This is a genomic window from Kluyvera sp. NPDC087067, from assembly GCF_044745165.1.
GTDB lineage: Bacteria > Pseudomonadota > Gammaproteobacteria > Enterobacterales > Enterobacteriaceae > Kluyvera.
In genome coordinates this window covers 346,029-461,371 of record NZ_JBIUZS010000003.1, presented here as the reverse complement: position 1 = coordinate 461,371, position 115,343 = coordinate 346,029, and the positions used below count along the sequence as shown (strand labels likewise).

At 52.7% G+C, this 115,343-nt stretch carries 114 protein-coding genes and 3 tRNA genes (2 of these 117 cut by a window edge); 43 read left to right on the top strand and 74 right to left on the bottom strand.

Annotated elements, in window-relative coordinates; all coding sequences use genetic code 11:
* On the top strand, positions 1-751 hold the 3' portion of the coding sequence (locus ACIPDS_RS10930) for a MurR/RpiR family transcriptional regulator (protein WP_400735352.1). Its footprint begins 119 nt before the window's first position; 751 of the gene's 870 nt are visible here — the last part of the coding sequence; its start codon lies off the left edge, out of view; its stop codon occupies positions 749-751.
* Between the two features lie 111 nt (positions 752-862).
* Entirely contained in the window at positions 863-2,305 is a 1,443-nt protein-coding gene (gene pyk / locus ACIPDS_RS10925) for a pyruvate kinase (RefSeq protein ID WP_166513622.1), read from the top strand.
* 194 nt (positions 2,306-2,499) lie between these two features.
* Here pyk and lpxM read toward each other — a convergent pair whose 3' ends face one another.
* The 3 genes from lpxM to znuA all read right to left on the bottom strand — a co-directional run bounded on the left by lpxM (position 2,500) and on the right by znuA (position 5,899).
* Complete coding sequence (gene lpxM / locus ACIPDS_RS10920) at positions 2,500-3,477, bottom strand: lauroyl-Kdo(2)-lipid IV(A) myristoyltransferase (RefSeq protein ID WP_400735350.1); 978 nt, start codon at positions 3,475-3,477, stop codon at positions 2,500-2,502.
* Positions 3,478-3,607: 130 nt separating this feature from the next.
* Positions 3,608-4,927, bottom strand: a complete 1,320-nt coding sequence (gene mepM, locus ACIPDS_RS10915; RefSeq protein ID WP_166513620.1) for a murein DD-endopeptidase MepM — start codon at positions 4,925-4,927, stop codon at positions 3,608-3,610.
* A gap of 12 nt (positions 4,928-4,939) precedes the next feature.
* On the bottom strand, positions 4,940-5,899 hold the full coding sequence (gene znuA / locus ACIPDS_RS10910) for a zinc ABC transporter substrate-binding protein ZnuA (RefSeq protein WP_400735347.1): 960 nt from the start codon (positions 5,897-5,899) through the stop codon (positions 4,940-4,942).
* A 77-nt stretch (positions 5,900-5,976) separates the two neighbouring features.
* Here znuA and znuC point away from each other — a divergent pair, with 77 nt between their 5' ends.
* Complete coding sequence (gene znuC, locus ACIPDS_RS10905) at positions 5,977-6,732, top strand: zinc ABC transporter ATP-binding protein ZnuC (protein WP_166513618.1); 756 nt, start codon at positions 5,977-5,979, stop codon at positions 6,730-6,732.
* Entirely contained in the window at positions 6,729-7,517 is a 789-nt protein-coding gene (znuB, locus tag ACIPDS_RS10900) for a zinc ABC transporter permease subunit ZnuB (RefSeq protein ID WP_400735344.1), read from the top strand. Before znuC ends, znuB begins: the two co-directional genes overlap by 4 nt.
* Before the next feature lie 83 nt (positions 7,518-7,600).
* On the opposite strand, the gene ACIPDS_RS10895 is transcribed toward znuB, so the two are convergent.
* The 7 genes from ACIPDS_RS10895 to aspS form a co-directional block, all read right to left on the bottom strand.
* Positions 7,601-8,053 (bottom strand): hypothetical protein, encoded by a 453-nt coding sequence (locus ACIPDS_RS10895; RefSeq protein ID WP_400735342.1) that lies wholly within the window; start codon positions 8,051-8,053, stop codon positions 7,601-7,603.
* A gap of 165 nt (positions 8,054-8,218) precedes the next feature.
* The gene (gene ruvB, locus ACIPDS_RS10890; protein WP_166513615.1) at positions 8,219-9,229 is read right to left on the bottom strand and encodes a Holliday junction branch migration DNA helicase RuvB; all 1,011 of its coding nucleotides are present in this window, start codon (positions 9,227-9,229) and stop codon (positions 8,219-8,221) included.
* 8 nt (positions 9,230-9,237) lie between these two features.
* Positions 9,238-9,849: a Holliday junction branch migration protein RuvA gene (ruvA, locus tag ACIPDS_RS10885; RefSeq protein ID WP_166513614.1), complete on the bottom strand. Its 612-nt coding sequence runs from the start codon at positions 9,847-9,849 to the stop codon at positions 9,238-9,240.
* A gap of 81 nt (positions 9,850-9,930) precedes the next feature.
* A complete protein-coding gene (gene ruvC / locus ACIPDS_RS10880) occupies positions 9,931-10,452 on the bottom strand; it encodes a crossover junction endodeoxyribonuclease RuvC (protein WP_166513613.1) in 522 nt (173 codons plus the stop codon).
* Positions 10,453-10,486: 34 nt separating this feature from the next.
* Entirely contained in the window at positions 10,487-11,230 is a 744-nt protein-coding gene (locus tag ACIPDS_RS10875) for a YebC/PmpR family DNA-binding transcriptional regulator (protein WP_400735338.1), read from the bottom strand.
* A gap of 29 nt (positions 11,231-11,259) precedes the next feature.
* Entirely contained in the window at positions 11,260-11,703 is a 444-nt protein-coding gene (nudB, locus tag ACIPDS_RS10870; protein WP_166513611.1) for a dihydroneopterin triphosphate diphosphatase, read from the bottom strand.
* A 1-nt stretch (position 11,704) separates the two neighbouring features.
* A complete protein-coding gene (aspS, locus tag ACIPDS_RS10865) occupies positions 11,705-13,492 on the bottom strand; it encodes an aspartate--tRNA ligase (protein WP_400735336.1) in 1,788 nt (595 codons plus the stop codon).
* Positions 13,493-13,755: 263 nt separating this feature from the next.
* On the opposite strand from aspS, the gene ACIPDS_RS10860 reads away from it, so the two are divergent.
* The 5 genes from ACIPDS_RS10860 to cmoB are packed head-to-tail and all read left to right on the top strand — an operon-like array spanning position 13,756 to position 17,332.
* Positions 13,756-14,322, top strand: coding sequence for a hydrolase (locus ACIPDS_RS10860; RefSeq protein WP_166513609.1), 567 nt, complete (start codon positions 13,756-13,758; stop codon positions 14,320-14,322).
* Positions 14,319-15,137, top strand: a complete 819-nt coding sequence (locus ACIPDS_RS10855) for a DUF72 domain-containing protein (RefSeq protein ID WP_400735333.1) — start codon at positions 14,319-14,321, stop codon at positions 15,135-15,137. Before ACIPDS_RS10860 ends, ACIPDS_RS10855 begins: the two co-directional genes overlap by 4 nt.
* 51 nt (positions 15,138-15,188) lie before the next feature.
* On the top strand, positions 15,189-15,584 hold the full coding sequence (locus ACIPDS_RS10850) for an MAPEG family protein (RefSeq protein ID WP_400735331.1): 396 nt from the start codon (positions 15,189-15,191) through the stop codon (positions 15,582-15,584).
* Positions 15,585-15,623: 39 nt separating this feature from the next.
* Positions 15,624-16,367, top strand: a complete 744-nt coding sequence (gene cmoA / locus ACIPDS_RS10845) for a carboxy-S-adenosyl-L-methionine synthase CmoA (protein ID WP_400735329.1) — start codon at positions 15,624-15,626, stop codon at positions 16,365-16,367.
* Complete coding sequence (gene cmoB, locus ACIPDS_RS10840; RefSeq protein WP_166513557.1) at positions 16,364-17,332, top strand: tRNA 5-methoxyuridine(34)/uridine 5-oxyacetic acid(34) synthase CmoB; 969 nt, start codon at positions 16,364-16,366, stop codon at positions 17,330-17,332. The genes cmoA and cmoB overlap by 4 nt, the downstream gene beginning before the upstream one ends.
* A gap of 320 nt (positions 17,333-17,652) precedes the next feature.
* On the opposite strand, the gene cutC is transcribed toward cmoB, so the two are convergent.
* Together cutC and ACIPDS_RS10830 are read right to left on the bottom strand one after the other, a co-directional pair.
* A complete protein-coding gene (cutC, locus tag ACIPDS_RS10835; RefSeq protein ID WP_400735327.1) occupies positions 17,653-18,393 on the bottom strand; it encodes a copper homeostasis protein CutC in 741 nt (246 codons plus the stop codon).
* A gap of 73 nt (positions 18,394-18,466) precedes the next feature.
* Complete coding sequence (locus ACIPDS_RS10830; RefSeq protein ID WP_400735325.1) at positions 18,467-19,033, bottom strand: VOC family protein; 567 nt, start codon at positions 19,031-19,033, stop codon at positions 18,467-18,469.
* A gap of 229 nt (positions 19,034-19,262) precedes the next feature.
* Between ACIPDS_RS10830 and argS the strand changes: the two genes are divergently transcribed.
* Both argS and mrdA read left to right on the top strand, forming a co-directional pair.
* A complete protein-coding gene (argS, locus tag ACIPDS_RS10825; RefSeq protein ID WP_400735323.1) occupies positions 19,263-20,996 on the top strand; it encodes an arginine--tRNA ligase in 1,734 nt (577 codons plus the stop codon).
* A gap of 477 nt (positions 20,997-21,473) precedes the next feature.
* Entirely contained in the window at positions 21,474-23,345 is a 1,872-nt protein-coding gene (gene mrdA, locus ACIPDS_RS10820) for a serine-type D-Ala-D-Ala carboxypeptidase MrdA (protein WP_400735321.1), read from the top strand.
* Between the two features lie 21 nt (positions 23,346-23,366).
* On the opposite strand, the gene ACIPDS_RS10815 is transcribed toward mrdA, so the two are convergent.
* The 12 genes from ACIPDS_RS10815 to tar form a co-directional block, all read right to left on the bottom strand.
* Positions 23,367-24,935 carry an MFS transporter gene (locus ACIPDS_RS10815; RefSeq protein WP_400735319.1) on the bottom strand — a complete coding sequence of 523 codons (1,569 nt, stop codon included), beginning with the start codon at positions 24,933-24,935 and terminating at the stop codon, positions 23,367-23,369.
* 231 nt (positions 24,936-25,166) lie between these two features.
* Complete coding sequence (locus ACIPDS_RS10810) at positions 25,167-26,306, bottom strand: glycoside hydrolase family 105 protein (RefSeq protein ID WP_166513551.1); 1,140 nt, start codon at positions 26,304-26,306, stop codon at positions 25,167-25,169.
* 10 nt (positions 26,307-26,316) lie between these two features.
* Positions 26,317-27,897, bottom strand: a complete 1,581-nt coding sequence (locus ACIPDS_RS10805) for an MFS transporter (RefSeq protein WP_400735316.1) — start codon at positions 27,895-27,897, stop codon at positions 26,317-26,319.
* Positions 27,898-28,165: 268 nt separating this feature from the next.
* A complete protein-coding gene (locus ACIPDS_RS10800) occupies positions 28,166-28,558 on the bottom strand; it encodes a flagellar protein FlhE (RefSeq protein ID WP_400735314.1) in 393 nt (130 codons plus the stop codon).
* Positions 28,558-30,639, bottom strand: coding sequence for a flagellar biosynthesis protein FlhA (gene flhA / locus ACIPDS_RS10795; RefSeq protein WP_400735312.1), 2,082 nt, complete (start codon positions 30,637-30,639; stop codon positions 28,558-28,560). Before flhA ends, ACIPDS_RS10800 begins: the two co-directional genes overlap by 1 nt.
* Positions 30,632-31,783 (bottom strand): flagellar biosynthesis protein FlhB, encoded by a 1,152-nt coding sequence (flhB, locus tag ACIPDS_RS10790; protein ID WP_400735310.1) that lies wholly within the window; start codon positions 31,781-31,783, stop codon positions 30,632-30,634. Before flhB ends, flhA begins: the two co-directional genes overlap by 8 nt.
* A 161-nt stretch (positions 31,784-31,944) precedes the next feature.
* Positions 31,945-32,589, bottom strand: coding sequence for a protein phosphatase CheZ (gene cheZ, locus ACIPDS_RS10785; protein WP_166513546.1), 645 nt, complete (start codon positions 32,587-32,589; stop codon positions 31,945-31,947).
* Between the two features lie 10 nt (positions 32,590-32,599).
* Positions 32,600-32,989, bottom strand: coding sequence for a chemotaxis response regulator CheY (gene cheY / locus ACIPDS_RS10780; RefSeq protein ID WP_166513545.1), 390 nt, complete (start codon positions 32,987-32,989; stop codon positions 32,600-32,602).
* Positions 32,990-33,006: 17 nt separating this feature from the next.
* Entirely contained in the window at positions 33,007-34,056 is a 1,050-nt protein-coding gene (locus ACIPDS_RS10775) for a chemotaxis response regulator protein-glutamate methylesterase (RefSeq protein ID WP_400735307.1), read from the bottom strand.
* Positions 34,053-34,919 carry a protein-glutamate O-methyltransferase CheR gene (gene cheR, locus ACIPDS_RS10770; protein ID WP_400735305.1) on the bottom strand — a complete coding sequence of 289 codons (867 nt, stop codon included), beginning with the start codon at positions 34,917-34,919 and terminating at the stop codon, positions 34,053-34,055. Before cheR ends, ACIPDS_RS10775 begins: the two co-directional genes overlap by 4 nt.
* A 24-nt stretch (positions 34,920-34,943) precedes the next feature.
* Positions 34,944-36,551: a methyl-accepting chemotaxis protein gene (locus tag ACIPDS_RS10765; protein WP_400735303.1), complete on the bottom strand. Its 1,608-nt coding sequence runs from the start codon at positions 36,549-36,551 to the stop codon at positions 34,944-34,946.
* Between the two features lie 39 nt (positions 36,552-36,590).
* On the bottom strand, positions 36,591-38,237 hold the full coding sequence (tar, locus tag ACIPDS_RS10760) for a methyl-accepting chemotaxis protein II (protein ID WP_400735301.1): 1,647 nt from the start codon (positions 38,235-38,237) through the stop codon (positions 36,591-36,593).
* 272 nt (positions 38,238-38,509) lie between these two features.
* Here tar and ACIPDS_RS10755 point away from each other — a divergent pair, with 272 nt between their 5' ends.
* Entirely contained in the window at positions 38,510-39,772 is a 1,263-nt protein-coding gene (locus ACIPDS_RS10755) for a dicarboxylate/amino acid:cation symporter (protein ID WP_166513540.1), read from the top strand.
* 94 nt (positions 39,773-39,866) lie between these two features.
* On the opposite strand, the gene ACIPDS_RS10750 is transcribed toward ACIPDS_RS10755, so the two are convergent.
* The 7 genes from ACIPDS_RS10750 to flhD form a co-directional block, all read right to left on the bottom strand.
* Positions 39,867-41,141 carry a porin gene (locus tag ACIPDS_RS10750; protein WP_400735298.1) on the bottom strand — a complete coding sequence of 425 codons (1,275 nt, stop codon included), beginning with the start codon at positions 41,139-41,141 and terminating at the stop codon, positions 39,867-39,869.
* Positions 41,142-41,808: 667 nt separating this feature from the next.
* Entirely contained in the window at positions 41,809-42,312 is a 504-nt protein-coding gene (gene cheW / locus ACIPDS_RS10745) for a chemotaxis protein CheW (RefSeq protein WP_052283483.1), read from the bottom strand.
* Between the two features lie 24 nt (positions 42,313-42,336).
* Positions 42,337-44,346: a chemotaxis protein CheA gene (gene cheA, locus ACIPDS_RS10740; protein ID WP_400735607.1), complete on the bottom strand. Its 2,010-nt coding sequence runs from the start codon at positions 44,344-44,346 to the stop codon at positions 42,337-42,339.
* A 10-nt stretch (positions 44,347-44,356) separates the two neighbouring features.
* Positions 44,357-45,280 (bottom strand): flagellar motor protein MotB, encoded by a 924-nt coding sequence (gene motB, locus ACIPDS_RS10735; RefSeq protein ID WP_166513537.1) that lies wholly within the window; start codon positions 45,278-45,280, stop codon positions 44,357-44,359.
* A complete protein-coding gene (motA, locus tag ACIPDS_RS10730) occupies positions 45,277-46,170 on the bottom strand; it encodes a flagellar motor stator protein MotA (RefSeq protein ID WP_400735295.1) in 894 nt (297 codons plus the stop codon). Before motA ends, motB begins: the two co-directional genes overlap by 4 nt.
* Before the next feature lie 123 nt (positions 46,171-46,293).
* A complete protein-coding gene (gene flhC, locus ACIPDS_RS10725; protein WP_400735605.1) occupies positions 46,294-46,878 on the bottom strand; it encodes a flagellar transcriptional regulator FlhC in 585 nt (194 codons plus the stop codon).
* The gene (flhD, locus tag ACIPDS_RS10720) at positions 46,875-47,225 is read right to left on the bottom strand and encodes a flagellar transcriptional regulator FlhD (protein ID WP_400735293.1); all 351 of its coding nucleotides are present in this window, start codon (positions 47,223-47,225) and stop codon (positions 46,875-46,877) included. Before flhD ends, flhC begins: the two co-directional genes overlap by 4 nt.
* Before the next feature lie 794 nt (positions 47,226-48,019).
* Here flhD and uspC point away from each other — a divergent pair.
* Positions 48,020-48,439 carry a universal stress protein UspC gene (gene uspC / locus ACIPDS_RS10715; RefSeq protein ID WP_400735292.1) on the top strand — a complete coding sequence of 140 codons (420 nt, stop codon included), beginning with the start codon at positions 48,020-48,022 and terminating at the stop codon, positions 48,437-48,439.
* Positions 48,440-48,716: 277 nt separating this feature from the next.
* On the opposite strand, the gene araH is transcribed toward uspC, so the two are convergent.
* From araH to ACIPDS_RS10695, 4 genes are all read right to left on the bottom strand, one after another.
* Entirely contained in the window at positions 48,717-49,697 is a 981-nt protein-coding gene (gene araH / locus ACIPDS_RS10710; protein WP_400735603.1) for an L-arabinose ABC transporter permease AraH, read from the bottom strand.
* A 14-nt stretch (positions 49,698-49,711) separates the two neighbouring features.
* The gene (araG, locus tag ACIPDS_RS10705; RefSeq protein ID WP_400735288.1) at positions 49,712-51,226 is read right to left on the bottom strand and encodes an L-arabinose ABC transporter ATP-binding protein AraG; all 1,515 of its coding nucleotides are present in this window, start codon (positions 51,224-51,226) and stop codon (positions 49,712-49,714) included.
* Positions 51,227-51,277: 51 nt separating this feature from the next.
* Positions 51,278-52,258, bottom strand: coding sequence for an arabinose ABC transporter substrate-binding protein (locus ACIPDS_RS10700; protein WP_400735286.1), 981 nt, complete (start codon positions 52,256-52,258; stop codon positions 51,278-51,280).
* 251 nt (positions 52,259-52,509) lie between these two features.
* Positions 52,510-53,067, bottom strand: a complete 558-nt coding sequence (locus ACIPDS_RS10695; protein WP_166513530.1) for a DJ-1/PfpI family protein — start codon at positions 53,065-53,067, stop codon at positions 52,510-52,512.
* A gap of 625 nt (positions 53,068-53,692) precedes the next feature.
* On the opposite strand from ACIPDS_RS10695, the gene ACIPDS_RS10690 reads away from it, so the two are divergent.
* Complete coding sequence (locus ACIPDS_RS10690; protein ID WP_166513529.1) at positions 53,693-54,196, top strand: non-heme ferritin-like protein; 504 nt, start codon at positions 53,693-53,695, stop codon at positions 54,194-54,196.
* Between the two features lie 80 nt (positions 54,197-54,276).
* Here ACIPDS_RS10690 and ACIPDS_RS10685 read toward each other — a convergent pair whose 3' ends face one another.
* Positions 54,277-54,528, bottom strand: coding sequence for a DUF2766 domain-containing protein (locus ACIPDS_RS10685; RefSeq protein ID WP_166513528.1), 252 nt, complete (start codon positions 54,526-54,528; stop codon positions 54,277-54,279).
* A gap of 80 nt (positions 54,529-54,608) precedes the next feature.
* Entirely contained in the window at positions 54,609-54,698 is a 90-nt protein-coding gene (gene azuC, locus ACIPDS_RS10680; protein ID WP_166513527.1) for a stress response protein AzuC, read from the bottom strand.
* Between the two features lie 208 nt (positions 54,699-54,906).
* Here azuC and ACIPDS_RS10675 point away from each other — a divergent pair, with 208 nt between their 5' ends.
* Entirely contained in the window at positions 54,907-56,331 is a 1,425-nt protein-coding gene (locus ACIPDS_RS10675) for an MFS transporter (RefSeq protein WP_400735282.1), read from the top strand.
* 61 nt (positions 56,332-56,392) lie between these two features.
* Here the strand turns inward: ACIPDS_RS10675 and ACIPDS_RS10670 are convergent, their stop codons facing one another.
* Positions 56,393-57,031, bottom strand: coding sequence for an RpiB/LacA/LacB family sugar-phosphate isomerase (locus tag ACIPDS_RS10670; protein ID WP_166513525.1), 639 nt, complete (start codon positions 57,029-57,031; stop codon positions 56,393-56,395).
* 417 nt (positions 57,032-57,448) lie between these two features.
* On the opposite strand from ACIPDS_RS10670, the gene ACIPDS_RS10665 reads away from it, so the two are divergent.
* From ACIPDS_RS10665 to ftnA, 3 genes are all read left to right on the top strand, one after another.
* On the top strand, positions 57,449-59,506 hold the full coding sequence (locus ACIPDS_RS10665) for an HD domain-containing phosphohydrolase (RefSeq protein ID WP_400735280.1): 2,058 nt from the start codon (positions 57,449-57,451) through the stop codon (positions 59,504-59,506).
* An 85-nt stretch (positions 59,507-59,591) separates the two neighbouring features.
* Positions 59,592-59,927 (top strand): YecR family lipoprotein, encoded by a 336-nt coding sequence (yecR, locus tag ACIPDS_RS10660; RefSeq protein ID WP_400735278.1) that lies wholly within the window; start codon positions 59,592-59,594, stop codon positions 59,925-59,927.
* A gap of 187 nt (positions 59,928-60,114) precedes the next feature.
* On the top strand, positions 60,115-60,612 hold the full coding sequence (gene ftnA / locus ACIPDS_RS10655; RefSeq protein ID WP_166513523.1) for a non-heme ferritin: 498 nt from the start codon (positions 60,115-60,117) through the stop codon (positions 60,610-60,612).
* 34 nt (positions 60,613-60,646) lie between these two features.
* On the opposite strand, the gene ACIPDS_RS10650 is transcribed toward ftnA, so the two are convergent.
* Positions 60,647-60,886, bottom strand: a complete 240-nt coding sequence (locus ACIPDS_RS10650) for a YecH family metal-binding protein (protein ID WP_400735275.1) — start codon at positions 60,884-60,886, stop codon at positions 60,647-60,649.
* A 194-nt stretch (positions 60,887-61,080) separates the two neighbouring features.
* Here ACIPDS_RS10650 and tyrP point away from each other — a divergent pair, with 194 nt between their 5' ends.
* Positions 61,081-62,292: a tyrosine transporter TyrP gene (gene tyrP, locus ACIPDS_RS10645; protein ID WP_400735273.1), complete on the top strand. Its 1,212-nt coding sequence runs from the start codon at positions 61,081-61,083 to the stop codon at positions 62,290-62,292.
* 64 nt (positions 62,293-62,356) lie between these two features.
* Here the strand turns inward: tyrP and ACIPDS_RS10640 are convergent, their stop codons facing one another.
* The 7 genes from ACIPDS_RS10640 to ACIPDS_RS10610 all read right to left on the bottom strand — a co-directional run bounded on the left by ACIPDS_RS10640 (position 62,357) and on the right by ACIPDS_RS10610 (position 69,366).
* On the bottom strand, positions 62,357-63,379 hold the full coding sequence (locus ACIPDS_RS10640) for a YiiG family protein (RefSeq protein ID WP_400735271.1): 1,023 nt from the start codon (positions 63,377-63,379) through the stop codon (positions 62,357-62,359).
* 237 nt (positions 63,380-63,616) lie between these two features.
* Entirely contained in the window at positions 63,617-64,282 is a 666-nt protein-coding gene (locus ACIPDS_RS10635; protein WP_400735269.1) for a YecA family protein, read from the bottom strand.
* 94 nt (positions 64,283-64,376) lie between these two features.
* Positions 64,377-65,093, bottom strand: a complete 717-nt coding sequence (locus tag ACIPDS_RS10630) for an ABC transporter ATP-binding protein (RefSeq protein ID WP_400735267.1) — start codon at positions 65,091-65,093, stop codon at positions 64,377-64,379.
* Positions 65,090-65,968: an ABC transporter ATP-binding protein gene (locus ACIPDS_RS10625; protein WP_400735265.1), complete on the bottom strand. Its 879-nt coding sequence runs from the start codon at positions 65,966-65,968 to the stop codon at positions 65,090-65,092. Before ACIPDS_RS10625 ends, ACIPDS_RS10630 begins: the two co-directional genes overlap by 4 nt.
* Positions 65,965-67,254 (bottom strand): high-affinity branched-chain amino acid ABC transporter permease LivM, encoded by a 1,290-nt coding sequence (livM, locus tag ACIPDS_RS10620; RefSeq protein WP_400735263.1) that lies wholly within the window; start codon positions 67,252-67,254, stop codon positions 65,965-65,967. Before livM ends, ACIPDS_RS10625 begins: the two co-directional genes overlap by 4 nt.
* A gap of 9 nt (positions 67,255-67,263) precedes the next feature.
* Positions 67,264-68,178, bottom strand: coding sequence for a branched-chain amino acid ABC transporter permease LivH (locus tag ACIPDS_RS10615; protein WP_400735601.1), 915 nt, complete (start codon positions 68,176-68,178; stop codon positions 67,264-67,266).
* 66 nt (positions 68,179-68,244) lie between these two features.
* Positions 68,245-69,366, bottom strand: coding sequence for a branched-chain amino acid ABC transporter substrate-binding protein (locus ACIPDS_RS10610; RefSeq protein WP_166513515.1), 1,122 nt, complete (start codon positions 69,364-69,366; stop codon positions 68,245-68,247).
* Between the two features lie 579 nt (positions 69,367-69,945).
* On the opposite strand from ACIPDS_RS10610, the gene ACIPDS_RS10605 reads away from it, so the two are divergent.
* Positions 69,946-70,623: an HAD family hydrolase gene (locus ACIPDS_RS10605; RefSeq protein ID WP_400735260.1), complete on the top strand. Its 678-nt coding sequence runs from the start codon at positions 69,946-69,948 to the stop codon at positions 70,621-70,623.
* Between the two features lie 158 nt (positions 70,624-70,781).
* On the opposite strand, the gene ACIPDS_RS10600 is transcribed toward ACIPDS_RS10605, so the two are convergent.
* The 6 genes from ACIPDS_RS10600 to uvrY all read right to left on the bottom strand — a co-directional run bounded on the left by ACIPDS_RS10600 (position 70,782) and on the right by uvrY (position 74,308).
* Positions 70,782-70,867, bottom strand: a tRNA-Leu gene (locus tag ACIPDS_RS10600).
* 11 nt (positions 70,868-70,878) lie between these two features.
* Positions 70,879-70,952 (bottom strand) — tRNA-Cys (locus ACIPDS_RS10595).
* A 39-nt stretch (positions 70,953-70,991) separates the two neighbouring features.
* Positions 70,992-71,067 (bottom strand) — tRNA-Gly (locus ACIPDS_RS10590).
* 151 nt (positions 71,068-71,218) lie between these two features.
* Entirely contained in the window at positions 71,219-71,767 is a 549-nt protein-coding gene (pgsA, locus tag ACIPDS_RS10585) for a CDP-diacylglycerol--glycerol-3-phosphate 3-phosphatidyltransferase (protein WP_166513513.1), read from the bottom strand.
* Positions 71,768-71,822: 55 nt separating this feature from the next.
* Positions 71,823-73,655 (bottom strand): excinuclease ABC subunit UvrC, encoded by a 1,833-nt coding sequence (gene uvrC / locus ACIPDS_RS10580; protein ID WP_400735258.1) that lies wholly within the window; start codon positions 73,653-73,655, stop codon positions 71,823-71,825.
* The gene (uvrY, locus tag ACIPDS_RS10575; RefSeq protein ID WP_166513511.1) at positions 73,652-74,308 is read right to left on the bottom strand and encodes a UvrY/SirA/GacA family response regulator transcription factor; all 657 of its coding nucleotides are present in this window, start codon (positions 74,306-74,308) and stop codon (positions 73,652-73,654) included. Before uvrY ends, uvrC begins: the two co-directional genes overlap by 4 nt.
* A 456-nt stretch (positions 74,309-74,764) precedes the next feature.
* Between uvrY and ACIPDS_RS10570 the strand changes: the two genes are divergently transcribed.
* On the top strand, positions 74,765-74,989 hold the full coding sequence (locus ACIPDS_RS10570; protein WP_052283513.1) for a DUF2594 family protein: 225 nt from the start codon (positions 74,765-74,767) through the stop codon (positions 74,987-74,989).
* A 70-nt stretch (positions 74,990-75,059) separates the two neighbouring features.
* Here ACIPDS_RS10570 and sdiA read toward each other — a convergent pair whose 3' ends face one another.
* The 8 genes from sdiA to ACIPDS_RS10530 all read right to left on the bottom strand — a co-directional run bounded on the left by sdiA (position 75,060) and on the right by ACIPDS_RS10530 (position 82,505).
* Positions 75,060-75,782: a transcriptional regulator SdiA gene (sdiA, locus tag ACIPDS_RS10565; RefSeq protein ID WP_166514440.1), complete on the bottom strand. Its 723-nt coding sequence runs from the start codon at positions 75,780-75,782 to the stop codon at positions 75,060-75,062.
* A 318-nt stretch (positions 75,783-76,100) separates the two neighbouring features.
* Positions 76,101-76,853: an L-cystine ABC transporter ATP-binding protein TcyN gene (tcyN, locus tag ACIPDS_RS10560; protein WP_400735255.1), complete on the bottom strand. Its 753-nt coding sequence runs from the start codon at positions 76,851-76,853 to the stop codon at positions 76,101-76,103.
* Complete coding sequence (gene tcyL, locus ACIPDS_RS10555) at positions 76,850-77,518, bottom strand: cystine ABC transporter permease (RefSeq protein ID WP_400735253.1); 669 nt, start codon at positions 77,516-77,518, stop codon at positions 76,850-76,852. Before tcyL ends, tcyN begins: the two co-directional genes overlap by 4 nt.
* Before the next feature lie 13 nt (positions 77,519-77,531).
* Positions 77,532-78,518, bottom strand: a complete 987-nt coding sequence (dcyD, locus tag ACIPDS_RS10550; RefSeq protein WP_400735251.1) for a D-cysteine desulfhydrase — start codon at positions 78,516-78,518, stop codon at positions 77,532-77,534.
* 81 nt (positions 78,519-78,599) lie between these two features.
* Positions 78,600-79,400 (bottom strand): cystine ABC transporter substrate-binding protein, encoded by an 801-nt coding sequence (gene tcyJ / locus ACIPDS_RS10545; RefSeq protein ID WP_166513507.1) that lies wholly within the window; start codon positions 79,398-79,400, stop codon positions 78,600-78,602.
* A gap of 86 nt (positions 79,401-79,486) precedes the next feature.
* Positions 79,487-80,038 carry a flagella biosynthesis regulatory protein FliZ gene (gene fliZ / locus ACIPDS_RS10540; protein WP_400735598.1) on the bottom strand — a complete coding sequence of 184 codons (552 nt, stop codon included), beginning with the start codon at positions 80,036-80,038 and terminating at the stop codon, positions 79,487-79,489.
* A gap of 59 nt (positions 80,039-80,097) precedes the next feature.
* Positions 80,098-80,817, bottom strand: coding sequence for an RNA polymerase sigma factor FliA (locus ACIPDS_RS10535; protein WP_166513506.1), 720 nt, complete (start codon positions 80,815-80,817; stop codon positions 80,098-80,100).
* A gap of 164 nt (positions 80,818-80,981) precedes the next feature.
* Positions 80,982-82,505 (bottom strand): flagellin, encoded by a 1,524-nt coding sequence (locus ACIPDS_RS10530; protein ID WP_400735248.1) that lies wholly within the window; start codon positions 82,503-82,505, stop codon positions 80,982-80,984.
* 264 nt (positions 82,506-82,769) lie between these two features.
* Between ACIPDS_RS10530 and fliD the strand changes: the two genes are divergently transcribed.
* From fliD to fliT, 3 genes are read left to right on the top strand one after another with little or no spacing between them, the layout of a single operon-like run.
* Entirely contained in the window at positions 82,770-84,170 is a 1,401-nt protein-coding gene (gene fliD, locus ACIPDS_RS10525) for a flagellar filament capping protein FliD (RefSeq protein ID WP_400735246.1), read from the top strand.
* Positions 84,171-84,193: 23 nt separating this feature from the next.
* Positions 84,194-84,604: a flagellar export chaperone FliS gene (gene fliS / locus ACIPDS_RS10520; protein WP_166513503.1), complete on the top strand. Its 411-nt coding sequence runs from the start codon at positions 84,194-84,196 to the stop codon at positions 84,602-84,604.
* Positions 84,604-84,978: a flagella biosynthesis regulatory protein FliT gene (gene fliT, locus ACIPDS_RS10515; protein WP_400735244.1), complete on the top strand. Its 375-nt coding sequence runs from the start codon at positions 84,604-84,606 to the stop codon at positions 84,976-84,978. The genes fliS and fliT overlap by 1 nt, the downstream gene beginning before the upstream one ends.
* A gap of 40 nt (positions 84,979-85,018) precedes the next feature.
* Here the strand turns inward: fliT and yedD are convergent, their stop codons facing one another.
* The 3 genes from yedD to fliE form a co-directional block, all read right to left on the bottom strand.
* On the bottom strand, positions 85,019-85,435 hold the full coding sequence (gene yedD / locus ACIPDS_RS10510; RefSeq protein WP_400735242.1) for a lipoprotein YedD: 417 nt from the start codon (positions 85,433-85,435) through the stop codon (positions 85,019-85,021).
* Between the two features lie 91 nt (positions 85,436-85,526).
* The gene (locus ACIPDS_RS10505) at positions 85,527-86,195 is read right to left on the bottom strand and encodes a hypothetical protein (protein WP_400735240.1); all 669 of its coding nucleotides are present in this window, start codon (positions 86,193-86,195) and stop codon (positions 85,527-85,529) included.
* Between the two features lie 186 nt (positions 86,196-86,381).
* Positions 86,382-86,693 carry a flagellar hook-basal body complex protein FliE gene (fliE, locus tag ACIPDS_RS10500; RefSeq protein ID WP_400735238.1) on the bottom strand — a complete coding sequence of 104 codons (312 nt, stop codon included), beginning with the start codon at positions 86,691-86,693 and terminating at the stop codon, positions 86,382-86,384.
* A 215-nt stretch (positions 86,694-86,908) separates the two neighbouring features.
* Between fliE and fliF the strand changes: the two genes are divergently transcribed.
* The 14 genes from fliF to rcsA all read left to right on the top strand — a co-directional run bounded on the left by fliF (position 86,909) and on the right by rcsA (position 98,441).
* Positions 86,909-88,591 carry a flagellar basal-body MS-ring/collar protein FliF gene (gene fliF, locus ACIPDS_RS10495; RefSeq protein WP_400735236.1) on the top strand — a complete coding sequence of 561 codons (1,683 nt, stop codon included), beginning with the start codon at positions 86,909-86,911 and terminating at the stop codon, positions 88,589-88,591.
* Positions 88,584-89,579, top strand: a complete 996-nt coding sequence (gene fliG, locus ACIPDS_RS10490; RefSeq protein WP_166513497.1) for a flagellar motor switch protein FliG — start codon at positions 88,584-88,586, stop codon at positions 89,577-89,579. The genes fliF and fliG overlap by 8 nt, the downstream gene beginning before the upstream one ends.
* On the top strand, positions 89,572-90,270 hold the full coding sequence (gene fliH / locus ACIPDS_RS10485) for a flagellar assembly protein FliH (RefSeq protein WP_400735233.1): 699 nt from the start codon (positions 89,572-89,574) through the stop codon (positions 90,268-90,270). The genes fliG and fliH overlap by 8 nt, the downstream gene beginning before the upstream one ends.
* Positions 90,270-91,640 (top strand): flagellar protein export ATPase FliI, encoded by a 1,371-nt coding sequence (fliI, locus tag ACIPDS_RS10480; protein WP_400735231.1) that lies wholly within the window; start codon positions 90,270-90,272, stop codon positions 91,638-91,640. Before fliH ends, fliI begins: the two co-directional genes overlap by 1 nt.
* Positions 91,641-91,661: 21 nt before the next feature.
* Positions 91,662-92,105 carry a flagellar export protein FliJ gene (gene fliJ, locus ACIPDS_RS10475; RefSeq protein ID WP_166513494.1) on the top strand — a complete coding sequence of 148 codons (444 nt, stop codon included), beginning with the start codon at positions 91,662-91,664 and terminating at the stop codon, positions 92,103-92,105.
* Complete coding sequence (locus ACIPDS_RS10470) at positions 92,102-93,307, top strand: flagellar hook-length control protein FliK (protein WP_400735229.1); 1,206 nt, start codon at positions 92,102-92,104, stop codon at positions 93,305-93,307. Before fliJ ends, ACIPDS_RS10470 begins: the two co-directional genes overlap by 4 nt.
* A gap of 100 nt (positions 93,308-93,407) precedes the next feature.
* A complete protein-coding gene (gene fliL / locus ACIPDS_RS10465; RefSeq protein ID WP_166513492.1) occupies positions 93,408-93,875 on the top strand; it encodes a flagellar basal body-associated protein FliL in 468 nt (155 codons plus the stop codon).
* A gap of 4 nt (positions 93,876-93,879) precedes the next feature.
* Positions 93,880-94,884, top strand: a complete 1,005-nt coding sequence (gene fliM, locus ACIPDS_RS10460; RefSeq protein ID WP_400735226.1) for a flagellar motor switch protein FliM — start codon at positions 93,880-93,882, stop codon at positions 94,882-94,884.
* Positions 94,881-95,294 (top strand): flagellar motor switch protein FliN, encoded by a 414-nt coding sequence (fliN, locus tag ACIPDS_RS10455; protein ID WP_400735224.1) that lies wholly within the window; start codon positions 94,881-94,883, stop codon positions 95,292-95,294. The genes fliM and fliN overlap by 4 nt, the downstream gene beginning before the upstream one ends.
* 94 nt (positions 95,295-95,388) lie before the next feature.
* A complete protein-coding gene (gene fliO, locus ACIPDS_RS10450) occupies positions 95,389-95,724 on the top strand; it encodes a flagellar biosynthetic protein FliO (RefSeq protein ID WP_400735596.1) in 336 nt (111 codons plus the stop codon).
* On the top strand, positions 95,724-96,461 hold the full coding sequence (fliP, locus tag ACIPDS_RS10445; protein WP_166513488.1) for a flagellar type III secretion system pore protein FliP: 738 nt from the start codon (positions 95,724-95,726) through the stop codon (positions 96,459-96,461). The genes fliO and fliP overlap by 1 nt, the downstream gene beginning before the upstream one ends.
* 9 nt (positions 96,462-96,470) lie before the next feature.
* Positions 96,471-96,740, top strand: a complete 270-nt coding sequence (gene fliQ / locus ACIPDS_RS10440; RefSeq protein ID WP_062778154.1) for a flagellar biosynthesis protein FliQ — start codon at positions 96,471-96,473, stop codon at positions 96,738-96,740.
* Positions 96,741-96,746: 6 nt separating this feature from the next.
* Positions 96,747-97,541 carry a flagellar biosynthetic protein FliR gene (fliR, locus tag ACIPDS_RS10435; RefSeq protein WP_400735221.1) on the top strand — a complete coding sequence of 265 codons (795 nt, stop codon included), beginning with the start codon at positions 96,747-96,749 and terminating at the stop codon, positions 97,539-97,541.
* Positions 97,542-97,817: 276 nt separating this feature from the next.
* Entirely contained in the window at positions 97,818-98,441 is a 624-nt protein-coding gene (gene rcsA / locus ACIPDS_RS10430; RefSeq protein WP_166513486.1) for a transcriptional regulator RcsA, read from the top strand.
* Between the two features lie 51 nt (positions 98,442-98,492).
* Here rcsA and dsrB read toward each other — a convergent pair whose 3' ends face one another.
* Complete coding sequence (gene dsrB / locus ACIPDS_RS10425; protein ID WP_166513485.1) at positions 98,493-98,681, bottom strand: protein DsrB; 189 nt, start codon at positions 98,679-98,681, stop codon at positions 98,493-98,495.
* 170 nt (positions 98,682-98,851) lie between these two features.
* On the opposite strand from dsrB, the gene ACIPDS_RS10420 reads away from it, so the two are divergent.
* Positions 98,852-99,061 carry a YodD family protein gene (locus tag ACIPDS_RS10420; RefSeq protein WP_400735218.1) on the top strand — a complete coding sequence of 70 codons (210 nt, stop codon included), beginning with the start codon at positions 98,852-98,854 and terminating at the stop codon, positions 99,059-99,061.
* A 317-nt stretch (positions 99,062-99,378) separates the two neighbouring features.
* Here the strand turns inward: ACIPDS_RS10420 and dgcQ are convergent, their stop codons facing one another.
* The 3 genes from dgcQ to ACIPDS_RS10405 form a co-directional block, all read right to left on the bottom strand.
* A complete protein-coding gene (dgcQ, locus tag ACIPDS_RS10415; protein WP_400735216.1) occupies positions 99,379-101,097 on the bottom strand; it encodes a cellulose biosynthesis regulator diguanylate cyclase DgcQ in 1,719 nt (572 codons plus the stop codon).
* Positions 101,098-101,253: 156 nt separating this feature from the next.
* Positions 101,254-101,436, bottom strand: coding sequence for a DUF2158 domain-containing protein (locus ACIPDS_RS10410; RefSeq protein ID WP_166513483.1), 183 nt, complete (start codon positions 101,434-101,436; stop codon positions 101,254-101,256).
* 78 nt (positions 101,437-101,514) lie between these two features.
* Positions 101,515-102,426, bottom strand: a complete 912-nt coding sequence (locus ACIPDS_RS10405; RefSeq protein WP_400735214.1) for a DUF808 family protein — start codon at positions 102,424-102,426, stop codon at positions 101,515-101,517.
* Positions 102,427-102,600: 174 nt separating this feature from the next.
* Between ACIPDS_RS10405 and yedA the strand changes: the two genes are divergently transcribed.
* Positions 102,601-103,512, top strand: a complete 912-nt coding sequence (gene yedA, locus ACIPDS_RS10400) for a drug/metabolite exporter YedA (protein ID WP_400735212.1) — start codon at positions 102,601-102,603, stop codon at positions 103,510-103,512.
* On the opposite strand, the gene ACIPDS_RS10395 is transcribed toward yedA, so the two are convergent.
* The 4 genes from ACIPDS_RS10395 to drpB are packed head-to-tail and all read right to left on the bottom strand — an operon-like array spanning position 103,499 to position 106,457.
* A complete protein-coding gene (locus tag ACIPDS_RS10395) occupies positions 103,499-103,981 on the bottom strand; it encodes a very short patch repair endonuclease (protein ID WP_400735594.1) in 483 nt (160 codons plus the stop codon). The two genes, yedA and ACIPDS_RS10395, sit on opposite strands and share 14 nt — an antisense overlap.
* On the bottom strand, positions 103,962-105,386 hold the full coding sequence (locus ACIPDS_RS10390; protein WP_400735210.1) for a DNA cytosine methyltransferase: 1,425 nt from the start codon (positions 105,384-105,386) through the stop codon (positions 103,962-103,964). Before ACIPDS_RS10390 ends, ACIPDS_RS10395 begins: the two co-directional genes overlap by 20 nt.
* Before the next feature lie 34 nt (positions 105,387-105,420).
* Positions 105,421-106,131 carry a phosphohydrolase gene (locus tag ACIPDS_RS10385; protein ID WP_400735208.1) on the bottom strand — a complete coding sequence of 237 codons (711 nt, stop codon included), beginning with the start codon at positions 106,129-106,131 and terminating at the stop codon, positions 105,421-105,423.
* 44 nt (positions 106,132-106,175) lie between these two features.
* Positions 106,176-106,457: a cell division protein DrpB gene (gene drpB, locus ACIPDS_RS10380; protein ID WP_166513478.1), complete on the bottom strand. Its 282-nt coding sequence runs from the start codon at positions 106,455-106,457 to the stop codon at positions 106,176-106,178.
* A 725-nt stretch (positions 106,458-107,182) separates the two neighbouring features.
* Here drpB and ompC point away from each other — a divergent pair.
* Positions 107,183-108,337 (top strand): porin OmpC, encoded by a 1,155-nt coding sequence (gene ompC, locus ACIPDS_RS10375; protein WP_400735205.1) that lies wholly within the window; start codon positions 107,183-107,185, stop codon positions 108,335-108,337.
* 60 nt (positions 108,338-108,397) lie between these two features.
* Here ompC and ACIPDS_RS10370 read toward each other — a convergent pair whose 3' ends face one another.
* A complete protein-coding gene (locus ACIPDS_RS10370; RefSeq protein WP_400735203.1) occupies positions 108,398-109,294 on the bottom strand; it encodes an N-acetylmuramic acid 6-phosphate etherase in 897 nt (298 codons plus the stop codon).
* A 167-nt stretch (positions 109,295-109,461) separates the two neighbouring features.
* Here ACIPDS_RS10370 and ACIPDS_RS10365 point away from each other — a divergent pair, with 167 nt between their 5' ends.
* Positions 109,462-111,078 (top strand): sensor histidine kinase, encoded by a 1,617-nt coding sequence (locus tag ACIPDS_RS10365; protein ID WP_400735201.1) that lies wholly within the window; start codon positions 109,462-109,464, stop codon positions 111,076-111,078.
* Entirely contained in the window at positions 111,071-111,790 is a 720-nt protein-coding gene (dcuR, locus tag ACIPDS_RS10360) for a two-component system response regulator DcuR (RefSeq protein WP_400735199.1), read from the top strand. The genes ACIPDS_RS10365 and dcuR overlap by 8 nt, the downstream gene beginning before the upstream one ends.
* Here dcuR and ACIPDS_RS10355 read toward each other — a convergent pair.
* Positions 111,771-112,736: an FAD:protein FMN transferase gene (locus tag ACIPDS_RS10355; protein WP_400735197.1), complete on the bottom strand. Its 966-nt coding sequence runs from the start codon at positions 112,734-112,736 to the stop codon at positions 111,771-111,773. The two genes, dcuR and ACIPDS_RS10355, sit on opposite strands and share 20 nt — an antisense overlap.
* 64 nt (positions 112,737-112,800) lie before the next feature.
* Positions 112,801-115,343, bottom strand: the 3' portion of a protein-coding gene (locus ACIPDS_RS10350; RefSeq protein WP_400735195.1) for a flavocytochrome c. 262 nt of this gene lie beyond the right edge of the window; the window shows 2,543 of its 2,805 coding nt (coding positions 263-2,805); its start codon lies off the right edge, out of view — the gene reads right to left on this strand; its stop codon occupies positions 112,801-112,803.

Sequence of the window (115,343 nt, the reverse complement as noted above, 5' to 3'; positions counted from 1 at the left end):
CGCCCTGGAAGCGGAGGTCAGCGAACCCACCGTCAACCGCTTTTGTCGGAGCATGGAAACGCGCGGGTTCCCCGATTTTAAACTGCATCTCGCGCAAAGTTTGGCTAACGGCACACCGTATGTTAATCGTAATGTCGATGAAGATGACAGCGTCGAGGCGTATACGGCGAAGATTTTTGAATCAGCGATGGCAAGCCTCGCCCACGTGCGCCAATCGCTGGATATGTCAGCAGTCAATCGCGCGGTCGATCTCCTGACGCAGGCCAATAAGATTGCCTTTTTCGGGCTCGGATCGTCGGCGGCGGTCGCTCACGATGCGATGAATAAGTTTTTCCGCTTCAACGTTCCGGTCATCTACTCTGATGACATTGTTTTGCAACGAATGAGCTGTATGAATTGCAACGACGATGACGTCGTGGTGTTAATTTCTCATACCGGCCGCACCAAAAGTCTGGTCGAGATAGCCCAGGTTGCCCGCGAAAACGATGCGATGGTTATCGCCATCACCTCTGCCGGTACGCCGCTGGCGCGCGAAGCGACCCTCGCCATCACCCTGGATGTTCCTGAAGATACCGACATTTACATGCCCATGGTGTCAAGGCTCGCGCAACTCACCGTGATCGATGTCCTGGCAACGGGCTTTACCCTGCGCCGGGGGGCAAAATTCAGGGATAACTTGAAGCGAGTCAAAGAAGCATTGAAAGAATCGCGGTTTGATAAAGAGCTTTCAACACACAGCGATAACCACTAAAAGCGATAATAACGGCATCATTAATTAACTCATTCGGTAGCGCCAAGCTGGCGACATTGCCGAATTCCTGTTCACGCAACACCAAAGTTGTACTAGTCAACGGAGTATTACATGTCCAGAAGGCTTCGCAGAACCAAGATCGTTACCACATTAGGCCCAGCAACCGACCGCGACAATAACCTTGAGAAGGTGATTTCCGCCGGTGCTAACGTCGTGCGTATGAACTTTTCTCACGGTACAGCAGAAGATCATCAGCTTCGCGCAGACAAAGTCCGTGAAATTGCGGCCAAACTGGGGCGCCACGTTGCCATTCTCGGTGACCTACAGGGCCCAAAAATTCGCGTATCGACCTTCAAAGAAGGCAAGGTTTTCCTCAATATCGGCGACAAATTCCTGCTTGATGCCAACCTGGGTAAAGGTGAAGGCGACAAAGAGAAAGTCGGTATCGACTACAAAGGTCTCCCCGCTGACGTCGTTCCGGGTGATATCCTGCTGCTTGACGACGGCCGCGTGCAGCTAAAAGTGCTTGAAATTCAGGGCATGAAGGTCTTCACCGAAGTGACGGTCGGCGGCCCACTGTCCAACAACAAAGGCATCAACAAATTAGGCGGCGGTCTGTCTGCTGAAGCTCTGACCGAAAAAGACAAAGCCGACATCCATACTGCCGCAAAAATTGGCGTGGATTATCTGGCGGTTTCCTTCCCACGCTGCGGTGAAGACCTGAACTACGCGCGCCGTCTGGCACGTGAAGCAGGCTGCGATGCCAAAATTGTGGCAAAAGTTGAGCGCGCGGAAGCGGTTTGCAGTCAGGATGCGATGGATGACATCATCCTGGCCTCTGATGTGGTGATGGTCGCTCGTGGCGATCTCGGCGTTGAAATTGGCGACCCGGAACTGGTAGGTATCCAGAAAGCGCTGATTCGTCGCGCCCGTCAGCTCAATCGCTCGGTGATTACCGCGACTCAGATGATGGAGTCGATGATCACAAACCCAATGCCAACGCGTGCCGAAGTCATGGACGTGGCGAACGCCGTGCTGGACGGTACCGATGCCGTGATGCTGTCAGCTGAAACTGCGGCCGGTCAGTATCCTTCTGAAACCGTAGCCGCGATGGCGCGCGTGTGTCTGGGTGCTGAGAAAATCCCAAGCATTAACGTCTCCAAACACCGTCTGGACGTGCAGTTCGACAACGTTGAAGAAGCCATCGCCATGTCTGCGATGTACGCGGCAAACCATCTGAAAGGCGTTACCGCCATCATCACGATGACCGAATCCGGCCGTACCGCGCTGATGACTTCACGTATCACCTCTGGCCTGCCAATCTTTGCGATGTCCCGTCACGAGCGCACGCTCAATCTGACGGCGCTGTATCGCGGCGTGACGCCGGTGTTCTTTGATAGCGCCTGCGATGGCGTAGCCGCCGCACACGATGCGGTTAATCTGCTGCGCGACAAAGGTTATCTGATGTCCGGTGACCTGGTTATTGTCACTCAGGGTGACGTGATGAGCACCGTGGGCTCAACCAACACCACGCGTATCCTGACCGTCGAGTAAGTCCCTCTCGTGATACAAAAAAGCCCAGTCCTCAGGACTGGGCTTTTTACATTTGGGATACCGCTTCTTTTGTAGGCCTGATAAGGCAACGCCGCCATCAGGCATTACCGCGCACATTGCCGGATGGCGGCGTTGCCTTATCCGGCCTACATCCACTATTCCCGGCGTCGCATTCGCTCGGCTGGGCTACCGGACTATTTCTTTTTCTTCGGATACAGCTCTTTACGTCTGTAAGGCTCCACTTCACCCGGTTTACGCGTTTTTAAAAGCTTTAAGATCCAGGTGTACTGTTCAGCATGGGGGCCGACAAAGATTTCCACTTCCTCATTCATACGGCGCGCAATGGTATGGTCGTCCGCTTCCAGCAGATCGTCCATTGGCGGGCGCACCAAAATCGTTAAGCGATGAGTTTCGCCGTTATAAACCGGGAATAGCGGCACCACGCGCGCGCGGCACACTTTCATCAAACGACCAATGGCGGGCAGCGTTGCTTTGTAGGTGGCGAAGAAATCAACGAACTCACTGTGTTCCGCACCGTGGTCCTGATCGGGCAGATAATAACCCCAGTAGCCCTGACGCACCGACTGAATAAATGGTTTGATACCATCATTACGCGCATGGAGACGCCCACCAAAACGGCGGCGTACGGTATTCCACGCATAATCGAAGACTTTGTTACCCTGATTGTGGAACATCGCCGCCATCTTCTGGCCCTGTGAAGCCATAAGCATTGCCGGGATATCAACGCCCCAACCGTGCGGCACCAGGAAGATGACGTTTTCGCCATTGCGGCGCATTTCATCAATGATTTCCTGGCCCTGCCAATCGACACGATCGGCGATCTTTTTCGGCCCTTTGAGCGCCAGTTCAGCCATCATGACCATCGCCTGCGGTGCGGTGGCGAACATCTCATCAATAATCGCTTCACGCTCGGCTTCACTCTTATCCGGGAAGCAGTAGAGTAAATTTATCTGGGCCCGGCGACGCGCGCTCTTGCCCAATCTTCCCGCCAGACGACCGAGTTTGCCCAAAAGGGGATCGCGAATTTTAGCCGAAATGTAAGCGATTCCAGCAAAGGCCAGCACACCAATCCAGGCGCCCCAGTATTGTGGGTGGCGGAATGATTTCTCAAATTCGGGAATGTATTCACTGTTATTTTTTTTCGTTTCCATGCCTGTTCCTGGTTGAGTCATCGGGGCAGTGTGAATAAGCAGATAGTGTAGCGAGGCCGGGAGTTTCGCACAAAAGAAAAAGCCGGTACTGCTAAAGCACCGGCTCTGAACGCATACTTCTTAGACGAAATTAATCGAAACGCAGTTGCGGCAATACCTGTTTTACCTGCGCCAGGTAATCGGTACGGTCGGAACCGGTTAACCCTTCAGTACGCGGCAGTTTCGCGGTCAGCGGGTTGACGGCCTGCTGGTTCAGCCATACTTCATAGTGCAGATGTGGGCCGGTTGAGCGACCGGTATTACCGGACAGCGCAATACGATCGCCACGTTTCACCTTCTGGCCCGGTTTCACCAACAGTTTGCGTAAGTGCATGTAACGCGTGGTATAGGTGCGACCGTGTCGCAACGCGACGTAGTAGCCCGCGGCACCGCTGCGTTTTGCCACCACCACTTCACCATCGCCCACCGCCAGCACTGGCGTACCCTGCGGCATAGCAAAATCGACGCCACGGTGCGGCGCAACGCGACCGGTCACCGGATTCAGACGGCGCGGGTTAAAGTTGGATGATACGCGGAACTGACGCGCGGTCGGGAAGCGCAGGAAGCCCTTCGCCAGCCCCGTACCGTTACGGTCATAGAATTTGCCATCTTCAGCGCGGATCGCATAATAGTCTTTACCACCGGAGCGTAAACGCACGCCCAGTAACTGGCTCTGCTCGCGTTTGCCATCGAGCATTTCACGCGACATCAGCACCGAGAATTGGTCGCCCTTTTTAAGCTTACGGAAGTCCATTTGCCACTGCATTGCTTTGATGACCGCACTGGCTTCAACGCTGGTCAAACCGGCATTCACCGCGCTGGAGACAAAGCTGCCGCCCACGGTGCCTTTGACAAGGTTATTCACCCACTCGCCCTGCTGCATCTCACTGCTCATCTTAAAGCCGTTTGCAACGCGGTCGTAGGTGCGGGTTTCGCGGCGGGACATCTCCCAGGTCAAACGCTGGAGATCGCCATCATCATTTAACGTCCAGGAGAGCTGTTGCCCTACCTTCATGTTTCGCAGGTCTTTATCCGCCGCGGCGAGCTGGCTGATATTACCCATATCAATACCGTACTGATTCAGAACGCTGCTGAGGGTATCGCCCGTGGATACCACATATTCATGCACGCCCGTTTCGTTGTCGGCTTTATCGTCCAGCTCATCTTGAGGAATTGCTTCGTCTTCCTGAGCGGCCTGGTCAATCGGTTCGCTGGCTTCTGGCAGCAGCGAACGGATCTCTTTTTTCTCCAGTTCGATCGTACGCGTGACCGGTGAAGAGGTTGGATGGTATACATAAGGCCGCCAGACAGCGACGGCTAATGTGAGAACGGTGAGGGACCCCAGCATAACGCGGTGGGGTCTAGGCAAATTGTTAAATGCCAGGGCGACAGAGCGGGCTATCTGCTGCACGTATTCACTTCCTTACTTATCTCCTTTCAGGCAGCTCGCATACTGGGTCGCCAGTTGAGTCAGAAACGCCGGATAGCTTTCTTTACTCAGCTGTATGTTTGTGCCAAGAGGATCCAATGTTCCCATGCGAACAGAGGTTCCCCGCGCGACAGATTCAACGACAGCGGGCCTGAATTGTGGCTCAGCAAAAACGCAGGTTGCTTTTTGCTCAACCAACTGTGTTCTTATTTGATGTAAACGCTGCGCACCAGGTTGGATTTCAGGGTTGACGGTGAAGTGCCCAAGCGGCGTCAAACCGTAGTGTTTTTCATAGTAGCCATAGGCATCATGAAAAACGAAATACCCCTTCCCTTTTACCGGTGCCAGCTCGCTCGCCACCTGCTTGTCGGTCGCGGCCAGATTGGCCTCAAAATCCTTCAGGTTGGCGTCAAGTCGGGCTCGACTCTGGGGCATAAGTTCCACTAATTTGTTATGGATTGCAACCGCCGACAGCCGCGCTATCTCTGGCGAAAGCCACAGATGCATGTTGTAGTCGCCGTGATGGTGATGTGCGTCACCTTTTTCACTATTACCATGGTCGTGTCCACCGTCGTGGTCATGATCGTCATCATCATCATCCGCGCCTTTCATGAGCAACGGTTTCACCCCTTCAAGCTGGGCAATGGTGACTTTTTTATTATCCGGTATGCTTTGCGTTGACTTGTCCATAAACGCTTCCATTTCTGGACCAATCCAGACCACTAAGTCCGCGTTCTGTAAGCGTTTTGCATCGGATGGACGTAAAGAATAATCATGTTCTGAAGCGCCGTCAGGCAGTAAAACTTGCGTCTGTGTTACCCCATCTGCAATCGCAGAAGCAATGAATCCGAGTGGTTTAAGTGACGTGACGACGGCGGCCTCAGCACTCTGTGCTGCCGTTCCCCAAAGTGCAGCGGATAAAGCTGCGAAAAGAAGCGTATTTTTCTGTAACATTATGCGTCTGATAATCGAAATGAATAATAGATATGTGATATTATAACATTCACTATCTTGTGCAACCCCTAATTGCTATGACAAATCTTGTATCGCTGGAAAACGTGTCTGTGAGCTTCGGCCAGCGCCGTGTGCTCTCTGATATCTCACTGAATCTCAAGCCTGGCCGCATTCTGACGCTGCTGGGCCCTAATGGCGCGGGTAAATCAACCCTGGTGCGCGTGGTGTTGGGGCTTGTAGCACCCAGTGAAGGCGTTGTCACGCGTGACAAACATCTCCGAATTGGCTATGTACCGCAAAAGTTACACCTCGACGCGACATTGCCGCTGACCGTCAAGCGCTTTTTACGCCTGCATCCCGCAACGCGCAAAGAAGATATCCTCCCTGCCCTCAAGCGCGTTCAGGCCGGACATTTGCAAGATGCGCCCATGCAGAAGCTCTCCGGTGGCGAAAACCAGCGCGTCCTGCTGGCTCGGGCATTGTTGAATAAGCCGCAACTTCTGGTACTGGATGAACCCACTCAAGGGGTCGACGTTAACGGTCAGGTCGCACTTTACGATTTAATAAACCAGCTCCGCCAGGAGCTGAACTGCGCCGTCCTGATGGTCTCGCACGATTTACATCTGGTGATGGCCAAAACCGACGACGTACTGTGTCTTAACCATCATATCTGCTGCTCCGGCACGCCGGACGTGGTGTCGATGCATCCTGAATTTATCTCCATGTTTGGCCCCCGCGGCGCTGAGCAGCTGGGGATTTATCGCCATCAGCATAACCATCGCCATGATTTACAGGGCCGTATTGTTTTACGTCGGGGAAATGGGCAGTCATGATTGAAATTTTACTTCCCGGCTGGCTTGCCGGAATGATGCTGGCGTGTGCTGCTGGCCCGCTGGGCTCGTTTGTGGTCTGGCGCCGGATGTCCTATTTCGGCGACACGTTGGCTCATGCTTCACTGCTCGGCGTGGCCTTTGGCCTGCTGCTGGATGTGAATCCATTCTATGCGGTTATCGCGGTCACGCTGCTGCTCGCCGCCGGTCTGGTGTGGCTGGAAAAACGCCCTCACCTCGCGATTGACACCCTTTTGGGCATTATGGCGCACAGCGCGTTGTCGCTGGGCCTGGTGGTTGTCAGCCTGATGTCGAATATTCGCGTCGATTTGATGGCTTATCTGTTCGGCGATCTACTGGCCGTCACACCGCAGGATCTTATCTCCATTGCGCTGGGCGTGGTGGTGGTGGTGGCGATTCTGTTCTGGCAGTGGCGTAATTTACTGTCAATGACCATCAGCCCGGATCTGGCCTTTGTCGACGGCGTGAAACTGCAGCGGGTGAAGCTGCTGCTGATGCTGGTGACCGCGCTGACCATTGGCGTGGCGATGAAGTTTGTCGGCGCGCTGATTATTACGTCGCTGCTGATTATCCCGGCGGCCACGGCGCGTCGTTTCGCCCGTACCCCGGAGCAGATGGCGGGCGTCGCCGTGGGTATTGGAATGATTGCCGTCACCGGTGGGTTAACCTTCTCAGCGTTTTATGACACGCCTGCGGGTCCGTCGGTGGTGCTGTGTGCTGCCCTGTTGTTTATTTTTAGCATGATGAAAAAACAACCGAACGCATAACTAAACCATGTTCACCTCCAATGGAGGTGATTTAAGATTCGCGAAATAAATAAGCACCGATGAATTAATCGGTGCTTATTTTATTACTGGGTACAAGTTGCTAAATGCAATTTGGCGCCCTGAACGTTTTTACCACCTTCAATATCAAGACACTTCAGAACACCATCGCTATCAAGTTTTTTCATCTGTCCGTTAACATGGTCCCAGTTACTTGCAACGGGATTATAGTCGCGGATATAAACTTTACCGTCTAATGGCGCGTAAGCATAATCAGGATGTGCGTCCAGTCGCAGTGCGCCATTGATAGCGAAAGTGACCTGACGGATATTCTGCGTGCCTGGATTAGAACCACAGACTTCCATCGTTGCCTGCTGGAAAGCTACGCCGGTCACACATAACGTTTGTCCGTTGCTGGTATTTTGCAGTTGATCATTAACCATTTTCCATGTCTGGGTTCCAGAAATAGCGGCATTCGCTACGCCAGACATCGCGGCTATAGTCAGGACGGCAAGAGATAGAACTTTCATAAATTTCATTTTGTTACTCCTCATAAGTTGGTGAAATTGATTTATAGCATGGGTATTTCGCTATAAATTCATCACTAATGAGCGAGGTATTTAAAATGATATGGATGATAAATCTGATGAGATAAATAATCGGTCAGCGTGGCAGGCGGAATAGAATATCCCGCCTGCTGGTCGTTACGGCATTTCCGGCGGCGTAATACCGAAGTGAGTCCACGCGCGTGATGTCGCAATACGTCCCCGCGGCGTTCGCTGTAAGAACCCCTGCTGAATCAGATACGGCTCCAGCACGTCTTCAATCGTTTCACGCTCCTCCCCGATGGCCGCCGCAAGGTTATCCAGGCCAACCGGGCCACCGAAGAATTTATCAATGACCGCGAGCAGCAGCTTACGGTCCATATAGTCGAAGCCTTGTGCATCAACGTTTAGCATATCCAGCGCTTGTGAAGCGATATCCGATGAAATCGTACCGTCATGTTTCACTTCCGCGTAGTCACGCACGCGACGCAGCAGTCGGTTAGCAATACGCGGCGTACCACGTGCACGGCGGGCCACTTCCAGCGCCCCGTCTTCACTCATCTCCAGCCCCATAAAGCGCGCGCTGCGCCCAACGATATGCTGGAGGTCGGGAACCTGATAGAACTCCAGACGCTGAACAATGCCAAAACGGTCGCGTAGCGGCGACGTTAAAGAACCGGCTCGGGTGGTCGCGCCAATCAACGTAAATGGTGGTAAATCGATTTTAATGGAACGCGCCGCCGGGCCTTCGCCGATCATAATATCGAGCTGGTAGTCTTCCATCGCCGGATAGAGCACTTCCTCCACCACCGGAGACAAGCGGTGAATTTCATCGATAAACAGAACATCATGAGGTTCGAGATTGGTCAGCATGGCCGCCAGATCGCCAGCTTTCTCAAGCACAGGGCCAGACGTGGTGCGTAAATTGACGCCCATTTCGTTAGCCACAATATTCGCCAGCGTCGTCTTTCCAAGCCCTGGTGGGCCAAAGATCAACAGGTGGTCAAGCGCATCACCGCGCATTTTGGCCGCCTGAATAAAGATCTCCATCTGCGAGCGTACCTGCGGCTGACCAATATACTCATCCAGTAATTTAGGACGGATGGCACGGTCAGCCACCTCTTCCGCCATGGTACTGCCTGATGCGATCAGGCGGTCTGCTTCAATCATCCTTTACCTCATAGCGCCGCGCGGAGCGCTTCGCGGATCAATGTTTCGCTGCTGGCGTCAGGGCGAGCAATTTTGCTCACCATTCGGCTGGCTTCCTGAGGTTTATAGCCCAGCGCCACCAGCGCAGCAACCGCTTCTTGTTCCGCGTCATCATCCGTTGGCCCTACCGGAGAAGTCAGTACCAGATCGGCCGCCGGAGTGAACAGGTCACCATGCAGGCCTTTAAAGCGGTCTTTCATCTCGACAATCAGACGCTCAGCGGTTTTCTTGCCGATACCGGGCAATTTCACCAGCGCACCAAGCTCTTCGCGCTCGACCGCGTTGACGAACTGCTGCGCCGACATGCCGGACAGAATTGCCAACGCTAACTTTGGCCCCACGCCGTTCGTTTTAATCAGCTCTTTAAACAGGGTTCGTTCCTGCTTGTTATTGAAGCCGTAAAGCAGCTGCGCATCTTCGCGCACCACGAAGTGAGTGAAGATAATCGCTTCCTGCCCAGCTTCCGGCAGCTCGTAAAAACAGGTCATGGGCATATGCACTTCATAGCCGACGCCGCCCGTCTCCAGAAGAACCAGCGGGGGTTGTTTTTCGAGAATAATGCCTCTGAGTCTGCCTATCACATGACGCTCCTGCGTTAAGGGCTAAAACGGTAATGTGCTATCATAAAAAAAGACTGGATAGATATCCAGTCTGATTGGTGATTATCGCAGCCGCCCACGCGCTAAATTCAGCCGGGATTCGCTCATTTGCATGGCGTTCTGGCTAACGTGGCAGTGGGTGATGGCAATCGCCAGCGCATCCGCGGCATCCGCCTGTGGGTTGGCGGGCAGCTTTAAAAGCGTGCGTACCATATGCTGCACCTGACTTTTTTCTGCGCTACCGATCCCAACCACGGTCTGTTTAACCTGACGGGCGGCGTATTCAAAAACCGGCAGATCCTGGTTGGTGGCAGCAACAATCGCGACGCCGCGCGCCTGGCCCAATTTGAGCGCCGAGTCGGCATTTTTTGCCATAAAGACCTGCTCAATGGCGAAAAAGTCAGGCTGGAACTGGGTAATGATTTCCGTCACGCCCGCATAAATTAATTTCAGGCGCGACGGAAGATCGTCAACCTTGGTGCGAATACATCCGCTGCCGAGGTAGGTTAGCTGGCGGCCAACCTGACGGATTACGCCATAACCGGTGATGCGCGACCCCGGGTCAATGCCGAGAATAATAGACATCACGCCTCTCCTGGCAGGTTACGGCACAGCCACATCATTCTAAGGTCGCTGCAACTTCATCGGAGATTTCGCCGTTGTGGTAGACTTCCTGAACGTCGTCACAGTCTTCCAGCATGTCGATAAGGCGCATCAGCTTAGGTGCCGTTTCAGCATCCATTTCCGCTTTAGTCGATGGGATCATCGATACTTCAGCCGCATCGGCTTTCAGACCTGCCGCTTCCAGGGCATCACGCACTTTGCCCATATCTTCCCATGCGGTGTAGACGTCAATCGCGCCATCGTCGAAGGTCACAACATCTTCAGCACCGGCTTCCAGCGCCGCTTCCATGATGGTGTCTTCATCGCCCTGCTCAAAGGAAATGACCCCTTTTTTGCTAAACAGGTAGGCTACGGAACCATCGGTGCCCAGGTTGCCACCGGTCTTGGTGAAAGCGTGGCGAACATCGGCAACGGTACGGTTACGGTTATCGGACAGACATTCGATCATGACAGCCGTGCCGCCAGGACCGTAACCTTCATAAATGATGGTTTCCATGTTCGTGTCTTCATCACCACCCACACCGCGCGCGATAGCACGGTTTAAGGTGTCACGCGTCATGTTGTTAGACAGTGCTTTATCGATAGCCGCACGCAAACGTGGGTTCGCATCCGGGTCGCCGCCGCCGAGTTTAGCCGCGGTCACCAGCTCACGAATGATTTTGGTGAAGATCTTGCCACGCTTGGAATCCTGCGCCGCTTTACGATGTCTGGTGTTGGCCCATTTACTATGACCTGCCATAAAAATGTCTCCAAAAAAGCGATGCCCTTTCAGGCCGCGTTAATTACAAATTCTTCAATCGCCTGCCGATTGCTCCACGACTTGGTGAGCGCCGCCGCAGCGGGTGCGTCAAGCCATTGGTAGGTCAGATGTTCAGTGAACACGATCTCCCGTTCATGGGGAAGCGCAAGGCAGAACCAGGATTCTGTGTTGCGCTCAATGCCAGGGGCATAGCGATGACGTAAATGTTGAAAAATTTCAAACTCCACCGTGCGCTGACAGTCCATCAAGGTCAGTTGCTCAGAAACAACATCAATGGTGACCTCTTCATTTACTTCACGCAGGGCGGCTTGCGACGCGGTTTCCCCCTCCTCCAGGCTGCCGGTAACCGACTGCCAGAAATCAGGGTCATCGCGTCGCTGTAACATCAGCACCCGCTTACTGTCCTGGGCGTAAATGACAACCAGAATAGAAACGGGCCGCTTGAATGGCATGTTACTTGTTCTCCGCCGATTCTTTTGACTCTTTCGCCACAACCTGAATACCCAACTCACCTAAAGAGGCCGGATTCGCAAAGCTTGGCGCTTCGGTCATCAGGCACGCCGCGGCGGTGGTTTTCGGGAAGGCGATAACATCACGAATGTTATCGGTGCCGGTCAGCAGCATGGTCAGACGGTCAAGACCGAAAGCCAGACCTGCGTGTGGAGGCGTACCGTATTTCAGTGCGTCCAGCAGGAAGCCAAACTTCTCGCGCTGTTCCTGTTCGGTGATGCCCAGGATACCAAACACGGTCTGCTGCATTTCGCCACGGTGAATACGTACCGAACCGCCGCCCACTTCATAGCCGTTAATAACCATATCGTAGGCGTTCGCTACCGCATCTTCCGGCGCAGCTTTCAGTTCGTCGGCGGTCATGTCTTTTGGCGAGGTGAACGGGTGGTGCATTGCGGTCAGGCCGCCTTCACCGTCGTCTTCAAACATTGGGAAGTCGATAACCCACAGCGGCGCCCACATGTTTTCGTCAGTCAGGTTCAGATCTTTACCCAGCTTCAGACGCAATGCGCCCAGCGCATCAGCAACCACTTTCTTGTTGTCAGCGCCGAAGAAGATCATGTCGCCATCCTGTGCGCCGGTGCGCTCAAGAATCGCTTCGATAATCTCAGCGGTGAGGAATTTAGCGACCGGGCTGTTGATGCCTTCGATGCCTTTCGCGCGTTCGGTCACTTTGATGTAAGCCAGGCCTTTCGCGCCGTAGATCTTCACAAAGTTGCCGTATTCGTCGATAAGTTTACGGGTCAGCGCAGCACCGCCCGGTACGCGCAGGGCCGCCACACGGCCTTTAGGATCGTTAGCCGGGCCAGAGAATACCGCAAACTCGACGGACTTCAGCAAGTCAGCCACGTCCACCAGCTCCATCGGGTTACGCAGATCCGGTTTATCGGAACCGTAACGGCGCTCGGCTTCTGCAAAGGTCATGACAGGGAATTCACCCAGATCCACGCCTTTAATGTCCTGCCACATCTGACGAACCAGCGCTTCCATCACTTCACGCACCTGCGGTGCGGTCATGAAGGAAGTTTCCACGTCGATCTGGGTAAATTCTGGCTGACGGTCAGCGCGCAGGTCTTCATCACGGAAGCATTTAACGATCTGATAGTAACGGTCAAAACCGGACATCATCAGCAGCTGTTTGAACAGCTGTGGAGACTGCGGCAGCGCGTAGAACTTACCTTTATGTACGCGAGACGGGACGAGGTAGTCGCGCGCACCTTCCGGCGTTGCTTTGGTCAGCATCGGAGTTTCGATATCGAGGAAACCGTGATCGTCCATGAAGCGGCGCACGAAGCTGGTGATTTTAGCGCGGGTTTTCAGGCGCTGAGCCATTTCCGGGCGACGCAGGTCGAGGTAGCGGTACTTCAGACGTGCTTCTTCGGTATTGACGTGATTGGAGTCCAGCGGCAGCGCTTCTGAACGGTTGATGATCGTCAGGTCAGAGGCCAGCACTTCAATTGCCCCGGTCGCCATATCGTTGTTGACGTTTTTTTCATCGCGCGCACGCACGACACCGGTCACCTGAATGCAGAACTCGTTACGCAGTTCAGACGCTAACTTCAATGCATCCGCACGATCTGGATCGAAGAATACCTGAACGATGCCTTCACGGTCGCGCATGTCGATAAAAATGAGGCTGCCGAGATCACGACGACGGTTGACCCAACCACACAGAGTCACCTGCTGCCCAACGTGGGACTGTCGAAGCTGTCCGCAATATTCTGTACGCATGAGATATCCCTTAACTTAGCCGTCGGCGGAATGTCGCCTGCCGTGCAGGCTTAACTGTCGCAGCTTTAGCTGAATGTCACTATTGGAAAAAAGGGGGCTATTATACTGGAAATTCTCGCCCACGATAAGCCCAGTGCGGTTTATACGCCTGTTTGCTGAACGCTTATTGCTTACGCTCACAAAAATTAACAATATTTATCCATTCAATCACCTGGCGACGATTGTAAGGTATGCTCCAACTGCCCGTTTAGAGAGGAAAAACCATGCTCACTTTTGACGCAAACAAAACCGCCCTGGTGGTGATTGACCTGCAAGAAGGTATTCTGCCGTTTGCCGGTGGCCCCCATTCTGCCACCGATGTAGTAGCACGCGCTGCACGCCTGGCGGATAAATGCCGCGCGGCATCCGTACCGGTGGTAATGGTGCGCGTTGGCTGGTCGGCGGATTTTGCCGAAGCGTTGAAGCAGCCGGTTGATATGCAGGCTCCTGCGAAAGCGCTGCCGGATAACTGGTGGACCTATCCCGCCGCGTTGGGGAAACAAGATTGCGATATTGAAGTCACCAAACGCCAGTGGGGGGCTTTTTACGGCACCTCCCTTGAAATGCAGCTGCGCCGCCGCGGTATCGAGACGATAATCCTGTGCGGTATTTCAACCAATATTGGCGTGGAATCTACCGCGCGTAATGCCTGGGAGCTGGGCTTCAACCTGATTATTGCCGAAGACGCCTGTAGCGCCGCTTCAACCGAACAACATCAGGGCAGCATGACGCATATTTTCCCACGCATCGCCCGCGTTCGCAGCAGCGAAGAGATCCTCGCCGCATTATGATTTATCTTGGTCTTCCCCAATGGTCGCACCCCAAATGGGCGCGATTGGGGATCGCTGGCCTTGAAGACTATGCCCGCCACTTTAACTGCGTGGAGGGCAATACGACGTTGTACGCGCTGCCAAAAGCAGAAATTGTCTCCCGCTGGCTGGCGCAAACCGACGATAACTTCCGCTTTTGTTTTAAATTTCCGTCCACCATTTCACATCAGGCGGCGCTGCGCCAGTGCGAGGCGCTTACGCTTGAATTTTTCCAACGGATGTCGCCGCTTGACGCGCGCATTGGTCAGTACTGGCTACAGCTCCCCGCCGCCTTTAGCCCTGCCGATCTTCCGGCGCTATGGTCATTTCTTGATGGCTTACCGAAGGCGTTTCATTACGGCGTTGAAGTGCGTCATCCGCTCTTTTTCGCTAAAGGAGAGGATGAGCGGGCGCTTAATCGCGGGCTGCATGAGCGCGGCGTCAACCGGGTGATATTAGATAGCCGCCCGGTTCATGCTGCTATTGCGCACAACGAGGCGGTCATTGAGGCGCAGCGTAAAAAACCGAAAGTGCCGGTCCATGCGATTGTCACAGCCGGACAACCGATGGTGCGCTTTATCGGCAGCGATAACATGGCGCAAAATCAGGCGATGTTCGCCCCGTGGCTTGAAAAACTGCCGGAATGGCAAAAAACCACTACGCCCTTCTTATTTTTACATACCCCGGACATTGCCCACGCACCGGAACTGGTGCATTCCCTGTGGCAGGCGCTACAAACTGCGCTGCCTGAGTTGGGTTCGGCCCCTTCAATTCCACAACAATCTTCTCTTTTCTGACATTCATACCTATGATGATGGGTGCCATCTGCCAACATAAAGGGAGTTTGTATGGTTAGCGCGTTGTATGCCGTGCTTGCGGCATTGTTGCTGATAAAGTTTTCCTTCGATGTCGTTCGTTTGCGAATGTCGTACCGCGTTGCCTACGGCGACGGAGGGTTCAGTGAATTGCAAAGCGCCATCCGTATTCATGGTAATGCGGTGGAATACATTCCTATTGGCGTCATTTTGCTGCTGTTTATGGAAATGAACGGTGCCGAAACCTGGATGGTTCACCTCTGCGGGCTGCTACTGATTGCGGGACGCTTGATGCACTACTACGGTTTTCATCATCGTCTGTTCCGCTGGCGGCGTTCTGGCATGAGTGCAACATACATTTCATTGTTGCTAATGGTGCTAGCCAATCTGTGGTATGTGCCGTGGGAGTTGGTTTTCTCGCTGCGTTAGCGCACAATACGCCGTTTTTATTTTTCCGGATTTCACCTTATGTCTGACCGCGACACGCTTTTTTCTGCACCGATTGCCCGCCTCGGCGACTGGACTTTCGACGAACGGGTAGCCGAAGTCTTCCCGGATATGATCCAGCGATCCGTGCCGGGCTACTCCAACATTATCTCCATGATTGGCATGCTGGCTGAACGTTTTGTTCAGCCGGGAACACAGGTTTATGACCTGGGCTGCTCGCTTGGCGCGGCCACGCTCTCTATTCGTCGTAATATTGCCCACAATGATTGCCGTATTATCGCCGTAGATAACTCTCCTGCGATGATCGAACGCTGCCGCCGTCATATTGATGCTTATAAGGCACCGACGCCGGTTGATGTGATTGAAGGGGATATTCGTGACATTGAGATCAAAAATGCCTCGATGGTGGTGCTGAACTTTACGGTGCAGTTCCTTGAGCCCGCAGAACGTCAGGCATTGCTCAATAAAATCTACCAGGGCCTGAATCCAGGCGGCGCGTTGGTGCTGTCAGAAAAATTCAGCTTTGAAGATGCTACCGTCGGGGAGTTGCTGTTCAACATGCACCACGATTTCAAGCGTGCTAACGGCTATAGCGAGCTGGAAATCAGCCAAAAGCGTAGCATGCTGGAAAACGTGATGCTGACCGATTCGGTTGAGGTGCATAAAGCCCGTCTGCACAAAGCGGGTTTTGAACACAGCGAACTGTGGTTCCAGTGTTTTAACTTTGGTTCCCTGGTGGCGCTCAAGGAAGGGACTGGCGCATGATCGAGTTCGGTAATTTTTATCAGCAAATCGCCAAAGGCCCCCTTTCCCACTGGCTGGAAACGCTCCCGGCGCAAATCGCCACCTGGCAGCGCGATCAGCATGGTCTGTTTAAGCAGTGGTCAAACGCGGTAGAGTTTCTACCGGAGATTCAGCCGTGGAAGCTAGACCTGTTGCACAGCGTCACCGCCGAAAGCGAAACGCCGCTGAGCGAAGGCCAGATTAAGCGTATTGATACATTGATGCGCCATCTGATGCCGTGGCGCAAAGGGCCGTTCTCACTGTACGGCGTGAACATCGATACCGAGTGGCGTTCCGACTGGAAATGGGAACGCGTTCTGCCACACCTTTCCGATTTAACCGGACGTACCATTCTCGACGTGGGCTGCGGTAGCGGCTATCACATGTGGCGGATGATTGGCGCAGGAGCACATCTGGCGGTGGGTATCGACCCTACCCAGCTGTTTTTGTGCCAGTTTGAAGCGGTTCGTAAGCTGCTAGGTAACGATCAGCGCGCGCACCTGCTGCCGTTAGGTATTGAGCAACTGCCCGCGCTCAAGGCGTTTGATACCGTCTTTTCGATGGGCGTGCTCTACCACCGCCGCTCGCCGCTTGAGCATCTCTGGCAGTTGAAGGATCAGTTAGTCAATGACGGCGAACTGGTGCTGGAAACGCTGGTCGTGGAAGGCGATGAGAACACGGTGCTGGTGCCTGGCGACCGCTACGCGCAAATGCGGAATGTCTACTTTATTCCGTCCGCGCTAGCGTTGAAAAACTGGCTTGAGAAGTGCGGCTTTGTCGACGTGCGCATCGTGGATATGAACGTCACCTCGACCGAAGAACAGCGCCGTACCGAGTGGATGATTACCGAGTCGCTGGCTGATTTCCTCGACCCGAACGATCCGAGCAAAACTATTGAAGGCTATCCTGCCCCGCTGCGCGCGGTGCTTGTAGCGCGTAAACCGTAACGGCTGTGCCTTCCCGGCGTCGCTGCGCTCGGCCGGGCTACCGATTGATGTAGGCCGGATAAGGCATAGCCGCCATCCGGCAATGTGCGCGGTTATGCCTGATGGCGCGTAGCTTATCAGGCCTACATGTTGTCAATGCCCACAGTATCTACAAATGTGCCCAAATGTAGCCCGGCCGAGCAAAGCGACGCCGGGGCTCCTCAGGAGCCAATGGCAGGTTGAAATATGACGGACAAAAAAAGGCCCCTGTTTAATGGGCAGGGGCCTGGTACAAGCAAGCATCATATTGGGCGAATATGACACGCGGTAAAAACTTTTAGCTACACATGGGACTCAATGATTTCTTTCATGGCGGCTACCGCCGCACCGTCAACCGCATAACGCGAATACTCATCAGCGTCAGGATCCGTTGACATTGAAAGTCCGGGGTTGCGATAACGCATTTCCGAGGGCACCCATTGCCCGGCTGAACTGTGGACTTCTTTGACGTCAGCATTAAGGAACAAAGAGACATTGCTCGCTCTGACCCCTGCACCCGCCATGATGATTGGAGTATTGCCTCGTTCAATAAGTTCCCGAATTAATAAAATACCTTTTTCTGCCGTCGGTTGTTGACCGGATGTCAGCACCCTTGCCACACCTAATTCTGCAAGCTGTTCAAATGCTTGCAGCGGATCGGTGCACATATCAAAGGCGCGGTGAAAAGTGACAGCCAGCGGCCCGGCGGCGACCATTACCTGCCGCATCCGCGACATATCTACCTGCCCTTCGGGATCTAACACCCCAATAACCAGACCGGGATAGCCCAGCGAACGAACCTGGCGAACATCTTCCAGCATGGCGGCAAATTCACCGTCGGTGTAACAAAAATCACCGCCGCGCGGGCGGATAATCGGATGAACGGGAATGGATACCCGCTGACGCGTTGCTCTGAGCACACCGTACGATGGCGTTAGCCCTCCCTCCAGCGGTGCTGCGCACAGTTCAATGCGGTCAGCCCCGTTTTGCTGCGCGATTACCGCGCATTCCGTGCTATAACAGCAGACTTCAAGCAATGCCATATTTCTCTCCGTTTAATCCCGCGACAAATCATGCCACCGTTCCTGAATCCAGACTCCGCGTGACTTCACATTGTTACACTACCTGCTCGCTGGCAATGATTTCTTCAATTGTCCACGGATGGAATTTCAGCGTAATTTTACCGTCGGTCACCGCCATTGTGGGATTCGGCAGCCGCTCGCGTTCACCCTTTGGTGAACTGGTTTTTACCGAAATACCCGGCAGACTCAAACCGTCATCAGACAACAACGCGAGGGCGCGCGCGTTGAGCGTTTCCGGCTCGCCCGGCAGGACGATTTCAATATGTTCCCATCCCTCGTGCGGGTAACGTTTTTCACCCGGCCACGGCAGTTCAACCACCGTAAACTGCCAATGTGCCACCTGCACCGGCTCCTGAAGTTTGAACAAACAGATCGGACGACCGTTGATAATGTTTTCGGACAGTAGCACTCCACACTGTTCAAGCCCGCGCCGCCAGCGTTCGGCGGTGGTGTTCTGGTGGCAGCGCAGGGAAATATGGTCGGCATTTAGCGGAGCAATATCCAGCCCCAGACGGTGTGAAAATGCCGTTAATGCGTCGGTAAAGCGCGGGAGATCTGCGGTAATATCCTGCAGTTCTTCAATTGTCTGCCAGTTTGCCATGTTAGCCCTACTCTTATGACATAAAGAGGCTAATCTACCTGAGTTAGAGGCGATGAACCAACAATAGCGCGGTCAGGCGATTAATCCCTGCTCAGGCGGCGTTTTTCGCCCGGCTTCACGCGGGCCTGATGCTGACGGCATCCGGCAAATGCAGTATACTCCCGCCTTAATTTATCCACACCCGACGCCGCCCCTACAGGTGACGGCGTCTAAAACGTAAGGTATTCCGGTGAATATTCAGGCTCTTCTCTCAGAAAAAGTCAGTCAGGCCATGATTGCGGCAGGTGCCCCTGCCGATTGCGAACCGCAGGTCCGTCAATCAGCAAAAGTTCAGTTCGGCGACTATCAGGCCAATGGCATGATGGCTGTTGCTAAGAAACTGGGCATGGCGCCGCGACAACTGGCAGAGCAGGTTCTGACTCATCTCGACCTCAATGGCATTGCCAGCAAAGTCGAAATCGCCGGCCCTGGTTTTATCAACATCTTCCTTGACCCCGCGTTTCTGGCAGAACACATTTCTCAGGCGCTTGCAAGCGATCGTCTGGGCATCGCACAGCCTACGCCGCAAACTGTGGTGGTCGATTACTCTGCGCCAAACGTGGCCAAAGAAATGCACGTCGGCCACCTGCGTTCCACCATCATCGGTGATGCAGCGGTACGCACCCTGGAGTTGATGGGCCATAAGGTTATCCGCGCCAACCACGTCGGTGACTGGGGAACCCAGTTCGGTATGCTGATTGCCTGGCTTGAGAAACAGCAGCAGGAGAACGCCGGTGAAATGGCGCTGGCAGACCTCGAAGGTTTCTATCGTGATGCGAAAAAGCATTACGATGAAGACGAAATCTTTGCCGAGCGCGCCCGTAGCTATGTGGTGAAACTGCAAGGCGGTGACGAATACTTCCGCAAAATGTGGCGTCAGCTGGTCGACATCACCATGACGCAAAACCAGCTGACCTATGACCGTCTGAACGTGACGCTGACCCGTGACGATGTGATGGGTGAAAGCCTGTACAACCCAATGCTGCCGGGGATCGTCGCTGACCTGAAAGCCAAAGGTCTTGCCGTTGAGAGTGAAGGCGCAACCGTCGTCTTCCTTGACGAATACAAGAATAAAGAAGGTGAGCCTATGGGCGTCATCATCCAGAAAAAGGATGGCGGCTACCTGTACACCACCACCGATATCGCCTGTGCGAAATATCGTTATGAAACGCTGCATGCCGACCGCGTGCTGTACTACATAGACTCCCGTCAGCACCAGCACCTGATGCAGGCCTGGACCATCGTGCGCAAAGCCGGCTACGTGCCAGACTCCGTGCCGCTGGAACACCACATGTTCGGCATGATGCTGGGTAAAGACGGTAAGCCGTTCAAAACCCGCGCGGGTGGTACCGTGAAACTGGCTGACCTGCTGGATGAAGCGCTGGAGCGCGCGCGTCGCCTGGTCGCCGAGAAGAACCCAGACATGCCTGCCGACGAGCTGGAAAAACTGGCCAACGTCGTGGGTATCGGTGCGGTGAAATACGCCGACCTGTCAAAAAACCGTACCACCGATTACGTGTTTGACTGGGACAATATGCTCGCGTTTGAGGGCAACACCGCGCCTTATATGCAGTATGCCTATACCCGCGTGCTGTCCGTGTTCCGTAAAGCGGAGCTGGAAGAAAGCGCCATCATCAATGCTGCCGTTACGATTACCGAAGATCGTGAAGCTCAGCTGGCCGCGCGTCTGTTGCAGTTTGAAGAGACCCTGAACGTGGTGGCCCGCGACGGTACGCCGCACGTGATGTGTTCGTATCTCTACGATCTGGCGGGTCTGTTCTCTGGCTTCTACGAACATTGCCCTATTCTGTCAGCCGAGAGTGAAAGCGTGCGTAACAGCCGTCTGAAACTGGCGCTGCTGACGGCGAAAACGCTGAAACTGGGTCTGGATACGTTGGGTATTGAAACCGTAGAACGGATGTAATCGTTTTTCAGGATGTTAGAGCCCGCGCTGTGTCGCGGGCTTTTTTTTCGTCTGAGCCGTTCCCGGCGGCGCTTCGCTTGGCCGGGCTACCATGTTAGACGACAACGAATTGTAGCCCGGGCGAGGCGTGCAACGCCGACCCCGGGGCTGAAACTGGGTCTGGATACGTTGGGTATTGAAAACGTAGAACGGATGTAATCGTTTTTCAGGATTTTAGAGCCCGCGCTGGGTCGCGGGCTTTTTTTCGCCTGAGCCGTTCCCGGCGGCGCTTCGCTTGGCCGGGCTACAGCGGTAGCCCACACGCAACTCCAAATTGTAGCTCGGGCGAGGCGTGCAACGCCGACCCCGGGGCAAACCTGCCGCAATTTGTTACAAACCACAAGGAATGACACATTTCCCCGAGGGATGGTACATTTTTTGTCTGTCATGCCCGTGCCCGCTCCGTATGATTAGGCGGCTTAAATACTGGGTGCCTTAATGACTTTTAGAGATTATGAAGCGGAGAGAAAGCTCTTCGTTCGCCGCGTGCTGGTCGCCTTCGGCCTGGTTGTCATCTGCTTTAGCATACTGATTTTCAACCTCTACCGTTTGCAGATTGATGAACATAGCTACTACACCACGCGCTCAGACGCCAACGATATCAAAATGCTGCCCGTCGCCCCGACGCGCGGTATCATCTACGATCGCAACGGCATCCCGCTGGTTAAAAATGTCACCTGGTACGATATTACGGTTACCCCTTATAAAATCAGCGATATGGATGCGCTGCTACGCCAGCTTACGCCTATTGTTGATCTCACCCCCGACGACATCGATCAGTTCCGCAAAGCGCTCAAATCCAGCAGCCGCTACCGCCCGGTGGTGCTGAAAAATGCTCTGACCGACGTCGAAATCGCGCGTTTTTCGGTGGATCAGTTCCACTTTAACGGCGTGACTATCGATAGCTACGAAGATCGTGAATACTCCTACGGCGCGGAACTGGCACACGTACTCGGCTATGTCTCCAAAATCAACGATAGCGATCTCAAAGCGCTGGATAAAAAAGGCTTATCGGAGAACTATGCCGCCGACCATAATATTGGCAAACAGGGGATTGAGCGCTATTACGAAAACGAGCTGCACGGTAAAACCGGCTATCAGGAAGTGGAAGTCGACAATCATGGACGCATTGTTCGCCTACTTAAAGATGTCCCACCGGTCGCCGGGAAGGATATCCATCTGACGCTGGATCTGCATCTTCAGGAGTACATCGAAAGCCAGCTTGTAGGCCAGCGCGCGGCAGTGCTGGTTGAAGATCCTCACGACGGTTCGGTGCTGGCAATGGTCTCAAACCCCAGTTATGACCCCAATCCCTTTGTGAAAGGCATCAGCTATCAGGACTACAACACCTTGTTGCAGGATAAAGACCTGCCGCTGATTAACCGCGTGACCCAGGGCCTGTATCCTCCGGCCTCCACGGTAAAACCCTATATGGCGATGTCAGCCTTGCTGGACGGTGTTATCACGCCGCAGACCAGCTTCTTTGGCGCGCCGACCTGGACGTTGCCCGGTACTCAACGCCACTATCGTGACTGGAAAAAAACCGGGCACGGCATGTTAAACGTCACCAAGGCGATTGAAGAATCCGCCGATACCTTCTTCTATCAGGTGGCCTTTATGATGGGGATTGACCGTATTCACGACATGCTGAGCCAGTTTGGTTACGGTAAACCAACCGGCATCGATCTTGATGAAGAGTACAACGGCCTGCTGCCCAGCCGTGACTGGAAGCAGCGGGTGCATAAGAAAGGCTGGTATCAGGGCGACACTATTTCCGTGGGGATCGGTCAGGGTTACTGGATTGCCACGCCGATTCAGATGGTCAAAGCCATGGTTGCACTGTTGAACAATGGGCGGGTGATTCCCCCTCACCTGTTAAAGGATGAAGAGTCGGGCAACACCATTACCCCGTATCGCGAACCAGAACATGAGACGCAAATTGCTGACGCTGCCTCACCCTACTGGGGTCTGGTGCGTCAGGCGATGTTTGGAATGGCTAACGCTTCTAACGGAACCGGCTATAAGTTTTTCCACACTGCCGCTTATGGCATTGCGGCAAAAAGCGGGACTTCACAGGTATTCAGCCTGAAAGAGAATCAGACCTATAACGCCAGGATGATCCCAACCCGTCTGCGCGACCATATTTTTTATACCGCCTTTGCGCCGTATAAAAATCCGAAGGTCGCGGTGGCATTGGTGCTTGAAAACGGCGGCAGCGATGGCGTGGTCGCCGCGCCAGTGATGCGTAAGATCCTTGACCACCTGTTCGCCCCCGAGGAAGGCCAGCCGCAGCTGCCCTCCCAGGGGTGAGGTAGATGAACCGTCGGGCGGTTAGCGCCCGGCGGAGACCGCCTCGACAACAATCGGGGTGTCTTCGTTTTTAAACAGTGGGCTGTTGCCCCAGCACTCTTCATAACGGTGACCGACCAGGTCCTCCACCACCGCTCGTACTTGCGGGGTGATATCTTCCAGCTTGCCACCAGCTTTGATGCGCGCGACTTCCTGCAACACAATCTGGTGCGTTTCACGGTCGAGCTTCATTTGTTTACTAAAGACGATCGCTGCCAGCGCCAGCAGCGCCACACCGGCACAGAACACCATGGCAATCGCGTTAACCGCGCTTTCAGGCTGCACATGTGCTTTTGACTGGAAGCCGTAATAGCTCAACACCGCGCCCATCACAAAGACAATAATCGAACGCAGGATTTTCCCGGAGAAGGTCATAGCACCCGCATAGATCCCTTCGCGACGGCGGCCGGTATAGATTTCATCGACATCGGCGAGGAAGGTGTAGACCGTCCAGGGAATGTAATAAACGCCGCCCGTGCCAAGTCCGAACAGCACCGTAATACCAAACATCAGAATCGTCGCCAGATGCGCTGGCAAATGGAAGAACCACAGCGAGGTATAAAGCAGCACCGCAAAAATCACCACGCTTAACGCCATGATGTACGGTTTACTGAAACCTTTTTTCACGCATAATCCGATGAACAGCGCCGTAGAGACCAGCTGCAAAATCGAGTTCAGGCTGTTTAATCCCGCCACCATCGCCGGGTCGTGTTGTAAAACAAAAATCACGAAGTAGGTGAAGATGGACGCGAACAGCCATTCGGCGCCAAAACCACACAGATACATGCCAAGATGCTTACGGAAGACGCGCAGATAGAAGGTTGAGCGCATATCTTTCGCCAGCGACAGCAGCGTGTTCAGCAATCCCTTTTTCGCCTGGACTTCAGGCTCTTCTTCCCGTGGACGCTCCCAGCTGTTGTACCACAGGCAGGCAATCGCACAGATAAGGATTGCGCCATAGGTCAACCCGGTCAGGAAGAATGGCGTGGCCGACTCTTTACCGTACAGCAAGATAAACTGCCCGGGGATGAAGGCGGCAAGGAAGTTGGCAAGCTTGCCGAAAATCGCCTTATAGCCGGTCAGTTTCGAACGCAGCGCAAAGTCATCGGTCATCTCCGTCGCCAGCGTTTCATATGGCACCATCACCGAGGTATAGATAATTTCAAACAGCACATAGGTGCACAGGTAATACCAGAAACTTAATCCTTCGACCCACAGCATGGGGTAGAACATCATCAGCGGAATGCCGATAAGCAGGAAGAAACGGCGACGGCCAAAACGTTTGCCGAGACGGGTTTTACCAAAGTTATCGGTGAGGTAGCCCATCAGCGGGTTACTGATAGCGTCAATGACGCTGGCAACGGAGAAAATAAAGGCGGCTTCAATCAGAGTGAGTCCGCAAAATGTGGTATAGAAGTAAAGCAGCCATGCGCCGCTGATGGCCAGCGCGCCGCTTCCCAGGAGGTTTCCCCCTCCGTATGCCAGTTGATGGCGCAGATTGACAGGTCTTCCCTGCAGCCCGTTAGGGACTGAAGCCGCATTTCTTGCCATAAAAATAAACCTCATGTTTTATAATTTTGAAACACTGTTTTTATATTCTTATGGCTGCGTACAGAATGTGAACCAAATCACTATTGTTACTGCGGCTATTAATAAGACGCGGTTATGCGATCCAGTTAAAAATTTTTTATAACCAAAAGTAAAAAAAATCAAAATTTCTTGATGTGATAAGCAATAAAAAACCCGGCTCCTCACGTCGCCGGGTTTTTTATTGAGGCAGTTTTAGAAGAACTTACGCAAATACTCAGTCAGACAAAGAATCGCCATGGCCTGACCATAAGGCATTGAGGTCAGCGGAATTTCGCGATAGAAATCAAGGTTCGATCCCATACCGGTGCCAAAGGAGGTTTGCAGCAGTTCCCCTTCCGGGGAAACGTGTTTAACGATGCCTTTAATGGCTTTCTCCGCCACGTCGGCATACTCCGGCCCGACATAACGTTTACGTACGGCTTTCAGAATACCGTAAGCAAAACCGGCGGTCGCCGACGCTTCCAGATAAGAGTTCGGATCGTCAAGCAGCGTATGCCACAGGCCGCTCTCATCCTGGCATTTTGCCAACGCCGCGATTTGCGCATTCAATACCTGCACCAGATAACGACGTACCGCATTGTTTTCTGGCAGGTCGACCAGTTCGAGGAAATCTGGAATGACGATGGTCAGCCAGCTGTTGCCGCGCGCCCAGCGGGCGTTCGCAAAGTTATGGTTGCCGTCATAATTCCAGCCGTGGAACCACAGTCCGGTCTCTCTATCCATCAGATTCTGCACATGCAGCAGGAACTGATATACCGCTTCTTCAACGTACTCCGGGCGGTTTAGCAGCTTGCCGATTTTAGCCAGCGGCAGCACGGTCATCATCAGCGTGTCATCCCACATCTGCTGATGATTCTCTTCCGCCAGCGTGATGTGCTGCATGCCGCCGTGATTGGTGCGCGGCATTTCGTTCATCGCCCATTCTGCCCAGGAGTCCAGCCACGGCAGGTAAGCTGGGTTACCGGTCTCTTCATAGCGATAGGCCAGCGTCAGGAACGGCGCCATGGTATTGACGTTTTTGGTGGTGGCACCTTCGGCAAAGCGGTCAGCAAACCAGTTGTCGATGATATCGCGCATCGCCACATCGCCGGTCTGCTGATAATACTGATGAATACCGTACAGCCCAACGCCGTGCGTCCATTCCCAGCCAGCCCAGCCTTTGGTATCAATTACGCGGCCGTCGTCGAGACGCAGCAGAAATTGGCCTGTCTCATCCTTGATATTCACCAGATTGTTGGTCACGGTCTGAATCAATGATTTCAGCTCTTCCCGGGAGATAAAATGCTCCGGTTGACGCAGTAGTGGGCTATGTTTGACGGGCCAAACTTTCATATCTTTAACCTCAGTTGTAAGTCGAATTCAATGTTGCAGCCTGCTTCAAAGAAGGTGCAGCAGGTTTATTACGATTCAGATAACCAATATTGTTGTTGCCCCACAGGGATTCATACGGCATCCCCGCCAGCATTTCGACCGTGGCGCGTGCCTGCGGCGTCACCGTTTCTGGCATCGCATGACCGGACTCGCGCATTTTGGCGGTCTCTTCACGCAGGATGCTGTGTGTTTTCAGGTTCAGCTTAAAGCGCAGAGAGACCAGGAAACCGAAGCACAGCACCGCAATGGTACCCATGCTGAGCACCATCAAAATGGTATGGCTCACTTCCGGCGGCTGGACTTTCTGCCCGGAAACGAAACCGGACATCTGCATGATGATCCCCACCAGCATCACCGCGCCCGCCTGAGAGGCTTTACGGGTCAGGGTCATAATGCCGGCGAAGATGCCTTCACGACGCTGACCGGTAATCACTTCATCGACGTCCGCAATGTAGGTATAGGTGTTCCATGGCACATAGTTAATGCCGCCACGTCCAAGACCGGCGATAGCAGAAATCAACAGCAGCAGCGCGTAGATGTCGCTCATCCCGGCGTAATACAGCGCGGCGTAGGAGAAGGAGCCCAGGCCGAACAGTACGACGACCATGCGATAAGACGGTGCTGGCCCGAAGCGGATACACAGCGGGATCATGGCGATAACGGCGATGAACTGGAAAATAGCCATCGTACCAAGGAGGTTGGAGGCCATAGAGGCTTCCTGCATCAGCACAAACACCACGTAGTAGGTGAAGACGGCGTTGAACACGTCCTGGGCGATATAGCCGCCGAGATACATGCCAAGGTGCTGACGGAAAATTTTAATACGCAGCGTTGAGCTCAGTTCGGTGAACAGACGGCTCATGCTTTGACCAAAGGTCAGGTGTTTCTTCTCGGCTTCCGCCTTTAACGCCGCCGCGCTCCACTCGTCGCGTGGACGTTCCCAGGTGAAGAACCACACGAAGGTCAACATGATGGCGCACAGTACGGAGAACACCAGGCTTGCGTAGAAGAACGAGATAGCGTTGTCTTTACCGAAGTGGCTTAACAGGATCCCCGGCAGGAAGGAGGCCAGAATGGCGGACATCTGCGCCATGCCAATACGCGCGCCAGAGAATTTGGTTTTCTGTTTGAAGTCATCGGTCATCTCCGGTACCAGCGTCTCGTACGGCACCAGGATCATGGTGTAAACCACATCAAAGATCAGATAGGTGACGAGGTAATACCAGAAGCTCATGTCCCCTATCCACATAAAGGAATAGCTGAACACGCAAGGAATCCCAAGCAGAATAAAGAACTTACGACGACCAAAGCGTTTGCCAAACCAGGTTGAACCGAAGTTATCGGTCAGGAATCCCATCAGCGGGCTGACCACCGCATCCAGAACCCTGGCGGTTGCGAAGATAAACGTCGCTTCGATAGGGGACAAACCACAAAAGGTGGTATAGAAATAGAGAAGCCATGCTGCGGTCAGCGCGGTTGTTCCTGCACCAAGGAAGTCTCCCGAGCCGTAGGCGAAGTAATTCGCCAGTCCAATTTTTCGCGTTCTAGTCATTGCCGTCAATCCTGTGTCTTTTATTATGGAACTCCTCCAGCCGTAAAGGCTAAGCCAAAAGGAGCACTGACACGGCTACAGTAGAAGTATGCGTAAAGGGATACCTTCCTATTTCTGCCAGTACGAGCGCGTGATTGGCAAAAACGCAAAGAGTCGTGGCACAAGCGTCACTGATTTATAAAACAACGTTTCTTTACTTTCAAAAGAGAGGGTCAAAAATGCGAGGCCGCCACCAGAATGAGGTGGCGACTGGTGAAATGTGCTTCAGCTAGCGGTAATTAACGATGATTTGAATGCTTTGCACCTTAAGTGCAGGGATTAATCTTCCGCCTCCAGGAATTTCCCAAATAAAGCGGAATGGCTCCGCGGCGGAAACCTGCGCGAAGGCCTGAGTGGTGCCGCTTAGCCCATCAAGTTCAGTACAGCGGGAGAGCGAGCACAGGCGGGTACGTAAACCCGCAGGGATGGGGCCGTTAAGCTGAATATTCCACGACACGCGGGTCGTCGAACCTTGCACCGGCTGCGAGGAGGCCAGCGGCTGTGAAGACGCCGCCTCTCCGCGATGGTTCAAGGTGATGCCCATCCGACTGGCCTGCCAGGCCCCCTCGCCCGCCGCTTGCGCCATCAAAGGCAAGAACAGTAGCCACAGACCTTTACGCATTATTTCCCTCCGATGGTCGCGGTCATGCGAATATTACGGTTGTCGGAGAGCTCCAGATTCGATAGCACCACCAGCTGCGGCAGGCTACGACGCAGGAAACGTGACAACAGTGGGCGCAGCGCATGGTTCACCAACAGCACCGGTGGTGCGCCAAGCATCTCCTGACGCGATAACGCTTCCTGCGTCTGGGCCAGCAGACGATCGGCCAGTCCCGGCTCCAGGCCGCCACCGCCCTGCAATGCCTGCAACAGCAAACGTTCAAGCGGCGTATCAAGACCGATGACCTGTACTTCATCATTGCCCGGGAACCAGCGTTGGGTAATCGCCCGCCCCAGCGCCACACGCACCACCGAGGTCAGCTCGCTCGGATCCGTTTGAATCGGCGCATGTTCAGCCAGCGTTTCAAGAATGGTGCGCATATCGCGGATTGGTACTTTTTCGTCGAGCAGATTTTGCAGAACTTTATGCAGCGTGGTCAGCGTCACCACGCCCGGCACCAGATCTTCGGTGAGCTTCGGCATCTCCTGAGTCACGCGATCCAGCAGTTGCTGCGCTTCCTGACGACCAAACAGTTCGGACGAGTGCTGGCTTATCAGATGGTTAAGATGGGTCGCCACCACGGTACTGGCTTCCACTACCGTGAAGCCCTGAATTTGCGCCTGCTCTTTCAACGCATTTTCAATCCAGATGGCGTCCAGGCCAAACGCCGGGTCGGTGGTCATCTCACCGGGTAACGTCCCCGCCGCCGTGCCGGGGTTAATTGCCAGCCAGCGGCCCGGATAGGCCTCACCGCTGCCAATCTCAACCCCTTTTAATAAAATGCGATAGCGCGCGGGCGGTAAGTCCATATTGTCGCGGATGTGCACCACCGGCGGCAGGAAGCCCATCTCCTGGGCGAATTTCTTACGAATGCTGCGAATACGACCCAGCAGCTCACCGTCCTGCTGGAAATCGACCATCGGGATCAGCCGGTATCCAACCTCCATTCCTAACGTATCCTCAAGCTGAACGTCGCTCCACGTCGCTTCAACCGCCTGGGTGGTGCTCTCCGCCGGTTTTGACGGCAGCGAAGGTTCCGGGGCTTTCATTTCACGTCCACGGATCCACCAGGCCAGCGCCAGCAAGGCGGCGGTAAACAGTAAGAACACCAGATTCGGCATCCCCGGCACCAGTCCCAATAACCCCAGAACCCCGGCGCTCAGCAACATCACGCGCGGGTTGCTGAACAGCTGGCCGACCATCTGTTCGCCGACATCCTGATCGGTACTCACGCGGGTCACAATCACGCCCGCCGCCGTGGAGATAACCAGCGCCGGGATCTGCGCGACCAGACCGTCGCCAATCGTTAACAGGGTATAAGACTCTGCCGCCTTACCCAGCTCCAGACCGTGTTGCAGGACACCGACCAACAGACCGCCGATGACGTTAATCACCATAATTAAAATGCCAGCGATGGCATCGCCGCGCACAAACTTACTCGCCCCGTCCATCGAGCCGTAAAAGTCGGCTTCCTGCGTCACTTCCGAGCGACGTTTTTTGGCCTCTTCCTCGCCAATAATCCCGGCATTAAGATCGGCGTCGATCGCCATCTGTTTACCCGGCATGCCGTCTAAGACAAAACGCGCGCCAACTTCGGCAATACGCCCTGCCCCCTTGGTAATAACCATAAAGTTGATGATAACGAGGATGATAAACACCACGATACCGATGGCGAAGTTACCGCCAACCAGGAAGTGACCAAACGCTTCCACCACTTTACCTGCGGCTGCGCCGCCCGTGTGGCCCTCCATCAGGATAATACGGGTTGAGGCCACGTTTAGCGCGAGACGTAATAGCGTGGTGAACAGCAAGATGGTCGGGAAAGCGGCAAACTCCAGGGTACGCTGGGTGAACATCGCCACCAGCAGCACCATAATCGACAGCGCAATATTGAAGGTGAACAGCAAGTCGAGGACGAACGCTGGCAGCGGCAGCACCATCATCGACAAGATAAGCAGGATCAGCACCGGCCCGGCAAGCACCTGCCATTGGGTGGATTTCAGGTTGTCGGGGAGACGCAGCATTGCGACAAGATTAGCCATCAGAGTCCTTCTCGTTCAAAAAATCCAGTGCCTCGGGCACCGGTAAGTTATCCGGTTTTTTCGGCTGCACGCCGCCTGCCAGTTTCCAGCGTTTGAGCTGCCATACCCATGCCAGCACCTCCGCGACCGCGGCATAAAGCGCGCCGGGGATCTGCTGACCGATGTCGGCATGGCGATACAAGGCACGCGCCAGCGGCGGTGCTTCCAGCATCGGAATGCGATTTTCTTCACCGATTTCACGAATACGCATCGCTACCAGCCCCGCACCTTTCGCCACCACTTTCGGCGCGCTCATTTTGTTTTCGTCATACTGCAAAGCCACGGAATAGTGGGTAGGGTTATTGACGATGACATCCGCTTTTGGCACATCCGCCATCATGCGCTGACGCGCGGCGGCACGCTGCATCTGACGAATACGCCCTTTCACGTGCGGGTCGCCTTCGCTTTGTTTAAATTCATCGCGGATATCCTGACGCGACATTCGCAGTTTTTTGAGATGGCTGTGGATTTGCCAGAACACGTCAAAACCGACCATCGGAATGATGCCCAGCGCCACCAGTAAGGCGCACAGCCCAACCATATTCAGCGCATTCCCCATCGCCGCCATCGGCGACTCGCTGACCAGACGCATCATTTGCGGCCAGTGGAACCACATGAAAAAGCCCGCCACGCTGCCCATCAGCACCGCTTTCATAATGGCTTTGACCAACTCCGCTGCCGTCTGCGCGGAGAACATCCGTTTGATACCGGGCAAAGGGTTGAGCTTATCGAGCTTAAAGGCGATGGATTTACCGCTGAACACCAGGCCGCCCAGCATCACCGGCGCCACCAGCGCCACGGTCATGACGCCAACAATCAGCGGCAATAGCGCCAGCATGGCTTCTTTTAACAGCAGGATAATTTGCCCGAGTATCAGATTCGGGTCGCTGACAATACTGTGGTCAAAACGCAGACCGCCGGATAAGAGATTGGCTAACCGACGCGCCAGCGACTCACCGCCGAGCCACAGCACGCAAACGCCCACCAGCAACATCAATAATGACGTCAGCTCGCGGGATCGCGGGATCTGCCCTTCCTCTCGTGCTTTTTCGAGTTTTTGGGGTGTGGGGTCTTCTGTTTTGTCGTCGTCGCTTTCTTCTGCCACGGCATTACTCTCGCAGATGGGGTCAAGGGTATTATCCCGGCGCGGGCTTTGACCAATGCGGAGAATAGCGGAATGAAAACAGAGGAATTCAACCGTTAGGTGAATACGGCGGCTGAGGTAGCCGGGTAAGCATCGCGCCCACCCGGCAAAAGGAGAAGAGGTTAAAAGCCTAAACTGTCCAGCAAATCGTCAACCTGATCCTGGCTTGCGACCACGCCCGCCTTCGAGGTATCCACCTGCGGGCCGTTGAGAAGACTTTCATTTTCCCGTTTTTGTCGAGCGCCCTGCTCCGGGATATTTTCCAGCAGTACCATCAGCAGCTGGCGTTCAATCTCCTGAATCACATCCATCATGCGCTTAATCACCTGGCCCGTGAGGTCCTGGAAATCCTGCGCCATCATGATGTCGAGCAACTGCGCGTTGGTGAAACTGGTGTGCGCGGGAACTTCACCGAGATATTGCCGGGTGTCGCTCACCAACTCGCGCGCGTCAGCCAGCTCAATCGGGTTTTCAAACCACGCATCCCAGCGCGTGGAGAGCGCTTTCGCTCCCTTTTCCATTTCGTCTTGATGCGGCTGCGACGCCTCAACGCTATTAAGCGCGCGCTCCGCCGCCTGCGCGGTCATTTGCACCACATAATCCAGACGATCGCGGGCGTCGGGTATCGCTTCCGCCGCTTCCGCAATGGCCTGATCCAGCCCGAGTTCACGCAGGCTATCGCGCAACATACGGGTCAGATTGCCAATGCGGCTGATAATGTCCGCGGCGGAATGTTCTTCGCCGGGCTTAATGAAAGATTGCATCATCATAGTCACCTTACATGCCCAGTTTCTCGAAGATTTTGTTCAGCTTTTCTTCCAGAGTTGCCGCGGTGAATGGCTTCACCACATAACCGCTGGCACCCGCTTGTGCGGCGGCGATGATGTTCTCTTTTTTCGCTTCGGCCGTGACCATCAGTACCGGCATTGCTGCCATCGTCCCGTGGGCGCGAATGGTTTTCAGCAGCTCCAGACCGTCCATATTCGGCATGTTCCAGTCAGAGATAACAAAACCAAACCCGCCAGCATTGAGCTTATTTAACGCATCGACGCCATCTTCCGCCTCTTCCACGTTATTAAACCCCAGCTCTTTAAGCAGGTTACGCACAATGCGACGCATGGTGGAAAAGTCATCCACGACCAAAAACTTAAGCTCTTTATCCGCCATCTAATTATTCTCCTGATTCAAATACGTATTGCCTGTCCGGCACTGATTTTCGCCAGCATCTGCTGGCTTACCTGGCTAAGATCGACCACTTCGCTGACGCCACCGGTATTGATGGCCTCACGCGGCATGCCGAACACCACACAACTGGCTTCATTCTGCGCAATGGTCCAGGCACCGGCCTGGTACATCGCATGCATCCCGACCGCTCCGTCGTTGCCCATGCCGGTGAGGATGACCCCAACGGCATTACGCCCCGCAAACTTCGCGACCGAATGAAACAGCACATCAACCGACGGGCGATGGCGATTAACCGGCGGCCCGTCGTGAATTTTGATTTGATAGTTCGCCCCGCTGCGCGACAGCTCCATATGCTTGTCGCCCGGCGCAATATAGGCATGGCCCGGTAGAACGCGCTCACCGTCTTCGGCCTCTTTCACCGTTATCTGACACAGCTTATTGAGACGTTCCGCAAACGAGCGGGTAAAGCCCGGCGGCATATGCTGGGTAATCAGCAGCGCGGGACTGGAGAGCGGCAACGGCTGCAACACATGGCGAATGGCCTCCGTGCCGCCGGTGGATGCGCCGATCGCGATCAACTTTTCAGAGCTGAGCAGCGGCCCGGCTTTCAGCGTCGCCGGAACCGGCTGCGTTTTATGCGCGGAGACACGCGCTCTTGAGGCGGCACGCACTTTTTCGGCAATGGTTTCGCTGTAAGCCAGCATCCCTTCGCGAATGCCCAACTGCGGTTTGGTGACGAAATCTACCGCCCCCAGTTCCAGCGCGCGCAACGTGACCTCAGAACCCTTGCCGGTCAGCGATGACACCATCACCACTGGCATCGGCCGCAAGCGCATCAGTTTTTCCAGAAAATCCAGACCGTCCATTCGCGGCATTTCCACGTCCAGCGTCAGCACGTCCGGGTTGTATTTTTTAATCAGATCGCGGGCGACCAGCGGATCGGGCGCGGTCGCGACCATTTCCATATCGTCATGATCATTAATAATCTCCGTCATGATTTGCCGCATCAGCGCCGAATCATCCACCGACAAGACCCTGATTTTACTCATGCTCTTCCCTTACTTAACGCGTAGACCGTTTGGCCGCGCAGGCTGAACTCGCGAGCGAGATGACTGAAGTTCTCCGAATGTCCGGCAAACAGCAGACCGTCCGGTTTTAGCAGCGGCACGAAGCGCTTTAATATCGCCTGCTGAGTCGCCTTATCGAAATAGATCATGACGTTACGGCAGAAGATGGCATCGAACGGGCCGGAGATAGCATATTTCGCGCTCAGCAAATTCATCGCGCTAAACTCAACGTAGTTGGCAAGCTCAGAACGCACGCGCACCAGCCCACTGTGTGGCCCGGTACCGCGCATGAAATAACGCTGGAGCTGCTGCTGCGAAAGGGTTTTCAGCTCTTCTTGTCGATAAATCCCGCTCTGCGCCTTTTCTAACACTTCGGTGTCGATATCGCTGGCAATCACTTTCCAGCGCCCGGGCGCTGTTCCCAACGTATCGGCAAGCGTAATGGCAATGGAGTACGGTTCCTCGCCGGTAGAAGCCGCCGCGCTCCACACGCGGTATTCGCCCTGACGGCGCGCAGCATGTTCCGCCAGCGTCGGAAAGTGGTGCGCCTCGCGAAAGAACGCGGTCAGATTGGTGGTCAGCGAGTTAATAAACGCCTGCCACTCCGCGCTGTCGCCGTTGGCCTCAAGCAGGCTGAGATAATGCCCAAAGTCATCCAGATTCAGCGTCCGCAGACGGCGAACCAGGCGGTTGTAAACCATGTCACGTTTGTGATCGGCCAGCACAATTCCGGCGCGCTGGTAGATCAGTTGACAGATCCGACGAAACTGCGCGTCGGTGAGCGTCAGGCGCTGCGTCAGTTGGCTCAGTAATTGCGATTGCCCATTTGGCAGAGATACGGTCATAGCGCCTTCTTACATCACATCAATTCAGGAAACTGCGGGTATCGCGGACAGGGGAACAGGTTCAGGCTCCACCTGTGCTTTCACGACTTCTTCAAGTTCAAATACGGATACGAGGGTGGATAAGCGTTCAGCCTGGTCTGCCAGCTGCTGCGTTGCCGCCGCACCTTCTTCCACCAGCGCGGCGTTTTGCTGCGTCACCTGATCCATCTGGCTGACCGCCAACGCTACTTGCTCAATCCCCCGGCGCTGTTCATCTGACGCGGAGGCGATCTCGCCCATGATGTCGTTAACCTGAGTCACCGACTGGACAATTTCGGCCATCGTATTGGCGGAGGTTTCCACCAGCGCAGACCCTTGCTGGACGCGGGAAACGGATTCTTCAATCAGCACCTTGATCTCTTTAGCGGCCTGCGCGCTTCGGCTGGCGAGGTTGCGAACTTCCCCCGCCACCACCGCGAAGCCACGACCCTGCTCACCGGCGCGCGCGGCTTCCACCGCTGCGTTCAGCGCCAGAATGTTGGTCTGGAAAGCAATGCCGTCGATAACGCTGATAATGTCGCTGATTTTCTTCGAACTGGTGGCGATATTGTGCATTGTCTGCGCCACGTGGCTGGCCTGTTCACCGCCGCGTTTGGCGGTGTCGGCGGCTCCGTGGGCAAGTCCAGACGCCTGGCGAGCGTTATCGGCATTCTGGCTGACCGTTGCCGTAAGCTGCTCCATACTGGCGGCCGTTTGCGCAAGCGAGGCCGCCTGCTGTTCGGTGCGGGCCGAGAGATCGTTATTCCCGGCGGCAATTTCTGAAATCCCGGTATGCATGGCGGAACTTCCCAGACGCACATGTCCCACGGTTTCACGCAGGGATTTTTGCATCGCCTTCAGACCGGCAAAGATGGCGCTGATTTCGTTCTTGCCGTATACGGCGATAGGTCGAGCAAGATTACCTTTGGCGATGCTGTCAAAATGGCTGCTGATAATCGCCAACGGCTGCACCACCATCCGCCGCACCCACCATAACGCCCCGAGCATGATCACCACGGAGATGACTACCATCGCAATAAACATCATGGTTGAACGGGCGTAGTCCCCCTGACTTTCCTGCTCGGCTGAGGCGACATAATTTTCGATATTCTTACGCCAGCTCTGGTAATCGTTGTCGAACTGGTCTTGTGATTTCTGGATTGGCGCGGCGACAAACTCCGCCAACTGGTTGTTCTCAAGCCAGGCCGTCTGGTGCGACAGCATGTCAAACCAGGCACTAAAGGTTTTAGCCGTCTGATTTTGCAACTCTTTGTCACGAACGTTCGTCAGCGGTAGTGCCATAAAGCCTTTAAACAGGGCATCAGCCTTTGAAAGCTCTTGTTTCACCTCATCAACCATGCCGCGGACTTCCCCAGGCGGATAGCTCAGCGCCGTCAGCGTGCCGGCCTTGTTCAGCATCATGCTGGCTTGCAGCATGGAGGCGCGGGATTCCGTTAACGCGTTAAGCTGCTGGCTGCTCTGGTCAACCTGGTAAATATTGTTTTGCCCATCGCGGAAAGCCCAAAAAGAGAGTCCGTTACTGCCAATCTGCAAAAAGCCGCAGAGGATCAAAATCAGAAACAACGTGGTAGAGATTCGAAGACGATAAAGCATCACCACACTCCTAAAGACGGCCATTAACCGCAGATATCATTAAAAGGTTTCCCAGTTGTTGTCGGCCCGAACGTTGACGGCGGGCGTCAGGCGTGTCGGCGCAGCGGGCGCTGTGGCTTCACGACTTGTCGGAGTGGCATTCAGGCGAAAAGCGGCCACCGCCTGATTTAAACGTTCGGCCTGTTCTTCAAGCGCCGCCGCCGCGCTGGCGGACTCTTCCACCAGCGAGGCGTTTTGCTGCGTCACGCTGTCCATTTCCGCCACCGCGATAGCCACCTGGTCGATTCCCCGGCTTTGCTCATCGGAGGCCGAGGAAATTTCACCCATGATGTCGGTTACGCGGGTCACGGCGTTGACGATATCGGTCATGGTTTCGCCAGCGCTCTCCACCAGCACAGAACCGGTATCGACTCGCGCCACAGAATCTTCAATTAATGCTTTGATCTCTTTTGCCGCCTGCGCGCTGCGGCTGGCAAGATTACGCACTTCTCCCGCCACCACCGCAAAACCGCGCCCCTGCTCACCGGCGCGTGCCGCTTCTACTGCTGCATTGAGCGCGAGAATATTGGTCTGGAAAGCAATGGCGTCGATAACGCCGGTTATGTCAGAGATTTTCTGTGAACTGGCGGCGATCTCATGCATGGTATTCACCACGCCGTTGACCACATTGCCGCCGCGCTGGGCCGTTTCTGAGGCGCTAAGCGCCAGATGCGAAGCCTGACGCGCATTTTCTGCGTTCTGCTTCACCGTGGCCGTCAGCTGTTCCATGCTGGCCGCCGTTTCCTCAAGCGAGGCTGACTGCTGTTCAGTGCGCGCGGAAAGGTCGTTATTGCCCGCCGCGATTTCGCTGGTGCCGTGATAGATGGCTTCAGCCCCTTCGCGTACGTGGGTCACGGTATCGATAAGCGAGTTCTGCATATGGCTGACGGTGTCGGCCAGTTCGGTGATTTCGTTGCGCCCACTTAGCGTCAGATGCTGGGTAAGATCGCCTGCAGCAATATGGCGAATATGTCCCATCACCGCCGACAGCGGTTTAAGCAAAATGGCGCGAATACCGAACCAGGCGGCCACCATGACGACGACGAGGACTATCGCCAGAATCACCAGTTGCCAGCGGGCAAACTGATAGTCACTGCTGCTGGTGGTAAACGCGTGCTGGTAGAGCGCTTCACTCTGGCTTGCATATTGAGTCATCGCCTCACCTAGCGCATTTTGCATGCCTTGCGTGGGCTGAGCGAAATAGGCGTCCATATTGCCAGCATCAAGAAAAGCCAACAGCTCTTGTAAGGCCGTGAAATAATTCTGATAGGTTTTTGTGACCTGGGCGCTGACTTCCCTCATCTCGGGCGGCGGGGAAAGCTGGCTAAAGCGTTCAAAGTGGCCTGCCGCCTGGGTCAGCGTGGCTTTGGCATTTTTCAGCAGCTCCGTTTTGGCGCTGCTTTGCTGATTTTGCGTATCCATCATCATCCGCGCCGAAGAGCGGCTGAGGTTGATACGCGTTTGCAGCATCAGATCCCACGCCTGGGTGAGTTCCGTTTGTTGAGTACGAAGCGTATTAGAGAGCGCAAAACTTTGTTGGTTTTGCTGTAACGAGGAGAACAAAAAGCTCCCGGAGACTAACTGCAGAAGCGCGAAGACGACCAGCACCAACATCAGCAGTGTGACAACGCGGATACGGTTTAACATACAACACCTTCTCTATATTCAGTTATCGCTGTTATCGGCATCCTAAAAAGAAACTTTATGCGCGCCTGGGGGAAAAATCGTGGGCAGGAGAAGGGGTACGGCGCGGCGGGCAGCGAGTCATTGAATCAAAACATTTTTTATAAATACTAAAAAAAAGTTGTAAATGACCCGGGTTTCATACAATTTATGTAATGAATGAATTGATGGTATTACATAATAAAAATGCATTATTTCATCGCGGGGCAATTTCGTAATCTGACGGAGTATTTTTTGTGGCAAACGCGAATAAACTCACGATTTTTATCGTGATTTTCATGCTGGCGGGGATTCTCACCGGCGCAATGATCCATTCTTACGCATCAGCAAACACCATTCAGGTCTGGTCCAGCAACATCACTCTCTTCACCGATATATTTCTTCGGCTTATCAAAATGGTGATAGCACCCTTAGTCTTTAGCACCTTGACTGTGGGCATCATGAAGCTGGGGGAAACCTCGACGATCGGTCGCGTCGGCGGCAAAGCCATGGTTTGGTTTATCAGCTCATCGGTGCTGTCGATTCTGGTCGGGCTGTTTATCGTCACCCTGCAACATCCGGGCAGCGGCCTGAATCTGGCCATACCGAAAGATACCGTCGATACCGGGCTTGCGGTCAGCGGCATGAGCCTGAAAGGTTTTCTTTCTCACACCATCCCGACCAGTATTGTCGGCGCGATGGCCGATAACGAAATTCTGCAAATTGTGGTCTTCTCGATGTTCTTCGGCATCGGTGGTGCGTCGCTTGGGCAGAAGTTTAACGCGCCCCTGGTTGCCGCGCTGGATGTGGTTTCCCACATCATGCTCAAGGTGACGGGTTACGTGATGTACGTTGCGCCGCTGGCGATTTTTGCCGCCATCTCATCGGTGATTGCGACGGAAGGTCTGGGTATTTTGCTTAACTACGCGTCGTTTATTGGCGGCTATTATGTGGCGATTGTACTCACCTGCTGCGTACTGGTGGCCATTGGCTATATGGTGCTGAAAAAAGACGTGTTCCGTCTGCTCAGTATGCTCAAAGATCCGGTACTGGTGGCTTTCACCACCAGCAGCTCAGAAGCGGCTTACCCGAAAACGCTTGAGCAGCTGACCAAATTCGGCTGTTCCCGTAATATCGTCTCTTTCGTGCTGCCTATCGGTTACTCGTTTAACCTGGTGGGCTCGATGGTCTATTGCTCCTTTGCCTCGATGTTTATCGCCCAGGCGTACAACATTCACCTGAGCTTCTCAGAGATTGCCGTGCTGATGCTGACGCTGATGCTGGCATCGAAAGGGATTGCCGGGGTACCGCGTTCGGCACTGGTGGTGCTGGCGGCGACCATTCCGAGCTTTAACATTCCGGTGGCGGGCATTTTGCTCCTGATGGGCATTGACCACTTCCTCGATATGGGGCGTTCAGCCATCAACGTGCTGGGTAACGGCGTGGCGACGGCGATGCTGTCGCAGAACGAAGGTCAGCTTAGTGAAGTTGAGCCTGAGGTTGTGCAGCAGAATATGTAATTGTTGAGTCGATCCCGGCGGCGCTTCGCTTGGCCGAGCTACATTTGAGCGTAGCCCGGCCAAGCGAAGCGCCGCCGGGATTGATACCAGAAAGTTAGATAAAGATACGCAGACCAACAGCCGCAAGGTGATCGGAAACGTTGTCAGACTCGTCGCTATTACCGCTGGCCTTCTCATAGCCATATTCAATATACGTTACCGCATTCTTGCCTAACCAATAGTCCGTACCGAGCGTGGTCGACTGGAAGTGCTGCCCGTCCATAGCATCGCCCCCTTCCGTCCAGTCAAAGTTCGCGTAAACGCTCCACTGTGGCGTGATTTTAAACTGCGAAGCGTATTCCAGCCCCAGAATGGTTTCTTGATCGTCGGTCTGATGACTGGTACCGCTGGTTGCCGCCTGAACGTCATCAACTTTGTTAATGTAGTAGGTGGCCTGCGCCCCGTTATACCAGGTGAAACCGGCAAAGTTAGCGGTGTATTTGGCGTTCATCCCCATCGAATAGGTATTACCGTCATAGGATGGGCCGGTTACCGTCGTCACCGGCACCGTTCCGCCATGTGGCCCGACCGGAACATCGGTGGTCACGGAGCCCTGGTTTACCGTGTAGTTGTTATAGGCCGCAGCCCCGGAAACAGAGAAGCCATTTTCAAAGCGATATTGTGCCGCCAGCGCCGCGCCGCCGTGGACGGTTGCGGAACCATCGTGATAAGCATCATGCATATCCGGGCCGTCGCCATAACCGCTACCGAAGCCAATTTTATCGACGTCATCATTCCCCTGCCCCATTACACCCACGGTGAAGGCGTTGGTGTTGTAATAATAGATTGCCGCAGAGTTGATAATATCGGTCGACATCCCGGCGGTGTCGTGTTTTGCCTTACCGCCGTAAGCATAGGTGGTATCAATCCCCAAGCCCCAGTCGGTCGGCGCATATTGCTTGCCGAAGGTGACCACCCCGTAGTTTTCGTTACCGACACCCGCATAAGCCTGCCGGGTATACACATCGTTGCCCTGGTCGTCGGTGGCGGAATCCAGTCCATGAATCCCGGTTTCGTAATACCCTGCCGCGTAATAGCCGTCGTCATTAATTTTCTGTCGCAGGGCGACGCCCAGACGCGAGTCATTATTCTGAATATTATGTTCTACGCTATGCGCCGAATCGTCTTTCGCCATAAGACGTACGGAGCCCATGATGGATATCGCCGTATCGTCATTTTGATAAACCATCTCGCCTTTGGTTTGCGTTGCGGTATAGGCCGGAGAAGCCTGCTCGCCGCTGCTTGCCAGCGCATAGACTGGCGTCCCCACCGCGGCGGTAATAGCCAAAGCGATAATAGAAGGTTTCAGCATTACATTTTTTACGCGCATAGAAATCCCTTAATCAATATTTAAGATTATTTTTAGTGACGATTAAATTGAATAATCGGATAGCGATATTGCTCTCCACGCCGTGGATAGTAATAGCTGTCTGAATCTCTTTTCTATGCGCATAAATTAAAAATAAGACTGCCATCACTAAGAATTATTTTCTTTCGTGAATTCATAAAATGAAGATTATTTTACAAATAAGGCGAGAGTGTGTGACTAACCCTCAGAATTTACTCACTCTTATTTATAATCATTTCCTGATGTAAATTTAAAACCAATACACAACAGTAAATACACAATAAAAACAGATAAATAAGACAACCCCAATAATAAAAATTAACATAAAAAATTCATAGCAGCCTAATCTATTGATCCGGCAAATAACGTCTACGCGGTATAATGCGATTTTTCAATAACAATAGCGCGATGACTTTCAAATGAAATATTCGCTAAAATAATTTCTTTTTGGAATGGCAATAATTTATATGAATATAAAAAGATGGGGTAAAGCGGGTAAATAAAAATAAACAAGAACAAACAGTATAAAAATGATAACCCGGCATGTCTTAAGCGCACATTTTTACATTATCGTGTTGTAACGAAAAATAGTGCGTTGCCTCACAATGTAAATAAGGCCCACCGTATAACTACGATGAGCCTTATTTTATTAAGCTGCGTGGCTGGCTGCGCTATCCAGCAGCGCCATCTCTTCGCTATTAAGTAACTTCTCAATGTTTACCAGAATCAACATACGGTCGCCCAGTGCGCCCAGCCCGGTCAGATATTCCGTTGACAAGGTCACCGCAAATTCCGGTGCCGGACGAATCTGCTCGGAGGCCAGTGACAGTACGTCAGAAACGCCATCGACAACAATGCCCACCACCCGCTGCCCGAGGTTCAGGACAATCACGACCGTATTGTCGTTGTACTCAACGTCTTCCTGGCTGAACTTCACGCGCAGATCGACAATCGGTACGATGACGCCGCGCAGGTTGGTTACACCTTTAATAAAGGCTGGGGTATTGGCAATGCGCGTTACCTGATCGTAGCCGCGGATCTCCTGCACTTTGAGGATATCGATGCCGTACTCTTCATTACCCAGCGTAAAGACTAAAAATTCCTGCCCTGTCGGTTCGCCCGCCAGCTTTGTTACATTCGTCATTCCGGTCATGTTTTTACCTTTTCTTTAAGCGTTTCAGGCGGCAGTGTTCGCCAGACGTTTTTCACGATTTAATCCCTGCAGTGCCGAGACATCGACAATCAGCGCTACGCTTCCGTCACCGAGGATGGTGGCCGCCGAAATCCCCGGCACCTTGCGATAGTTGCTCTCCAGGTTTTTCACCACCACCTGGTGCTGACCAATTAACTGATCGACCAGCAGCGCATAGCGACGACCGGCGCTTTGCAAAATCACCACAATGCCCTGCGTGGCTTCGGTTTTTGCCCCCTGCACCTCGAACGCTTTCCACAGTTCCACCAGCGGCAGGTATTCTCCGCGCACTTCCAGTACGCGCTCACCGCCTGCCAGCGGATGCAGATCTTCTTCGCGCGGCTGTAGAGATTCCATGACCGCGTTCAGCGGCAGGATAAAGACCTCTTCACTCACTTTCACCGACATGCCGTCGAGGATCGCAAGCGTCAGCGGAAGCAGGATGCGAATGGTTGTCCCCGCGCCCTGGCGGGATTTAATTTCAACGTGGCCGCCCATCTCCTGGATATTTCGCTTCACCACGTCCATCCCCACGCCGCGCCCTGAAACGTCAGTCACCTGCTCAGCGGTTGAAAAACCGGGCGCGAAGATCAGCATACCGACCTCTTCATCGGTCATGTTTTCGCTGACCGCCATGCCTTGCGAGACGGCTTTGGCCAGGATGCGCTCGCGGTTTAATCCGGCGCCATCGTCGGTCACTTCGATACAAATGTTGCCGCCCTGATGCTCTGCGGACAGCGTTAAATTCCCCACCGCCGATTTTCCCGCAGCCAGACGCGCTTCCGGCGATTCAATGCCGTGGTCAAGGCTGTTACGCACCAGGTGCGTGAGTGGGTCGATAATGCGTTCAATCAGGCTTTTATCCAGCTCCGTTGAGCTACCGATTTGCGTCAGCTCAACCTGTTTGCCGAGTTTACTTGCGAGGTCGCGCACCAGGCGGGGGAAGCGGCTAAAGACGTATTCCATCGGCATCATGCGGATAGACATCACCGACTCCTGCAGGTCACGCGCATTACGTTGCAGCTGGCCCATGCTGGTAATCAAATCACCGTGCGATACCGGATCCAGGGCGTTGGAACGCTGTGCCAGCATCGACTGCGTGATCACAAGCTCGCCCACCAGGTTAATCAGCTGATCGACCTTTTCCACCGCCACGCGAATACTGCTGGATTCACTGGTACGCGCCGCCGGTTTTTCCCGCTCGACGCGAGGAGACGTAGGCTGCGGATTAACCGCAGCCGGAACGTCGACCGGTGCCGCGATCACCTCTTCATTCATTACGCTCTCTTCTGCAACCGACGCCACCGGGCTGAACTCAATCTGGTCTGCTTCAATCACAAAGCACAGTACCGCCACGATATCGTCCTGATTCACCTCACCGTCAATGATTGCCGTCAGGGAGTCTGCGGTTTTGCTGACCTGGCTTAAGGTGGCGAGGTTGCCCAGTTCTTCTTCAAGCATCTCTGGCTCACCGGCCTTCAGGCGCGACAAGGTAATCTGCGTTTGCCCCGTAACGGCGGCAGGCGCGAGAGAGTCCGCGTCTTCCTGCGCGTCATTATCCACCACGCTCAACCGGGTATTGCCAGTAGGCTGTGAAATGCTTTCGCCTTTTGCTTCCAGCGCAAGCTGGCGCAGCGCATTGCAGATATATTCGAAGCTGGCAGCATCCGGTTCGCTGGAGCTTTTATAGGCGTCGAGCTGTTCCTGCATAATATCTTTGGTTTCCAAAAACAGGTTGATAATATCGGTATTAAGCTGCATTTCCCCGCGCCGGGCCTCATCCAGCAGGTTCTCCATCAGGTGGGTCGTTTCCTGCAAGATGGTGAAGCCAAACGTGCCCGCCCCGCCCTTAATCGAGTGCGCCGCGCGGAAAATCGCATTCATCTGTTCAGCATCAGGGTCATCCACCACCAGGTTCAGTAGATGCTGTTCCATATCGGCCAGCAGTTCGTCGGCCTCATCAAAAAACGTCTGATAAAAATCGCTGATATCCATGCTCACGCAATCACCTCGGGTCGGGTTGTGGCGGCGTAGTACCCGCCGCGGATGATGAGATCGTCGGCGACTGTAATACGCTTAAAGGTTCATTCTGGCTCTCGGCATTCTCGTGGAGAATGGCCTGTTCAGCCTGGTTATTCAGCACCAGCAGGCTGATACGACGGTTAATCGCATCCCCGCCACGCGCTGAGAGGCGCATCGAGTCTGACATCCCGATAACGCGTAAAACTTTGCCGTCGTCTAATCCTCCGGTCACCAGTTCACGACGCGAGGCATTGGCACGGTCAGCGGACAGCTCCCAGTTGCTATATCCTCGTTCACCGTTAGCGTACGGGTAATCATCGGTATGGCCGGAAAGGCTAATTTTATTGGGGATCTCATTTAGCACCGGGGCAATGCCGCGCAGAATATCGCGCATATACGGCTCCACCTCGGCGCTCCCGGTTTTAAACATCGGGCGATTCTGGCTATCAATAATCTGAATACGCAGCCCTTCTTGTACCAGATCGATTTTCAGATGCGGACGCAGCGCTCTGAGTTTCGGATCGGCTTCGATCAGTTGATCCAGTTCGCCGCGAATACGCTTGAGACGATTCATCTCCATGCGTTTTTTCAGCTCATCAATATTGGGCTGTTTGTGCACTTCACCCTGTTGCTGGGTCACATCATCACCGCCGCCGGGGATAGGGCTATCGGTATTGGCCATCCGGGGGCCGCCTGAGATGGCGGTCGCCAGCGGCGTTCGGAAGTACTCCGCTATCTGAATCAGCTCTTTGGGACTGGAGATGGAGATAAGCCACATCACCAGGAAGAACGCCATCATCGCCGTCATAAAATCGGCGTAAGCAATCTTCCACGATCCATGCGCGCTACCGTGTGATTTATGCTTACGCCGTTTTACGACGACGATTGGGTGTGATTGGTTTTTCATGCGTCCTCGGTGGTCGTCTGCTGCTGGCCTGCCGGATTACGCACCGCGCGCACATGCTCCTCCAGTTCGACGAACGAAGGACGCTCGCTGCTGTAGAGCGTTTTACGACCAAACTCGACGGCAATCGGTGGCGCATAACCGTTGAGATTCGACAGCAGCGTAATTTTGACGCACTGCATCATTTTGGTGGTTTCGGCGCTTTTTTGGCGCAGGACGCTCGCCAGCGGCGAGACAAATCCGTAGGCCAGCAAAATGCCCAGGAAGGTGCCGACCATGGCGTGGGCGATAAGCGCACCCAATTCTGCCGCCGGGCGATCCGCTGAACCCAATGCGTGCACCACGCCCATTACCGCCGCGACGATACCGAATGCCGGAAGCGAGTCGCCCACCAGCGCGAGGCTGTTGGCGGGAACCTCACATTCACTTTCATGAGTCTCAATTTCTTCATCCATCAGCGCTTCGATTTCGAAGGTGTTCATATTGCCGCTGATGATAAGACGCAGATAATCGACGATAAATTCAAGCATCACCGCATCGGCCAGGATGCGCGGGTAGCTGGCAAAAATTTCACTTTCTTGCGGATTTTCGATGTCGCGCTCCAGCGAGAACATCCCCTGTTGACGCGATTTCGCCATCAGGCGATACAGTAGCGCCAGCAGATCCATGTACATACTTTTGGTGTATTTCGAGCGGCGAAACAGCAAGGGCAGCGCCTTGAGCGTTCCCTTGATGGCTTTACCATTGTTCCCCACAATAAATGCGCCGACCCCCGCCCCGCCGATAATAATCAGCTCAGCCGGTTGATACAGTGCCCCAAGGTGCCCGCCGGTCATCATGTAACCGCCGAAAACTGTCCCCAAAACAACCAGGTAACCTATTAAGATAAGCACGCTATCATCCTTTCACTGTTGACTAAGAGAGGAGACAGAATTGAGGAATTTCACCCGGCCCGGGTAAAAAAAAGCAGCGGTCGTAAAGACCGCTGCTGGCGTATTAACTCCACGTGGTGTGGGTTAAACAGCTTGCCCTATCTGTTCATCCAGCAGTTGTGGATTACTATCGGCAAGAGCGCTGGAAAGTTTACGTCTTTTTACGGCGCGTGATGGAGGCTGGCAGAGGCTACAAACAAAGCTGCCCGCAGGTTGGTGTGCATGAGTCACAAAATTACCGCCGCAAGAATGGCAGCTGGAAAGTTCAAGCAGTCCACTTTCAACAAAACGAACTAACGTCCATGCGCGAGTCAAGGCCAGTAGCGGCCCCTCATCTTGTTGTGGACACTGCTCGAGATAGAGACGATAGGCTTTTATCACGGCATCAACGCCAGAGCATTGGCCGCTTTTCAGTAAGAATTGCCAGGCATTACAGAACATGGATGAGTGGATATTTTGTTCCCATGTCATAAACCAGTCCGTAGAAAACGGCAGCATTCCCTTAGGAGGCGGGCTTCCACGCAGCTCTTTGTAGAGTTTAATCAAACGACCACGGCTGAGCTGGGTTTCGCTTTCCAGCATCTGCAAACGCGCGCCGAGAGTAATCAACTCCATGGCAAGCTGAATGTCGCGAGCTTCCTGAACAATGCTTTTTTCACTCATCATCAGGCCCTTTTCTTACGTGCAGGAGCGCCTGATTGACTGGCTTCATTCAGCAGTGCGGTGGAGAGCAGAATGCCGGTGTGAATCTGTTGCAGATCGTCCACACGTGATTCTTGTGTAAGACGGGTGATGGTTTGGGCGTTATCAAAACGGAACTGGCAAACCAGTTGGTTGGTTTCCGCCAATTTCACCATCTGTGGGAGCGTCAGTTCCCCAAGAACTTTTGCCATATCCTCGTTGATACCAAGGCGGAACATAGCAGAAGCCTTATCCTGACCAATCAAACGCTGTGCAAGAAGCAGATAAGACAAATTGATGTCATAAATATGCTTTAGCAACTCGGATGTATGCATTTTCCCCATCCCGAATAACCAATTTAGTACTCTATGCGGTCAAACCGCATACCCCGTGATGTCGTCGGGCAAGGCCCGATAAAAAAAATGAATCGGTCGAAATGCATGGCCAATCAGGTTAATCCTGTATCGATTATCGAGTAACGTTTTCACTTTATGCCCCGACGAATCTAAACATTTCTTACAATTTACTAAGATTTTTCCTAATTCGACGCAACTTTACTCGCCAGATGTGACACATACAATGTTACCCCACTGTTAATTTGAAATTTATGTGATCGCCGTCACAAAATCAAACTGTCTTTTACACGCAAATCTATCAGCCTTCATTGTATTTTGGTCAAATAACGCACAGGTAAAACGCTATTTTATTCCCCATCTGCGTATATTCATTCACCGAAACTATTTAATAGCCATTCAGATCGACCGGTCTGGTGATCCGCTATTTACGAGAAACTTGCTACAGATCATCTTTTTTACGGTCTATTGAAATTTACTTTAAATTCAACAGATTAAAAATTCACCTCTTTGTGAGCCGATTTCTTTGCATACTAATTACTTTTAATTAACAAATGTTCACCAAAAATTAAATATTGAGGAAATATTTTGATTACATCATATATCAAGACATGTTTATGTCTGGGGCGTAGGTTTCAGCCCGTGATTCGCATAAAACTTGCTTATGTATTAGATTAAGTTATAGACAGGAAAATTCCGCCCGGCGCTTGCGAGCACGTTACAAAAAGAGTATGAGAATATAGTTAGCGTGCGAACTTTTCAAGCAAGGAGGTCTGATGTCGTACTCACATCTTTTAGTCGCGGTTGCTCCAACGCCCGAGAGCCATGCCCTACTCCAGAAAGCGGTGGCTATTGCGCGTCCCGCCAATGCCCGTATTAGTCTGGTGACCCTTTCGACTGACCCCGAAATGTACAACCAACTCGCCGCACCGATGATGGAAAATCTGCGGGAATTGATGCAAGAAGAAACCCGGCAATTTTTGCAAAGCCTGGTGGATAGCGTCGACTACCCCATCTGGAAATGTCAGATAGCTTCAGGCGAGCTGTGCGAACACGTTAAAACATTTTGCCAGAAACATCAGGTTGACCTGGTTATCTGTGGCAACCATAACCAAAGCTTCTTTTCACGCGCCACCTGCTCGGCGAAGAATATCGTTAAGGGAAGCGGCGTGGATGTGCTGTTAGTGACACTGTAACCAGGCTATTTGCGCACGCGAAAAACCCCGGGGTCGGCATAAATGCCTCGCCCGGGCTACCCATTGCGCCCCCATCCTGTAGCCCGGCCGAGCGCAGCGACGCCGGGGAAAATCGACATTTAAGATCCTCAAACGATGCGTTTCACTCTCTGCCCACAACCCGGGGTCGGCATAAATGCCTCGCCCGGGCTACCGCTATTTGTAGGCCGGATAAGGCAACGCCGCCATCCGGCAATCCGCACCGGACGTCCACAGGAAACCAGCGCCGGAAGTCTCGTCAAACCGTGCGTTTCGCTTTCTGCTTATAGCGGTCGAAAATCACCGCCGCCAGCAATATCAAACCGCGAACCACATACTGCGAGAACGGAGAGATGTTCAGCAGGTTCATGGCGTTCTCCACCGTACCCAGAATCAAAATTCCTGCCACTACATACGAGATTTTACCAATGCCCCCTTTAAGCGATACCCCGCCCAGCACACAGGCCGAGATAACAATCAGCTCATAACCAATCGAGGTCATCGGCTGGCCGCTGGTCATACGCGAGGCCAGGATAATTCCCGCCGCTGCCGACACCAGCCCCGACAGCACAAATATAATAATCTTGGTGCGAACCACCGGCACCCCGGCTAATCGAGCCGCTTCCTCGTTGCCGCCGATGGCCAGGGTATTTCGTCCAAAGGTGGTTTTATTGAGCAGCAGCCCAAAGATGATTAAGCAGCCTACCGTCAGCCAGATTGGCGCAGGTAGCCCCAGCCAGTTTGCGTAACCCAGCTCAAAGAAACGCTCGTCTTCAATCCCCACCGCTTTCCCGTCGGAGATAATGTACGCCAGGCCGCGGACAATCTGCATGGTGGCAAGCGTTGTAATCAGCGCATTGATCTTAAGCCTCGCAATCACGAAACCATTGACCAGACCACTAAGCGCCCCCAGCTGCAGACCGGCAAAGACGCCAATCCACAGGCTTTCGGTGGCATTGATAACCACCGCCGTGGTCACCCCCGCACAGGCGATAACCGAGGCGACGGAGAGATCAAAATCACCGGACGCAAGGCAGAACAGCATTCCACAGGCGACCATGCCCGACATGGAAATCGCCAGCCCCAGCCCCTTCATATTAATGAACGAAGCAAAGTTCGGCACAAAAATAGCGCAGCAGATAAACAGTACGGCGAACACCACCAGCATACCGTACTGATCCCAGATACGACCAAAACTCACAGACGAGCGGCGAGCGCCAGGTGTTGTAACAGATGACATCATAATCTCCTTACTCAGGCCACAGCCTGACTGACTTTAGGCATCGCCAGGCTTAACGCCTGTTGTTCATTGGCGCTCTCATGGAGCAGCTCGCCGGAAATTTCGCCTTCACGCATGACCACAATGCGGTCGGCAACCCCGAGCACTTCCGGCAGGTCGCTTGATGCGAACAGCACAGCAATCCCCGATGCCGCAAGCGCGTAAATCACGTTGTAGATTTCGTGTTTCGCCCCCACGTCGATACCGCGCGTCGGTTCATCAAGCAAGATGACCTTCATCTCTTCCGATAACCAGCGCCCAAGGATGGCCTTTTGCTGATTTCCGCCCGAGAGGTTCATGATGAGCTGCTGCGCTCCCGGGGTTTTAATATTGAGAGATTGGATATGGTGGTCGGCATTGCTCGCCTCCCAGTCATTGTTAATAAGGCATCCGGCGCGAATATGTTTGCGGCGGGCGCTAATATTGATGTTGTCGCGCACCGAGTGCACCGGAATAATGCCCTCAGCTTTACGGTCTTCCGGGCACAGCATCATACCTGCTCGAATCGCCTGCGCTGGCTTATCGATAGTGACCTTTTTGCCATCAATGAAAATATCGCCACCGGTAATTTTGCTGCCGCCAAAGATCCCCTTCATCAGCTCACTTCGCCCGGCGCCCACAAGCCCGAACAGGCCGACAATTTCACCGCTACGCACCGACAATGAAATCGGCGTTCGGACACCCGGCGCTTTCACCCGATCAAGGCGCAGGCGTTCATCACCATATTCACGCGGCTGCCAGCCGTAGATATCACCAATATTTCGACCGACCATCGCCTGCACCAGGCGGTCATGGTTCACCGTCTGCATATCGTCAAAAGTGCAAACATAGCGACCATCTTTGAACACGGTAATGGCGTCACTGAGGGCAAAGATCTCTTCCATTCGGTGCGAAACATAAATGATCACCCTTCCCTCTTTACGCAACTCGCGGATCACCCTGAACAGGTTTTCAATCTCGCGGGCGGAAAGTGAGCTGGTCGGCTCATCAAAGGCAATGACCTTAGCGTTACGCGCCAGCGCCTTGGCAATCTCAACCATCTGCCACTGCCCGATGGAGAGATATTTCAGCGGCGTATCCGGGTCAATATCCAGCCCCAGATGTTCAAGCTGTATGCGCGCTTCGTAATTGAGCAAAGAGCGGTTGACGATCCCGGCACGGCTCGGAAGCTGTCCGAGATAGATATTTTCTGCGACGGTCATCTCCGGGACGAGATGCAGTTCCTGGTAAATAATGGCGATACCCGCATTCAGCGCGGCGGTAGTATCAGCAAAAGAAATCTCTTCTCCACGCAGCGATAGCGTGCCGGAAGTCGGCGCATAGTTACCGCTGAGAATTTTCAAAAGCGTTGATTTCCCGGCACCATTTTCGCCCATCAGCGCATGCACCTGACCGCTGTAGCAATCAAAGCTAATGTCAGATAGCGCCTTAACGCCGGGGAACGTTTTACCAATGCCGCGGAATGAGAGATAAGGGGCAGACTGTTGCATAACGAACTCTCCTTCTCCCCCCGTCGTTGCTGGGGGGAGAATTATCAGGACTTAGAGGCCTTTTTTCGCCAGCTCTTCTTTGAAGTTGTCACGAGTGATAAGCACCACGTCGGTGACGGCGGTGAATTTCGGCGGTTCAACCCCTTTTTCTACCCAGTTGTACAGGAGCTCACTGGTTTTATAGCCGTGGATATCAGGGCTCGGTAACAGCGAACCGAAGAATCCGGTCGCCTGCGCTTTCGACAATTCATTGACCGCATCGACGCCGTTAATGCCGATGCCGATAACGTTCGCCGCTTTAAAGCCCTGGCCTTCCGTGGCCCGAACGCCACCGAGCACGGTGTTATCATTCATGCCGATTATCAACCATTGCTTCACTTCAGGGTGCTGAACTAACAGGGAGTTACCGGCATCAAACGCGCCGGGGATATCATTGGATTTGGTTGGAATCTGATAGATCTGCTTTTCCGGGAAACCGGCAGCCTTGATAGCCTCCATTGAGCCGGTGGTACGACGGCGTGCGGTATCCAGTTCGTTTGCGGTAATCGCCATGACGCCGGTGGTTTTGACATCCCAGCCGCGTTTTTGCATCTCTTTATAAAGCTCCTGGCCCTGACGCGCGCCAATCTCGCTTGCCGCCATCATCACCAGCGGTACGGTGTCCATCGGTTTGCCTTTGGCATTCACAAACTGATCGTCGACGGTGATGACTTTCATGTCATAGCTGCGGGCTTTCGCCACGATAGCAGGCCCCAGTTTCGGGTCAGGGGTACAGATAACAAAACCTTTCGCGCCGCTTGCCGCGAGGCTATCGATAGCATTCAGCGTTTTTTCGCCATCTGGCACGGCAATTTTAATCACATCAAAGCCGAGATCTTTACCCGCCTTATCCGCGAATTTCCACTCCGTCTGGAACCAGGGTTCTTCCGGTTGTTTAACCAAAAAGCCGAGTTTGAGATTTTCAGCCATAGCTGATTGTGACATAACCGCTGCCAGCCCGATGGCCGCCAGCGCTTTAGTAAACTTGTGCATGGTTAACTCCAGCCTAAATGTTCTTTTATGTAGGGGTAAATCAGATGACCGATTTAAAGTAGACATAAAACAAAGTATTAGCTGTTTCGCTTACAGCGTTAACGTTGTTGAAACATTAATAGCCCGGAATTAACTTTTCATAAGAGAGGAACATCACACCGCTGAATTACAGTAAAGTGATGCATAGATTCAGCAGATAATTACATATAAGATTGCGCGAATTGTCAGACAATTCGCGCTATTGCGAGGACTTACCAGCGATAATAGATGTGATCGGCGTGATCGCGCACCGGCGCTTCATCACCTAACAGACGGGCGGCGACGGTGAAGGCAAAATCAAACACGTGACCAAAACCTTTACCGCTTATCAGATTGCCGTCTTCCACCACCGGCGCATCAACGTATTCGCCATTTTTAACGTCCTGCCATAAATCGCCGGAACAGACATAGCGGCGGCCTTTCAGCAGATCGTTGCCCGCTAACACGCGCGCGGCGGCAGAGCAGATTGGGCAGATAAATTTACCGGCGGCATCGTGCGCGGCAACAAACTTAATGACGTCCTGGTTTGCCGCCAGATTCACACTTCCCTGTGGCCCACCCGGCAGGACAACCGCGTCGTACAGTGTGTCCATGCGTTCAGCCAGCGTCGCATCCGCCACCATCGGAATATCGTGATAACTTACCACTGCACGTGATTCTGCACATGACACCAGCTCAACACCAATGTGCAGGCGACGCAGAATATCGATAGTGACAATCGCTTCCCCTTCTTCAAACCCTGGGGCGAGCAAAACTGCAACCTGTTTCATTTTAACTCCTGTCAATTTTATCAATATCATCCTCCCCTAAAATGGGGCCGGACTTTATGTACCCTTAATTACCGCGAACATAATCCTCTTGCTGGCTTTAATCCAAAATGATCCAAAACAAATTTAACGTCATTCCGATATTAAGTACGTAGCCTTAAAATATGACTTATAACCAACAACTTTTGTCCGTGATGCCTTATTGATAACAAATAATACTTATTACGCCTAATGCGCGTTTCATTTTTTCAGAAAATATTAGAAGCAGATCACACTTTTCAAAGCAATAATGAAACATCGTTTCAATTGTTAAAAATGCCTTACCCAGAAGATGCAGCGACATTATATTCGATACATATCAATAGATTACATAAATGCCATAGCGCTGTATTTTTTCATCAGCGTTTCTGTTGTAACGAAACGTAAAAAGCGGCTCATGAGAGTTTTCTTATATGCCTTCTGAGCGTATTATTTTCATGCTGGAGATGAATTATATTCTCCAGATTTATATAAGGATTACCTGTAATAGGTAATCACACTCTAACGCGTAAATAGCGCATGGTTAGCGGCTATTTAGAACTGTGCGATGTCACGCGTATCGTTCCGACCTGGTAATAAGGATATTCACATGGCAGTTTCAGGAATGGTTCAAAAGCTTAATGCTCAGATGAATCTCGAATTTTATGCATCTAATCATTATTTGCGTTTGAGCGAGTGGTGTTCCGAACATCGACTCAATGGTACCGCAACATTTCTTCGTTCACGCGCGCAGTCAAGCGTCACGCAAATGATGCGCGTGTTCGATTATATGAAGAAATCAGGTGCTTATCCGGTAGTAAAAGCGTTTGAAGCTCAGGAAGACGATTGTATGACCCTTGAAGATCTTTTCCTGCAAACCATTGAAGATCATGCCCAGCGTGCTTCAACGCTCTCGCAATTGACCCATGAAGCAAAAGTTCTTCATGACGATAGCACCCTGAGTTTCCTCAATGCACTGGAAGAAGAGCAGGAACAGGATGGTATCTTGCTGAAGACCATTCTGGATGAGATCCGCAGCGCACGTAAGGCGGGTTTATGCATTCAGCAAACCGATCAGCATCTGCTGAATATTGTGTCACACCAAAAACATTAATCATGTCACAAGGGCGGTAACGCCGCCCTTGCTTGCCTTCCTTCCAGCACTCAGGATAAAACCTGGCCCTTTCGCACCGATTAATGCGTGGTGTCTTGCGGCGTAAACTTCAGCTCAATCAAAGCCACGGCTTTCTGAATCGCCCGCAGCGTGACCGGGTCGGCACCTGCCGGATGGGTGGTAAAATCGATGGCTTTTAGCTGTGATGCCATTTTATCGCGCACTTCAACCGGAGCGATAATGTCGATGACATCAAGGATCTGTTTGATTACCAGCTGACAGGCTACCACGTCGGAAACCAGCTCATCATTAGGGGTAAGGTTTTGAGACATTTTTTGCTCCTTTTTTGCGGAGCGTAATAGTAACCTACTTTCGCAGAAGATAAAAAAACCTGCCGTGGCAGGTTTTTTTATCAGAACATACCGCCTGGCGGTACATCTTTGAAAGTTTTGCAATAGTTCTCAAACATGCTTTTGAGGATTTTACGCATGCGCTGTTTCATGGTGATACTCCCGTTTTTTGTTATGCAGATGTTATTGTCTTTACGCACATAATATGACCTGCATCACAAAAATCAATCACTTTGAGATATAAATCACACAAAATTTATTCATTACGTTAAATTTATACAAAAATTGTTATAGAAATCTTCGACTTACTACACCTACAAATTTTATAAAAATTACGCATTTTTTTGATAGGGTTGAAAAATGAGCGAACCTTCCCAGGCCCAGGCAACTCGCGGGGTATCCCCTGCCGCCCTGCTGGTGGCCGGTGCATTCTTTATGGAGTTCCTTGATGGGACGGTGATTGCCACCGCCCTGCCAGACATGGCTAAAACCTTTGGCGTGGAAGCCGTCGATTTGAATATCGGCATCAGCGCCTATCTTATCACCCTCGCGGTACTGATCCCCGCTAGCGGGTGGATAGCCGACCGCTTCGGTGCTCGTACCATCTTTAGCCTGGCGCTGGCTATCTTTACCGTAGCATCCGTATTTTGTGGGCTCGCCACCAGCGCCCATGAATTTGTTGCCATGCGGATCCTACAAGGCGTAGGCGGTGCTTTGATGGTGCCGGTTGGACGCCTTGCCGTTCTCCGCACCACGCCAAAGCATCTGCTGATTACCGCTATTGCCACCCTGACCTGGCCGGCACTTATCGCCCCGATTATCGGGCCGCCGCTAGGAGGATTTATTACCACCGTGGCCGATTGGCGCTGGATCTTCTTTATTAACGTTCCGCTGGGCATTATCGCCATTATCCTGGCGCTGCGCATTATCCCGGATATCCGCGATGACGAGCGCCGTCCTTTCGACCTGCCCGGCTTTCTGGCCACCTCAGTGTCGATGGTCAGCCTGGTTTACGCGATGGAATTACTCGGGGCCGAGAAACTCAACGTCGCTCTGGTGATTGCTCTGCTGCTTATCGGCGGCGTCACCTTCTACTACGCGCTGCGTCATTTTCGCAAAACGCCGTGGCCCATGATTCGTCTTGATGCGTTGCAGGTTCCGACCTTCAAGGTGACGATGTATGGCGGTTCGCTGTTTCGTGCCTCTATCAGCGCCGTGCCGTTCCTGCTGCCGCTGCTTTTCCAGGTAGGATTTGGTATGGATCCGTTCCATTCGGGCCTGCTGGTGCTGGCAGTCTTCGTTGGCAATCTGACGATAAAACCGGCCACCACCCCGCTTATCCGCTGGCTCGGCTTCCGCCGCCTGCTGCTGATTAACGGTGCGCTGAATGTCCTGGCGCTGGTTGCCTGCGCCTTCCTGACGCCGCAGACGCCCGTATGGGTGATTATGCTGGTGCTCTATCTCGGTGGCGTTTTCCGCTCTATCCAGTTTACCGGCGTCAGTACCCTGGCGTTCGCCGACGTCCCTTCACCGCAGATGAGTTATGCCAATACCCTGTTCAGTACCGCCAGTCAGTTAGCCATCGGGCTTGGCATCACGTTAGGAGCGATTGGCATTCGTATTGGTGAAAAGATAAGTTCGATGATGGCGTTAGGGGCCATACCGGGTATTAGTTTCCGCCTTGCCTTTATTTTTATTGCGCTGATTTGTCTGGTCGGCATGTTTGATACGCTTCATCTGACGCGAGATGCGGGGAACGCCGTATCGAAGAAAGTTAAAGCCTAAGCCCGGAATAAAAAAACCCACGCGATGCGTGGGTTTTTGTTTGCCGTTTGAGGTCTGTGGCTTACGCCAGAATCTCGCGAACAAAGGCTTCAATCTCTTTGTTCTGGCAGTTTTCAAAGAAGCATTCCTGGAAACGCTTGCCGGAAACCGCGGTTTTCACCAGTTCCGGGTCAATGGCGCGCAGGGTATCGAGGTAGTTTTCTTTCACTACCGCTGCTTTCACCTGGTTCAGGATACCGGCGTTACGTACCTGCGGCTCTTTACGCTCTGGCGGATAACCTTCGCCGTTACGACCGGTAAATGCTTTTTCAAACATGTAGCGGACGTTCAGCTCAGCGCCCCAGCCATAGCCTTTTGCGAAGGCCAGAGACAGCGCGTTACCGTTGTTGATCTGGGCAAACAGGAAGGCGTCAGCCGGATCCAGGCAGTAGCCGCACACTACGCCTGGGTGAATATTCAGAGACATCATTGCGCCCTGACCGGTGCCACAGCCGGTGACCACGAAGTCGACCGCTTTCGCATTCAGCAGGATGCTGGCCATGATCCCCAGGTGAATGTAGGTCAGGTGATGATCGTTTTCATCGCACATGCCCACGTTATAGACCGGGAAACCTTTCTCATCGGCCACAGCTTTTAACTCATGATGAATTGTCGCGTTTTTGCTGGCCTGGCTATTTTCCATCATCAGTGCAATTTTCATTCTTTCCTCTCCTGAAAGCTACGCGGGCTCACCCGCAGTCGTTCGATTACATTGTAGTAACCTTACTATCAGACAAACGCACTTTCAAATTTTATGAAAAAACGTTTTGATTTTTACTGAGGCGGTCACACTTTTCGTTCTTCCTGGGATTGAAAAAACATTACATAACGCACTCTTTTTTTTCTGTCCATCGGCCAGATGGTCGACTAGACTGGAAACGGACTGGAATAGTCCTTGCTTTTTGTACGCTATTAAATGGATTGAATAGTTTTTCAAAGGAACTGACTTGTGACACAGAACTGCCGGCGTTTTCGACACGGGCTGGGTCTTCTTATACTACTGACCCTGTTAATTATTTTCGCAACTCGTGCTTACGCTATACCGCCGCAAAAGATAAAAACGACGTCAGCTATCCCCGTGTGGATACTTGATGCTGACAGTTTTGAATTCTGGCGTGATGGCAACGGGCAATTTCATGGCTTCTATCCTGAGCTTCTTCACGCGCTGAATTCGCGTTACGGCTATAACCTTACGCTACGTCCCATTGATGGTACGACCTTCGATCAACGGTTTGTCCACCATGATTACGGGCTCTATGCGAGCGTGTTGCAGACCCGTGAGTATTTGCATAACAACATCTTATCGAGTCGGCTGCTGGAAAGTACCATCGTAGCCGCCAGTATCACCCGCCCGGCCGCATCCATTAACGATCTTAATAATACCCGTGTAATTTTCCGACGCAGCGACCAGACGCAGGAGCTCATCAGACGCGTTTATCCCACGCTACAGTTCCAGCAGATTATCGAGGTAGAAAGCAGTAACGAAGCCCTGCAAATTCTTCGCAGCGGCGGCGCGGACTTTTATATCAATGAGGATCGCGAAATCGGCGGCCCGCAGTATTACTACACGATCTCCCGCCCCTTCAATTCGCTTCGCATCACCTCATCTTTCGGCATCAGCCCGGAATTAATCTCGATGCGTAACAATATTAATCAGCTGATTAATGAATGGCAGCAAAACGGGAAATTGCAGGCGCTGGAGCAACAAAGCCAACGCGATTATCTGCGTCATAAACTGAATATCACCGATGCAGAAAAAGCCTGGCTTGCGGAAAATAGCCTCACTTTGCTGTTACCCAAAAATGAGAACTTTGCGCCGATTATCTGGAAAGATGAGCAAGGCTATCACGGTAGTGCAATCGCGATGATAGAAGACCTTCGAGAGCTGCTTAACATTAATGTCAATGTGCAATTTGTAGATAGCTATCTGATTCGTATGCAAAATGAAGAATGGCCTATCCACCTTGCCGACATTATTGATGTGCGCAATGGCGCGCAGATGGAAGGGTTAGTCGGGACGTTAGTCAACGGCTATAACGCGTATTACAACAAGATTGGGCAGCCCTTTATTCTGGACGAAGAGCAAGTCCGGCATCAGCGAGTGGGGGTTATTCGCGGTTCGTTTGCTGCCTATTATCTGCGCCAGCGCTTTGGTTCTGAGGTCAACATCGTCTCACGAGCTTCTATAGATGAACTGCTGGATTCTATTGATAATAACCAAATTGACTTTATCCTGGGCGACCTCACCTCGCTTGAGCAGGCGCTGCGCGGCAGCGATCTTTTCCGCGGAGCGCTGAAAGTCGCCGGACTGACCAATTCCAGCTATCAGATTGGCACCTGGATAAACGTCGATCATCCTCTGCACGCGCTGCTTGCGCAGGTGCATCTTATTTCGAACTATCGTTACCAGTTAACGCCGCCTACCCGCCTCGCTCCAACGATGTCTTTAAGCAAAAACGCACTGCAGATCATCAGCGCCGGGCTATTAGCACTGCTCATCTTTATTCTCAGCATGATGTTGATGATGTGGCGGCATATGAATAAAAACCGTGCCATAAACCGTAGCATCGTCGAAGCAATGGAAAAGATAAATCACGTCCATGATGATGAAACCGGCTGTCATATTCGTCGCGTCGCCGCGTACTGTAGCCTCCTTGCCGCTAACCTGAAGCTACCGCAGAAAAATATCCGCGCCATAGAAACGTACGCCTCGCTGCATGACATAGGCAAAATTGCCGTACCTGAGCATATTCTGCGTAAAAAGGACAAGCTCACCGAGGACGAATTCAAGCTGATTCAGCAGCACACGACAAAAGGCTGGCGAATTGTTCAGGGGCTGGTATTAGGGTCGGTGGCTGAAAATCTTATTCATTATCATCATGAAAAGTGGGACGGCAGCGGCTACCCGGAAGGGCTTGCTGGCGAAGCCATTCCGCTGGAGGCGCGCATTCTCGCGATTGCCGATGTCTATGATGCGCTGCGGCAAAAGCGGGTCTATAAGCCCAGCTTCTCCCACGAAAAGGCGTGTGAAATTATCATCAACAGCGCCGGCAGCCATTTTGATCCGGCGCTGGTCGAGGTGTTTCGTGAGCTTCACCTTCAGTTTAAGGCCATTTATGACTCACGAAGAGATTAACCTCAGGATATAGCGACTATTCAAGGGATTGCTCCTGGAAGCGAAAGCTACAATAGGCTTACGACAGATTGCGCAGAGCGACTTGATGAAAAGCCTTTTACTTATCCCGGCCCTCCTGACACTTTCCGCGTGTTCAATTCCCCGCGCCGCAAGCGTCAGTGAAGTGGACCAGACCAGCGGTATCGTGCGTTTAACCTATGGCCAGGCTATTTTACAAAATGCCAAAACCGATGATTATCTTGCCCAATCCGAAGCCAATAAGGCCTGTCAGCAGATGGGCTACGCCACGGCATTTCCTTTTGGTCAACCGATTACCACCTGCACCACCACCAGCGGCTCTGTCTGCCTGAATGAGCAGGTCACTCTCCAGTATCAATGCCGTGGAATAGCTAACGTTCCCGTCAGCTCCGCCTATTATTAAACGCTCGCGCCGGTCTTCCGGCGTTATTTAATATTTACCCCTTCTCTTCTAATATTTATGCCAATGCGTGTTATTCCCATTCGCATTATTAAATAAATGATTTTTTATTTACCTTTTGCAAATAAATTAATAACAACTTATAGTTCTGCTGTAATTAACTTGTGAAATATTTTTCTGGAGCGAAACTATGCTGAAAGCGCCAATGATCGAGAAATTAAACGAGCAGATGAATCTCGAGCTCTATTCTTCTTTACTGTATCAACAGATGAGCGCCTGGTGCAGCTTCAACAGTTTCGAAGGGGCCGCCGCATTTTTACGCCGCCACGCCCAGGAAGAGATGACCCACATGCAACGTCTGTTCGACTATCTCACCGATACCGGGAGTCTGCCGCGCATCAATACCGTCCCAACGCCGGTTGCCGAATACGCATCACTGGATGAACTCTTCCGGGTGACCTACGAACATGAGCAACTTATCACCAGTAAAATCAACGAACTGGCGCATGCGGCAATGACCAATCAGGATTATCCAACCTTTAATTTCCTGCAATGGTATGTTTCAGAGCAACATGAAGAAGAGAAGCTGTTTAAATCAGTTATTGATAAGCTGACGCTGGCGGGTAAAAGCGGCGAAGGGTTGTACTTTATTGATAAAGAGCTGGCAACGCTCGATTCGCAAAATTAATTTTCATGCAGCGGCGTACCCACGCCGCTGCAGATTAATGACGACAAATTTTGCTTGCTGCCGTATTAAAACCTGCCTCCAGGGGAATAAACTTTCCTTTTTGCTGCAAGAAAGCCACTAATTCTGACGCACTCATATTCTCAGTGGAACAGGTATGAAAACGCGCCTGCGCGCCAAAGCGTGATTGAATAGCCGCCTCCAGACTTTCCATAGTGTATTGCTCGCCTGACTCCAGCATCATATTTAAAACGTTATGACCGTGAATAGATTCCATAAATCCCCCTCAAATAAAACACCACAATAAACGGTATTTGTTTTGCATGTTTTGCGCTAACGCAGCTTTCTTTCCCTCTTTAAAATGTAAATAAAACGGTACACCTGCTGTAATTCAGATTTGACGAAATTGCTCGTTTCACATACTCTGCGCGACATCTTTGGTTGTGATGGCATTCAGAAGTAGAGGAAAGCGTGAGAAACCGTACCCTGGGGAGTATTTTAATCGTAGCGGGCACCACTATTGGCGCAGGAATGTTGGCAATGCCGCTGGCCTCTGCTGGCGTCGGCTTTGGCGTTACGCTGGTGCTGCTGGTCGGCCTGTGGGCGCTGATGTGCTATACCGCCTTACTGTTGCTGGAAGTCTATCAGCATGTCCCTGCTGATACCGGACTCGGGTCACTGGCGCTGCGCTACCTCGGACGTTACGGGCAATGGATCACCGGTTTTAGCATGATGTTCCTGATGTACGCGCTGACGGCGGCCTACATCAGCGGTGCAGGCGAACTGCTGGCTTCAAGCCTCAGCCAATGGTTTAGTTTCGATATGCCTCCTTCCCTTGGCGTTCTGCTGTTTACGGCAATCGGCGGCATGGTCATTTGCATCGGCACTTCGCTGGTCGATCTCTTTAACCGCTTCTTGTTCAGCGCCAAAATTATTTTCCTGGTGGTGATGCTGATCCTGCTTTTGCCGCATATTCATAAAATTAACTTGTTAACGCTACCGCTGGAACAGGGGCTGGCGCTCTCTGCCATTCCGGTTATCTTTACTTCATTTGGATTCCACGGCAGCGTGCCGAGTATCGTTAGCTATATGAGCGGCGATATTCGCAAGCTTCGTCGGGTGTTTGTCATCGGTAGCGCGATTCCATTGGTGGCCTATCTGTTCTGGCAGCTTGCCACGCTGGGTAGCATCGACTCCCCGGTATTTAGCGCTTTAATGGCGGAGCACACCGGGTTGAACGGCCTGCTGATGGCTATTCGCGAAGTTGTGGCTTCTCCCCATGTTGAGCTGGCTGTGCATCTGTTTGCCGACCTGGCGCTCGCCACCTCATTCCTTGGCGTAGCGTTGGGGCTGTTTGATTATCTAGCCGATCTGTTCCAGCGCCAGAACAGCGTTCGTGGACGTCTGCAAACCGGTGCGATTACCTTTTTGCCACCGCTGGCTTTTGCGCTCTTCTATCCGCGCGGATTTGTGATGGCACTGGGCTATGCCGGTGTAGCGCTGGCAGTTCTGGCACTGATTATTCCGTCAATGCTGACGCTACAGAGTCGTAAGCACCACCCAGAAGGCGGTTATCGGGTGGCAGGCGGTACGCCGATGCTATGGCTGGTCTTTGCTTGTGGGATTGCGGTGATACTGATTCAGGCGGGAATTGCGACGGGAGTGTTGCCGTCGGTTGGGTAAGACAATGACGCAACGGCGGGTAAATCGTTCGCTCCCGCCGTCGCGTTTTATTGATTAGCCCCGGTTAGCCATGTGATGAATTAAACCACGACACCATCGAATTGTAGCTGGACATAAGTTTCGCAAAAGATCCATCCACCATTTGAGGCGCACTTCTCATCAGCACGGCCTCGCCGTCATCAAGCGGCGTGTTATCCCGAACACGGCGCACGCGGTTTTTAGCCGCCAGTAAATATTGCTCCGCCGCATCGACAAACGTGGTGTTGCTCATTTGCGCTTCGGCGAGCTTCGATTTCAATTGCTCGATCTGTTCGCCCAACGCCTTCACCTGCTTCATTGCGCTATCCGTATCAAACTTATCGGGTTCGAGCATCTGGTTGATCTTTTTACTATTCAGCATGATCGACAGCGAATAATAATTCGCAGATTTTCCTTCCTGCTCCTCGATTTTCTTCAGCTGTTCTTCTTGCCGACGATTATTGACTTCATGTATGGCGGCTGAAAAAGCTTCTGATGCAGGTTCAAAGGCGGTTAATGCCTTAAGGAATTCCGCGTGTAGCGCCTTACCTTGAGCAAAGTTATCGTCTTTATAATCTTGCTGCTGGTAATATTTATTCATCTTGCTGATTATTTTCTTCATATCAATTACTGAATTGATATAAGGCACCGCCAGTTTATCAATTGGCGCCAGTTCAGGTTTTAAAGCAGAAACTGCGGTGATATTTTTCTGGCATTTATTATACGGCACGTCAATATCAATAATACCACTCACATACTGTTCTTTCCCGGTCGGCCCGGTGCGCGGGTCAGCCAGCCAGGCGCTGTAGCTTTTAATGCTGGTATATATCGTTGAGTCCATATCATTGTAGCACTCAATATATATACCCATTTTTTCGTTAATAATACTTTCAGGGTCGCGTTGTTTTTCTTCTGGCTTGTGTTTAGGTGTGTCAGGCGAGGCCTGCTGTGCTGCTGATGCCGCAGGTGGCACGGCATCCTTCTCCGGCTGTTTATTATCATCACAACCCACAACGCCAACTAATAATAATGCGCAACCTATTGCTACAGATAATAAGTTCCTTTTCATGTGTATTCCTTGAGTTTTAAATATAGGTGGTCGATTGGATTAATATCTTTCGTTATAGTTCACTTGTAAAGTCAGAAAATATACTGGCGAGATTAATACACGCAGGAGCACAGGCTTATTCGGCCAATAATAATGGCTAGTCCGAGCAAGCGCGGCGGCGCTGGGAATTTCGCAAGGGTCAGCATCGAGCAGAACCCGGGGTCGCATTCTGCTCGCCCGGGCTACATTGGAGGGGGATTATTTACCGCAGCACTGCTTATATTTTTTGCCGCTGCCGCATGGGCAAGGATCGTTACGACCAATTTTGGCAGCGTTAACAATCGGCTGTTTGACCGGGGTTTCTTTCGGGTTATCCATCCAGTAGTCAAATAACGCCAGCGCCGCCGGGCGGATACGGTCGATGCTCGCAACATACTCTTCAGCGGTAAATTTACCCAGCTCGGTGGTTTTCGCTTCGTCGCCGTGCAGGGTGATGTTATCAAGCTCAGCCTGCAATTCAGCCGGCAGCCCGCTCCAGTCGCTCAGGGCTACGCCGCGCAGATAGCCGTAGCACCACTCCTCAACGATAGTCAGTTCCTGATCTTCTTCTTCGCGGGTACCAAACAGCGGTTCGAACTGGTCTGGGTAGTCATTGAGACGGTCGGAAACATCGCTCATATGCTGCAAGATCAGGTTCACAAAACGGTCGCGTTCACGATCGCTTGCCCAACGTGGCACGTTATCGGCCCCACCCCAAACGGCGTACATCCACTGAGCGGGTTCAATTTCCAGCGGAGAAGAAAGAATCGCCGTCAGCATACCGTCAAGCTCAGAAACGTCGATAATCGACGCCTCGGTGGCATACTTTGCAATAATCTCGTCCAGCCATTCCAGTTCGCTTTCGGTTAATGGTCCCGTTTTCATACTTTTCTCTATCGTTGTTGGTGGGTCTATCAGAATCAAGGCGGCAATGATGCAGGAGTTTGTCGCCGAACTCCAGCATCATTGCCCTATCGTGCTAAGTGCCCCCCAGATACGCCTTACGTACCTCTTGATTGCCCAGCAGTTCCTCACCGCTTCCGCTAAGGCGGATCTGACCGTTTACCATAACGTAGCCCCGGTCAGAAAGCTTGAGCGCATGATGGGCGTTTTGTTCAACCAGAAAGATGGTCATGCCGCTGTGCGCAAGCTCGCGCAGCGTCAAAAAGATCTGTTTTACCACGATGGGCGCAAGCCCCAGACTGGGTTCATCAAGCAGTAAAAGCTTCGGGCGACTCATCAACGCGCGGGCGATAGCCAACATCTGTTGTTCGCCGCCGGACATGGTCATCGCCCGCTGTTTGCGTCGTTCCTTTAAGCGCGGAAAAAGCTCAAACATGTTCTGAAGATCCTCCGTCGCATAGCGGTTGCCGATAGGGATGGTCCCCATTAACAGGTTTTCTTCAACGGTCATATCCGGGAAAACCCGCCGCCCCTCCGGTGCCTGGGCGATACCGGCGGAGGCAACATAATGCGTCGACTTATGGCTGATATCTTCGCCAGCAAACAGAATCTGACCCCGGCTCACCCGCGGCTGACCGAAAATCGACATTAACAGCGTTGATTTTCCTGCACCGTTGGCCCCGATGAGCGATACGGTTTCCCCTTTATTCACCTGCAATGAGACCTGCTTAAGCGCCTGGATCACGCCGTAATACACGTCCACCTCACGAAATTCCAGTATCGGTTCACTCATAGGCCGACCTCGTCTTCGCTGGCGCCCAGATAGGCGGCAATAACCTTTTCATTATGCTGAATGTGTTCCGCCTTGCCCTGCGCGATAACATCTCCGTGATCGAGCACGATAATATCGTCAGAGATCGCCATCACCATGCCCATATCGTGTTCAATCAGTAAAACGGTGATCGCGTGATGTTCTCGTAGAAAACGAATAATTTTGCTTAACGCCTGCGTCTCCACCGGATTAAGCCCGGCCGCCGGTTCATCAAGGCAGAGGATCTCAGGGCCGGTACACATGGCGCGCGCGATCTCCAGGCGTCGCTGTTGACCGTAGGACATCTCACCCGCCAGCCGGTTGGCGCAATCGACAAGCCCGACCACTTCCAGCCAGTAAAATGCGTGGTCCAGCGCATCGCTTTCCGCTCGCCGATAGGCTGGCGTATTCAGAATACCCGCCAGCAGATTGCGGTTAACCTGCATATGCTGGGCCACCAGCAGGTTTTCAATGACTGACATCTCGCGGAATAAGCGGATATTCTGAAAGGTACGCGCCAGCCCCGCCCGATTGACCAAATGGGTGCCACCAAACATTTTGTAGAAAATACGCGAACCCAAGCGTGCCGGATTCACCCAGTCGCCGGGCTGAAATTTCTGCCCCAGGATCTGAATGACATTGGTCGACTTGCCGCGCGCACGAAAGAATATGTGCCCGCCGGAAGCTTTATAAAAGCCCGTAAGACAATTGAACACGGTCGTTTTTCCCGCACCGTTCGGCCCGATAAGCGCCGTAATCGAACCCCGCTCAACCTCAAGGTTGACGTCGTTTAGCGCCTTGATACCACCAAAATGCATCATCAGATGCTCAACGCTTAGAATAATGTCCCGGCTCATGGCGCCACCCCTTTACGCGTGGCAAAGCCGCTGCGGTTAATCCTTATTAACCCGCGCGGCCGCCAAATCATCATCACCACCATCAGCACGCCAAACAACAGCACGCGATACTCAGCAAAGCTTCTGAGCAGCTCAGGCGTGACGGTCAGCACGAACGCCGCCAGCACCACCCCGACGGTCGAGCCCATTCCGCCCAGCACCACGATGGCCAGGATCAGCGCCGACTCAAAGAAGGTGAACGATGTCGGATTGACAAATCCCTGATAGGTCGCGAAAAAGACCCCGGCAATCCCTGCCGTGGAAGCGCCCAGCGTAAAGGCCGACAGTTTGACCAGCACGTGATTAAGCCCCAGTGAACGGCAAGCAATTTCATCCTCACGCAGCGCTTCCCACGCGCGGCCAATCGGCATCCGCGTCAGGCGATGTTTGATGTACAGCACCGTCAATACGACCACCACCAGTACAGCGTAGATAAAGATAAACTTCAGGTTGGGGTTATAGGTCAGATGGAAAAATTCATGGAACGGCACGCCGCCATCTTTGGCGCGTCGGCCAAACTCAAGGCCAAAGAAGGTTGGCGGGGGTGCGGAGATTCCGTTCGGGCCGCCGGTGAAGCTCAGCCAGTTATTGAGCACCAGGCGGATAATCTCACCGAATCCAAGCGTCACAATCGCCAGATAATCGCCATGCATTCGCAATACAGGGAAACCGAGTAGCGCCCCTGCGGCGGCGGCCATCAGTGCCGCCAGCGGTAGCATCGACCAGAAACCTAATCCCAGATATTGATAACCTAACGCCAGACCGTAGGCCCCAATGGCATAGAAAGCGACATACCCCAGATCCAGTAACCCGGCGAGGCCAACCACAATATTGAGCCCAAGCCCCAACAACACATAGATAAGCCCGAGAATCGCTACCGTAAGCACATATTTGGTCGCCACAAACGGGAAACAGATAGCCAAAGCCAGCACCAGCGGGATTATCCATCGCATCCGGCTTTTATAGCCCACAGGACGCACGTATACCCCAGCGCTATCGCCTTCAAAACGGGCGGCAATGCGCCGCCCCGCCGAGGTCATCAGAAAGGCGCTCAGGATAAACCGCCCCACCATTACCGCGGCAATAATCCATACCAGGCGCTGTCCCTCGAAGTTGAAGCTGTAGCCATCCAGCACGACGCCGACTATTGGCCCAAAAAGAATAAGCGCCACCAGGCCTGAGAAGACGGTGTCGAGAATGCAGCGTTTGAGTGAAAAACCATCGTGTGAAGCCGTTTGCTGTGTCATGTTCAGCTCCTACACTTTGGCGACAATCGGGCGGCCCAGCAGCCCCTGAGGACGAAAAATCAGGATCACCACCAGCAGACCAAAAGAGAACACGTCTTTATAGTCGGAGTTCACAAGCCCTGAGAACTGCGCTTCCGCAATTCCCAGCAGCAATCCGCCGAGCATGGCCCCCGGCAGCGAGCCTATCCCGCCGAGCACGGCAGCGGTAAAAGCCTTGATGCCGATAATAAAACCGGCGTAGAAATCAAAAGTCCCGTAGTTCATGGTGATCAATACGCCCGCCAGACCGGCCATCGCCGCACCAATCATAAACACCAGCGAGATAACCCGGTCGGTGTTGATGCCCAGAATGGACGCCATTTTTCGATCCTGCTGCACCGCGCGGCACATCCGCCCCAGGCGCGTGTGACCAATTATCCAGGTCAGCAATAGCATCCCGGCAAGCGAGGCCAGCAGGATAAAGATTTTGGTATAGGTAATTTGCACAAACCCTTCGCCAATATGCAGACGCAGGACGCCGTCCAGCATCGTCGGTACCCCCTGCTGGCGAGGCCCCTGACTGATTTGCGCGTAGTTTTGCAGAATTAATGACATGCCGATGGCGGAGATAAGCGGTGCCAGTCGCGTCGAGTTGCGTAGCGGCTTGTAGGCGATGCGCTCAATCGTCCAACCGTAAACGCCGGTCACCACGATGGTAAAGACCAGCGTGCCGAGAATCAGCAGCGGAAACGAGTGCAGGCCAAAAAAGGACAGTAGCGCCAGACCAATGGCACAGAGATAAGCGGAAATCATATACACTTCACCGTGGGCGAAGTTAATCATGCCAATAATGCCGTACACCATGGTGTAGCCAATGGCTATCAATCCGTAGACCGAACCCAGCGTCAAACCATTGACGAGCTGTTGCAGAAAGAATGTTTCCATCATCGCGCGCTCTTGTTACAGGCTATTTTATTTAGCGCCGGTGCGTCACCACACCGGCGCTGAGCATTACTCAACTTCTTTGTATTTGCCTTTGTCATCCCACTGATAAACAACGTAGTCGGACACCTTCAGGTCGCCTTTGCTGTCCCAGGCTTTTTTGCCCATGACGGTTTCAACCGGATTGGCTTTCAGCCAGGCGCTGGCTTTGGCCGAGTCGGTACCGCCCGTGGCTTTAAACGCCGCGGCAATGGCCTGAATTGAGGCGTAGGAGTAGAGGGTGTAGCCTTCCGGCTCAAACTTGTTGCTGCGGAATTTCTCGATGACGGCTTTACCATCGGCAATAAGACGCGGATCTTTGCCGAAAGTCATATAAATGCCGTTGGTATATTGTGGGCCTCCGGCTGCGGTGACCATTTCTTCGTTCACAATACAGTCGCCGGAGAAGAATTTAGCCTGGACGCCCTGCTCACGCATTTGACGCACCAGCGGGCCCGCTTCGGGGTGGCAGCCGCCAAAGAACACCACATCCGGTTTCTGTGCACCAATTTTGGTCACCAGCGCGTTGAAGTCTTTCTCACCGCGCGACAGCCCTTCATACATCACATCTTTTACCCCGCGCTTGGCGAGCGCCGCACGCGTGGCATCAGCTAATCCCTGCCCGTAAGTGTCTTTATCGTGAATAATCACCACCCGCTTAGCTTTTAGCTTATCGATGATGAAATCACTGGCGACGCCACCCTGCTGGTCATCACGACCGCACATACGGAACATGTCGTTCATGCCGCGCTCGGTAATCAGCGGGTTAGTGGAACCAGGGGTAATGGCGAGGACTCCGGCGTCGTTATAGACCTCTGACGCGGGCATCGTGGAGGAGGAGCAGAAGTGACCGACAACGGCCTGAACTTTATCCTGATCGACCAGCCGGTTAGCCACCGACACGGCCTGTTTTGGTTCACAGGCATCGTCGCCCTGCACAAGTTTGATTTTTTCGCCGTTAATTCCCCCCGCGGCGTTAATATCTTCAGCAGCCTGAGTCGCCCCATGCCAGTACTGATCGCCATAGGTTGCGTTTGGCCCGGTAAAAGGCCCGGCAACCCCAATAACGATATCAGCCTGGGCGGAAAACGCCGTCACCAGACAACCTGCCAACACAAGAGAAAGCGGACTTCTAATTAATTTCAGTGACATTATTATCTACCTTAGCAAAGAGGTTTATGCATATACACAATGTCATTCGAGTTGGATCAAGGCGGCAAGGGAGCTAATCCCGGCAGCGTACATCAGTACGTGACTGGGGTGAGCGAGCGCAGCCAACACCGAAGCAACTTGAAGGATGAAGTGTAAAGCGGTGTGAAGCCGAACGACTGGCTCGTTCACCAAACAAACGACATCCTGACAATATCCTGCTGATAACGGCGAGGTTTCCTTACGCTTTTCAGGTCAAATCATCAAGCAAAATGGTTGCCAACTTTTTGCAACACTGCTCAGATATTCAACATTTTTGAGTATAGAGCGCCGTTTTAAGGCTTCCGGCCCGTTGAGATGAATTTACGGAGGGGATCACATCTGATTAACAATAAAGTACATAAATAATGCAATAGTCACGCTTTGTGCATTTTTACGATAAACAATGGCGGCGATGGTAGCGTATGGTGCATCGAAGAGATAAATGAGTGCAAGGGAACAGGACGCAGGGCTTTCAAAGATACCGTCATCCCCGCACTAATGTTAAAGTACGTTTTTAATGAAGCTTGCGAGAAACATGCAATGACGGGCATTGACCAGGAAAAAAAGATCCTTTCTGTTTTTGATTTCGACGGCACATTAACCCGCCACGATAGCTTTATTCCTTTTTTGAGATTTGCGTTTGGCCGCCGCCGGTTTAGCCAAAAAATGTTGCGGCTCGCCATTCCCTCGCTACAGTGCTTTCGCCGCAAATTAACCCGTGACGAGTTAAAGGAAGTGTTAATCACTACCTTCCTCGCCGGTACTGAAGAAAAATGGCTCCAGGACCGCGCGGAAGCTTACTGCCAAAAATACTGGAACAAGCTGATGCGCCCGGCTGGGCTTGTGGCGGTAGCAGCGGAAATCTCAACGGCTGCGGAAGTCACCCTGTGCTCCGCCTCACCGATGCTGGTACTGGCGCCGTTTGCTCAACGACTGGGGGTAAAATTAATTGGCACCCAGCTTGAAAGCAAAGATGGCGTTTTAACCGGACGCATTATCGGCCATAACTGCCGCTGTATTCAGAAAATCAAACGGCTGGAAGAGGTCTATGGCCCGCTCAGCCAGTATCATATTCGCGCCTGGGGCGACACGCGGGGAGATTATGAGATGCTGGCCACCGCCAGCGATGCACACTGGCGGCATTTCCACCCGGCGTGGGCACGGAAAAAAGATCCTATCACCGAGTTTCGTAACGAGTTTATGAAGGATTTAACGTGAGATAACGCCCTTCGGGGCGTTCTTGATGAAATTTCTAGTTTAGCGGTGTTCAGAGGAAATCATCTTCGGAAAGGGCAATTTCCTTCAGGCACAAAAAAACCACCCGTAGGTGGTTTCACGACACTGCTTATTGCTTTGATTATTCTGTATATTTCCCATGGTACCCGGAACGAGACTTGAACTCGTACAGCCTATGGCCGAGGGATTTTAAATCCCTTGTGTCTACCGATTCCACCATCCGGGCTCAGGGAAAATTGGAGGCGCGTTCCGGAGTCGAACCGGACTAGACGGATTTGCAATCCGCTACATAACCGCTTTGCTAACGCGCCTTTAAATCTTTAACACCCGCAACTGCCGATGTTTTAATTTGGAGCGGGAAACGAGACTCGAACTCGCGACCCCGACCTTGGCAAGGTCGTGCTCTACCAACTGAGCTATTCCCGCATTATCAAGTTGATTTGATAACCACTTGATTTTGCTATCGTCTGGCAATCAGTGCTGCCGTTCGATGCGTTGCATTCTACTTATCTCACGCGGTGAGTCAACGGTATTTTTCGCAACTTTGTATCGTTTGCTGAAAATAACGCCGAAACGATCACTCTTGAAGCAAATCGCCGCGTGCCGCATTCAAATATTGCAGCATTGACCACAGTGTTAATACCGCAGCCACGAGGAACAGAGCGATACCGGCCCACTCGACCCACATGTTAGGGCGCCACAGCATCCACACCAGCGCGGTCATTTGCGCGGTCGTTTTTACTTTGCCAATCCATGACACCGCAACGCTGCTGCGTTTACCCAGTTCCGCCATCCACTCACGCAGAGCGGAGATAATGATCTCACGTGCGATCATCGTGGCGGCAGGCAGCGTCACCCACCAGGTGTGATAATGCTCAGCCACCAGAACCATGGCGATAGCGACCATGACCTTATCGGCGACCGGATCAAGGAACGCCCCGAAACGGGTGCTCTGGTTCCAGCGACGGGCCAGATAACCGTCAAACCAGTCGGTAACAGCGGCAATAAAGAAAATCAGCGCGCAGGCAAACGGCGCCCAGACAACGGGAAGGTAGAACGCCAATACGAAAAACGGAATCAGGATGACGCGGAACAGCGTAAGCAATGTAGGGATATTATATTGCATGGCGTGGTAACTATCTGTTGTTAGTAAATATTAGCCCTATGTTGCTACAGAGCCCCTAATGTTTCAACGAGTAGAAGATCTTTTCTGCTAAACCCTGTGATATTCCGGGTACTTTAGCAATATCATCGATGGTCGCCTGCTGCAAACCTTGCAGTCCGCCCATGTACTTGAGCAGCATCTGACGCCGCTTTGGCCCAATGCCTTCAATGGTCTCTAGCGTACTGGTGCTTTTGACTTTCGCCCGTTTTTTGCGGTGCCCTGAAATAGCGTGATCGTGCGATTCGTCGCGAATATGCTGAATCACATGCAACGCTGGCGAATCTGGCGGCAGGTTGAAGCCTTCACCTTCCGGCTCGAAGAACAGCGTCTCCAGCCCCGCTTTGCGATCGGTGCCCTTTGCTACACCCAATAATAGGGGATGATGCTTATCCCACGGTACATCAAGCTCAGCAAACACCGCCTTCGCCTGCCCCAACTGCCCTTTCCCGCCATCGATTAAAATGACATCCGGGATTTTGCTCTCTTCGATAGCCTTTCCATAGCGTCGACGCAGGACCTGATTCATGGCGGCGTAATCATCACCGGGCGTGATGCCAGTGATATTGTAGCGACGATATTCGGCGCGTAATGGGCCGTTGGCGTCAAAGACCACACAAGACGCCACGGTCTGCTCGCCCATGGTGTGGCTAATGTCGAAACACTCCATCCTTTTGATAGCCGGGAGTTTCAATTCTTCGGCCAATGCCCGCAAACGCTGGTGGACGGTAGATTGTTGCGAAAGTTTGGTTGATAACGCCGTTACCGCGTTGGTGCGCGCAAGCTTCAGATAACGCGCGCGATCGCCGCGCGGCTTGGTCTGAACCTGAACGCGTCGGCCCGCCATCTCGGATAAAGAGTCGGCAAGCAGCGTTTTATCACTCAACGTGAAGTCGAGCAGAATCTCTCCAGGTAAGGTGCGCATCTGGCTGCCCTGAAAATAGAACTGCCCCACGAAAGTCTCCACTACCTCGCCCAGTTCCGTATCGCTCGGCACCTTAGGGAAATAGCTACGGCTGCCCAATACTTTCCCCTGGCGAATAAACAGGACGTGAACACAGGCCATGCCCGCTTCAAATGCCACGCCGATAACATCGAGGTCGTCACCATTATTGGAAACAAACTGTTTTTCAGTCACGCGGCGTACGGCCTGAATCTGGTCGCGGATACGTGCGGCTTCTTCAAACGCGAGCGCCTGGCTGGCTTTTTCCATTCGGGCGATAAGCTGCGTCAACACCTGGTCGTCTTTTCCTGAGAGGAATAAACGCACGTATTCAACCTGCTGCGCATATTCTTCTTCACTGACCAGTCCAGAGACGCATGGCCCCAGGCAACGGCCAATTTGATATTGCAGGCAGGGACGCGAACGGTTGCGATAAACGCTATTTTCGCATTGCCGAATGGGGAAAATCTTTTGCAGTAGCGCCAGCGTTTCTCGCACCGCGTAACCGTTCGGGAATGGCCCGAAATACTCGCCTTTTGCATGCTTGGCGCCGCGATGGGTGGCAAGCCGGGGATGGGCGTCGGAGCTCAGGAAAATAAACGGATACGACTTATCGTCACGCAGCAGCACGTTGTAACGAGGCTGATAGAGCTTGATGTAGTTGTGCTCAAGCAATAGCGCTTCGGTTTCGGTGTGGGTAACGGTGACATCAATCTGCGCGATTTGCGCGACGAGCGCCTCCGTTTTACGGGAAGCAACGTTGGCACGAAAATAGCTGGAAAGGCGTTTTTTAAGGTCTTTTGCTTTACCAACATAAATAACCGTACCGCCGGCGTCATACATACGATAAACGCCGGGCTGGCTGGTTACAGTTTTCAGAAAGGCTTTCGAATCAAAAACATCACTCACTGACTTGCTAACGACTCCGCATTGCACAGGCCATGGCGAATTGCCAGGTGAGTCAGCTCAACGTCACCGTGTATATTCAGCTTGCTGAACATACGATAGCGGTAACTGTTCACCGTCTTAGGACTCAGACTCAACTGCTCTGAAATCTCATTCACCTTCTGACCTTTGGTGATCATCAGCATAATCTGCAATTCACGTTCAGACAAACTGGAGAATGGGGATTCAGTCTTTTCCGGTTCAATCTGGCTCAGCGCCATCTGTTGAGCAATATCTGAAGCAATATAACGCTGCCCGGAGAATACGGAGCGAATGGCATTCACCACCTCTTGTGGTGCAGCCCCTTTGCTCAGGTACCCGGCGGCGCCAGCTTGCATCACTTTTGCTGGCAGTGGGTTTTCCGTATGCACGGTTAACATGATGACTTTGGTATCAACCGCTAAACGCGCAATTTTGCGCGTTGCTTCGAGGCCACCGATACCAGGCATGTTCATATCCATGAGCACAACATCAACCGGGTTCGCGCGGCACCATTTTACCGCATCTTCCCCACAGTTGGCTTCGCCGGTGACTCTAATACCTTTTATATCTTCGAGAATGCGTCGTATCCCTGCGCGCACCAGTTCGTGGTCATCAACAAGAAGAACGTTGATCAAAGGAATAATCTCCAGAATAGGGATAACGCTACTACATCTTAATTCCCACATACTACCGGGTTTTATATCAACTGTGAAAGTCTAAAAATGCCAGAGTCTCGATTTCGATCTCGTTTTTGGAAATATACGTGTACAACCTCTGGAAATCACTAAAAAACAAAAGGATGCATAAGATAAGGATTAGTCCGCATACGGACATATTCTGTGGTAACCGGCCCTTTGTCGTATATTTGATAATTAGAGCTTATAATATGTAACAACAATTAACGCGACAAGAACGGTATTTAAACATTTCTCGGCTAAGCTACTGTGTTTAGGTCGTTAAATAATAACTAATAGCAGAGCCGGCGACGCGCAAAAAATAGCCACTCCTTTTTTTGCCAAAGCTTGTGGTATACTGCGCCGCTTTCATCATCCGCATTGCGCATTTTGCGCAGAAATCGTACGAGGCTATAAATGAGCACACCTGATTTTTCCACCGCTGAAAATAATCAAAACCTGGCACAGGAAGTATCCTGCCTGAAGTCACTGCTGACCCTCATGCTGCAAGCTATGGGCCAGGCAGACGCAGGTCGTGTGATTATTAAGATGGAAAAGCAAATTGCGCAGTTAGAAGATGACGCTCAGGCTGCCGTATTTTCCAGCACTGTTAAGCAAATTAAACAAGCTTACCGCCAGTAATAATAAATCGGCTGTCAGCCTTGCTGCTGATAGCCGATTTGCGGTCTGGCACGCAGAACATCAATACAGATCAGATCACACCAATCGCCGCCGCATAGCAGGCTATCTGCGTTTTATTAGGCGCATCAAATTTTCTCTGCATGTTTTTCTGATGGAAATTCACCGTATTTTCGGAAATAGACAGAATTATCGAAATTTCCGCAGACGTTTTTCCTTCTGCCGTCCATTTCAGTATCTCTAATTCCCGTTTACTGAATTTCATTTCACGCGGCATCACCATCTCATCTTCCAGCCGTAATAACGCCAGCAGACTTCCTTCTAACAAAACTTGTAAACGTAATGCAATTACATCCTCCGCATGCGGATTATCTGTAGTGCGCGTACGCGATATTGAAAGAAAGCCATGAGCATGATTTGCCAGCATCAGACACTGGGTCGCACCGTTTTGCAGACCGTGGTCGCGCGCGGCATCCCACAACTCCTGGGCATCGCGGAATAGCTCATCATTCCAGCGTAAAAAGCCTAACGCAAAGTTTTCAGGTTTAAGCACGGGGTCGATAGCCAGATAGTTTGCCGACTTATACTGTGACATCCAGACTTCTGGATAGGTGCTATATACCGAGACTTTTGGGCGCGTGAAAGGCACCGGATGACGAACACACAAAGCGAAGAAATCGTGTTGCAGATTTTCTGTTTGCTGCTGCAGTAGCGTGTAAATCTGTTCGCTTGTTGAGGCTGCCTGAAAAAGATGCAGCATTTCCCGCCGCCAACTGAAAAAATCATCGTCTCTCATCACAAACGAGAAACCCCCTGATTAACAATTATTTTTATGAATACAAAAACTAACACATAAATCTTATTTATATGTATAAAATATCACGCTTTATGAAAATAATTCCCATTTGCTCTGTTTTGTTAACGCAATGCCCTACACAACGGCCTTGAGTCACTTTCAGCTTATTGCAGACGACACAAAACCGCGCCGTTAATAAGTCGGCTAATAGTAAAAATTTGCATCTAAATGAATAGGTTCACGCCATATCATCATTTACGGTGTGAAATAAGTCATTAGACCACGCTCCCGTTATCCTGACGGGAGCGTGGACTGGGGCTACTGCATGAGGAATTTTTCGAGGAACTGACGAGTACGAGCGTGCTGAGGATTAGCAAACAACGCTTTTGCTTCACCTTGCTCCACCACGCGCCCCTGATCCATAAAGATGGCACGGTCAGCAACATCACGCGCGAAGCTCATTTCATGCGTCACAATAACCATCGTGCGTTTTTCTTCAGCCAGCGCACGGATGGTGTTCAGCACTTCCCCTACCAGCTCAGGGTCGAGGGCAGACGTTGGCTCATCAAACAAAATCACATCCGGGCGCATCGCGAGCGCGCGCGCAATCGCCACACGCTGCTGCTGGCCGCCGGATAAGCGGCGAGGATAGCTCTCTTCTTTGCCCGATAAACCAACCTTGGCAAGCAGTTCTCGCGCCCGCGCCATAGCACCTGGTTTATCTTCCCCTTTAACGATAACCGGGCCTTCAATAATGTTATCCATCACCGTGCGATGAGGAAACAGATTGAAGCTTTGAAAGACAAAGCCAACATGCTGACGAAGACGACGGATAAGCCCTTTTTGTTGACTGAATGGCCGCGCGGCGTCGATGGTGATATCCCCTACCCGTATGGTGCCGCTTTCCGGCTGTTCCAGGAGATTAATACTGCGCAAAAGCGTGGTTTTGCCTGAACCACTCGGCCCAATAATCGCCACCACTTCCCCTTCTTCCACTTCCAGATCGATACCGTGCAGCACCGTCTGTCCGTGGAATTTTTTCACCAGGTTTTTGACTTCAATTGCACTCATTTCGGGTCTCGCTCCTGGCGGTTAAGCTGGTTTTCAAAATAGTTCTGCAACGCTGATAGCACCGTTGCCATCACCCAGTAAATCAGCGAGGCGGCAAGGTACATGGTAAACACTTCCAGCGTTCGCGAGGTGATGAGCTGCGCCTGACGAAACAGTTCCGGCACCTGAATGGTTGCCGCAAGCGAAGTGTCCTTCACCAGGCTAATAAAACTGTTCGACAGCGGCGGCAATGCCACCCTGCCCGCTTGCGGTAAAATGGCCCGACGCAGCGTTTGCCATGGCGTCATACCGATACTGGCGGCGGCTTCCCACTGCCCTTTATCAATCGACGAAATTGCCGCACGCAGGGTTTCCGCCGCGTAGGCCGCCGTATTTAATGACAGGCCAATCATCGCAGACGGAATAGGATCCAGTTCAATGCCAAACTGCGGCAGGCCGTAGTAAATCATAAACAGCTGCGCAATCAGCGGCGTACCGCGAAATATGGATATGTAACACCGCGCCAGCCAGCGCACAGGGGCGATGGATGACAGGCGCATCAGCGCGAGAATAAAGCCTAATATCAAGCCAAAGAACATCCCGCCGATACTGAGCTGGAGCGTAAACACGGCACCTTTAAGCAGGTACGGTGCAGATTCGATAACGAGTTGAATACTTTCTTGCATGAGCGCGTTCTATTTAAATGTGAGGATGATAAGCGAACAACGCAGGCGCGCCGCCAGTATGGATAAACAGAATCGGCCCTTCATCTTTAAAACGTTTCTGGCTGATACCATCAATAAGCCCAGCCATCGCTTTGCCGGTATAGACCGGATCGAGCAGGATACCTTCCAGGCGTGCCAGCAGTTTAACGGCTTCCATTCCTTCATCATTAGGAATGCCGTATGCCGGGGCAAAATAGTCGTCCCATAAGGTAATACCGGCTTTCGCGGTCAGTTCGAGACGTTGGGCGATCTCTTGTTGCAGCGTGACGACTTTCGGTAATTGATCGGCCACGCTCCGCGAGACGGTCACGCCAATCAGCTCAGCCTGTGGCATTAACTGCTCAAGCCCTACCGCCAGCCCCGCATGCGTACCGGCACTCCCGGAGGCAACCACCACCGAAGAAAGAGAGACCGCACCTTCGCACTGCTGAGCAATTTCCAGCGCACTCTCAACATAACCCAGCGCTCCCAGCGCGTTTGAACCGCCGACCGGTATCACGTAAGGACGAAAGCCCTGCGCTTCTACGCGGGTCGCCAGCTCTGCCAGCTGAGCGTTGGGATCGTTTAAGGCATCGCACATTTCAATCTGCACGTTAAACAGATCCAGCAGCAGACGGTTACCGTTGCTGAGATAGTTTTCCGCTTTGGTGCCCATTGGGTTTTCCAGCAGCGCCACGCAGTGCAGGCCCAGCTTCGCCGCGACCGCCGCGGTCTGGCGTACGTGGTTTGATTGAATTGCCCCGGCGGTGATTAACGTATCGGCGCCTTCGCGCAGCGCATCAGCGGCTAAAAATTCCAGCTTACGCAGCTTGTTGCCGCCCATTGCCATCGGCGTGACGTCATCACGTTTGATAAAGATTTCGCGGCCAATGTAGTCAGAAAAACGCGGCAGGTACTCCAGCGGCGTTGGCGCGCCAATAAATTCCAGACGCGGAAAACGGGTTAAATTTTGCAATGACATAAAATCTCCTTGGTCTTGTTTTTATTATGCGCCTTAAATGAAAAAAGGCGCCCTATCAGCGCCTTTTTTCAATCAGAACGATTACTGCGTAACGTCAGCACCGAACCATTTTTCAGACAGCGCCTTCAGGCTACCGTCTTTATGCATGGCGTCAATGGCGCCATCAATCGCTTTTTGCAGATCTTCATTGCCTTTACGCAGCGCAACGCCGGACTCCTGACGAGAGAACGCTTCACCGGCAACCGCCAACGTATTATTGGTTTTCTTCACCAGATCCAGTGCAGCCAGACGATCCACCAGAATAGCGTTAATACGGCCTACGCGCAGATCCTGGTATTTGGTTGGGTCATCATCATAGGTGCGAATATCAACACCCTGAACGTTTTGACGCAGCCACTCTTCATAGTTGGTGCCCAGCCCCACGCCAACTTTTTTCCCTTTCAGGTCAGCTGCGGTTTTGATGGAATCTTCACTGCCTTTTTTCACCAGCGCCTGAATACCGGAGATGGTATACGGGGTGGAGAAGTCATATTTTTTCTGACGTTCTGGCGAGATAGTGACCTGATTGATAACCACATCAATACGCTTAGAATCCAGCGATGCCAGCATGCCATCCCATTTAGTTGGTTTCAGGTCAGCTTTTACGCCGAGGTGTTCAGCGAGTTCATTAGCGAACTCCACCTCAAAACCGGTCAACTTGCCATCTTCGCCCTGGAAACTGAACGGAGGATAGGTGCCTTCCAGCCCGACGCGCAACGTACCGCGCTCTTTAACCTGATTTAACAAATTCTCAGCAGCAAACGTCTGTACGCTTGCTCCCGCTACCAGCGCAACGGCCATTACGCCCATCAACGCCTGACGACCCAGAAACTTCAGCTTCATTATGCCCCCGAAAAGCATCACTTTTTTGGTAGTGTAATCTGTTCGCCATTAATGACAAACAACCAACAGATCCATGTTATTCCAATTTAATATATATCAGAGGTTTCACAGTCCGCGAGGTTTTGTGTCTCACGACAGGCATGCTGGCGAAGGAAGCGCAGGTATTTACGCAGCGCAATTCGATAGTTATTGGTGCTGATTGCAGGCAGCCATTGCTCAAGCTGCTCCTCGGCGTGACGTTCCAGCAGCATGGCTTGCGGCACCTGATGTTCATTGAAATGGTTGCCCAATCGCCGTAAGCGCACCACGTATTCGCGTACGGTACCGGTACTCATGTCGGTCTTTTCGAGGAGATACTGTTTGAAGTGGATAATATTGAAGAACGCGCTTTGTTCTTTGCAGTGCAGATCGCCGCAGAAGCGACACAGGGCAGACCATGCATTGCGCTCCTGTTGCCACATGGTTTCATCCATCGGCGTATCAAGACGGGAAATCGCAATTTTATTGACTATCTCCCCCTGGCGTACAAGCGTGATGCGGTCGAGCAGTTTATGACAGTGAGCACAATGCGTTTGGCTGTGTTTGAAGTCTTTCAGATAGCGGCTTAATGGCCGTCTTTTTACCTGCATCATCATGATAACTCCGGGTTTTCATTGCATAATGCGGCATCTATGGTCCAACGATATGTTATTCCAACCTACAACTTACCCAGCTTGATGCGCAGACGCTTAATCGCCTGGCTGTGTAGCTGACTGACGCGCGACTCCCCTACTTCCAGTACCGCGCCAATCTCTTTAAGATTCAGCTCTTCCTGGTAATAGAGGGTTAACACCAATTTTTCGCGCTCGGGTAAGGCATCGATCGCCTCCATCACGCGCTGGCGCAAAGAGCCTTCCAGCAGTTGGTGCAGCGGGTTTTCGTGTTGATTCTCCTCCGTCACAAGCTCAATGCTGTCGCCGTACTCTTCTCGCCACTCGTCGTAGGAGAAAAGCTGGCTGTTATTGGTATCCAGCAGCACCTGACGGTATTCCTCAATCGCGATCCCTAATCGCTGCGCGACTTCAGTTTCCGTCGCGTTTCGTCCCAGCTCTTGCTCAAGTTGACCTAGCGTTTGCGCAACTTCACGCGCGTTCCGCCGAACGCTACGCGGCACCCAGTCCCGGCTGCGTAGTTCGTCCAGCATCGCCCCACGGATGCGTTGCACTGCGTAAGTTGTAAATGCCGTTCCCTGCAGAGCGTCATAGCGTTCAACAGCATTCAATAAACCGATACCGCCCGCCTGGAGCAGATCGTCCAGTTCCACGCTCGCTGGCAAACGCACCTGAAGGCGCAGCGCTTCGTGACGCACCAGCGGCACATAGCGTTGCCATAGCGAGTGTTTATCCATTACACCTTCAGCGGTATACATTGAATTCACGATAAACAGCCCTGCATTAAAATGAGTTATCGGCACAATTATCCGTTTCTACAGACGTTTTAATCGATGGAACAGTGGGGAAAAGAGGGGGTTATTTGCAGAGTAAGTGAAATTCGGGGATCAAAAAAACCCCGCCGAGGCGGGGTTGGTCAGGTTGCGGGAGATTAACCCTGCAGCAGAGACAGAACCTGCTGTGGAACCTGGTTAGCTTTCGCCAACACGGAGTTACCGGCCTGCTGGATGATCTGCGCTTTAGACATGTTCGACACTTCGGTCGCATAGTCGGCGTCCTGAATACGGGACTGCGCTTCAGACAGGTTGGTGGTGGTGTTGTTCAGGTTGGTGACTGCGGAGTCCAGACGGTTCTGAACGGCACCCAAGGATGAACGGAATTTGTCTACGGATGCGATAGCATCATCCAATGCTTTAAGAGGATTGGTAGTTTTGCCATTCACAATTGCTTCAACATCATTAGTTGCGCTTGAGAGGTCTTTTCCACTCAATTCAGCTGAATTATAGGCTTTACCAGAGGTCGCATCGACAATAATTTTAGTCGTGCCGTTGTCACCACCAAATTGAATAGCTGCATTTGTCACAGCCTTACCATCAGCATCAGTATAGCTTGCAGTTTGTACCTTAACTTTACCAGTAGTGGTATCAACATCAGCCGCATACAAAGTGCCATCCTGCGCTTTGATCGCATAAGTGGAAGTATCATTCCCTTTTGCATCTTGCAGTTTTACTAATGTTGCACCACTGCTGATACCTGCAGTGGCAGCATCGGTATCAAAAGCAACTGTTTTGCCAGCAACCCCAGGGGCAGTGTTGGCAACAGTTGTTACGGCAGTAGTATCAGTTACGGTTGGAGTAGCCAGGGTACCACTACCAAGGGTGATCTCACCAGCAGTCGCAGACGTGCTGTCTGAATCAATAGTAACTTGATAGTAACCGTCATCTGCACTGTTGGTTGCTCCAGACAGGCTCGCGTAGTAATTGCCATCATCAGCTTTAACGATTTTATCAACAGTACCACCCTTAGCGATAGTCGTTGCAAGAGTAGCAAGATCCGCAGTAGCCGCCTTAACAGGTACAGTGCCACCTGGTGCTGCTGTTCCACCAACAGTATCGATTGCAGCGCTTGTTTTCACTGCATCGTTATTCTTAACGTTAAAGTTATCAAGGCCCAGTGTTTTAGAATCAATCTGTTGTAGGTTGATTTCGATAGTTTGACCATCATTCGCACCAACCTGAATTTTCATGGTGCCGTCTTTTGCCAGTACGTTCACGCCGTTGAACTGAGTCTGACCGGAAACGCGGTCAATTTCTGACAGACGGGATTTGATTTCGTCCTGGATTGAAGACAGGTCAGAATCGGAGTTAGTACCGGTGGTTGCCTGAACGGTCAGTTCACGCACACGCTGCAAGTTGTTGTTGATTTCAGACAGCGCGCCTTCAGTGGTCTGCGCCAGAGAGATACCGTCGTTAGCGTTACGAGCCGCCTGAGTCAGGCCTTTAATGTTAGAGGTGAAACGGTTCGCAATCGCCTGACCCGCTGCGTCATCCTTCGCGCTGTTGATACGCAAGCCAGAAGACAGACGCTCGATAGAACTGGACAGAGCAGACTGGTTCTTGTTGATGTTGTTCTGAGTGATCAGCGAGAGGCTGTTGGTATTAATGACTTGTGCCATGATTCGTTATCCTATATTTCAAGTCGTTGATTACGTAATGGGTTTTCACCCGTCGGCTCAATCGCCGTCAAAGGTGTTATCGTCTGCTGTAAAACAACCTTTAGAATTTTTTTTCGTAATCCCGATTTTTTTTAGCCGCCGAAATACTCTTTTCTACCCCCCTTATTCCTGCCATTAAAAAAAACGCAATAAGCGTAAACTTTGTCGTATTCAGGCCGATAACCCAGATATTCATTTTACGTGTCGACATATTAAGGATTAAAAATGGCAAGCATTTCATCACTGGGAATAGGATCGGGCCTGAAGCTTGGCGATATTCTGGATAGCCTGACTGCGGCAGAAAAAGCCACATTGACACCGATAACAAAACAACAGTCATCTTATACGGCGAAGCTCAGCGGCTATGGCACGATGAAAAGCGCGCTGGAAGCGTTCCAGACCGCCAATACTGCGTTGTCAAAAGCCGATTTATTTACTGCGACCTCTACAACCAGCAGCAGCACCGCATTTAGCGCGACGACGACAGGTAACGCAATTGCCGGTAAATACACCATTAGCGTCACCCAGTTGGCACAGGCGCAGACCCTGACCTCAAATACCACTCAGAAAGACAGTAAAGCCGCCATTGCAACCAGTGACAGCGTCCTGACTATTCAACAAGGTGGCGATAAAAAACCGATCACGATCGATATCAGCGCGGCAAACTCTTCGCTGACCGGTATCCGCGACGCCATCAATAATGCTAAAGCCGGCGTAAGCGCCAGCGTGATTAATGTCGGGAACGGGGAATATCGCCTGTCTATTACCGCCAATGACACCGGTAAAGATAACGGGATGACCTTAAGCATCACCGGCGACGATGCTCTGAAAAGCTTTATGGGTTACGACGGCACCAGCGGCGGCATGAAGGAAAGTGTTAACGCGCAGAACGCTAAGCTGACCGTTAACAACGTCGCCATTGAAAACAGCAGCAATACCATCAGCGATGCGTTGGAAGATATCACGCTGAACCTGAACGACGTCACCAGCGGCAACCAAACGCTGACTATCACCCAAGACAATACCAAGGCACAAGATGCGGTTAAGGCGTGGGTCACTGCATACAACGCCTTGCAGGATACCTTTAGTACTCTGACTAAATATACTGCTGTTGACCCCGGTTCTGATGCTCAAAGTACCACTAACGGTGCGCTGATTGGCGACTCTACGCTGCGCACTATCCAGACTCAGTTAAAAAGCGTGTTGAGCAATACCCTGAGTTCATCATCTTACAAAACCCTGGCGCAGATTGGTGTGACCACCGATCCAAGCACCGGAAAGCTTGAAATCGATGATAAAAAACTCACCGAGGCGCTGAAAAAAGATTCTGCGGGCGTCGGTACGCTTATCGTCGGCGACGGCAAAAAAACCGGTATCACCACCGCTATCGGCAGCAATCTGACTAGTTGGCTCTCCACCACTGGGATCATTCAGGCCGCCAAAGATGGCGTGAGCAAAACGCTGAACAAACTCACTAAAGATTACAACACTGCCAGCGATCTTATCGATCAAAAGGTGGCGCGATATAAAGCACAATTTACCCAGTTGGATGTCCTGATGTCTTCGTTAAATAACACCAGCAGCTACTTAACGCAGCAGTTCGAATCCACCAGCAGTTCTAAATAATCATCACTATCGGGAGAGACCGTATGTACGGGGCAAAAGGTACGCAGGCCTACGCACAGATTGGAGTTGAAAGCGCGGTTATGAGCGCCAGCCAACAGCAGCTGGTCACGATGCTGTTCGATGGCGCGCTCAGCGCGCTGATTCGCGCCCGCCTGTTTATGCAGGACGGTAACTTGCAGGGGAAAGGTAACTCGCTGTCTAAAGCTATCAACATCATCGAAAACGGCCTGAAAATTGGCCTTGATGAAGACAGCCGCGACGAGCTGACGAAAAACCTATTAGCGCTTTATGCCTATATGGTCAGACGCCTTTTGCAGGCTAATCTGCACAATGATGTCAACGCCGTGGAAGAAGTTGAAGGCCTGATGCGCAATATCGCCGATGCCTGGAAGGAATCTTTACTTACGCCTAATTTGATTCAGGACGCCGTCTAATGAGCCACGCACCGCATCTTTATCTCTCGTATCAAAAGCTGGTTGAAAAAAGCAATATGATGCTGCGACTTGCCACAGAAGGATTGTGGGACGAACTGATTGCCAGTGAGATGGACTATGTTAATGCGGTGCAGAATATTGCTCAATTAACCCAGGACAACCAGCCCAACGACCCGCTTCAGGAACAGCTTCGCCCGCTTTTACGCGCCGTGCTGGATAATGAAAGCAAGGTAAAACGTCTGCTGCAGGCGCGAATGGATGAACTGGCGAAACTGGTCGGTCAGTCGTCAATACAAAAAACGGTGATGACCACCTATGGCAACCAGGGTGGCTACGTGCTGGTTCCGCAGGATAATGTTGACAGTAGCCATTGAGATGCTGTGCTCCGGGTCTGACGACGCCGGAGCAGCATTGTTATTGCGGTAGTGCCGACGCCAACGGCGTTTTGGCCAACGCTGCCGCACACTCAACCGTAGGACGCTCCACGCGTTGTAACGTCATTCCGTCGTACTCTAGGGTGTTGCCATCACGTTCGACCGCATACACATCGAGTTTGCGCGTTACGTTATAGAGATCGTCGCCGCGCAGGGTCAATTTACCCGGTAGCGCAATCACCCGCTGCCACTGACGACAGTCCAGCGTGTCACCCTCAGCGGTGACGATTAAACTGCCCATCGCTTCAGGGCTGATTAATGCGCTCTGCGGCCCCATGGTCTGCCAGTAACCTGCCAATCCTGTCGGTGCCGGCGTTTTCACCACGGCGGAATAATCTTCAATCCGCGCACAGCCCGCCAGCGTCAACAGCGCCACCACAATGGCTAATTTTTTCATTATTCATCCTGTTTCGGGAGAAAAAAACAGGAACATTATAGCGTTAAACTCGGGAGCGTTTCACGGTAATTGACTGAATTGAAGTGTTGTCTTAAAGCGCGCGGTTACGGCCTTCGAAATTGAGCAAACCAGGAAATGCGGCGCTGGCTACGCCAATCATCAGATATTCCAGGAAAGTCAGGCGGGTCGCCCCAAATTGCGCCCAAATACCCGTGCTCGTTTTATCCCATGCCTGACACCAAAAATAGACAGGTTCTTTCAGAACTGGCGTTGTCGTCGGATAGCTGACAAACAGCGTCTCCGCCCAACGCTGATATTTAATCGTCTGTTTCACCGGTAAATGTCCGGGAAGGACAACGGCGCTAAGATCGCCAATATGATAGGCATAACTATCCCCCCAGCGCGCAAATTTGCCGGTATCAATATGCAAATCTTTAATATTGGCGGATACCGGATTACGGGTGCCTTTCGATTCCGTCTTGCCAATATAGAGGGGAACAACTTTCCCGCCACGGAGGTAGAACATCATATAAATCAACCCATCATAGCGGTTGTCCTGTTCCAGAAAACCACTATGAAGCCGATCGGTTTGTTGCAGAATCAATGCATCCATCTGGGCTGAGCGCTTGAGAATAGGAATGGCTGCTTTACCGCGTAATTTTACCGCTACGGCCCCGTTCTCATCGGTTTCAAAAAGCGGCACGGCATCGCGCGCGACATTTAAACCCGCACAAAAGTTATCCCATAAGGATAATGGCATTTCAAAGCCCCCTGTTTAGTGAACGGAAAAATTCGCTGGGCAGTGTACACCCGGATATCGCCGTTCGCACGGGGTTAAAGGGCAAAACCCTCACGATAAACAGAGAAGATAAATCAGAGCGTTGTTGAGAGAATCGTTCTTTATGTTAAGCATCACGGTGGCGAAATCTCGCCACCCATGTCAAACCTAGACCTGCATGCCCATCACTTCCTGATACGCACTCACCAGCTTATTACGCACCTGAATTCCCATCTGCAACGAGACTGACGCTTTTTGCAAATCGGTCATCACATCGTTTAGCGCAATACCCGGCTCGCCCAGCGAGAACTTCTCAGCTTGGGTGCGGGCGCTGGCCTGCGCCTCGCTCACGCGGTCGAGGGCGGCGTGCAGCTGCCCGGCAAAACTGATGGTTGGCTGTGTATCGACGCTTTGATTGCGTGCCATCGACGCCGTTGCCTGCAGCTGTGACAAAACGCCTTCAATACCCTGAATCGCCATCTTGACTCCCAGATTGATTTTAACCTGTGAACGAGCTTACCAGCTTGTCAATAAGATAAAGGCGCTAAATAGCGCTATAAAAACGGGTTATTTGGCCCATCGAAAATTGCAAAGCGTCAAATAATGGCATGGCTGTCTTTATGTGTTCTGACCTGGGAGTCTGCTTTGTTTTCGTTCACGTTTAACGCCATTGATCAGGATCAACGAGGTGCGCAATGAGCGCCAGTGCTACGGCTACACCACAAAATAAAACCCAGGAATGGGTCAATCGCCTGCGCGCTAATCCAAAAATCCCGCTGATGGTGGCGAGCGCTGCTGCGGTGGCTATCCTCGTGGCAATGGTGCTTTGGGCGAAAGCCCCGGACTATCGCACGCTGTTTAGCAACCTGTCTGACCAGGACGGCGGCGCTATCGTCAGTCAACTGACCCAGATGAATGTCCCCTACCGCTTTGCCGATAATGGCGGCGCGCTGGAAGTTCCGGCGGATAAAGTCCATGAACTACGTCTGCGCCTGGCGCAACTGGGGCTGCCAAAAGGCGGCAGCGTCGGCTTTGAACTGCTCGATCAAGAAAAATTTGGTATCAGCCAGTTTAGTGAGCAGGTGAACTATCAGCGTGCGCTCGAAGGCGAGCTGTCGCGCACCATTGAAACGCTCGGGCCGGTGAAAAGCGCGCGGGTGCATTTGGCCATGCCAAAACCCTCGCTGTTTGTGCGCGAGCAAAAGTCCCCTTCCGCTTCCATTACCGTTAATCTCGAACCGGGCCGTGCGCTCGATGAAGGACAAATTTCAGCGGTCGTGCACCTGGTCTCCAGCGCGGTTGCCGGTTTACCGCCGGGCAACGTCACGCTGGTCGATCAGGGCGGTCATTTACTGACCCAGTCCAATACCAGCGCGCGTGACCTCAATGACGCGCAGCTAAAATATACCGCCGATGTTGAAGGCCGCGTGCAGCGCCGCATCGAAGCGATTCTTGGGCCGATTGTCGGCAACGGCAACGTGCATGCGCAGGTCACCGCGCAGGTTAATTTCGACAATAAAGAACAGACCGACGAACAGTATCGACCAAACGGCGACGCCAGCCAGGCCGCGATTCGTTCACGTCAGGTGAGCGAAAGCGATCAGAGCGGTAGCCCGTACCCGGGCGGCGTGCCCGGCGCGCTGTCCAATACTCCGGCTCCCGCGCCATCGGCCCCTATCTCCACCCAGCCTGCAAACCAGACGGCCAATGGACAGAATGCGCAAAACGGCGCATCACGCACCACCACGACCAGTGGCCCGCATAACAGCCAGCGCAGTGAAACCAGCAACTTTGAAGTTGACCGTACCATCATGCACACCAAAAAGAACGTCGGCGATGTGCAGCGTCTTTCGGTCGCCGTGGTGGTCAACTATCGCAATCTGCCGACCGGTAAACCTTTGCCTTTGACCAACGATCAAATGAAGCAGATTGAGGATTTAACCCGCGAAGCGATGGGCTTCTCCAGCACCCGCGGCGATACGCTGAACGTGGTCAATTCGCCGTTCAATGATACCGAGGAAAGCGGTGGCGAACTGCCGTTCTGGAAGCAGCAAGCGTTTATCGACCAGTTAATGTCGGCCGGACGTTGGTTACTGGTGCTTATCGTGGCATGGCTGCTGTGGCGCAAAGCGATTAAGCCGCAGCTACAACGCCGCGAGCAGATAGCCCAGGCTGCCATTGAACAGAACAAGGCACAACAGGAAATTCAGGAAGCCGTTGAGGTACGCCTGAGCAAAGATGAACAAACGCAGCAGCGCCGTGCCAACCAGCGTCTGGGCGCTGAGGTGATGAGCCAGCGTATTCGTGAAATGTCTGATAACGATCCGCGCGTGGTGGCGCTGGTCATTCGCCAATGGATGAATAACGACCATGAGTAATCTTTCCGGGATCGACAAAAGCGTCATTTTGCTGATGACGATTGGCGAAGACCGCGCCGCCGAGGTGTTCAAGCACCTCAACACGCGTGAAGTCCAGCAACTGAGTACCGCCATGGCGGGCGTAAAGCAAATTTCCAATAAACAGCTTACCGACGTGCTGGCCGAGTTTGAGCAGGAAGCAGAGCAATTCGCGGCGCTGAGCGTCAACGCCAACGAATACCTGCGTTCAGTGCTGGTCAAAGCGCTGGGCGAAGAGCGTGCCTCGAGTCTGCTGGAGGATATTCTCGAAACTCGCGAAACCACCAGCGGCATCGAAACGCTTAACTTTATGGAACCGCAGAGCGCCGCCGATATTATTCGCGACGAGCATCCACAGATTATTGCCACCATTCTGGTGCACCTTAAACGCGGTCAGGCAGCCGACATTCTGGCGCTGTTCGATGAACGCCTGCGCCACGATGTGATGCTGCGTATTGCCACCTTCGGCGGCGTACAGCCAGCCGCACTGGCAGAACTGACCGAAGTGCTGAACAACCTGCTCGACGGCCAGAACCTCAAGCGCAGCAAAATGGGCGGCGTAAGAACGGCGGCGGAGATCATCAACCTAATGAAAACGCAGCAGGAAGAAGCGGTTATTTCCGCCGTGCGCGAGTTCGATGGCGATCTGGCGCAGAAAATTATCGACGAGATGTTCCTTTTCGAAAACCTGGTCGAGGTCGACGATCGCAGCATCCAGCGCCTGTTGCAGGAAGTGGACTCCGAATCGTTACTTATCGCGCTCAAAGGTTCCGAGCCACCGCTGCGCGAAAAATTCCTGCGCAATATGTCCCAGCGTGCGGCCGACATTCTCAGAGACGATTTGGCCAACCGTGGCCCGGTGCGTTTGTCTCAGGTGGAAAACGAACAGAAAGCGATTCTGCTGATTGTCCGTCGTCTGGCCGAAACCGGCGAGATGGTGATTGGCAGCGGAGACGACACCTATGTCTGATACCACACCGTGGAAAGTCTGGCAGCCTGACGATCTCGCGCCCCCCTCCGCGCCCGAGTTTACGCCACTGGTCAGCGACCCGCTGGATGAGGTGACGGAGGAGATTTCAGCTGAACAGCTACAACAGCAGCAGCTGGCGCAGTTACAAATTCAGGCCCATGAACAAGGCTATCAGGCCGGGCTGCGTGAAGGTCACGCCGCCGGACAACAGCAGGGTTATCAGGAAGGGCTGGCGCAAGGACTTGAGCAAGGGCTGGCACAGGCGAAACAAGAGCAAGCGCCGATTCATGCCCGTATGCAGCAACTGGCGAGCGAATTCCAGCACACGCTGGATACGCTGGACAGCGTTATCGCCTCGCGTTTAGTGCAAATGGCGCTGGAAGCGGCGCGGCAAATCGTCGGACAGGTTCCGGTGACGGATAACAGCGCGCTGATAAAACAGATCCAGTCGCTATTGCAGCAGGAGCCGATGTTCACCGGTAAACCGCTGTTGCGCGTGAGCCCGGAAGATCTGCCGCGCGTTGAAGAAATGCTGGGCGCGACTCTCGACCTGCACGGCTGGCGGCTGCGCGGCGACCCGACCTTGCATCCCGGCGGCTGTAAAGTCTCCGCTGATGAAGGCGATCTTGATGCCAGCGTCGCCACCCGCTGGCAGGAACTGTGCCGCCTGGCGGCACCGGGGGCGTGCTGATGACCGTCCGTCTGACCCGCTGGTTAAATACGCTGGATAACTTTGAGGCGCGCATCGGGCAGCTTCCTGCCGTGCGTCGTTACGGTCGCCTGATCCGCGCAACCGGTCTGGTGCTGGAGGCTACCGGCCTGCAACTGCCGCTGGGAGCAACCTGCATTATCGAACGCCAGCAGGGCACGGAAATGCAGGAAGTTGAAAGCGAAGTGGTCGGTTTTAACGGTCATCGTCTGTTTTTGATGCCGCTGGAAGAGGTTGAAGGCATCTTACCCGGCGCACGCGTTTACGCGCGAAATATTGCCGGTGAAGGTCTGCAAAGCGGCAAACAATTACCGCTCGGCCCGGCGCTGCTTGGGCGCGTACTGGACGGCAGCGGCAAACCGCTCGATGGCCTGCCCGCGCCGGATACGACAGAGACCGGGGCGCTGATAACACAACCTTTTAACCCGCTGCAACGAACGCCGATTGAACACGTGCTGGATACCGGCGTGCGGCCGATCAACGCCCTGCTCACCGTCGGGCGCGGGCAACGTATGGGGCTGTTTGCCGGTTCCGGCGTCGGTAAAAGCGTCCTGCTCGGCATGATGGCGCGCTATACCCGCGCCGACGTGATTGTGGTCGGGCTTATCGGCGAGCGCGGTCGCGAAGTCAAAGATTTTATCGAGAATATTCTTGGCACCGAAGGCCGCGCGCGTTCGGTAGTCATTGCCGCGCCCGCCGACGTTTCACCGTTATTGCGTATGCAGGGCGCCGCCTATGCCACGCGCGTGGCGGAGGATTTCCGCGACCGGGGTCAACACGTGCTGCTGATTATGGACTCCCTCACCCGCTACGCGATGGCGCAGCGTGAAATCGCGCTGGCCATTGGCGAACCCCCGGCCACCAAAGGTTATCCGCCGTCGGTGTTCGCCAAGCTGCCCGCGTTGGTTGAACGTGCCGGTAACGGTATCTCCGGCGGTGGCTCCATTACCGCCTTTTATACCGTGTTGACCGAAGGCGATGATCAGCAGGATCCGATTGCCGACTCCGCGCGCGCCATTCTCGACGGTCACATAGTGTTGTCGCGACGGCTGGCAGAGGCCGGGCATTATCCGGCGATTGATATTGAAGCCTCGATAAGCCGCGCCATGACCGCACTCATTACGGAACAACATTACGCGCGGGTGCGTCATTTCAAACAGTTGCTCTCCAGTTTCCAGCGTAACCGCGACCTGATAAGCGTCGGTGCCTATGCCAAAGGCAGCGACCCGATGCTCGACAAAGCCATTACGCTCTGGCCGCAGCTGGAAGCCTTTTTGCAGCAAGGCATTCTTGAAAAAGCAGACTGGGAATCGTCAATCCAGCATCTGGAATTGATTTTCCCAACGTCTTAGTGATGCATGAGGATCATAAACATGGCTCAGCACGGTGCATTAGCAACGCTTAAAGAACTGGCAGAAACCGACGTCGACAATGCCGCACTGGCGCTGGGCGAGATGCGCCGCGGCTGCCAACAAGCGGAAGAGCAGCTAAAAATGTTGATGGACTATCAGCTTGAATACCAGAACAACCTGAACAATGACATGAGTCAGGGAATTGCCAGCCTGCGCTGGCAGAACTATCAGCAGTTTATCCAGACGCTGGAGAAGGCCATCGACCAGCATCGCCAGCAGCTCGTCCAGTGGAATAAGAAAGTGGAACAGGCGTTGAGCTTCTGGCGAGAGAAAAAGCAGCGTCTGCAAGCCTGGCAGGCGCTACAGGAAAGGCAGGCGTCAGCAGAATTGCTGGCCGAAAACCGCCTCGACCAAAAGAAAATGGATGAGTTTGCCCAACGCGCTACCTTGAGGAAACCGGAATGATCACCCTGCCAAACCTGGTCGTCAGCGACACAACTCTTACCGGCGCGGACAGCGCGGCAAAAACCGCGGGCGGCCCTGAGGATTTTCTCAGCTTGCTGGCGGAGACCTTATCGCAAGGTACCCCCCTTAGCGACATCAAAACCCAGCTCATCGCCAGCGATGACGCCGCAGCGCCGCGTGACATCAAAGCCTCGGGGCAATCGCTGACCGAGTGGCTGGTTTCACAAGAGGCGCTGCGCACGACGGGCGATAACGCCCTCAATACGGCGACGCCCGACGATGCGCAGACGCTACTCGGCTCACTGGCTGCTCATCTGAAAAGTGAACTGGCGGCGAGCAAAGAAAACGGCAGCGCAAAAGAGGCTCAAGATGACGACGGTGAAGTGAAGCTCAGCGATGAAGATATGAACAGCCTGAGCGCGCTGATGGCAATGCTTCCGGTGATGCCAGCCGCGCAGCCCGTCCAACAGACGGCGGTTGCCGGGGCGCCAGCACAAGCAGGTGATGCGCTCAATACGCTGACCGCTTCGCTTAATCGGGGCAACGTTAAGGCGGATGTTTTAACCGATAGCCAGGGCGCACCGATGACAGCCGCGCAAACCGACCTTCGTGCCCCAGCAGTGACTCCGGCTTTTACGGTTGCCACGCAGAAACTGGAAACCGAAAGCGCGCCTAGCCCAGCCGCGCCGACGACAACGCTTACCCCTGTTACCAGCCAACTGCTCACCCCGGCGGCAACGTCCGCCGCCGCGGCTACCGCCAATATTCATGCCCAGTTGGGCACCCCCGACTGGCAGCAGAATGTCAGCCAGCACGTGACCCTGTTTACCCGTCAGGGACAGCAAACGGCTGAACTGCGCTTGCACCCGGAATCATTAGGCCAGGTTCATATCACCCTGAAAGTAGAAGATAACCTGGCGCAGATCCAGATGGCGTCACCGCATAGCCACGTTCGCGCGGCGCTGGAAGCCGCGCTCCCCGTTCTGCGTAGCCAGCTTGAAGAAAGCGGTATTCAATTGGGCCAAAGCAATATCAGTAGCAACGGTTTTGCCGGACAGCAACAGCCGTCGTCTCAGCAGTCATTCACCTCACGTTCTGAGACAAGCCATGGCGAAACCGCAGACGATGGCGATATTTTACCCGTTCCCGTCGCGCTGCACGCCGCGGCCCGAGGAGACAATGCGGTAGACATCTTTGCTTAAACGCCCGAGGTAGCATGATTATTCCCGTCTTTTCCACGCTTTGACCCGGGCGGGAGGCGGGATAATCATCTGATAAGCTCTAACAGGAAGACCGCATCAAATGACTGACACCGCAATCACAAAAAAGAGCAAACGCTCCTTGTGGATCCCACTTCTGGTTCTGGTAACGCTCGCCGCCTGCGCCACCGCAGGCTACAGCTACTGGCGTTTTGAGAATAAGACCGCCGCTGCCGCGCCAAAAGAAGCGCCGCCGCCAGCCGCACCGGTCTTTTTCCCGCTGGATACCTTTACCGTTAATCTGGGTGATGCCGACCGCGTACTTTACGTTGGCGTCACGCTGCGGATGAAAACGGAAGCCGACCGTGCGCGTCTGAACGACTATCTGCCCGAAGTTCGTAGCCGGATGCTGCTCCTGCTCTCGCGTCAGGATGCGGCTAAGCTCGCCACCGATGACGGTAAAAAACAGCTCGCTGCCGATATTAAAGCAACGCTGAGCGCTCCGCTGATTGCCAGTCAGCCTAAACAGGACATCACCGACGTTCTGTATACCGCCTTTATTCTGCGATAGCGCTATGGGCGACAGTATTCTTTCTCAGGCCGAAATTGATGCGCTGCTTAACGGCGACAGCGAAAACGCCAGCGAGCCTCTGGCGAGAGCGGTGGGCGAAGATGATATTCGTCCCTACGATCCCAACACCCAGCGCCGGGTTGTTCGCGAGCGCTTGCAGGCGCTGGAGATTATCAACGAGCGTTTTGCGCGCCACTTCCGTATGGGGTTATTTAACCTGCTGCGTCGCAGTCCCGACATTACCGTGGGGGCCATTCGCATTCAGCCCTATCACGAGTTTGCCCGTAATCTGCCGGTGCCAACCAACCTCAACCTGATTCACCTGAAACCGCTGCGCGGAACTGGCCTCGTGGTGTTCTCGCCGAGCCTTGTGTTTATCGCTGTCGACAACCTGTTCGGCGGTGACGGTCGTTTCCCGACCAAAGTCGAGGGGCGCGAATTCACCCACACCGAGCAGCGCGTCATTAACCGAATGCTGAAGCTGGCGCTGGAAGGCTATAGCGACGCATGGAAAGCGATTAACCCGCTGGAAGTGGAGTACGTGCGTTCAGAGATGCAGGTGAAATTCACCAACATCACCACGTCGCCAAACGATATTGTGGTCAACACCCCGTTCCATGTGGAAATCGGCAACCTGACCGGCGAGTTTAATATCTGCCTGCCGTTTAGCATGATTGAGCCTTTGCGCGAGCTGCTGGTTAACCCGCCGCTTGAAAACTCACGCCATGAGGATCAGAACTGGCGGGAGAATCTGGTGCGTCAGGTGCAGCACTCGGAGCTGGAGCTGGTGGCGAACTTTGCCGATATTTCGCTGCGTTTATCCCAAATACTGAAATTAAAACCCGGTGATGTGCTGCCGATTGATAAGCCCGATCGCATTATTGCCCACGTCGATGGCGTCCCCGTGCTGACCAATCAGTACGGTACCGTCAACGGCCAGTATGCGCTGCGCGTAGAACATTTGATCAACCCGATATTGAATTCGCTGAACGAGGAACAGCCCAAATGAGTGATATGAATACTCCACCCGATGACAACAGCGGATCCGTGGACGATCTGTGGGCTGAAGCGCTAAACGAGCAACAATCAACCAGCAGTAAAGGTGCCGCCGAAGCGGTATTCCAGCAGCTGGGCGGCGGCGATGTCAGCGGAACGTTGCAGGATATCGACTTGATTATGGATATCCCGGTCAAACTGACCGTGGAGCTGGGACGTACCCGGATGACCATTAAAGAGCTGCTGCGCCTGACGCAGGGTTCCGTAGTGGCGCTGGACGGCCTGGCCGGTGAGCCGTTGGATATTCTGATTAACGGTTATCTGATTGCGCAGGGCGAAGTGGTGGTAGTGGCGGATAAATACGGCGTGCGTATCACCGACATCATTACGCCGTCTGAACGTATGCGCCGCCTGAGTCGTTAATATGAAACCACAGCCCAGCTTAACGCATCCTGCATCTTCTGCCGCACCGGCGCACACCGCTGCGCCGGTGAACGTCACGCATGCCAATGAGCCGATGACCTCGCCGCTGATTCAGGTCAGCGGCGCGTTGCTGGGCATTATCGTGCTGATTCTTGCCGCCGCGTGGGTGGTCAAAAAAGTGATGCCGGGCGCATTGAAAAATCGCCCGGTAAATGGGCTGGCAGTCAGCGCGAGCACTTCGCTGGGGAATCGTGAGCGGGTAGTGATTGTCAACGTTGACGATGCGCGCCTGGTTCTCGGCGTCACCGCACAGCAGGTGACGTTGCTGCATACTTTACCCCCGGCGCCCGTGGAGACTCAGCCATCGCCTGCCGTACCGGAATTTGCGTCACTGATGAAAAACATGCTTAAGCGCCCAGGGAGATCCTAATGCGTCGCCTCTATTCCCTTGCCCTGGGCGGGCTATTAATGCTCTCGCCTTCTGCGTTTGCTGAACTTCCTGGCTTAATCAGCCAGCCGCTGGCTAATGGCGGCCAAAGCTGGTCTCTGCCGGTTCAAACGCTGGTGTTTATCACCTCGCTGACGTTTATCCCAGCCATTTTGCTGATGATGACCAGTTTTACCCGCATCATTATTGTGTTTGGCCTGCTGCGTAGCGCGCTCGGAACTCCGTCCGCCCCGCCCAATCAAGTGATGCTCGGCCTGGCGCTGTTTCTGACCTTTTTCATCATGTCGCCGGTTATCGATAAAATTTATACCGACGCCTACCAGCCGTTTAGCGAAGATAAAATCACCATGCAGGATGCGCTGGAAAAAGGCGCTCAGCCGCTGCGTGAGTTTATGCTGCGTCAGACGCGGGAAGCCGACCTGGCGCTGTTTGCCCGGTTAGCGAATAGCGCTCCCATTCAGGGGCCGGAAGCGGTACCGATGCGTATTCTGCTGCCAGCCTATGTCACCAGTGAGCTAAAAACCGCTTTCCAGATTGGTTTCACCATTTTTATCCCCTTCCTGATTATCGATCTGGTGATTGCCAGCGTGCTGATGGCGCTAGGGATGATGATGGTACCGCCCGCCACAATTGCCCTGCCGTTCAAGCTCATGCTGTTTGTACTGGTCGATGGCTGGCAGCTGCTGGTCGGTTCGCTGGCGCAAAGTTTTTACAGTTAAGGAGTATCCATGACCCCTGAATCCGTCATGATGATGGGCACCGAAGCGATGAAAGTCGCTCTCGCGCTTGCCGCCCCGCTGCTGCTGGTGTCGCTGGTGACCGGTCTGATTATCAGTATTTTGCAGGCCGCGACGCAGATTAACGAAATGACGCTGTCGTTTATTCCTAAAATTATTGCCGTGTTTATTGCCATTATCGTGGCCGGGCCGTGGATGCTGAATCTGCTGCTGGACTACGTGCGTACCCTATTCAGTAACCTTCCTTACATCATCGGTTAAGCGACGATGATGCACGTTACCAGCGACCAGTGGATCACCTGGATAAGCCTCTACTTCTGGCCGCTTCTGCGCGTGCTGGCGCTGATAACCACGGCGCCTATCCTTAGCGAAAAATCCGTGCCCAAACGAGTTAAGCTGGGCCTGGGCGTGGTTATCACCATCGTGATCGCCCCCTCGCTGCCCACGGTTGAGGTTCCTCTGTTTTCGCCCGCCGCACTTTGGCTGGCGCTCCAGCAGATTCTGATTGGCATTGCGCTAGGTTTTACCATGCAGTTCGCTTTTGCCGCGGTCAGAACCAGCGGCGAGATTATCGGCCTGCAAATGGGTTTGTCGTTCGCCACCTTTGTTGATCCCGGCAGTAACCTCAATATGCCAGTGCTGGCGCGGATCATGGACATGCTGGCGCTGCTGCTATTTCTGGTGTTTAACGGTCATCTTTGGCTGATTTCGCTGCTGGTGGATACCTTTCACACCTTGCCTATTGGCGGCGAGCCTATCAACAGCAACGCGTTTTTAGCGCTCACCCGCGCCGGTGGAATGATTTTTCTCAACGGTCTGATGCTTGCCCTGCCCATCATCACCCTGCTGCTGACCGTTAACCTGGCGTTGGGGATGTTGAATCGCATGACGCCGCAGCTTTCCATATTTGTGATTGGTTTCCCCATTACCCTCACCGTCGGCATTATGCTGATAGCGGCATTAATGCCGCTAATCGCCCCATTCTGCGAACATTTATTTAGTGAGATATTTGATCTATTAGCAGATATTATCAGTGAGTTGCCACGCATAAATTCTCCATAGTACCTTTCGGGTTATTATGAGGAAATTCCTAAAATAGAAATCCAAAAACATCTACCAGCATATCGCTGGTGCGGGTTATTTGTTTTTAGGTTATTCACATAACGCAACATTTACTTTACTTTAAGATGATTCCTGGCAAATTATACGTAACTTTACGGGATAGTTGATGCCGCCTAATCATCTTCATTTCCTATTTGTTTATTTAGCTCTTTTTTACAACGATGAAGTTCAAGGGTAATGGGTTAATTATCGTTACGCATCGAGTGAGGGTATGCCATGTCAACGATTATTATGGATCTATGCAGTTACACACGGCTAGGATTAACGGGATATCTAGCCAGTCGGGGCGTCAAGAAGCGAGACATTGACAATGTTGATAGCGTAGACGGGCTTGCGGAAAGCTGTGCCAACCGCCTTCCTTCTGTCGTGTTTATTAATGAGGACTGCTTCATTCACGATGTGCAGAGCAGTCTGCATATCAAGCAGATCATTAATCAACATCCCAGAACGCTATTCATTGTTTTTATGGCAATCGCCAATATTCATTTTGACGAATATTTGATGGTTCGGAGTAATCTGTTAATTAGTTCTAAATCAATAAAGCCAGAAACATTAGATAGCATTCTGGGGAATTATCTGAAAAAAGAAGCGGTGGAAGTAAAGCAAACTAATATGACCACGCTATCATTAAGCCGAACGGAATCAAGTATGCTGAAAATGTGGATGTCCGGTCAGGGGACGATTCAGATTTCAGATCAAATGAATATTAAAGCCAAAACCGTATCGTCACATAAGGGTAATATTAAAAAGAAAATAAAAACGCATAACAAGCAGGTCATTTATCATGTTGTTCGCCTGGCAGAGAACGTCACCTCCGGCATCTTTGTGAATATGCGTTAGGACGATGATGACAGGGATCCTGGCGGTATGTCTACCGCCAGATGTCGAACGTTATTCACTGAGTTCAACGAAAATCCCATCAGGGTGACCTTTCTCATTGAAGAACCAGATCCCCAGCGGATAATCTTCAAGCGCCACCAGATACATCGTTCCTTCATTAAACTGCTCTATCGCCAAAACGACTCCAGAGCGACGCGGCCCTCCATCCGTTTTTACCGACACACGATCGTTAACTTGCATAAACGTCATCTCCTGATTGGTTTAGCCCAGTGTAGAACAAATTTCGCCTGCTGACAGCGCCCTAAGGCGTAACTGCCTGATATTCCATCACCTGCCCCTGATTGCTCAATTAATGAACAATCTCATTTAAAAGATATATACTTAAACAGGGAGTGGAACAAAAGGTACTGATGATGAAAATGGCGAGCGACCCGCAAGGGGTAAACGTTGATGCGCTACTGGCGGCCATCAATGAGATCAGCGAAAGTGAAATTCACCGCGCGACGGATGACCCTCACCATGTGAGCGTTGATGGTCGCGAATACCATACGTGGCGAGAACTGGCTGAAGCCTTCGAGCTCGATATCCATGATTTTAGCGTCAGCGAGATCGGTCGTTAGACGTAAAAAAATCCCGACACGTAAGCGTCGGGATCAACCTTGCCGAGGCAAGAAGCATTGAAATATTCGTTACATCAGGAAACCTGACGTGGATAAAACACTATCTGCGTTTAGTTCTGAAGACAAGAATTATTCGCATAATGAATAAGTATGATGATAGCGCCTTCGCTACGAGATAAAACCTTAGAGTCCTTAATAATCATGTGGTTACCTATTATACTCCCAAAAACCACGCTGACTCCTTTGAGATTTATCTCATATAGAATTTTACCCTTAAGGACAATTTATGTGCTAAGCCCGCCCCCGAAACATTCACTTTAGCTATTTGCCACATCTTCTGCACAAACCTGGTTTCGGCCACTCTTTTTCGCATGGTACAAGCGCCCATCAGCCACCGATTGCAGGTGTTCAAAATCATAGCGCTTAAGCTCTTCGCTACTGCATACCCCCAGGGAAGCACTCAACCGTAGCGTCTGATTTTTACCAATCAGGATCTCCCGGCCAAAAATGCTCTCACGGATCCGCTCAGCGATGTTCACCGCTTGTTCCATTGAGGTTTCCGGCAGGACAATACAGAACTCCTCTCCGCCAACCCGACCGGCAATATCGTGCTGGCGAATATTATTGAGGATCACCCGACCAATATGCACCAGCACCCGGTCACCCGCCTGATGCCCGAACCTATCATTGATGCTTTTAAAATGGTCGAGATCCAACTGAATAACGGCCAGCGGCTGCCCATTGAGCTGACAGGCCGCCAGCGCCTTCCCGGCACGTTCAAATAGCGCAGAACGATTATAAAGACGGGTCAACATATCGTGCCAGGCTCGCCATGCGAGAGAATCCTGCAATGACGACATGTTGCGAACCATACGCCGAATGACCACCCACGAAATGAGCAGCATGGTGGTGAACAGCACCCACAGCAGGGTTAACGCAATCCCAATGCTGCCAAAATCGCCGCGAATACCTTCATCCAGGTTATGAATACGGATTAACACACCGTCGAAGTTACGCAGCTTCTCCCAGCTAACAAACTGTGACAGTGCCCGGACGTTACCATCATTTTCGCGCTCATAGGCATAGGCAAGCTTCGCGCTCATCTCCGGTGACAGCTTCGTTTGCCGTGAAGACTCGATTTCAGAAGAAGCAATCAGGTTCATACGGCGATCGTAAAGCTGATATTCCCCGTCCTCGTCACCTTTAACCGCATCGATAAGAAAATGAGTCATCTCATTGACCGACAGCTGGATAGCCAGTACGCCAAACCAATATTGCTGAAAGTCCAGCGGGGCGGCGGCCACCACTTCCTGCGCCACAGGATTTTTTCCAGTGCTAAAGACGGTTTGCCATTTTACCCCGCGCCCCGGGTTATCGCGCTGCGACTGTGCCATAAACCAGGGGCTGGTGGCCTGCTTGTAATAGTATTCAGTAATGCTGCCGGTCGGCTCTCCCTCGGTGCTGAGATAAAACCCAGCTCGAGACACGTAAATCATATGCGTATCGAAACGCGAAACATGCTGGCGGGTCATTGACGAGAGCTTCAATAAATAGCCCAGTTCAATGGTCGCCATAAACTCATTGCCAAGCAGCGGGTTATCGCGCGACAAAAGCGCCGTATTTTCCACAAACTTATCGGAAACGCCGTCCAGTGGGAGGGTGCGATTGTTATTCAGAGAGATCCGCCACTCCGGCTGAGCGCGTTTGCGTTCAAACTCTTGCTCAGCGGTGCGCAGAATTTCGAAGGCCAGTGGAATTTGCAGTGCCGACTGCATGCCATTGCGAAAGAAAAGCAGGCGATCGGTGTTGAACTGGATCTGCCCTTCCATATCATTGGCAACGTTTTTGAGGTTGTTACGCTGGCTCGAGATGTAAGCCTCTTCCAGCACAAGCGTTTCGCGCCAGGTGAGCAGCGTTGAAAAAAACAGCACCACCAGAAAGCAGATATTCACCACCCGTTCAGGCCGAATGCGGCGAGTCAGTTTCGCCCACCAGCCTTCAGATCGGGCCGCCGTTTTTACCGTTAAGGGATGCAAGATTCCCCCCTTACGTTACGGCCAAACGCGAGATCCAATGCGGTTTTTGTACAACATATCTGCTGATATTTCATGGTGCTCCACTGCTTCACGACAACAAAGAGCCTGATTTCTGACGGCTCTAAAACGCCCGGCAGATGCCGGGCGTAAACACGATTAACACGCCTTTTCTTGTTTGCGAATCTCTCCGGGGATCAGTTCGTCTTCGCGGAATGCCTCCCGCTTAACGCCAAATCCATCATACCAGCGGCATTCAATCATCCCGCTGGAATAGCCGGTTACAACCATTCGCGGCCCGCCATTTTTGGGCCGAACTTCATCACTGACCAAAAAGACCATTTGTGCCTCCGGTATCAGGGTGAAACTGTTTCACCTTAGCCGATTCCCCAGGGGTTTGCGTATTATCGCAGCGTTTTTTTATCCATTTGCCTGGCGTAGGCGGGAAATCAAATTGACCACTGACAGCACGATGGCGCCAATGATAAAGCCAAGCACCAGGTTAGCAAGCGTCGGCAGTAACATTACGCCCCACGCACCGAACCCGGTGGCGAAAGTTTCAATGGCATGATGCAGCGGCCCAATACCATGAACCACAATGCCGCCACCGACCAAAAACATCGCCAGCGTGCCCACTATCGTGAGAACTTTCATCAGCCAGGGCGCAATAAATAACAGCCCCTTACCGACCCCTTGCGCCAGCGCGTTACTTTTTTCGACCAGCCAGTATCCCATATCATCAAGTTTGACGATGACGCCGACAATGCCATAAACCCCGACCGTCACCAGTACCGCGATGCCGGATAAAATCAGCACCTGATTCAATAAAGGCGCTTGCGCGACGATTCCTAAGGTTATCGCCACGATTTCGGCCGACAGAATAAAGTCAGTACGAATCGCCCCTTTCACTTTGTCACGCTCATAAACGGCAGGATCCTGCTGGGCAATGGCTTCCAGACGCTGCTGGCGGGCGTTATCGTCACCTTTATGCTTGCGCGCGTGAAGCGAATGCATCACTTTCTCCACGCCTTCATAGCAAAGGTAGGCGCCACCCACCATCAATAGCGGCGTAACCGCCCAGGGAATAAAGGCACTGATAAGCAAAGCTAACGGAACCAGGATCACCTTGTTAAGCAACGACCCTTTGGCCACGCTCCAGACTACCGGAAGTTCTCGATTGGCCCGCACCCCCGAAACCTGCTGGGCGTTTAGTGATAAATCATCACCTAATACACCGGCCGTTTTCTTTGCTGCCAGTTTGCCCATCATGGAGATATCATCCAGTAAGGTGGCGATATCATCTAATAAGGTTAATAAGCTACTTCCTGCCACAAGAGTCATCCTTCATTTTGTATTGATATCAAAGTATGAAGCAAAAAAGCGCAAGGTGTAAGAGATACATATTTATAACACTCAAGCAACATCAAGCCCTTAATTAAAGTACTCGCCAGCGAGGTAGTTTTGACGTTTACTATCTGCCTGCTTGCTATTTTGCCGTGAGGAAGTATGCGTTTTAAACACCTTTTACCGCTGATTGGCGCGCTATTTGCGCTGTATATCATCTGGGGCTCTACCTATTTCGCCATCAGCATCGGTGTGGCAAGCTGGCCGCCTTTAATGATGGCGGGCATTCGTTTCCTCGCGGCGGGCCTGCTCTTAATGGCTTTTTTGCTGGCAACGGGCCACCGTTTACCCGCCAGAAAGCCGCTACTCAATGCCGCACTGATCGGCGTGCTGCTGCTGGCGGTCGGTAACGGAATGGTCACGGTGGCGGAACACCAGCATGTGCCTTCCGGCATTGCCGCGGTGATGGTCGCGACCGTACCACTTTTTACCCTCTGTTTTAGTCGTTTCTTCGGTATTGCTACCCGTAAAATCGAATGGATGGGGATTGCCATTGGGCTTGCGGGCATCGTATTGCTGAATAGCGGTGGCAACCTTAGCGGCAACCCATGGGGCGCGGTGATGATTCTGATTGGTTCGATAAGCTGGGCATTTGGCTCGGTTTACGGCTCACGGATTACGCTCCCCACCGGGATGATGGCCGGCGCGGTTGAAATGCTGGCTGCGGGTCTTGTGCTGATGATAGCTTCGCTACTGAGCGGCGAACGGCTGACAACCATGCCGGGTCTCAGCGGTTTTCTGGCGGTGGCTTACCTGTCACTCTTTGGCTCAATCATTGCGATTAACGCCTATATGTACCTTATTCGCAACGTCACGCCTGCGGTGGCAACCAGCTATGCCTACGTCAATCCGGTGGTGGCCGTGCTGTTAGGCACCCAGTTTAACGGTGAGAATTTGTCGGGCACCGAGTGGCTGGCCCTGATAATTATCATTGCGGCGGTGGTGCTGGTGACGCTCGGTAAGTACCTGTTTCCTGCCAAAAGTACGGTTTTGACCTGCTCTAGCGAGAAGTGAAGCTCAGGGGAGAGATCCCCTGAATGCCTATCTGCGCGCTGCCATCGCCGCCGCAGACCCACTCTTCTAACCGCTCACACAGCGCCGCATCGGTGAGTTTAGCCCGCCCGCGTAACGCGCACTCCCACACCACCAGCACGCGCCAGCCTTGCTCCGTCAACAGATGCATATCGCGGGCATCTCGCCGCACGTTGGCGTCAATTTTATTCAACCAGAATTCGGTGCGCGTGGCGGGAACTTTAAACAGATAACAATCGTGATGATGCCAGAAGCAGCCGTGGGTAAATATCACACAGCGATATTCGCTAAGCGTAAAGTCAGGGCGACCCGGTAGGTCAGGATCCTGGGTTATCCAGCGTAACCCGAGGGTATCGAGCAGCGTCGCCATGCGTTTTTCAATCGCCGTATTTTGCGCGCCGATAGCGCGCATATTCTTACTGCGAGTGGCCTTATCGTGAACGTCCGCCATCATTTTTCTCCGCCTGGCGCAAGGCTACAGCCTGCAAGATTCGCGGCTTCAATAAGCGCGCTACCGCCGCAAACACCGGTACAATCACGGAATTACCAAACTGGCGATAAGCCTGCGTATCAGACACCGGGATGCGGAATTGGTAGCCCTGCGGCGATTCAAACCCCATCAGGCGGGCACATTCACGCGGCGTCAGGCGACGCGGTCGATGAAGCTGGTTATGCGGATCGTCAAAGTTCTTTTCCCCTAAAGCACGATCCCAGCCACGATCAATCAGGATCTCGGCACCATCTTTGTAATAACGCGCCGACAACGTCCGCGCGACGCTGCCAGCACGGGTGGGGTCAACCATGCCATAGCCAAAACCATTGCCCTTTTCCTGATGTTTACGTGCGTAGCGATACAGATACTTCCACAGCACGGGCGTCAGGATAAATTTAGGATTCACCGTCGGCTCCAGCAGCTCGCCAAAGGTCGGGCGACGCTCAGGGTACTGCGCGGGAATATCACGCAGGGTAAACCCCTGATGCAGCCCTAAATCGCGACGAAAGCCGACCAGCACGATACGTTCGCGGTGCTGCGGCAGGAAGTGTTGGCCGTCGATAATCTTGGGATCGTCAGCGCCCATCGCTGCCGCATCGGCTACCTCATAGCCCAGCTCAGCCAGAGTCTGCATAATAATGCGGAAGGTTTTGCCGTTGTCGTGACTTTTCAGGTTTTTGACGTTTTCCAGCACAAAGATTGCCGGTCTACGTGCATCGATAATCCGCACCACATCGAAAAACAGCGTCCCCTGAGTGTCACAGGCAAAACCGTGCGCTCGCCCCAGCGCATTTTTTTTCGACACGCCCGCCAGCGAAAACGGCTGGCAAGGAAAGCCGGCTAGCAGGACATCATGTTGCGGAATGCAGTCACGAATATGCGCCTGGGCCTCGCTATCACTTATCTCAGGGTTATTGCTGAGGGTCACATCGCGGATATCGGCGTTAAACCGGTGCGCCTGCGGGTCGCAATACCAGTTCGCTTTGTAGGTCCGTACCGCGTGTTTATTCCACTCGCTGGTGAACACGCACTGTCCGCCAATGGCTTCAAAACCATGACGGATTCCGCCGATACCGGCAAAAAGATCGATAAAACGGAAAGCATAATTCGGATGATGCGCCGGCGGCGTTGGCAGCATTGCCGCCAGATGGGCGCACTCATTTTCACTGAGCCGGGTATTGGCGCGGGATAAGGCCACCACGCGTTTGACAATTGCCGGACTCCAGTGCTGTTCACCCACGGCCTCCAGCGCCGCGACAACGGTCTTAAGATCGTAAATATCCAGGATGTGCTGGAGCAGCGTTTGCGCATCCGGCGCAGGTTTTACCGCCGCCTCTTCTTTTAATAAGACTCGCTGTTGCATGAAGTTGACCAGAAACAGAAAAATAAGCCTGAGATTACCATAATTTGTCCCCGGCAAGTGCGGCGAATCGCTGGCGCACGGATTCATCGACCGAGATAGGCTCTCCGGCAAGCTCGGCGCTCAGCTTGGCCATAAAATGGACCAGAAAATCCGCATTATGTTGTGCCATCTCACGCCCTTTTGTTGTCTGCATCGTTTCCGGCAGCCGCAGCAGCTTAGTCTGGAAATGATCGAGGGCGTAGGCTTTATCATCCAGCGCCCGATTGACGGCAAACGGATCGTCGGCATCAAACAAGGCAGTATTCAGCGCACCGGCGACCGCAAAGACGCGCGCCAGCCCAATCGCGCCCAGCGCTTCAAGCCTGTCGGCGTCCTGGACAATTTTCGCCTCAAGCGTTTGTGGGGGGATTTGCGCACTAAAGCTGTGAGCTTCAATTGCGTGCGCTACAGCGGCGTAGCAGTCCGGGGGAAATGAGGGGAAATCACGCGGCAAAATGAGTAATGTCTGCTGGGCGGATAACGTAGAAGAACGACTGCGGTCGGGATGATTTTTTGGCAGGCTGACCAGATCGTGAAAGTAACTTGCCACGAGGATCACAGGTAAATCAACCTGCTCACCCTCAGCTATCCGCCGTGCGGTATGCCAGACGCGGCGGAAGTGAGCGATATCATGCGACGCATCGCCGCTGTTATAATGTTGCTTAAACCACTGCTCAATGTCCTGCTGCCATACCTTGAGATCCATTTCTTTCATGCCCGGGTGAGTTAATCTCCCCCCAGCATAGCAAATTACAGTCTCTCTTCATGCTCCGGCACGCGTGGGCGGGTATACCATGCAATCCCCCCAAGCAACGCACCGACAATACTCAGCACAATGAAACCGAGTAACGCACCCAGCCATTTGCCGCTGGTTGACCCCATTTCACCATCAATAGTTGCGCCAGGGACACTTTGTACATCGCTAATGACCCAAATGTAGTGCAGCATTGCCCAAGCGAAGTAACCGCAAAACGCGTAAAATACCCACAGTGCCAATTTGCCACCCAGGCCGCGCTCAATCCTTTCTTCCATAAAAACAAACTCTCATTACACGACGAATACAAATAGCGAAATCATCACGCCACAAAATGGTGTGACTTCCGTCACATTATAGCGATAAAAATGATGTGGGATAGCCTCCCACTCACGGTTGATGCCGCGAAGTGCCGGTTCGTTGATCTCCGGCAACTTTGTCTGATTTGCGACGAGCTCATCCGACATACTGCAGTTTAAACTTCATCAACTCTTCTTCACCCCTTTGATTTAAATCTCTGCTTTTTTATTTATGCGACGATGGCTGAAACTCATCATTAATAATAACCAATAATAAGTTTCAAATTCACACCATGAATAACAAAGTCCTTTTTAAGACCTTTATTTTACCTAATGAGTATGACATTATCATTCTCGTTATTAGCCTTTTGTTAAGCATCAAGAATTTTTTTGTTTTATGACCTTCCCGATTGTATGCCAGTGCAGTCGGGATTTTTTTGCCTGAAATCCTCTATCGCCATCCTTAAATACCCCCGATCAATAACTCAATAAAAACCATTAAAATTCAATAATATATTCACAATCAAAACAATAAATATTAGACATATAATAAATACTTTATAAAGGAAATCTTTTGAAATATTTAATATAAGTTTATTACATTTATAATTTAAGAAAAATTGAACCATCACTATAATATCCAAAATTGAGATGCGGATGACATCTCATATATTCATATGCATTATCATGCAAAGGAAATTATAATGAAAATGAAAGCTCTGGCACTTTTAATGCCTGCCTTATTCATGGCTGGCGCAGCAAATGCAGCAGAAGTTTACAACAAAGACGGTAATAAACTTGACCTCTATGGCAAAGTCGTCGGATTACACTATTTTTCGAATTCTGGCAGCGATGATGGCGACCAGTCCTATGCCCGCTTCGGCTTCAAAGGCGAAACGCAGATCAACGAAGATCTGGTCGGTTACGGACGTTGGGAATATAACATTCAGGCCAATACGCCTGAGAGCGTCAGCGGCAATTCCTGGACCCGTTTAGGCTTTGCTGGCTTAAAATTTGGCAACCTGGGTTCATTTGATTATGGCCGTAACTACGGTGCCATCTACGATATTGAAGCCTGGACCGATATGCTGCCGGAGTTCGGCGGCGACAGCTACACGCAAACCGACGTCTTCTTCACCGGCCGTGCCAACGGCATCGCCAGCTATCGTAACAATGATTTCTTCGGCGCAGTGGATGGTCTCAATTTTGCCCTGCAATATCAGGGTAAAAACGAGGATGGTAGCTCTGGTGAAGGCACCAACAATGGCGCGGGTAACAAGTTGTCTAAACAGAACGGCGACGGTTTTGCGATGTCGACCACTTATGATCTCGACTTCGGTCTGAGCTTAGGTGCGGCCTACTCGACTTCCGACCGTAGTAACGATCAGGTTCTGGCAGGCGGTAACCACAATCGCTACAGCCGATATGCCGGTGGCGATACCGCTGACGCCTGGACCGTTGGCGCAAAATATGATGCGAACAGCATCTATCTGGCGATGATGTATGCAGAAACCCGCAACATGACCCGCTATGGTAACGATGCTGGTATCGCTAACAAAACGCAGAACTTTGAAGCTGTCGCGCAGTATAAACTCGACTTTGGTCTGACTCCATCACTTGCCTGGGTTTACTCAAAAGGTAAGGATTTAGGGGGTTACGATGGTCGTTATGACGCTAATTACATCGATAAAGCGCTGGTGAACTATATTGATATCGGTGCCACCTACGAATTCAATACCAACATGTCCACCTACATCGATTATCGACTGAACCTGCTGGACGACGACGCACAGTTCTACAAAGATAACCATATCTCGACCGATGATATTGTCGCTATCGGCCTGGTTTATCAGTTCTAATCCTGCCTTATAGACAAAGCCCGCATGACGCGGGCTTTTTACGCTTCTTCGGTCAAACCGTTACGGTGCTTCCTGCAACGCCATTCGCACGAACCCTTTATTCTGTTCCAGAAGGTCGTGCGCTCTCCACGCATCCATTCCGGTCAGCAGCATCAAAATAGCCGTCTTACATTGGTGGTCACAGCTTTCCAGCGCCGCCTTCGCTCTCGCTCGCGTACACCCGCTGGCCTCCATAACAATCGCTATCTGCCGCTCCGCCATACGCGTTGTGGAATGCTGGATATCCACCCGCATGTTGCTATATACCCTGCCGGTGCGGATAGCCAGCCCGGTTGTGAGCATTGAGAGCACCATTTTTTGCGCCATGAGCGCCTTCGGCTCTCCATAACCACTCACCACTTCAGCACCCGTTTGCGGTGTGATGACAATGTCAGCAAGCTCCGTCGCTTCGCTGCAAGGATTACGCGAGATAACCGCGCGCGCCGCACCCAATGACCAGGCATGTCGCAATGCGCCCCACAGCCACGGGGTTTTTCCCCCTACCGTTAGCGCCACCAGCATATCTTTTTGTGAGAACCCAATAGCCTGAAGATCGAGTAAACCGCGGTTATAGTCCTGCGCCGCATCACTCATATCATGCAGCATCGCCAGCGCCCCACCGGCGATTAACCCAATCAACGGAGACTTCTCCTCCGGTGAATATTCATTAGCCGCAATCACCGCGTTGCGCCCGGATGCTCCCGCGCCGACAAGCACCACTCGTCCACCGTGGCTCAAGGTCGCGACGGCGCTATCAACCAGACGAGTGATATCATCAAGATAAGGCGTTATCGCCGCGGATATGCACTTATCATCTTGATTTATAACATTGAGTAAATCACGGGTAGATAACCTGTCAATCTCGGTCGTCGCCAGATTACGTCGTTCCATGACTGCACCTGCAAGCTTACTGCTCATAAACGGACTCCTTATTATGGGTTCTTAAACAATACTAAAGTGTTTTGTATAAATCCCTCTGAGAGTACGGTCACAAAGCAAGGTTTGTTTTTGTAAGGTGTTGATGGCTTTAAGTATCAGGAAACATCAGCGATAATGCTTTTTTGCGATTGATAAATGAAGGTTTAATGCGCGACATGCCGCCTCTCCATCCGAAACGTCCGATGAAGCTCAGTACGCTGGTTACGTGGATGGTATGCAGCGTGATCGTCTGCGTGCTTCTGGTGGTCTATGCTTTCTACTTTATCCAGATAACCAAAGCCACGCGCGCTGGCGTTGAAGACACCGCCTTTGCCATTGCGCGAACTCTCGCTGATTCCCCTGAGATCAAACGCGGCTTAAATGCCCCGCCGAATCAAAACATCATCCAGCCTATTGCCACTGCGGTGCAGCAACGCAACGGCCTTTTGTATGCGGTGGTGACCAATATGGATGCCGTACGTTATTCGCATCCCAATTCGCATCTTATTGGTCAGCATTTTATCGGCACCGATCTCAAACCGGCGCTGAAAGGTAAGGAAAATCTGTCAATCAACCACGGCGTACTGGCGGAAGCGCTGCGCGTGTTCACCCCCGTTTATAATGATCGAAGCCAGCAAATTGGCGTGGTGATCGTGGGGATTTCACTGCAAAAGGTCGATAAACAGCTCAGCCGGGCACGCTGGAACGCTATCTGGTTCGTCCTGTTTAGCGCGATAGTTGGCACGCTTGGCGTCTGGGGGCTGGTACGGGTACTGAAGAATATTCTGTTTGGCCTTGAACCCCATGAAATTTCGAGCCTATTTGAACAGCGCCAGGCCATGCTGCAATCACTGAAGGAAGGCGTGATTGCCGTCGACGGTAAAGGCCGCGTAACGTTGATTAACCAGGCCGCACGTGAAATTCTCTTTTCGCCTGAGCCGACGAACATGGGTGCGGTACAACATGCTCCGATGCTGGCGGATCTGAAAGAAGTATTAACCAGCGGCAATGCCATTGAAGACCGGGAAATCGGCTGCAACGGTCGTCTGCTTTTATGTAACACCGTGCCGGTGCGCAACAATAAGCGGGTGATTGGCGCAATCAGCACCTTCCGCGACAAAACCGAAGTCAGCCAACTGATGCAGCGAATGGACGGTCTGGTGAATTATGTCGATGCCCTGCGCACTCACTCGCATGAATTTATGAATAAGCTGCATGTGATCCTCGGGCTTTTACATATGAAGCGCTACGACAAGCTGGAAGGTTATATTCTCCAGACCGCGCAGAACTATCAGGCCGATATCGGCACGCTGCAACACAAGATTAAATCACCGATCATCGCCGGCTTCTTGCTGGGTAAAATCAACCGCGCGGGCGACGCCGGGATTACCCTGACGCTGTCTGAAGAAAGTCTTATCCCGGACAACCCCAACGAAGAGCAGGTGGCGGTGTTGGTTACGGTGCTCGGTAATCTGATTGAGAATGCGCTGGATGCCATGTCAGGCCAGGGCGAAGGCGAAATTAGCCTGCTTTTGCATTACCAGAACGGCTGGTTGAGCGGTGAAGTGAGCGATGATGGCCCGGGGATCAATCCCGAGCAAATTGACGCTATCTTTAATAAAGGTTTTTCAACCAAAGGCGAAAACCGTGGCGTCGGGCTTTTCCTGGCCCGTCAGCAGACGGAGAATCTTGGCGGCACCCTTTCCGTCGAGTCAGAGCCTGGCGTCTTTACGCAATTTTTTGTCCATATTCCCTGGGATTCAAGAGGAAGCGCGCGTGATTAATGTTTTGATTGTTGATGATGATGCCATGGTGGCCGATCTTAATCGTTGCTACATCGAACGAGTCGATGGCTTTGCCTGCTGCGGGATCGCGTCGACGCTGCAACAGGCCCGCGAAAAAGTGATGGATAACACCCAGCCCATCGATCTCATTTTGCTCGATGTCTATATGCAACAGGACAACGGTCTCGATTTGCTGCCCGACGTGCGCAATTCGGGACGGGCGATTGATGTCATCATGATTTCATCCGCTTCCGATGCCGCCACGGTGCAAACATCACTGCGTTACGGTGTTGTCGATTACTTGATTAAACCGTTCCAGTTTCCGCGTTTTGAAGAAGCGCTTTTGAGCTGGCGTGAGAAAAAACAGCTGATGGGCAGCCACTCTTACTACGAGCAAGCGGATGTTGACCGTTTGCTGCACGGCGGGACGCCGGAGCTGGCGGACGCCAAGCGCCTGCCAAAAGGCTTAACCCCCCAGACGCTGCGTACGCTGTGCCAATGGATAGATGCGCATCCAGACAGTGAATTCTCCACCGACGATCTGGCGCAAGCGGTGAATATCTCCCGCGTATCGTGCCGTAAATATCTCATCTGGCTGGCGCAGGTGAATATTCTTTTCACCAGCATTCATTACGGTGCCACCGGGCGTCCGGTCTATCGTTATCGTCTACTGCCCGAGCAATATGGCTTGCTTAAACAGTACTGCCAATAAGCCGGTAGTCGTTATCCAAAAGCGTAAATCGATAGTGGTGGCTCGATGAAAGGATCACCTCTTTCGATTTAGTGACGAAAATGGCTTCAATATCCGGTCGCGCGCGCAGCGCGGCACAGGCCTTTTCTACCCCCATGCCGTACATCAGGGTCGTCCAGATATCGCCATCGATAGAATCGGCGCTCACGATCGTTACGCTGTCGAGTTCATTATCCAGCGGATAACCGGTACGGGGATCCAGGATATGGTGATAAATATGACCATTTTGCGCGAAATAGCGTTCATAAACGCCTGACGTCACCACTGATTTATCAGCAATTTCTAAGGTGCCAATCATGGCGCCAGCCTGAGAGAACGGCTTTTTCAGGCCAATTGACCAAAGACCCGCCGGTGTTCCCAGAGTCTGAACGTTGCCACCGAGATTGATTAAGCCCTGCTCGACGCCTTCTTTGCGTAGATAGTCGCGTACCCGGTCGGCAATGTAGCCTTTCGCGATAGCCCCAAGATCGATTTCCATCCCCGGCAAAGGCAGATAGACGCTTTCATCGACATCATTAAGCAACACCTGCTGCGGATTGGTTAGCGTCAGCAGACGGGCGATATCCTCGGCAGGCGGAACGCTGTCACCACGAAAGCCAATGCGCCAGCGTTTAACCAGTGGGCCTATGGCCAGGTTAAAGGCGCTATTGGGTAGCGTGCTCGCAGCTTTCGCGCATTTGATTAAGGCATACACCGGGCTGCTGACACTAACCGGATGTTTTCCGGCTGCATGGTTGATATCCATCACCTGCGAATGCGCGCGATTGACGGTGAGCAGGTCTTCATAGTGTTTGATCAGGCGAAAAACGCGCGCGGCAAGCGCTTCATCGTTGACGAAGAGTTTGAGCAGGATGGGGGAGCCCATCAGGACGGCGGAATAACTATAAACCTTTGTGGTGTCTAACATTAATCGCCCCTTTGGAATAGTTGATAGCCCGGTTATAGCACGACTAACCGGGCGACGGGCTTAATTACGCTGATTCAAGCATTGCCCAGGGAACCTGCTGCGCGCGAATAGCGGCCTGACGACCGGCAAGCGTACCAAAGATAATGATATCCGCAACGGCATTGCCGCCAATACGATTTCCGCCGTGGATCCCGCCCACGACCTCACCCGCAGCATACGCACCCGGAATCACCTGTTTATTTTCATTCAGCACACAGGTATCCGTATTAATCGTCACCCCACCCATCGTGTGGTGAACGCCGGGGGCAATCTGAATCGCGTGGAACGGCCCTTCATTTAACGGCGCACGCAGCGCCGTTTTGCGGCCAAACTCTTCATCATCCTGTTTTTCGACCGCCATATTGTAACGGGCAAGCGTGGACAGGAACGCCTCCTCTTGCAATCCTAGTTTAGCCGCCAGTTCGCTGGCCGTGCTGGCGCTGGTGACCAGGCCTTTCGCAATGTATTCATCTGCGGCTTTATTTTTGCTGCGCACATGCTCATCAAAGACGATGTACGCGTAGTGCTCTGGAAGCGCAATAATCGCCGCGGAGACTTTGTCGCGGGTCTCCATCTCATTAAAGAAACGGCTGCCCTGCTGGCTAACCAGAATAGCACCGCCACCGCGAATGGATTCAGAGACCAGATACGAGGTTTTCTGTTCGACAGTCGGGTGAATCTGAATTTCCCCCATATCAACCGTACCCGCACCGATACGTTCCAGCAGCGCGATACCGCCGCCGGTTGCACCTTTGTGGTTGGTGGTCACGAAACCAGCCAAATCAGGACGATATTTCACCACCATCTCACTGTTGGCGCTGAAGCCGCCGGTCGCCATAATAATGCTCCGGGTCTGGACGGTCAGGGTTTCTTTTTCGTCAGTCAGCAGGCGAACAGCCGAGACTTCGCCATTTTCCATCACGATATCGACCACCGAGGTGTCGAGCATGACATCAATATCACGTTTGGTGACATTGCGTACCAGCCCGCTGATTAAATAGCCGCCAACGGCAGAACCATCTTTTGGACGATGCGTACGGTCAATACTCATCCCACCGGTGGTGGTGATGTCGTTGAGCATGATGCCACGGTCAGCCAGCCATTCGATGGCCTGTGGCGCGGTTTCCACAAAGCGACGAAGCAGCGCGGGATTGTTTTTGTGTTGTCCACCTTTGAGCGTTTCTTCATAGAACAGCTCTTTGCTGTCCTGAATGCCCTTAACCCGCTGGAAGCGCGTTTCGGCGGCGTTCATCCCTGCGGAAGCTTTAATGGTGTTGCCACCAATGGTCGGCATTTTTTCCACAATCAGCACGCGCGCGCCGTCATCATGTGCCTGAATGGCGGCCGCAAGACCGGCGCCGCCGCTACCCACAACCACGACATCATAGGCCTGAGGGGCAGACGACTCGCCGCCTTCCTCAGCCTGTAGCGCTTTGCTGGATTTCACCATCGCTTTTGATACGGCTTTTTTTACCGCTTCACTTTGGCTGGTTGCGCCGGAGATAGCATCAACGTGCGGCGTGTTGGCATCAAGAATACGCGAGCGAATTTCTTCAAAACTGGTGACAAACTCCACGTCCTGATCGACACCGCCGGTCAGTTCGATATCGGCAATACGGTCTGTTTCCAGACTGACGTTAATGACCAGTTCGCCTGCTTCATCCTGCACCTTTTCAATAAAGACGCCCGGTTTGAATTTAGATACCGTCATGCTCATGTCACGGATCATCGCCTCCACCAGCGAGAATCGCCACAGCGGTTCTGGTATGTTCAGCGCTTCACGTTGGGTGCTATCGATAAACAGTTCGAGTGTTTGCGCATCGGCAATACGCTGGGCCCAATCCGGGTAGGCGATACAGGCACGACCCACGGCGACTAAGTCGTAGCCATGCGTCATCGCGGTCTCAACGTCACTTTCGTTTACCACTCCGCCGACACCCATAACAGGTATCTGCGCCAGCGTATCAGAACGCATGGCAACGTATTTTTCAATCAGCGGGGTCGGGTCATTAATATCGACAATTGATGGTCGCAAGGTGGCGCCAACCGAGAAGTGCAGATAGTCCAGCCCGCGAGCGGCCAGTTTTTCCAGCAGATAGAGGGTATCGTCGAAACGGATGCCGGGAACTTCCATCTCTTCAGGGGAGAAACGGTAACCGATAATGAACGAATCATCCGCATACTGGCGCACCATTTTATGGGTGATTTCCAGTACCGCCAGCGGGAACTTCGCGCGATTATCGCGGCTGCCGCCCCACTCATCATCACGCTGATTTGAGTTTGGTGAATAAAATTGCTGAATCAGATAGGTGTTTGCACCATGCAGCTCAACGCCGTCAAAACCTGCCTGAATGGCACGACGCACGGCATCACCAAACTTGCCCACCATCGCTTCCACTTCTTCAGTGGATAGCGCAACCGGCGTTGCAGCCCCCTCACGCGGCGCGGCAACCGCACTCGGGCCAACCGGCGTACGGCCGCCAATCAGTTTTGGTTCGACCATACGGCCGCCGTGGTAGATTTGCAGGAGCGCTTTGGAACCCTGAGACTTAATAGCTTCAGCAATTT

Bases quoted from the DNA above. Each gene is read 5' to 3' on its own strand.
- ACIPDS_RS10810 (WP_166513551.1), bottom strand. From the start codon at position 26,306: ATGAAAGTTTGGCCCGTCAAACATAGCCCACTACTGCGTCAACCGGAG.
- ACIPDS_RS10420 (WP_400735218.1), top strand. From the start codon at position 98,852: ATGATGAAAATGGCGAGCGACCCGCAAGGGGTAAACGTTGATGCGCTA.
- ftnA (WP_166513523.1), top strand. From the start codon at position 60,115: ATGCTGAAAGCGCCAATGATCGAGAAATTAAACGAGCAGATGAATCTC.
- pgsA (WP_166513513.1), bottom strand. From the start codon at position 71,767: ATGCAATATAATATCCCTACATTGCTTACGCTGTTCCGCGTCATCCTG.
- fliR (WP_400735221.1), top strand. From the start codon at position 96,747: ATGATGCACGTTACCAGCGACCAGTGGATCACCTGGATAAGCCTCTAC.
- flhA (WP_400735312.1), bottom strand. From the start codon at position 30,639: ATGGCTAATCTTGTCGCAATGCTGCGTCTCCCCGACAACCTGAAATCC.
- ACIPDS_RS10570 (WP_052283513.1), top strand. From the start codon at position 74,765: ATGAGCACACCTGATTTTTCCACCGCTGAAAATAATCAAAACCTGGCA.
- ruvC (WP_166513613.1), bottom strand. From the start codon at position 10,452: ATGTCTATTATTCTCGGCATTGACCCGGGGTCGCGCATCACCGGTTAT.
- ACIPDS_RS10410 (WP_166513483.1), bottom strand. From the start codon at position 101,436: ATGGTCTTTTTGGTCAGTGATGAAGTTCGGCCCAAAAATGGCGGGCCG.
- fliM (WP_400735226.1), top strand. From the start codon at position 93,880: ATGGGCGACAGTATTCTTTCTCAGGCCGAAATTGATGCGCTGCTTAAC.
- ACIPDS_RS10395 (WP_400735594.1), bottom strand. From the start codon at position 103,981: ATGGCGGACGTTCACGATAAGGCCACTCGCAGTAAGAATATGCGCGCT.
- ACIPDS_RS10805 (WP_400735316.1), bottom strand. From the start codon at position 27,897: ATGACTAGAACGCGAAAAATTGGACTGGCGAATTACTTCGCCTACGGC.
- rcsA (WP_166513486.1), top strand. From the start codon at position 97,818: ATGTCAACGATTATTATGGATCTATGCAGTTACACACGGCTAGGATTA.
- livM (WP_400735263.1), bottom strand. From the start codon at position 67,254: ATGACACAGCAAACGGCTTCACACGATGGTTTTTCACTCAAACGCTGC.
- fliO (WP_400735596.1), top strand. From the start codon at position 95,389: ATGACCTCGCCGCTGATTCAGGTCAGCGGCGCGTTGCTGGGCATTATC.
- aspS (WP_400735336.1), bottom strand. From the start codon at position 13,492: ATGCGTACAGAATATTGCGGACAGCTTCGACAGTCCCACGTTGGGCAG.
- tcyJ (WP_166513507.1), bottom strand. From the start codon at position 79,400: ATGAAGCTGAAGTTTCTGGGTCGTCAGGCGTTGATGGGCGTAATGGCC.
- fliN (WP_400735224.1), top strand. From the start codon at position 94,881: ATGAGTGATATGAATACTCCACCCGATGACAACAGCGGATCCGTGGAC.
- uspC (WP_400735292.1), top strand. From the start codon at position 48,020: ATGTCGTACTCACATCTTTTAGTCGCGGTTGCTCCAACGCCCGAGAGC.
- motB (WP_166513537.1), bottom strand. From the start codon at position 45,280: ATGAAAAACCAATCACACCCAATCGTCGTCGTAAAACGGCGTAAGCAT.
- cmoA (WP_400735329.1), top strand. From the start codon at position 15,624: ATGTCTGACCGCGACACGCTTTTTTCTGCACCGATTGCCCGCCTCGGC.
- ACIPDS_RS10385 (WP_400735208.1), bottom strand. From the start codon at position 106,131: ATGGATCTCAAGGTATGGCAGCAGGACATTGAGCAGTGGTTTAAGCAA.
- fliQ (WP_062778154.1), top strand. From the start codon at position 96,471: ATGACCCCTGAATCCGTCATGATGATGGGCACCGAAGCGATGAAAGTC.
- ACIPDS_RS10690 (WP_166513529.1), top strand. From the start codon at position 53,693: ATGGCAGTTTCAGGAATGGTTCAAAAGCTTAATGCTCAGATGAATCTC.
- fliL (WP_166513492.1), top strand. From the start codon at position 93,408: ATGACTGACACCGCAATCACAAAAAAGAGCAAACGCTCCTTGTGGATC.
- sdiA (WP_166514440.1), bottom strand. From the start codon at position 75,782: ATGAGAGACGATGATTTTTTCAGTTGGCGGCGGGAAATGCTGCATCTT.
- fliJ (WP_166513494.1), top strand. From the start codon at position 91,662: ATGGCTCAGCACGGTGCATTAGCAACGCTTAAAGAACTGGCAGAAACC.
- ACIPDS_RS10625 (WP_400735265.1), bottom strand. From the start codon at position 65,968: ATGAGCCGGGACATTATTCTAAGCGTTGAGCATCTGATGATGCATTTT.
- ACIPDS_RS10765 (WP_400735303.1), bottom strand. From the start codon at position 36,551: ATGCTTTATCGTCTTCGAATCTCTACCACGTTGTTTCTGATTTTGATC.
- cheA (WP_400735607.1), bottom strand. From the start codon at position 44,346: ATGGATATCAGCGATTTTTATCAGACGTTTTTTGATGAGGCCGACGAA.
- fliH (WP_400735233.1), top strand. From the start codon at position 89,572: ATGTCTGATACCACACCGTGGAAAGTCTGGCAGCCTGACGATCTCGCG.
- tar (WP_400735301.1), bottom strand. From the start codon at position 38,237: ATGTTAAACCGTATCCGCGTTGTCACACTGCTGATGTTGGTGCTGGTC.
- ACIPDS_RS10895 (WP_400735342.1), bottom strand. From the start codon at position 8,053: ATGAAATTTATGAAAGTTCTATCTCTTGCCGTCCTGACTATAGCCGCG.
- cutC (WP_400735327.1), bottom strand. From the start codon at position 18,393: ATGGCATTGCTTGAAGTCTGCTGTTATAGCACGGAATGCGCGGTAATC.
- cmoB (WP_166513557.1), top strand. From the start codon at position 16,364: ATGATCGAGTTCGGTAATTTTTATCAGCAAATCGCCAAAGGCCCCCTT.
- ACIPDS_RS10370 (WP_400735203.1), bottom strand. From the start codon at position 109,294: ATGAGCAGTAAGCTTGCAGGTGCAGTCATGGAACGACGTAATCTGGCG.
- ACIPDS_RS10635 (WP_400735269.1), bottom strand. From the start codon at position 64,282: ATGAAAACGGGACCATTAACCGAAAGCGAACTGGAATGGCTGGACGAG.
- ACIPDS_RS10615 (WP_400735601.1), bottom strand. From the start codon at position 68,178: ATGGAAACATTCTTTCTGCAACAGCTCGTCAATGGTTTGACGCTGGGT.
- ompC (WP_400735205.1), top strand. From the start codon at position 107,183: ATGAAAATGAAAGCTCTGGCACTTTTAATGCCTGCCTTATTCATGGCT.
- fliS (WP_166513503.1), top strand. From the start codon at position 84,194: ATGTACGGGGCAAAAGGTACGCAGGCCTACGCACAGATTGGAGTTGAA.
- mrdA (WP_400735321.1), top strand. From the start codon at position 21,474: ATGACTTTTAGAGATTATGAAGCGGAGAGAAAGCTCTTCGTTCGCCGC.
- azuC (WP_166513527.1), bottom strand. From the start codon at position 54,698: ATGAAACAGCGCATGCGTAAAATCCTCAAAAGCATGTTTGAGAACTAT.
- ACIPDS_RS10505 (WP_400735240.1), bottom strand. From the start codon at position 86,195: ATGCCATTATCCTTATGGGATAACTTTTGTGCGGGTTTAAATGTCGCG.
- ACIPDS_RS10610 (WP_166513515.1), bottom strand. From the start codon at position 69,366: ATGTCACTGAAATTAATTAGAAGTCCGCTTTCTCTTGTGTTGGCAGGT.
- ACIPDS_RS10365 (WP_400735201.1), top strand. From the start codon at position 109,462: ATGCGCGACATGCCGCCTCTCCATCCGAAACGTCCGATGAAGCTCAGT.
- cheZ (WP_166513546.1), bottom strand. From the start codon at position 32,589: ATGATGCAATCTTTCATTAAGCCCGGCGAAGAACATTCCGCCGCGGAC.
- pyk (WP_166513622.1), top strand. From the start codon at position 863: ATGTCCAGAAGGCTTCGCAGAACCAAGATCGTTACCACATTAGGCCCA.
- ACIPDS_RS10700 (WP_400735286.1), bottom strand. From the start codon at position 52,258: ATGCACAAGTTTACTAAAGCGCTGGCGGCCATCGGGCTGGCAGCGGTT.
- yecR (WP_400735278.1), top strand. From the start codon at position 59,592: ATGAAAAGCCTTTTACTTATCCCGGCCCTCCTGACACTTTCCGCGTGT.
- fliD (WP_400735246.1), top strand. From the start codon at position 82,770: ATGGCAAGCATTTCATCACTGGGAATAGGATCGGGCCTGAAGCTTGGC.
- tcyL (WP_400735253.1), bottom strand. From the start codon at position 77,518: ATGCAAGAAAGTATTCAACTCGTTATCGAATCTGCACCGTACCTGCTT.
- yedA (WP_400735212.1), top strand. From the start codon at position 102,601: ATGCGTTTTAAACACCTTTTACCGCTGATTGGCGCGCTATTTGCGCTG.
- fliF (WP_400735236.1), top strand. From the start codon at position 86,909: ATGAGCGCCAGTGCTACGGCTACACCACAAAATAAAACCCAGGAATGG.
- ACIPDS_RS10355 (WP_400735197.1), bottom strand. From the start codon at position 112,736: ATGTTAGACACCACAAAGGTTTATAGTTATTCCGCCGTCCTGATGGGC.
- ACIPDS_RS10390 (WP_400735210.1), bottom strand. From the start codon at position 105,386: ATGCAACAGCGAGTCTTATTAAAAGAAGAGGCGGCGGTAAAACCTGCG.
- fliI (WP_400735231.1), top strand. From the start codon at position 90,270: ATGACCGTCCGTCTGACCCGCTGGTTAAATACGCTGGATAACTTTGAG.
- cheR (WP_400735305.1), bottom strand. From the start codon at position 34,919: ATGACCGTATCTCTGCCAAATGGGCAATCGCAATTACTGAGCCAACTG.
- ACIPDS_RS10470 (WP_400735229.1), top strand. From the start codon at position 92,102: ATGATCACCCTGCCAAACCTGGTCGTCAGCGACACAACTCTTACCGGC.
- ACIPDS_RS10860 (WP_166513609.1), top strand. From the start codon at position 13,756: ATGCTCACTTTTGACGCAAACAAAACCGCCCTGGTGGTGATTGACCTG.
- ACIPDS_RS10875 (WP_400735338.1), bottom strand. From the start codon at position 11,230: ATGGCAGGTCATAGTAAATGGGCCAACACCAGACATCGTAAAGCGGCG.
- znuA (WP_400735347.1), bottom strand. From the start codon at position 5,899: ATGTTACAGAAAAATACGCTTCTTTTCGCAGCTTTATCCGCTGCACTT.
- ACIPDS_RS10650 (WP_400735275.1), bottom strand. From the start codon at position 60,886: ATGGAATCTATTCACGGTCATAACGTTTTAAATATGATGCTGGAGTCA.
- dcyD (WP_400735251.1), bottom strand. From the start codon at position 78,518: ATGTCATTGCAAAATTTAACCCGTTTTCCGCGTCTGGAATTTATTGGC.
- drpB (WP_166513478.1), bottom strand. From the start codon at position 106,457: ATGGAAGAAAGGATTGAGCGCGGCCTGGGTGGCAAATTGGCACTGTGG.
- yedD (WP_400735242.1), bottom strand. From the start codon at position 85,435: ATGAAAAAATTAGCCATTGTGGTGGCGCTGTTGACGCTGGCGGGCTGT.
- lpxM (WP_400735350.1), bottom strand. From the start codon at position 3,477: ATGGAAACGAAAAAAAATAACAGTGAATACATTCCCGAATTTGAGAAA.
- fliG (WP_166513497.1), top strand. From the start codon at position 88,584: ATGAGTAATCTTTCCGGGATCGACAAAAGCGTCATTTTGCTGATGACG.
- flhD (WP_400735293.1), bottom strand. From the start codon at position 47,225: ATGCATACATCCGAGTTGCTAAAGCATATTTATGACATCAATTTGTCT.
- ACIPDS_RS10675 (WP_400735282.1), top strand. From the start codon at position 54,907: ATGAGCGAACCTTCCCAGGCCCAGGCAACTCGCGGGGTATCCCCTGCC.
- fliP (WP_166513488.1), top strand. From the start codon at position 95,724: ATGCGTCGCCTCTATTCCCTTGCCCTGGGCGGGCTATTAATGCTCTCG.
- ACIPDS_RS10670 (WP_166513525.1), bottom strand. From the start codon at position 57,031: ATGAAAATTGCACTGATGATGGAAAATAGCCAGGCCAGCAAAAACGCG.
- ACIPDS_RS10685 (WP_166513528.1), bottom strand. From the start codon at position 54,528: ATGTCTCAAAACCTTACCCCTAATGATGAGCTGGTTTCCGACGTGGTA.
- ACIPDS_RS10640 (WP_400735271.1), bottom strand. From the start codon at position 63,379: ATGAAAAGGAACTTATTATCTGTAGCAATAGGTTGCGCATTATTATTA.
- tcyN (WP_400735255.1), bottom strand. From the start codon at position 76,853: ATGAGTGCAATTGAAGTCAAAAACCTGGTGAAAAAATTCCACGGACAG.
- ACIPDS_RS10815 (WP_400735319.1), bottom strand. From the start codon at position 24,935: ATGGCAAGAAATGCGGCTTCAGTCCCTAACGGGCTGCAGGGAAGACCT.
- znuC (WP_166513618.1), top strand. From the start codon at position 5,977: ATGACAAATCTTGTATCGCTGGAAAACGTGTCTGTGAGCTTCGGCCAG.
- ACIPDS_RS10750 (WP_400735298.1), bottom strand. From the start codon at position 41,141: ATGCGCGTAAAAAATGTAATGCTGAAACCTTCTATTATCGCTTTGGCT.
- ruvB (WP_166513615.1), bottom strand. From the start codon at position 9,229: ATGATTGAAGCAGACCGCCTGATCGCATCAGGCAGTACCATGGCGGAA.
- fliE (WP_400735238.1), bottom strand. From the start codon at position 86,693: ATGGCGATTCAGGGTATTGAAGGCGTTTTGTCACAGCTGCAGGCAACG.
- araH (WP_400735603.1), bottom strand. From the start codon at position 49,697: ATGTCATCTGTTACAACACCTGGCGCTCGCCGCTCGTCTGTGAGTTTT.
- ACIPDS_RS10855 (WP_400735333.1), top strand. From the start codon at position 14,319: ATGATTTATCTTGGTCTTCCCCAATGGTCGCACCCCAAATGGGCGCGA.
- ACIPDS_RS10695 (WP_166513530.1), bottom strand. From the start codon at position 53,067: ATGAAACAGGTTGCAGTTTTGCTCGCCCCAGGGTTTGAAGAAGGGGAA.
- ACIPDS_RS10630 (WP_400735267.1), bottom strand. From the start codon at position 65,093: ATGAGTGAACCGATACTGGAATTTCGTGAGGTGGACGTGTATTACGGC.
- fliT (WP_400735244.1), top strand. From the start codon at position 84,604: ATGAGCCACGCACCGCATCTTTATCTCTCGTATCAAAAGCTGGTTGAA.
- araG (WP_400735288.1), bottom strand. From the start codon at position 51,226: ATGCAACAGTCTGCCCCTTATCTCTCATTCCGCGGCATTGGTAAAACG.
- cheW (WP_052283483.1), bottom strand. From the start codon at position 42,312: ATGACCGGAATGACGAATGTAACAAAGCTGGCGGGCGAACCGACAGGG.
- ACIPDS_RS10850 (WP_400735331.1), top strand. From the start codon at position 15,189: ATGGTTAGCGCGTTGTATGCCGTGCTTGCGGCATTGTTGCTGATAAAG.
- ACIPDS_RS10830 (WP_400735325.1), bottom strand. From the start codon at position 19,033: ATGGCAAACTGGCAGACAATTGAAGAACTGCAGGATATTACCGCAGAT.
- ACIPDS_RS10800 (WP_400735314.1), bottom strand. From the start codon at position 28,558: ATGCGTAAAGGTCTGTGGCTACTGTTCTTGCCTTTGATGGCGCAAGCG.
- ACIPDS_RS10605 (WP_400735260.1), top strand. From the start codon at position 69,946: ATGACGGGCATTGACCAGGAAAAAAAGATCCTTTCTGTTTTTGATTTC.
- cheY (WP_166513545.1), bottom strand. From the start codon at position 32,989: ATGGCGGATAAAGAGCTTAAGTTTTTGGTCGTGGATGACTTTTCCACC.
- dsrB (WP_166513485.1), bottom strand. From the start codon at position 98,681: ATGCAAGTTAACGATCGTGTGTCGGTAAAAACGGATGGAGGGCCGCGT.
- znuB (WP_400735344.1), top strand. From the start codon at position 6,729: ATGATTGAAATTTTACTTCCCGGCTGGCTTGCCGGAATGATGCTGGCG.
- ACIPDS_RS10530 (WP_400735248.1), bottom strand. From the start codon at position 82,505: ATGGCACAAGTCATTAATACCAACAGCCTCTCGCTGATCACTCAGAAC.
- ACIPDS_RS10775 (WP_400735307.1), bottom strand. From the start codon at position 34,056: ATGAGTAAAATCAGGGTCTTGTCGGTGGATGATTCGGCGCTGATGCGG.
- nudB (WP_166513611.1), bottom strand. From the start codon at position 11,703: ATGCCATTCAAGCGGCCCGTTTCTATTCTGGTTGTCATTTACGCCCAG.